Annotated in this window: 112 protein-coding genes (1 of these 112 running past the window's edge); 80 read left to right on the forward strand and 32 right to left on the reverse strand. The window is 67.3% G+C overall.

Annotated elements, in window-relative coordinates:
- The 4 genes from HPC46_RS14435 to HPC46_RS14450 form a co-directional block, all read right to left on the reverse strand.
- Positions 1-248 (reverse strand): leucine zipper domain-containing protein (locus HPC46_RS14435; protein WP_179470930.1); only part of this gene is annotated, 248 nt, incomplete at its 3' end.
- Between the two features lie 106 nt (positions 249-354).
- Positions 355-1113, reverse strand: a complete 759-nt coding sequence (locus HPC46_RS14440) for an AIM24 family protein (RefSeq protein WP_179470932.1) — start codon at positions 1111-1113, stop codon at positions 355-357.
- Positions 1110-1814: an AIM24 family protein gene (locus HPC46_RS14445; RefSeq protein WP_005141781.1), complete on the reverse strand. Its 705-nt coding sequence runs from the start codon at positions 1812-1814 to the stop codon at positions 1110-1112. The genes HPC46_RS14440 and HPC46_RS14445 overlap by 4 nt, the downstream gene beginning before the upstream one ends.
- A gap of 4 nt (positions 1815-1818) precedes the next feature.
- Positions 1819-2442, reverse strand: a complete 624-nt coding sequence (locus tag HPC46_RS14450) for an AIM24 family protein (RefSeq protein ID WP_179470934.1) — start codon at positions 2440-2442, stop codon at positions 1819-1821.
- 143 nt (positions 2443-2585) lie between these two features.
- Between HPC46_RS14450 and coaD the strand changes: the two genes are divergently transcribed.
- The 8 genes from coaD (at position 2586) to smc (ending at position 10616) form a co-directional block, all read left to right on the forward strand.
- Positions 2586-3062, forward strand: coding sequence for a pantetheine-phosphate adenylyltransferase (coaD, locus tag HPC46_RS14455; protein ID WP_179470936.1), 477 nt, complete (start codon positions 2586-2588; stop codon positions 3060-3062).
- 230 nt (positions 3063-3292) lie between these two features.
- Positions 3293-4030 (forward strand): cell division protein SepIVA, encoded by a 738-nt coding sequence (sepIVA, locus tag HPC46_RS14460; protein ID WP_179470939.1) that lies wholly within the window; start codon positions 3293-3295, stop codon positions 4028-4030.
- A 59-nt stretch (positions 4031-4089) separates the two neighbouring features.
- Positions 4090-4692, forward strand: a complete 603-nt coding sequence (locus tag HPC46_RS14465; protein ID WP_179470941.1) for a YceD family protein — start codon at positions 4090-4092, stop codon at positions 4690-4692.
- A 41-nt stretch (positions 4693-4733) separates the two neighbouring features.
- Positions 4734-5393 carry a ribonuclease III gene (rnc, locus tag HPC46_RS14470; protein WP_218894199.1) on the forward strand — a complete coding sequence of 220 codons (660 nt, stop codon included), beginning with the start codon at positions 4734-4736 and terminating at the stop codon, positions 5391-5393.
- Positions 5386-6237 (forward strand): DNA-formamidopyrimidine glycosylase, encoded by an 852-nt coding sequence (gene mutM / locus HPC46_RS14475; protein WP_179470945.1) that lies wholly within the window; start codon positions 5386-5388, stop codon positions 6235-6237. The genes rnc and mutM overlap by 8 nt, the downstream gene beginning before the upstream one ends.
- A gap of 95 nt (positions 6238-6332) precedes the next feature.
- Entirely contained in the window at positions 6333-6749 is a 417-nt protein-coding gene (locus tag HPC46_RS14480; RefSeq protein ID WP_179470947.1) for an OsmC family protein, read from the forward strand.
- A complete protein-coding gene (locus HPC46_RS14485) occupies positions 6736-7017 on the forward strand; it encodes an acylphosphatase (RefSeq protein WP_233716436.1) in 282 nt (93 codons plus the stop codon). The genes HPC46_RS14480 and HPC46_RS14485 overlap by 14 nt, the downstream gene beginning before the upstream one ends.
- Before the next feature lie 11 nt (positions 7018-7028).
- Positions 7029-10616: a chromosome segregation protein SMC gene (smc, locus tag HPC46_RS14490; protein ID WP_179470949.1), complete on the forward strand. Its 3588-nt coding sequence runs from the start codon at positions 7029-7031 to the stop codon at positions 10614-10616.
- An 18-nt stretch (positions 10617-10634) separates the two neighbouring features.
- On the opposite strand, the gene HPC46_RS14495 is transcribed toward smc, so the two are convergent.
- Together HPC46_RS14495 and HPC46_RS14500 are read right to left on the reverse strand one after the other, a co-directional pair.
- Positions 10635-11627: a cobalamin B12-binding domain-containing protein gene (locus tag HPC46_RS14495; protein WP_325096667.1), complete on the reverse strand. Its 993-nt coding sequence runs from the start codon at positions 11625-11627 to the stop codon at positions 10635-10637.
- Positions 11624-12880, reverse strand: a complete 1257-nt coding sequence (locus HPC46_RS14500; protein ID WP_179470953.1) for a PP2C family protein-serine/threonine phosphatase — start codon at positions 12878-12880, stop codon at positions 11624-11626. Before HPC46_RS14500 ends, HPC46_RS14495 begins: the two co-directional genes overlap by 4 nt.
- 152 nt (positions 12881-13032) lie before the next feature.
- Between HPC46_RS14500 and HPC46_RS14505 the strand changes: the two genes are divergently transcribed.
- The gene (locus HPC46_RS14505) at positions 13033-13374 is read left to right on the forward strand and encodes an STAS domain-containing protein (RefSeq protein WP_179470955.1); all 342 of its coding nucleotides are present in this window, start codon (positions 13033-13035) and stop codon (positions 13372-13374) included.
- Here the strand turns inward: HPC46_RS14505 and fni are convergent.
- Entirely contained in the window at positions 13367-14398 is a 1032-nt protein-coding gene (gene fni / locus HPC46_RS14510; protein WP_179471178.1) for a type 2 isopentenyl-diphosphate Delta-isomerase, read from the reverse strand. The genes HPC46_RS14505 and fni overlap by 8 nt on opposite strands.
- A 66-nt stretch (positions 14399-14464) precedes the next feature.
- Between fni and ftsY the strand changes: the two genes are divergently transcribed.
- From ftsY to HPC46_RS14530, 4 genes are all read left to right on the forward strand, one after another.
- Positions 14465-15784 carry a signal recognition particle-docking protein FtsY gene (ftsY, locus tag HPC46_RS14515; protein ID WP_179470957.1) on the forward strand — a complete coding sequence of 440 codons (1320 nt, stop codon included), beginning with the start codon at positions 14465-14467 and terminating at the stop codon, positions 15782-15784.
- Positions 15785-15979: 195 nt separating this feature from the next.
- The gene (locus HPC46_RS14520; RefSeq protein WP_179471180.1) at positions 15980-17317 is read left to right on the forward strand and encodes an ammonium transporter; all 1338 of its coding nucleotides are present in this window, start codon (positions 15980-15982) and stop codon (positions 17315-17317) included.
- A 5-nt stretch (positions 17318-17322) separates the two neighbouring features.
- A complete protein-coding gene (locus tag HPC46_RS14525; RefSeq protein ID WP_005148837.1) occupies positions 17323-17661 on the forward strand; it encodes a P-II family nitrogen regulator in 339 nt (112 codons plus the stop codon).
- 73 nt (positions 17662-17734) lie between these two features.
- A complete protein-coding gene (locus tag HPC46_RS14530; RefSeq protein WP_179470964.1) occupies positions 17735-20218 on the forward strand; it encodes a [protein-PII] uridylyltransferase in 2484 nt (827 codons plus the stop codon).
- Here HPC46_RS14530 and HPC46_RS14535 read toward each other — a convergent pair.
- Positions 20215-21939, reverse strand: coding sequence for a hypothetical protein (locus HPC46_RS14535; RefSeq protein WP_179470966.1), 1725 nt, complete (start codon positions 21937-21939; stop codon positions 20215-20217). The two genes, HPC46_RS14530 and HPC46_RS14535, sit on opposite strands and share 4 nt — an antisense overlap.
- A gap of 197 nt (positions 21940-22136) precedes the next feature.
- Here HPC46_RS14535 and ffh point away from each other — a divergent pair, with 197 nt between their 5' ends.
- Together ffh and HPC46_RS14545 are read left to right on the forward strand one after the other, a co-directional pair.
- Positions 22137-23690 (forward strand): signal recognition particle protein, encoded by a 1554-nt coding sequence (ffh, locus tag HPC46_RS14540; protein ID WP_179470968.1) that lies wholly within the window; start codon positions 22137-22139, stop codon positions 23688-23690.
- A 1-nt stretch (position 23691) separates the two neighbouring features.
- Positions 23692-24759, forward strand: a complete 1068-nt coding sequence (locus HPC46_RS14545) for a metal-dependent hydrolase family protein (RefSeq protein WP_179470970.1) — start codon at positions 23692-23694, stop codon at positions 24757-24759.
- Positions 24760-24765: 6 nt separating this feature from the next.
- On the opposite strand, the gene HPC46_RS14550 is transcribed toward HPC46_RS14545, so the two are convergent.
- Positions 24766-25608: a D-alanyl-D-alanine carboxypeptidase family protein gene (locus tag HPC46_RS14550; RefSeq protein WP_179470971.1), complete on the reverse strand. Its 843-nt coding sequence runs from the start codon at positions 25606-25608 to the stop codon at positions 24766-24768.
- A gap of 199 nt (positions 25609-25807) precedes the next feature.
- On the opposite strand from HPC46_RS14550, the gene HPC46_RS14555 reads away from it, so the two are divergent.
- Complete coding sequence (locus HPC46_RS14555) at positions 25808-26437, forward strand: DUF1942 domain-containing protein (protein ID WP_179470973.1); 630 nt, start codon at positions 25808-25810, stop codon at positions 26435-26437.
- Positions 26438-26446: 9 nt separating this feature from the next.
- Here the strand turns inward: HPC46_RS14555 and HPC46_RS14560 are convergent, their stop codons facing one another.
- Positions 26447-27319: a D-alanyl-D-alanine carboxypeptidase family protein gene (locus HPC46_RS14560; RefSeq protein ID WP_179470975.1), complete on the reverse strand. Its 873-nt coding sequence runs from the start codon at positions 27317-27319 to the stop codon at positions 26447-26449.
- 40 nt (positions 27320-27359) lie between these two features.
- The gene (locus tag HPC46_RS14565) at positions 27360-28937 is read right to left on the reverse strand and encodes a diflavin oxidoreductase (RefSeq protein ID WP_218894185.1); all 1578 of its coding nucleotides are present in this window, start codon (positions 28935-28937) and stop codon (positions 27360-27362) included.
- Positions 28938-29093: 156 nt separating this feature from the next.
- On the opposite strand from HPC46_RS14565, the gene HPC46_RS14570 reads away from it, so the two are divergent.
- Positions 29094-29510, forward strand: a complete 417-nt coding sequence (locus tag HPC46_RS14570; RefSeq protein ID WP_179470979.1) for a nuclear transport factor 2 family protein — start codon at positions 29094-29096, stop codon at positions 29508-29510.
- Between the two features lie 50 nt (positions 29511-29560).
- On the opposite strand, the gene HPC46_RS14575 is transcribed toward HPC46_RS14570, so the two are convergent.
- A complete protein-coding gene (locus HPC46_RS14575; protein ID WP_407665502.1) occupies positions 29561-30094 on the reverse strand; it encodes a fasciclin domain-containing protein in 534 nt (177 codons plus the stop codon).
- Positions 30095-30466: 372 nt separating this feature from the next.
- Here HPC46_RS14575 and HPC46_RS14580 point away from each other — a divergent pair, with 372 nt between their 5' ends.
- The 7 genes from HPC46_RS14580 to HPC46_RS14610 all read left to right on the forward strand — a co-directional run bounded on the left by HPC46_RS14580 (position 30467) and on the right by HPC46_RS14610 (position 36424).
- On the forward strand, positions 30467-31030 hold the full coding sequence (locus tag HPC46_RS14580) for a sigma-70 family RNA polymerase sigma factor (RefSeq protein WP_179470983.1): 564 nt from the start codon (positions 30467-30469) through the stop codon (positions 31028-31030).
- Positions 31027-31728, forward strand: coding sequence for an anti-sigma factor (locus HPC46_RS14585; RefSeq protein WP_179470985.1), 702 nt, complete (start codon positions 31027-31029; stop codon positions 31726-31728). The genes HPC46_RS14580 and HPC46_RS14585 overlap by 4 nt, the downstream gene beginning before the upstream one ends.
- Before the next feature lie 477 nt (positions 31729-32205).
- The gene (gene rpsP / locus HPC46_RS14590) at positions 32206-32685 is read left to right on the forward strand and encodes a 30S ribosomal protein S16 (RefSeq protein WP_179470987.1); all 480 of its coding nucleotides are present in this window, start codon (positions 32206-32208) and stop codon (positions 32683-32685) included.
- Entirely contained in the window at positions 32682-32924 is a 243-nt protein-coding gene (locus tag HPC46_RS14595) for an RNA-binding protein (protein ID WP_005148848.1), read from the forward strand. Before rpsP ends, HPC46_RS14595 begins: the two co-directional genes overlap by 4 nt.
- Before the next feature lie 5 nt (positions 32925-32929).
- Positions 32930-33460 (forward strand): ribosome maturation factor RimM, encoded by a 531-nt coding sequence (gene rimM / locus HPC46_RS14600; RefSeq protein ID WP_179470989.1) that lies wholly within the window; start codon positions 32930-32932, stop codon positions 33458-33460.
- Position 33461: 1 nt separating this feature from the next.
- Complete coding sequence (gene trmD / locus HPC46_RS14605; RefSeq protein ID WP_179470991.1) at positions 33462-34187, forward strand: tRNA (guanosine(37)-N1)-methyltransferase TrmD; 726 nt, start codon at positions 33462-33464, stop codon at positions 34185-34187.
- A gap of 41 nt (positions 34188-34228) precedes the next feature.
- On the forward strand, positions 34229-36424 hold the full coding sequence (locus tag HPC46_RS14610; protein ID WP_179470993.1) for an MDR family MFS transporter: 2196 nt from the start codon (positions 34229-34231) through the stop codon (positions 36422-36424).
- Positions 36425-36428: 4 nt separating this feature from the next.
- On the opposite strand, the gene HPC46_RS14615 is transcribed toward HPC46_RS14610, so the two are convergent.
- Positions 36429-37361 carry a serine hydrolase gene (locus tag HPC46_RS14615; protein WP_179470995.1) on the reverse strand — a complete coding sequence of 311 codons (933 nt, stop codon included), beginning with the start codon at positions 37359-37361 and terminating at the stop codon, positions 36429-36431.
- A 314-nt stretch (positions 37362-37675) separates the two neighbouring features.
- Here HPC46_RS14615 and rplS point away from each other — a divergent pair, with 314 nt between their 5' ends.
- From rplS to HPC46_RS14635, 4 genes are read left to right on the forward strand one after another with little or no spacing between them, the layout of a single operon-like run.
- Positions 37676-38017, forward strand: coding sequence for a 50S ribosomal protein L19 (gene rplS / locus HPC46_RS14620; protein WP_005148865.1), 342 nt, complete (start codon positions 37676-37678; stop codon positions 38015-38017).
- Positions 38018-38071: 54 nt separating this feature from the next.
- Entirely contained in the window at positions 38072-38905 is an 834-nt protein-coding gene (gene lepB, locus HPC46_RS14625; protein WP_179470997.1) for a signal peptidase I, read from the forward strand.
- 2 nt (positions 38906-38907) lie between these two features.
- Positions 38908-39645, forward strand: coding sequence for a ribonuclease HII (locus HPC46_RS14630; protein ID WP_179471182.1), 738 nt, complete (start codon positions 38908-38910; stop codon positions 39643-39645).
- Between the two features lie 50 nt (positions 39646-39695).
- On the forward strand, positions 39696-40001 hold the full coding sequence (locus tag HPC46_RS14635) for a DUF2469 domain-containing protein (RefSeq protein WP_005148868.1): 306 nt from the start codon (positions 39696-39698) through the stop codon (positions 39999-40001).
- A gap of 1 nt (position 40002) precedes the next feature.
- On the opposite strand, the gene HPC46_RS14640 is transcribed toward HPC46_RS14635, so the two are convergent.
- Positions 40003-41181 (reverse strand): ROK family protein, encoded by a 1179-nt coding sequence (locus tag HPC46_RS14640; RefSeq protein ID WP_179470999.1) that lies wholly within the window; start codon positions 41179-41181, stop codon positions 40003-40005.
- Positions 41182-41357: 176 nt separating this feature from the next.
- Here HPC46_RS14640 and HPC46_RS14645 point away from each other — a divergent pair, with 176 nt between their 5' ends.
- The 3 genes from HPC46_RS14645 (at position 41358) to HPC46_RS14655 (ending at position 44144) form a co-directional block, all read left to right on the forward strand.
- Entirely contained in the window at positions 41358-42575 is a 1218-nt protein-coding gene (locus HPC46_RS14645; RefSeq protein WP_179471000.1) for an MFS transporter, read from the forward strand.
- A gap of 121 nt (positions 42576-42696) precedes the next feature.
- On the forward strand, positions 42697-43293 hold the full coding sequence (locus tag HPC46_RS14650) for a hypothetical protein (RefSeq protein WP_179471002.1): 597 nt from the start codon (positions 42697-42699) through the stop codon (positions 43291-43293).
- 77 nt (positions 43294-43370) lie between these two features.
- Positions 43371-44144, forward strand: a complete 774-nt coding sequence (locus tag HPC46_RS14655) for an HAD-IIA family hydrolase (RefSeq protein ID WP_179471183.1) — start codon at positions 43371-43373, stop codon at positions 44142-44144.
- 15 nt (positions 44145-44159) lie between these two features.
- Here HPC46_RS14655 and HPC46_RS14660 read toward each other — a convergent pair whose 3' ends face one another.
- Positions 44160-45020, reverse strand: coding sequence for a sigma-70 family RNA polymerase sigma factor (locus tag HPC46_RS14660; protein WP_179471004.1), 861 nt, complete (start codon positions 45018-45020; stop codon positions 44160-44162).
- 80 nt (positions 45021-45100) lie between these two features.
- Here HPC46_RS14660 and HPC46_RS14665 point away from each other — a divergent pair, with 80 nt between their 5' ends.
- From HPC46_RS14665 to HPC46_RS14690, 6 genes are all read left to right on the forward strand, one after another.
- Positions 45101-45484 carry a DoxX family protein gene (locus HPC46_RS14665; RefSeq protein ID WP_179471006.1) on the forward strand — a complete coding sequence of 128 codons (384 nt, stop codon included), beginning with the start codon at positions 45101-45103 and terminating at the stop codon, positions 45482-45484.
- A 130-nt stretch (positions 45485-45614) separates the two neighbouring features.
- Positions 45615-45980: a YraN family protein gene (locus HPC46_RS14670; protein WP_179471008.1), complete on the forward strand. Its 366-nt coding sequence runs from the start codon at positions 45615-45617 to the stop codon at positions 45978-45980.
- Positions 45980-47491, forward strand: a complete 1512-nt coding sequence (locus tag HPC46_RS14675) for a YifB family Mg chelatase-like AAA ATPase (RefSeq protein ID WP_179471010.1) — start codon at positions 45980-45982, stop codon at positions 47489-47491. The genes HPC46_RS14670 and HPC46_RS14675 overlap by 1 nt, the downstream gene beginning before the upstream one ends.
- A complete protein-coding gene (gene dprA / locus HPC46_RS14680; RefSeq protein WP_179471019.1) occupies positions 47488-48621 on the forward strand; it encodes a DNA-processing protein DprA in 1134 nt (377 codons plus the stop codon). Before HPC46_RS14675 ends, dprA begins: the two co-directional genes overlap by 4 nt.
- A gap of 77 nt (positions 48622-48698) precedes the next feature.
- Complete coding sequence (locus tag HPC46_RS14685) at positions 48699-49547, forward strand: siderophore-interacting protein (RefSeq protein ID WP_179471021.1); 849 nt, start codon at positions 48699-48701, stop codon at positions 49545-49547.
- A 107-nt stretch (positions 49548-49654) separates the two neighbouring features.
- Entirely contained in the window at positions 49655-50548 is an 894-nt protein-coding gene (locus tag HPC46_RS14690) for a tyrosine recombinase XerC (protein ID WP_407665503.1), read from the forward strand.
- Between the two features lie 4 nt (positions 50549-50552).
- Here the strand turns inward: HPC46_RS14690 and HPC46_RS14695 are convergent, their stop codons facing one another.
- Positions 50553-51980, reverse strand: a complete 1428-nt coding sequence (locus tag HPC46_RS14695; RefSeq protein ID WP_179471025.1) for a protein adenylyltransferase SelO — start codon at positions 51978-51980, stop codon at positions 50553-50555.
- A 65-nt stretch (positions 51981-52045) separates the two neighbouring features.
- On the opposite strand from HPC46_RS14695, the gene HPC46_RS14700 reads away from it, so the two are divergent.
- Positions 52046-52510 carry a hypothetical protein gene (locus HPC46_RS14700; RefSeq protein ID WP_179471027.1) on the forward strand — a complete coding sequence of 155 codons (465 nt, stop codon included), beginning with the start codon at positions 52046-52048 and terminating at the stop codon, positions 52508-52510.
- 75 nt (positions 52511-52585) lie between these two features.
- Here HPC46_RS14700 and HPC46_RS14705 read toward each other — a convergent pair whose 3' ends face one another.
- Positions 52586-53077 carry a M23 family metallopeptidase gene (locus tag HPC46_RS14705; protein ID WP_179471029.1) on the reverse strand — a complete coding sequence of 164 codons (492 nt, stop codon included), beginning with the start codon at positions 53075-53077 and terminating at the stop codon, positions 52586-52588.
- 278 nt (positions 53078-53355) lie between these two features.
- Here HPC46_RS14705 and rpsB point away from each other — a divergent pair, with 278 nt between their 5' ends.
- From rpsB to HPC46_RS14750, 9 genes are all read left to right on the forward strand, one after another.
- Positions 53356-54189 carry a 30S ribosomal protein S2 gene (rpsB, locus tag HPC46_RS14710; protein WP_179471031.1) on the forward strand — a complete coding sequence of 278 codons (834 nt, stop codon included), beginning with the start codon at positions 53356-53358 and terminating at the stop codon, positions 54187-54189.
- A gap of 16 nt (positions 54190-54205) precedes the next feature.
- Positions 54206-55021 (forward strand): translation elongation factor Ts, encoded by an 816-nt coding sequence (gene tsf, locus HPC46_RS14715; RefSeq protein ID WP_179471033.1) that lies wholly within the window; start codon positions 54206-54208, stop codon positions 55019-55021.
- 130 nt (positions 55022-55151) lie between these two features.
- A complete protein-coding gene (locus HPC46_RS14720) occupies positions 55152-56015 on the forward strand; it encodes an LLM class F420-dependent oxidoreductase (protein ID WP_179471035.1) in 864 nt (287 codons plus the stop codon).
- A 41-nt stretch (positions 56016-56056) separates the two neighbouring features.
- Complete coding sequence (locus tag HPC46_RS14725; protein ID WP_179471037.1) at positions 56057-57460, forward strand: amidase; 1404 nt, start codon at positions 56057-56059, stop codon at positions 57458-57460.
- 229 nt (positions 57461-57689) lie between these two features.
- A complete protein-coding gene (locus tag HPC46_RS14730; protein WP_218894188.1) occupies positions 57690-58913 on the forward strand; it encodes an ABC transporter permease in 1224 nt (407 codons plus the stop codon).
- Positions 58913-59479 carry an ABC transporter permease gene (locus HPC46_RS14735; protein WP_179471041.1) on the forward strand — a complete coding sequence of 189 codons (567 nt, stop codon included), beginning with the start codon at positions 58913-58915 and terminating at the stop codon, positions 59477-59479. Before HPC46_RS14730 ends, HPC46_RS14735 begins: the two co-directional genes overlap by 1 nt.
- A gap of 2 nt (positions 59480-59481) precedes the next feature.
- Entirely contained in the window at positions 59482-60204 is a 723-nt protein-coding gene (locus HPC46_RS14740) for an ABC transporter ATP-binding protein (RefSeq protein ID WP_179471043.1), read from the forward strand.
- A gap of 24 nt (positions 60205-60228) precedes the next feature.
- On the forward strand, positions 60229-61746 hold the full coding sequence (locus HPC46_RS14745) for an APC family permease (RefSeq protein WP_179471045.1): 1518 nt from the start codon (positions 60229-60231) through the stop codon (positions 61744-61746).
- Between the two features lie 6 nt (positions 61747-61752).
- Entirely contained in the window at positions 61753-63732 is a 1980-nt protein-coding gene (locus tag HPC46_RS14750) for a primary-amine oxidase (RefSeq protein WP_179471047.1), read from the forward strand.
- 5 nt (positions 63733-63737) lie between these two features.
- On the opposite strand, the gene HPC46_RS14755 is transcribed toward HPC46_RS14750, so the two are convergent.
- Positions 63738-64160: a MarR family winged helix-turn-helix transcriptional regulator gene (locus HPC46_RS14755; protein WP_179471049.1), complete on the reverse strand. Its 423-nt coding sequence runs from the start codon at positions 64158-64160 to the stop codon at positions 63738-63740.
- Positions 64161-64206: 46 nt separating this feature from the next.
- Here HPC46_RS14755 and HPC46_RS14760 point away from each other — a divergent pair, with 46 nt between their 5' ends.
- The 6 genes from HPC46_RS14760 to rlmN all read left to right on the forward strand — a co-directional run bounded on the left by HPC46_RS14760 (position 64207) and on the right by rlmN (position 68747).
- Positions 64207-64887, forward strand: a complete 681-nt coding sequence (locus HPC46_RS14760; protein WP_218894189.1) for a class I SAM-dependent methyltransferase — start codon at positions 64207-64209, stop codon at positions 64885-64887.
- Positions 64888-64914: 27 nt separating this feature from the next.
- A complete protein-coding gene (locus HPC46_RS14765) occupies positions 64915-65271 on the forward strand; it encodes a Fe-S protein (RefSeq protein ID WP_179471053.1) in 357 nt (118 codons plus the stop codon).
- A gap of 123 nt (positions 65272-65394) precedes the next feature.
- Entirely contained in the window at positions 65395-66144 is a 750-nt protein-coding gene (gene pyrH / locus HPC46_RS14770; RefSeq protein WP_179471055.1) for a UMP kinase, read from the forward strand.
- A gap of 30 nt (positions 66145-66174) precedes the next feature.
- Positions 66175-66732, forward strand: coding sequence for a ribosome recycling factor (gene frr / locus HPC46_RS14775; RefSeq protein ID WP_094476173.1), 558 nt, complete (start codon positions 66175-66177; stop codon positions 66730-66732).
- Complete coding sequence (locus HPC46_RS14780; RefSeq protein ID WP_179471057.1) at positions 66732-67628, forward strand: phosphatidate cytidylyltransferase; 897 nt, start codon at positions 66732-66734, stop codon at positions 67626-67628. Before frr ends, HPC46_RS14780 begins: the two co-directional genes overlap by 1 nt.
- A 27-nt stretch (positions 67629-67655) precedes the next feature.
- Entirely contained in the window at positions 67656-68747 is a 1092-nt protein-coding gene (gene rlmN / locus HPC46_RS14785; protein ID WP_179471059.1) for a dual-specificity RNA methyltransferase RlmN, read from the forward strand.
- On the opposite strand, the gene HPC46_RS14790 is transcribed toward rlmN, so the two are convergent.
- The 3 genes from HPC46_RS14790 to HPC46_RS14800 form a co-directional block, all read right to left on the reverse strand.
- Positions 68748-69002 carry a DUF2631 domain-containing protein gene (locus HPC46_RS14790; RefSeq protein WP_005148908.1) on the reverse strand — a complete coding sequence of 85 codons (255 nt, stop codon included), beginning with the start codon at positions 69000-69002 and terminating at the stop codon, positions 68748-68750. It abuts the gene before it with no gap.
- A gap of 64 nt (positions 69003-69066) precedes the next feature.
- Entirely contained in the window at positions 69067-70413 is a 1347-nt protein-coding gene (locus HPC46_RS14795; protein ID WP_179471061.1) for a cryptochrome/photolyase family protein, read from the reverse strand.
- 95 nt (positions 70414-70508) lie between these two features.
- Positions 70509-71171 carry a fasciclin domain-containing protein gene (locus HPC46_RS14800; protein ID WP_179471063.1) on the reverse strand — a complete coding sequence of 221 codons (663 nt, stop codon included), beginning with the start codon at positions 71169-71171 and terminating at the stop codon, positions 70509-70511.
- A gap of 181 nt (positions 71172-71352) precedes the next feature.
- Here HPC46_RS14800 and dxr point away from each other — a divergent pair, with 181 nt between their 5' ends.
- The 7 genes from dxr to HPC46_RS14835 all read left to right on the forward strand — a co-directional run bounded on the left by dxr (position 71353) and on the right by HPC46_RS14835 (position 80608).
- A complete protein-coding gene (dxr, locus tag HPC46_RS14805; protein ID WP_179471065.1) occupies positions 71353-72519 on the forward strand; it encodes a 1-deoxy-D-xylulose-5-phosphate reductoisomerase in 1167 nt (388 codons plus the stop codon).
- The gene (locus HPC46_RS14810; protein WP_179471066.1) at positions 72516-73754 is read left to right on the forward strand and encodes a M50 family metallopeptidase; all 1239 of its coding nucleotides are present in this window, start codon (positions 72516-72518) and stop codon (positions 73752-73754) included. Before dxr ends, HPC46_RS14810 begins: the two co-directional genes overlap by 4 nt.
- A 40-nt stretch (positions 73755-73794) precedes the next feature.
- Entirely contained in the window at positions 73795-74934 is a 1140-nt protein-coding gene (gene ispG / locus HPC46_RS14815) for a flavodoxin-dependent (E)-4-hydroxy-3-methylbut-2-enyl-diphosphate synthase (protein ID WP_179471185.1), read from the forward strand.
- A gap of 48 nt (positions 74935-74982) precedes the next feature.
- A complete protein-coding gene (locus tag HPC46_RS14820) occupies positions 74983-75837 on the forward strand; it encodes a GNAT family N-acetyltransferase (RefSeq protein ID WP_179471068.1) in 855 nt (284 codons plus the stop codon).
- A 401-nt stretch (positions 75838-76238) separates the two neighbouring features.
- Positions 76239-77423, forward strand: a complete 1185-nt coding sequence (locus tag HPC46_RS14825; RefSeq protein WP_179471070.1) for a family 16 glycosylhydrolase — start codon at positions 76239-76241, stop codon at positions 77421-77423.
- Positions 77424-77505: 82 nt separating this feature from the next.
- A complete protein-coding gene (locus tag HPC46_RS14830) occupies positions 77506-79329 on the forward strand; it encodes a penicillin-binding transpeptidase domain-containing protein (RefSeq protein ID WP_179471072.1) in 1824 nt (607 codons plus the stop codon).
- 364 nt (positions 79330-79693) lie between these two features.
- On the forward strand, positions 79694-80608 hold the full coding sequence (locus tag HPC46_RS14835) for an NAD(P)H-dependent flavin oxidoreductase (protein WP_179471074.1): 915 nt from the start codon (positions 79694-79696) through the stop codon (positions 80606-80608).
- 1 nt (position 80609) lies between these two features.
- Here HPC46_RS14835 and HPC46_RS14840 read toward each other — a convergent pair whose 3' ends face one another.
- Positions 80610-80999 (reverse strand): QcrA and Rieske domain-containing protein, encoded by a 390-nt coding sequence (locus HPC46_RS14840; protein WP_179471076.1) that lies wholly within the window; start codon positions 80997-80999, stop codon positions 80610-80612.
- Positions 81000-81068: 69 nt separating this feature from the next.
- Between HPC46_RS14840 and HPC46_RS14845 the strand changes: the two genes are divergently transcribed.
- From HPC46_RS14845 to HPC46_RS14865, 5 genes are all read left to right on the forward strand, one after another.
- Positions 81069-81644 (forward strand): DUF1707 SHOCT-like domain-containing protein, encoded by a 576-nt coding sequence (locus HPC46_RS14845; RefSeq protein WP_179471078.1) that lies wholly within the window; start codon positions 81069-81071, stop codon positions 81642-81644.
- Positions 81645-81654: 10 nt separating this feature from the next.
- The gene (map, locus tag HPC46_RS14850; RefSeq protein ID WP_005148929.1) at positions 81655-82515 is read left to right on the forward strand and encodes a type I methionyl aminopeptidase; all 861 of its coding nucleotides are present in this window, start codon (positions 81655-81657) and stop codon (positions 82513-82515) included.
- Positions 82516-82588: 73 nt separating this feature from the next.
- Positions 82589-84094 carry a cobyric acid synthase gene (locus HPC46_RS14855; protein WP_179471187.1) on the forward strand — a complete coding sequence of 502 codons (1506 nt, stop codon included), beginning with the start codon at positions 82589-82591 and terminating at the stop codon, positions 84092-84094.
- A gap of 10 nt (positions 84095-84104) precedes the next feature.
- Positions 84105-84776, forward strand: a complete 672-nt coding sequence (locus HPC46_RS14860) for a hypothetical protein (RefSeq protein ID WP_179471080.1) — start codon at positions 84105-84107, stop codon at positions 84774-84776.
- Between the two features lie 64 nt (positions 84777-84840).
- Positions 84841-85404 carry an alpha/beta hydrolase gene (locus HPC46_RS14865; RefSeq protein WP_179471082.1) on the forward strand — a complete coding sequence of 188 codons (564 nt, stop codon included), beginning with the start codon at positions 84841-84843 and terminating at the stop codon, positions 85402-85404.
- Positions 85405-85406: 2 nt separating this feature from the next.
- Here HPC46_RS14865 and ngg read toward each other — a convergent pair whose 3' ends face one another.
- The 4 genes from ngg to HPC46_RS14885 form a co-directional block, all read right to left on the reverse strand.
- Positions 85407-87173: an N-acetylglutaminylglutamine synthetase gene (gene ngg / locus HPC46_RS14870; protein WP_179471084.1), complete on the reverse strand. Its 1767-nt coding sequence runs from the start codon at positions 87171-87173 to the stop codon at positions 85407-85409.
- Positions 87170-88978 (reverse strand): N-acetylglutaminylglutamine amidotransferase, encoded by a 1809-nt coding sequence (locus tag HPC46_RS14875; protein WP_179471086.1) that lies wholly within the window; start codon positions 88976-88978, stop codon positions 87170-87172. The genes ngg and HPC46_RS14875 overlap by 4 nt, the downstream gene beginning before the upstream one ends.
- 232 nt (positions 88979-89210) lie before the next feature.
- Entirely contained in the window at positions 89211-90782 is a 1572-nt protein-coding gene (locus tag HPC46_RS14880) for an amino acid permease (RefSeq protein WP_179471087.1), read from the reverse strand.
- 72 nt (positions 90783-90854) lie between these two features.
- Entirely contained in the window at positions 90855-92384 is a 1530-nt protein-coding gene (locus tag HPC46_RS14885) for an amino acid permease (protein ID WP_179471089.1), read from the reverse strand.
- A 204-nt stretch (positions 92385-92588) separates the two neighbouring features.
- Here HPC46_RS14885 and HPC46_RS14890 point away from each other — a divergent pair, with 204 nt between their 5' ends.
- The 9 genes from HPC46_RS14890 to zwf all read left to right on the forward strand — a co-directional run bounded on the left by HPC46_RS14890 (position 92589) and on the right by zwf (position 104456).
- Positions 92589-93962 (forward strand): glutamine synthetase family protein, encoded by a 1374-nt coding sequence (locus HPC46_RS14890; RefSeq protein WP_179471091.1) that lies wholly within the window; start codon positions 92589-92591, stop codon positions 93960-93962.
- Positions 93949-94689: a gamma-glutamyl-gamma-aminobutyrate hydrolase family protein gene (locus tag HPC46_RS14895; RefSeq protein WP_179471093.1), complete on the forward strand. Its 741-nt coding sequence runs from the start codon at positions 93949-93951 to the stop codon at positions 94687-94689. The genes HPC46_RS14890 and HPC46_RS14895 overlap by 14 nt, the downstream gene beginning before the upstream one ends.
- Positions 94686-96050, forward strand: coding sequence for an aldehyde dehydrogenase family protein (locus HPC46_RS14900; protein WP_179471095.1), 1365 nt, complete (start codon positions 94686-94688; stop codon positions 96048-96050). The genes HPC46_RS14895 and HPC46_RS14900 overlap by 4 nt, the downstream gene beginning before the upstream one ends.
- Entirely contained in the window at positions 96051-96824 is a 774-nt protein-coding gene (locus tag HPC46_RS14905; RefSeq protein ID WP_179471097.1) for a 3-oxoacyl-ACP reductase, read from the forward strand.
- A 13-nt stretch (positions 96825-96837) separates the two neighbouring features.
- Positions 96838-97557 carry a FadR/GntR family transcriptional regulator gene (locus HPC46_RS14910; RefSeq protein ID WP_179471099.1) on the forward strand — a complete coding sequence of 240 codons (720 nt, stop codon included), beginning with the start codon at positions 96838-96840 and terminating at the stop codon, positions 97555-97557.
- A gap of 55 nt (positions 97558-97612) precedes the next feature.
- Entirely contained in the window at positions 97613-100483 is a 2871-nt protein-coding gene (locus tag HPC46_RS14915) for an AfsR/SARP family transcriptional regulator (RefSeq protein ID WP_179471101.1), read from the forward strand.
- A gap of 58 nt (positions 100484-100541) precedes the next feature.
- On the forward strand, positions 100542-101966 hold the full coding sequence (locus HPC46_RS35515) for a PGRS repeat-containing protein (RefSeq protein ID WP_179471103.1): 1425 nt from the start codon (positions 100542-100544) through the stop codon (positions 101964-101966).
- A 17-nt stretch (positions 101967-101983) separates the two neighbouring features.
- Complete coding sequence (locus HPC46_RS14925; RefSeq protein WP_179471105.1) at positions 101984-102832, forward strand: class I SAM-dependent methyltransferase; 849 nt, start codon at positions 101984-101986, stop codon at positions 102830-102832.
- 118 nt (positions 102833-102950) lie between these two features.
- On the forward strand, positions 102951-104456 hold the full coding sequence (gene zwf, locus HPC46_RS14930) for a glucose-6-phosphate dehydrogenase (RefSeq protein WP_179471188.1): 1506 nt from the start codon (positions 102951-102953) through the stop codon (positions 104454-104456).
- On the opposite strand, the gene sigC is transcribed toward zwf, so the two are convergent.
- Entirely contained in the window at positions 104457-105008 is a 552-nt protein-coding gene (gene sigC, locus HPC46_RS14935; protein ID WP_179471107.1) for an RNA polymerase sigma factor SigC, read from the reverse strand.
- A gap of 134 nt (positions 105009-105142) precedes the next feature.
- Between sigC and HPC46_RS14940 the strand changes: the two genes are divergently transcribed.
- The 3 genes from HPC46_RS14940 (at position 105143) to HPC46_RS14950 (ending at position 109257) form a co-directional block, all read left to right on the forward strand.
- Positions 105143-107389, forward strand: a complete 2247-nt coding sequence (locus tag HPC46_RS14940) for a heavy metal translocating P-type ATPase (RefSeq protein WP_179471109.1) — start codon at positions 105143-105145, stop codon at positions 107387-107389.
- A gap of 19 nt (positions 107390-107408) precedes the next feature.
- Positions 107409-107627 carry a heavy-metal-associated domain-containing protein gene (locus tag HPC46_RS14945; protein ID WP_179471111.1) on the forward strand — a complete coding sequence of 73 codons (219 nt, stop codon included), beginning with the start codon at positions 107409-107411 and terminating at the stop codon, positions 107625-107627.
- A 196-nt stretch (positions 107628-107823) separates the two neighbouring features.
- Positions 107824-109257 carry a PE-PPE domain-containing protein gene (locus tag HPC46_RS14950; protein ID WP_179471113.1) on the forward strand — a complete coding sequence of 478 codons (1434 nt, stop codon included), beginning with the start codon at positions 107824-107826 and terminating at the stop codon, positions 109255-109257.
- A 44-nt stretch (positions 109258-109301) separates the two neighbouring features.
- Here the strand turns inward: HPC46_RS14950 and HPC46_RS14955 are convergent, their stop codons facing one another.
- Together HPC46_RS14955 and HPC46_RS14960 are read right to left on the reverse strand one after the other, a co-directional pair.
- Positions 109302-109829 carry a DUF732 domain-containing protein gene (locus HPC46_RS14955; protein ID WP_179471115.1) on the reverse strand — a complete coding sequence of 176 codons (528 nt, stop codon included), beginning with the start codon at positions 109827-109829 and terminating at the stop codon, positions 109302-109304.
- 142 nt (positions 109830-109971) lie between these two features.
- Positions 109972-111879, reverse strand: a complete 1908-nt coding sequence (locus HPC46_RS14960) for a cytochrome c oxidase assembly protein (protein ID WP_179471117.1) — start codon at positions 111877-111879, stop codon at positions 109972-109974.
- Between the two features lie 108 nt (positions 111880-111987).
- Between HPC46_RS14960 and HPC46_RS14965 the strand changes: the two genes are divergently transcribed.
- On the forward strand, positions 111988-112659 hold the full coding sequence (locus tag HPC46_RS14965) for a DUF5134 domain-containing protein (protein ID WP_179471119.1): 672 nt from the start codon (positions 111988-111990) through the stop codon (positions 112657-112659).
- A gap of 60 nt (positions 112660-112719) precedes the next feature.
- Here the strand turns inward: HPC46_RS14965 and HPC46_RS14970 are convergent, their stop codons facing one another.
- From HPC46_RS14970 to HPC46_RS14980, 3 genes are all read right to left on the reverse strand, one after another.
- On the reverse strand, positions 112720-113295 hold the full coding sequence (locus HPC46_RS14970; protein ID WP_179471121.1) for a hypothetical protein: 576 nt from the start codon (positions 113293-113295) through the stop codon (positions 112720-112722).
- 31 nt (positions 113296-113326) lie between these two features.
- A complete protein-coding gene (locus HPC46_RS14975) occupies positions 113327-113626 on the reverse strand; it encodes a hypothetical protein (RefSeq protein WP_179471123.1) in 300 nt (99 codons plus the stop codon).
- A 206-nt stretch (positions 113627-113832) separates the two neighbouring features.
- Positions 113833-114552: a zf-HC2 domain-containing protein gene (locus HPC46_RS14980; RefSeq protein ID WP_179471124.1), complete on the reverse strand. Its 720-nt coding sequence runs from the start codon at positions 114550-114552 to the stop codon at positions 113833-113835.
- A 78-nt stretch (positions 114553-114630) separates the two neighbouring features.
- Between HPC46_RS14980 and HPC46_RS14985 the strand changes: the two genes are divergently transcribed.
- Positions 114631-114963, forward strand: coding sequence for an ArsR/SmtB family transcription factor (locus HPC46_RS14985; RefSeq protein WP_179471126.1), 333 nt, complete (start codon positions 114631-114633; stop codon positions 114961-114963).
- Positions 114964-115031: 68 nt separating this feature from the next.
- Positions 115032-115343, forward strand: partial view of an energy-coupling factor ABC transporter permease gene (locus HPC46_RS14990; protein ID WP_179471128.1) — the 5' portion only. 396 nt of this gene lie beyond the right edge of the window; the window shows 312 of its 708 coding nt (coding positions 1-312); the start codon lies at positions 115032-115034; the stop codon falls past the right edge of the window.

Here is a 115343-nt window from a genome sequence, read left to right on the forward strand (position 1 = left end):
ACGCGGACGTTGATGATGCGCCGCTCAGTACGCGTCGGAGTCCGGTTGGGGCTGTGATGAGGCCGTGAGCTGCGGTCGGCCATGCCTGCGGCTCCCATCGTGCGATAGCGGCCAGCCCACCGGGCCGCCGTCGTGGTCGCAACCTGGAAACGTTCAGCTGCCCGCCGCAGTGTCCAGCCATCTTCGACAACACAACGCGCCAAACGCAGACGACCCAGCTCCGACAATGGGGCATTACGGTGGGACACGAAGACCTCCGGTGTGTGAGTGCTTTCCTAGACAGCTCGCACTTCACTCGGAGGTCTTCGTCATGTCACCACGCCACGCCGTCACCAACGTCCGTGGTCAGTACAACTAGCGCTGTTGCTGCGCGGCCATCTGTGAGTTGATCACCGAGCCCAGATGCTGCAGCCCGGTGAAGGTCAGGCCGTGCAACTGGGATTCGATCGAGCGCACGATCGCCGAGTCGCTGATGACCTTCTCGCTGGACTGCACGAGAATCGTTCCGGCACCCGTGAAGTCGAACTGGCGCTCCTCGCCGGTGTTGATACCCATGCGCGCCGCGCCGGCCGAGACGAACCCACTGATCCAGCGCTGATCGAAATGATGACTGGGGGCCGGGCAATCGGCCCAGCCGACGAGCGCTTCGGGATCGACCCGTGCGGGCGGTTCGACGAACAGCACCGGCCCGTTGGAGGAGGCCAGGAATTTTCCCGTGCCGATGAGGGTGACGAAACCGGGCACGATCGACTGGTTCATCGCCAGGCCCGGTTGGAACGCCAGCAGATTGGCCGCGCGAATGGTGAGGTTGCCGTCGTCGAGGTCGTAGGAGTTGATGTCGTAGCCGCGGTCGCCGATGATGAGGTTGCCCTGGCCTTCGGCCACCACATAGTCGCCCAAATACAGTGGGGCAGAGAACTGTTGGGACACCATGTGCAGCAGCCCCGCGTGCAGGCCGGTGGTGAGTGCGCGGAATTCGATCTGCCCGTAATAGGCGATCATGGCGCCCTTGCGCATGAACCACGGCGCGGTCAGGTTGATGTGGAAGGCGTAGTGATTGTCCGGGACGTTGTCGTCCGGCGGCAGGTTCGAGGGGTTGACCACCTGCGTCACAGCTTGTCCTCCGATGCCTGAACGTAGACGATTCCCTGGCCTTGGCAGTTCAGCTGCATGCCCTCGCCGGAGCCGCGGCCGACAGCGTCGCGCCAACTCAGCGCGGTCTTGAGTTCGGTCTGCACATTTCCGTAGGCGCCGACGAAGGCCTGCGGGTCCACGACCACCGGGGCCGGGCCGCCGACTTGCAGCTCGAGAACGCCGCCATGGGCGAGTAGCACCGCGGCTCCGTGTCCGGACAGCTGGGTGGTGAACATGCCCTGGCCGGTGAGCGCCCCGGTGGCAGCGCCGCGCAGCATGCCCATCACCCCGCCACCGCCACCGCCGCCACTCGATCCGCCCGCGACCGAGACGATCGAGCTCTGCAGGCCGGCCGTATTGGCCAGCAGCCGTGAAGCTTCGACGGTCAGCACGGCCCCGGGCTGGATCTCGACGATGTGCAGGTCGAGGCCGGCGAAGCCGTAGTGGACCTCGCCGTAACCCTGGGCGAGCATGGTGCGTTCGTGTTCGCCCTGCATCATCCGGCCCGCGATGCGCATCAGGCCGCCCATGCCGCCCATCTGCGCGGCGCCGGGGACCTGATGCGGACTGAACGACACGTCGCCGGTGTAGAGCAGCATCGCGCCGGTGCGGGCTACGACGCCGCCGGCCGCGGCCACGTCGACCTTGACGACTTTCGAGTTGACCTTCGTGAAGACCATTCGACTACCGTTCCGCCGGCTGAATGGACACCAAACCGCTTCCGTCCCAACGCAATGAGAACGCTTCGCCGGATCCTTGGCCGACCACGGTGCGCCAGGAAACGTCGGTGATGAAGGACTGCTGCAAGTTGCCTTTCGCGCAGACGAACGCGTCGGGGTCGACAACGAGCGGGTACTGCGGGGACACCTCGAGGTGGATCAGCGGTCCGCCGGCCGACAGCAGTGCCACCTGCCCGACGCCGGACACCACGGTGGTGAACAAGCCCTGCCCGGAGGATGCGCCGCGCAGACCGGCGAACGTGACGTTGGTCTGCAGATTGCCGGCCATGGCCAGCAGTTGGCGCGATTCCACGCGCAGCTGTTCGTTGTTCAGATCGACGATCGCGACGTGCTGCGCGTTGACGGCGAGGAACACCCGGCCGTGGCCCTGACATTCCATCAGCGACAGGGATTCTCCGGTGGCACGTTGCTTGATGCCTGCCACCAGGCCCGCTCCGCCGCCGAAACCGGCCGCCTTGAACGTCACGTTTCCCTCGTAGGCGACCATCGAACCGCTCAGCGCCTTGATCGAGGTGTTGTCCAACCGCGCTTCGATGATCTTGCCCGACGCCTGGAACAACTGGGCCATCGACACCCGCCTTCCGTAGGTCAGCGACAGACTAACCGAATACGCCCGAACGCAGCGGGTTTCGGTTTGTAGGGTGATGGCGCTATCGGCGGCCTGCTAGCGTCTTGGCCCATGACCGGCAGCGATGCGCAGGAGTGCCGCACATGAGTGGCGCGGTATGTCCGGGATCGTTCGATCCGGTGACGCTGGGTCACATCGACATCTTCGAGCGCGCCGCCGCGCAATTCGACGAAGTGATCGTCGCGGTGCTCGTCAATCCCAAGAAGTCGGGAATGTTCGATATCGACGAACGCATCGCGATGATCACCGAAGCATGCGCCCATCTGCCGAACTTGCGCGCCGAGTCGGGGCAGGGGCTGGTGGTCGACTTCGTCAGGGACCGCGGGTTCACCGCGATCGTCAAGGGCCTGCGCACCGGTACCGACTTCGAGTACGAGCTGCAGATGGCCCAGATGAACAAGCACATCGCCGGGGTGGACACCTTCTTCGTGGCCACCACACCGCAGTACTCGTTCGTCTCATCGTCGCTGGCCAAGGAGGTCGCGATGTTCGGTGGCGACGTCTCGGCGCTGCTGCCTGAGCCGGTGAACCGCCGGTTGCAGGCCAAGCTGGCTCACTGATCTATCGCGAGCGTGCGGGTTCGTCCGCGACACGCCGCCCGGGGCGGATCTCAGCGCACACTCGCGAATTCGCTTCCCGTCCGGGCTCAGCCCGACATAATCACCGGCGGGACGCCCTCTGACCGGTGCGGTTGCCAAAATGTCTTGCCGACACACCGGCCCGCCACCGCAGTCACAGGCGTAACACCAGGCACACTAGTCACTACCAACGAAGCCAGGAGGGTGGCGCCGTGTACCGAGTTTTTGAAGCGCTTGATGAACTGAGCGCGATTGTCGAAGAGGCCCGCGGCGTCCCGATGACGGCTGGCTGCGTGGTTCCCCGCGGCGACGTGCTGGAACTCATCGACGACATCAAGGACGCCATCCCCGGTGAGCTCGACGACGCCCAGGATGTGCTGGACGCCCGCGACTCGCTGTTGCGCGAGGCCAAAGAGCATTCCGACTCGATGGTGATGAACTCCACCGCTGAGGCCGACTCGCTGCTGAGCCACGCCCGAGCCGAGGCGGACCGGCTGCTGGCCGAGGCCAAGTCGCAGGCCGACCGGATGGTGGCCGAGGCCCGTCAGCACAGCGAGCGGACCGTCGCCGAGGCCCGCGACGAGTCCACCCGCCTGGCGGCCACCGCCAAGCGCGAGTACGAGGCCGCGATCAGCCGGGCCAAGGCCGAGGCCGACCGGCTCGTCGAGAGCGGCAATATGTCCTACGAGAAGGCCGTGCAGGAAGGCATCAAGGAGCAGCAGCGGCTGGTCTCCCAGACCGAGGTCGTGCAGTCGGCCAACGCCGAGTCGACCCGCCTGATCGACACCGCACACGCCGAGGCCGACCGGCTGCGCGGCGAGTGCGATATCTACGTCGACAACAAGTTGGCCCAATTCGAGGACTACCTCAACGGCACGCTGCGCTCGGTGAGCCGGGGCCGTCACCAGCTGCGGACGGCCGCGGGGACGCACGACTACGTCCAGCGCTGATCGACGCGACCCGTGCCTACCGGCTGAATCGGGGAGCACCGGGTTTTAAGATTGGATTCATGGCGACGCCACGCAGTGCCCGAACTAAGCACAAGACGCGGTCGCCGCTCGTTCTCGACATCTCCCGGTTGGGCCGGCGTCCCGGCGCGATGCTGGAGATGCGGCAGACAGTCCCCAGTCCGTCGCGGATCGGGCTGGATCTGATCGCGATCGAACGCGGCGCGGATCTGAACCTCGACCTTCGGCTGGAATCGGTGTCCGAGGGTGTGCTGGTCACCGGCACCGTGCACGCGGCCACTCGCGGTGAATGCTCTCGGTGCCTGACCCCGGTCACCGGTGACGTCGAGATCTCGTTGACCGAGCTGTTCGCCTACCCGGACAGCGCGACGGAATCCACCACCTCCGAAGACGAGGTCGGTCACGTCGTCGACCAGACCATCGACCTCGAACAGTCGATCGTCGACGCTGTCGGCCTGGCCCTGCCGTTCGCTCCGCTGTGCACCGAGGACTGCCCCGGGCTGTGCACGGAATGTGGAGTGTCGCTGGCCGCCGAGCCGGACCACCACCACGATCAGATCGATCCTCGTTTTGCCAAGCTGGCGAACATGTTTCCCGTTGCAGACGAGGAGACCACCCCCGGGCCGGGGTCGGGCGATTCGTGAGCCCGCCACGCGAGAATCTGTTGGACGCCTTGGGCGTTGACATGCCCGAAGAGCTGCTGACCCTGGCGCTCACACACCGCAGCTATGCCTACGAGCACGGCGGGCTGCCCACCAACGAACGGCTGGAGTTCCTCGGCGACGCGGTCCTGGGCCTCACGGTGACCGACGAGTTGTTTCACCGCCACCCGGAACGCTCCGAAGGCGACCTGGCCAAACTGCGCGCCAGCATCGTCAACACCCAGGCGCTGGCGGACGTCGGACGCGGGCTCACCGCTGCCGGACTGGGGGCCTACCTGCTGTTGGGCCGCGGCGAGGTCAACACCGGCGGCGCCGATAAATCCAGCATTCTCGCCGACGGCATGGAGTCGCTGTTGGGCGCGGTGTACCTGCAGCACGGGATCGACACCGCGCGCAAGGTGATCTTGCGGCTCTTCGGCAATCTGCTGGATACCGCACCGACGCTGGGCGCCGGCCTGGACTGGAAGACCAGTCTTCAAGAGCTCTGTGCGTCAAAGGGTTTGGGGCCACCGTCCTACGTCGTCACGTCGACCGGCCCAGACCACGACAAGCAGTTCACCGCCACCGTCGTGGTGGGGGAGGCCGACTACGGCACCGGCGTGGGCCGCTCCAAGAAGGAAGCCGAACAGAAGGCCGCTGCGCAGGCGTGGCAGGCCATCACGGACGCAACACCGGATGCCTGAACTGCCGGAGGTGGAGGTCGTCCGGCGCGGCCTGCAGGCCCACGTGGCCGGCAAGACGATCACCGCGGTGCGGGTGCATCATCCGCGCGCGGTACGCCGACATGAAGCCGGCGCCGCCGATTTGACCGCGCGCCTGCTCGACGCGCAGATCACCGGAACCGATCGGCGCGGAAAGTATTTGTGGCTCAACCTATCTGATGGCGAGACAGCATTGGTGGTGCACCTGGGGATGAGCGGGCAGATGCTGCTCGGCGAGATCCCCAACACCAACCATCTGCGGATCGCGACCCTGCTCGACGACGGCACGACGCTGAGTTTCGTCGACCAGCGCACGTTCGGCGGTTGGCAGCTGGCCGACCTGGTCGAGGTCGACGGCAGCCGGGTGCCCGAGCCGGTGGCCCACATCGCCCGCGACCCGCTGGATCCGCTGTTCGATCGCGAGGCCGTCGTTACGGTGTTGCGCCGCAAACATTCCGAGATTAAGCGCCAGCTGCTCGACCAGACCGTGGTGTCCGGCGTCGGCAACATCTACGCCGACGAGTCGCTGTGGCGGGCCAAGATCAACGGCGCGCGGCTGGCCGCGAACCTGACCCGCCGCCAGCTCGGCGAGCTGCTCGACGCGGCCACCGAGGTGATGCGCGAGGCGTTGGGACAGGGCGGCACGTCGTTCGATTCGCTGTATGTCAACGTCAACGGCCAGTCCGGCTACTTCGACCGGTCGCTGAACGTCTACGGCCGCGAAGACCTGCCCTGCCCGCGCTGTGGGACGGCGATCCGGCGCGAGAAGTTCATGAACCGCTCGTCGTTCTATTGCCCGAAATGCCAGCCGCGTCCGAGGCGTTGACCTCACCGCGAGTGTGCGTGTCTGCGCACGACACGCCGGCCAACAGTGACACTCCGCGCACGCTCGCGGAGGCTTTACCCAAGGAGACGACACACATGACCGATCTGTGGGTGGAACGCACCGGCGTCCGGCGCTACACCGGGCGCAGTAGCCGCGGCGCGCAGGTGCTGATCGGCTCGGAGACCGACGAGGGCGTGTTCACCCCCGGTGAACTGCTCAAGATCGCATTGGCCGGGTGCAGTGGCCTGAGCAGCGACCAGCCGCTGCGGCGTCGCCTCGGCGACGACTACAGCGCGGTGATCAAGGTCGCCGGGCCGGCCGACCGCGAGCAGGAGCGCTACCCACTGCTGGAGGAAAAGCTGGAGATCGACCTGTCCGGGCTGTCCGCCGACGAGGTCGAACGCCTGGTGGTGGTGGTCAGCCGCGCGATCGACCAGGTCTGCACCGTGGGGCGCACCCTGAAATCCGGCACCGAGGTCCGTTTTGAGGTGACCGACGTTGGCCGAGACTGACGTCCGCATGACCGCCTGGGTGCACGGCTACGTCCAGGGCGTCGGCTTCCGTTGGTGGACCCGTTCGCGGGCACTGGAGCTGGCGTTGACCGGTTATGCGAGTAATCAAGCCGACGGCCGCGTACTCGTCGTGGCACAGGGTCCGCGTGACGCATGTGAACAACTGTTACAGCTGCTACGTAGTGGGAAAACGCCGGGGAAGGTCGACAACGTTGTTGTCGACTGGTCACCGCGCGGCGAACCCATCAGCGGCTTTTCCGAGCGGTAGTCTGGCTCGCCGTGTACCTCAAGAGTCTGACGCTGAAGGGCTTCAAATCCTTCGCCTCGCCGACGACTCTGCGTCTGGAGCCCGGGATCACCTGTGTGGTCGGCCCCAACGGGTCCGGAAAGTCCAATGTCGTCGACGCGTTGGCCTGGGTGATGGGGGAGCAGGGCGCCAAAACGCTGCGCGGCGGCAAGATGGAGGACGTCATCTTCGCGGGCACTTCATCGCGCGCGCCGCTGGGCCGCGCCGAGGTGACGCTGACGATCGACAACTCCGATAACGCGCTGCCCATCGAGTACTCCGAGGTGTCGATCACCCGGCGGATGTTCCGCGACGGCGCCGGCGAATACGAGATCAACGGCAGCAGCTGCCGGCTGATGGACGTCCAGGAGCTGCTGAGTGACTCCGGCATCGGCCGGGAGATGCACGTCATCGTCGGCCAGGGCCGGCTCTCCCAGATCCTCGAGTCGCGGCCAGAAGATCGCCGGGCCTTCATCGAAGAGGCCGCCGGTGTGCTCAAGCACCGCAAGCGCAAGGAAAAAGCGGTCCGCAAGCTCGAGTCGATGTCGGCCAACCTCGCCCGCCTCACCGACCTGACCACCGAACTGCGCCGCCAGCTCAAACCACTGGGCCGCCAGGCTGAGATGGCCCGCCGGGCCCAGACCATCCAGGCGGATCTGCGCGACGCGCGGCTCCGGCTGGCCGCCGACGACCTGGTGAATCGCAGAGCCGAATTCGCCGGTGCCGACAACACCGAGACCACACTGCGTCGCGAGCACGACGAGGCGTCGACCCGCCTGGAAGTCGCGACCGAGGCACTGACCGCCCACGAGGCCGCCGTCGCGACGCTGTCCGAACGTACCGACGCCGCCCAGCAGGCCTGGTTCCGGATGTCCGCGCTGGCCGAGCGGGTCAGTGCCACCGTCCGGATCGCCAGCGAGCGGGCGCAGTACCTGGATGCCGAACCGGCCGCGAGCAGCGGCCCGGATCCCGATGCCCTGGACGCGGAAGCCGACGAGGTCGCCGCGCGCGAGCAGGAGCTGTTGGCCGAGCTGACCGAAGCCCAGTCCCGCCTCGAGGTCGCCCGCGCGGAGCTCGCCGAGCGCGAACGCGCGGCGACCGAGGCCGAACGCGCACACATGGCGGCCGTGCGCGCCGAAGCCGACCGCCGCGAGGGCCTGGCCCGGTTGTCGGGTCAGGTGGATACTTTGCGCGCGCGGGTCGAGTCCATCGACGAGGGCGTGGCGCGGCTGACCAACGCGATCGAGGAGGCCGCTGCCCGTACCCAGAACGCCAGGGCCGAGTTCGAGACCGTTCAGGGCCGGGTCGGTGAACTCGATCAGGGTGAGGTCGGTCTCGACGAGCAGCACGACCGCACGATCAGCGCGCTGCGGCTGGCCGACGAGCGGGTGGCCGAATTGCAATCCGCCGAGCGCGCCGCCGAGCGGCAGGTGGCCTCGCTGAGGGCCCGCATCGACGCGCTGGCGGTTGGGCTGGAGCGCCGGGACGGTTCCGCATGGTTGACCGAGAACCACAGTGGCGCAGGTCTTTTCGGAACGATCGCGAAACTGGTCCGGGTCCGGCCGGGTTACGAGGTGGCGTTGGCCACGGTGCTCGGTGCCGCCGCTGACGCGGTGGCCGCGGACGACTCTGATGCGGCCCGGTCGGCGGTCCGCGCATTGAAGGAAGCCGACGGCGGCCGAGCCGCAATCGTATTGGGGGACTGGCCGATCACGGCACGGCAGTTCGGCTCGCTGCCCGATGGTGTGTCCTGGGCGCTGGATCTGATCGAGACGCCGGGGCGTCTGCAGGGTGCCATGACCGCGATGTTGGCCGATGTCGCCGTCGTTTCGGACCTCGGCGCGGCGCTCGATCTGGTTGCCGCGCGGCCGAGTCTGCGCGCAGTGACCCTCGACGGTGATCTTGTCGGTGCCGGATGGGTCAGCGGCGGTTCCGACCGCAAGCCGAGCACGCTGGAGATCGCCGGCGAAATCGACAAGGCCACAACCGAACTGGCTGCCGCGGAGAAACTGGTCACCGAGTTGTCGGCCGCGCTGACGGGTGCGCTCGCCGAACAGGGCAATCGTCAGGACGCCGCCGAGCAGGCGCTGGCCGCGCTCAACGAATCGGATGCGGCGATCTCGGCGATCTACGAACAGCTCGGACGGCTCGGGCAGGAAGCCCGGGCCGCCGAGGAGGAATGGCGCAGGCTGCTGGGCCAGCGCGGTGAACTCGAAGCCGGAAGGCTGCAGACGGTCGAAGAGCTCACCGAGCTCGAAAACCGTTTGGCCGCAGCGCAAGACGGTCAGATGATCGTCGACGACGAGCCGGTGGACCGCCAGTACATGCAGGCAGCCGCCGAGGAAGCACGTGCCGTCGAGGTGGAGGTCCGCCTCGCCGTGCGTACTGCCGAGGAGCGCGCGAATGCCGTTCGCGGGCGTGCGGATTCGCTGCGCCGCGCCGCGGCGGCCGAGCGGGAGGCGCGGATCCGCGCGCAGCGCGCCCGCGCCGCCCGCGAGCACGCCGCCGCGGTCGCCGCCGCGGTGGCCGAGTCCGGCCGCCGCGTCGCCGAACGCCTGGCCGATGTGGTCGCGGCGGCGTCCCGCCGGCGCGACCGTCTGGCGGCCGAACGCCAGGAGCGGGCCACCGCCGTGGCGGCGGCCCGCGACGAGGTCACCGCGCTGAACAGCCGCATCACCGCGCTCACCGATTCGCTGCATCGCGACGAGGTGGCCAAGGCACAGGCCGCCATGCGTATCGAACAGCTCGAACAGATGGTGCTCGAGCAGTTCGGGATGGCCGCCGATGATCTGATCGCCGAATACGGGCCCGACGTGTCGCTGCCGCCATCGGATCTGGAGATGGCCGAATACGAGCAGGCCAAGGAGCGCGGCGAGCAGGTCACCGCGCCCGCGCCGATGGTGTTCGACCGCCCGACCCAGGAGCGCCGCGCCAAGCGCGCCGAGCGGGAGCTCTCCGAGCTCGGCAGGGTGAATCCGCTTGCGCTGGAAGAGTTTGCGGCACTGGAGGAGCGCTACAACTTCCTGGCCACCCAGCTCGAGGACGTCAAGGCCGCCCGCAAGGACCTGCTCGACGTGATCGCCGACGTCGATGCCCGGATCCTGCAGGTGTTCGCCGAGGCCTACGCCGACGTCGAGCGTGAATTCGGGCAGGTCTTCTCGACGCTGTTTCCCGGCGGCGAGGGCAGGCTGCTGCTGACCGACCCCAGCGATCTGCTGACGACCGGCGTCGAGGTGGAGGCCCGCCCGCCGGGAAAGAAGGTCAAACGGCTCTCGCTGCTGTCCGGTGGCGAGAAGTCACTGACCGCAGTCGCCATGCTGGTGGCCATCTTCCGGGCCCGCCCGTCACCGTTCTACGTCATGGACGAGGTCGAGGCCGCGCTCGACGATGTGAACCTGCGCCGCCTGATCGGGTTGTTCGAGCAGTTGCGGGCGCAGTCTCAGCTGATCGTGATCACCCACCAGAAACCGACGATGGAGATCGCCGACGCGCTCTACGGCGTCACCATGCAGGGGGACGGCATCACCACCGTCATCTCGCAGCGGATGCGTGGCGAAGAGCTGGTGTCCGCAGGCAGCTAGGTTCCGCGGGTCGCCGGATCAGCAGGCGAGCACGAAGTGCTGCGCGACGAGTTCGCGCGCCAGCGGGAACTCGGCGAGCTCCGCAGGCAGCAGGCGGGCCAACTCGGCGACCGCGGCGGGATCGACGCCGCGGGCCGCCAGCACATCGGCTATCCATCCGGCGGTTTCGCTGATCGGCCGGCTGTCCCCGGTGAGCAGTGCCGCCGAAATCGCATGCAGCACTTGGTTCAAGGTGTCTGCCGCCAGGTCGGTCAATGCCGCGCTCGGAGCAGGCTCGCGGGTCAGCGACCACTGGTCACGCAGCGACTCGACGGTGCGGCGGTGATGCAGGTCGAGCAATGCCTGCTCGGTGGCGGCCGCTGCCGGAGGCTCGGGCAGCGCGTCGACCACCGTCGGCAAGGCAGCCATCGCCTCGACCGCAGAACGTGCGTCGGGCGCCCACGCCGTCGCGCCGAGCGCACGGGCCCGCACATCGTCGTACCCGAATGCTGGACCGCCGACCAGGGTCGGCACCCCCGCCGCCGCTGCCGCCTCGATGAAGCGGCGGGTGGTCGGCAATGCCCCGAGCACCGAGCAGCTGATCGCGACCGCATCGGGTCCCCGATCGGCCAGGTGTTGGCTGAGCCGCAGTGGCGACGTGGCCGCTCCCAGCACCGTGGTGTCCCAGCCGTGCGCGCGCAGTGCGCAGCCGATGATCATGGCGGGCAGCTCATGCCATTCCCGTTCCGCACACGCGACCAGGACGGAGCCGCCGCGCAGGGGGCGTTCGGCGAGGACCTCGGCGACAGCGCGGGTGGCGGCCACCGAGATCGCCGTGCAGGCATGCTCGTCGGCCACCGTCCATTCGCCTCGCTGCCAACGCATTCCGACGTCGCGCTGGGATGCGGCGATCACCTCGGTCAACACCGTTATCGGGTCCGCACCGTCGCGCAGCAGTTGCGTGACGATACCGGTCGCCTGCGCGTGGTCTCTGCCCGCCAATGCGTCCCGATAGTCCGATAGCGAGCTCACCTCTCGCACGTCACGGCCAACAGCGCCATGTCGTCGTGCGGGTCGCCGTCGAGGTACTCCAGCACATCGCGTTCGACGGCCTCGCAGATCACGTCTCCGCCCGCGCCGCCGTAGGCGTGCAGGATGTTCAACAACCGCGGCACGCCGTAGAAGACCTCGTCGCGGCGGGCCTCCTCGACACCGTCGGTGAACAACAACAGGGTGTCGCCGCGCTGCAGTCGCACCGTTGCCGGGCGGTAGAGCACACCGGGTTTCACCCCTGCCGCGATTCCGGAGACCTCGACCTGCTCGACATGGCCGTTGGCGCGGATCAGGATTGGAGCGGGATGACCGGCCGCGGCGATATCCGCCTGGGCGCCTTCGCCGCCGGGGCCGGTGCGCACCCGGGCGCACAGTGCGGTGACGAAGCCGCTTGCCTTCTGCTCGCACAGCACCGAGTTCAGTGCATCGAGTACGGAAGCGGGGCTGCGATCGAAATATGCTGCGGTACGGACGGTTTGGCGGGCCTGCAGGGTGAGGGCCGCGGAGTCCACGCCCTTGCCGCACACGTCACCCAACGTGACGAGCACGTCGTCGCCGGCGCCGGCCACATCGTAGAAGTCGCCACCGACTTCGAGGTGTTCGACGGAAGGGCGGTATCGTGCGGCAACTCGAAACCCGTTGAGCTGCGGTAGTTTTGGCGGCCGCAGGGTGCGTTTCAGCACCGCGGCCAACTGTCCCCGCTCCTCGTACAGGCGAGCGGAATCGAGAGCGAGGGCGGCCGTCGCGGCCAGCCGTTCGGCCTCGCCGATGGTGTCGTCGTCGAACCGGCGGCCGGCGGCGCGGGCGAGCACGAAAGCTCCCGTCGTCGACCCCCGCGCCGTCAACGGAAGGACCAACACGTCGACCGGGGTCAGTTCGGCGAGTTCGGTGGCCAGGCCGGCATGTCGCAGCCGGGTGGCGATATCGGCCGCCGACTCGTCCTTGCCGATCAGCCGGTGGACTCGCTGGCCGGTGCGCAACACCTGATCCATGCCCCGCTCGATTGCCGATGATCGGGAAATGACGGTGGCGAACGAGACATCGGCGCCACCGTAGAGTGCCAACCCGCCGGTTCGGTGATCGGGCATGGCCAGCACCGACCAGTCGGCGAGCACCGGCCGGACGGTGCTGAGGAGCTTCAGGACGGTCCGCCGCAGATTCAGCGACCCGTTGAGCGCAAACTCGACATCGTCGTCACGCGTCGGGGCGTGGGGACCCGGTTCGTTTGCCATCACGTCCCACGCTAGCGTCTACCGAACGCAACTTGCGAACCTTCCGGCCACTGTGGACGCCGTCGCGAGCTAACGTGTCAGCGGGTTCAGCAGCAGCCTCACCGAATCAGTCGTCGCCCGCACTTTCGGGCACCGAATGTCGAAGGACGGCATTGGACGCACACGATCCCCGTCGATATTGGCTGGGAAGAACAGCCGTCGTCGGCGCCTCGGGCGCCTTGGACCTGTTGACGTCGCCGCGTCTGGAGCAACTTCTCGCGGACACTCTCAAACAGACCCCGACCGGTCTGATCGTCGACCTGACCGAGGTCGATTTTCTCAGCTCGGCGGGCATGCAGGTGCTCGTCAACATCCATGCCGCAGCAACTCCCGACGTCGGATTCGTGGTGGTCGCCGAGGGGCGGAGCACCGCCAGGCCGCTCGCACTCGTGGGCCTCACCGAGGTGTTCGACGTCGTTGCGACCCTGCAGGACGCCGTCGACCACCTCAGCTGATCGCAGGCGGGGCGCCAAGGCCGCGCAGCGCGGTCAGGTCGGCCACCCCGCAGCCGTGCAGGCAGATCCGCAATTCCTCGACGAATCGGTGCAGCGTGTCCAGGGCCGCGGCAGGTGACTCGATGGCAGGGGCCAGCAGTGGGCGGGCCAGCGCCACCACGTCGGCGCCCATCATCAACGCCTTCGCGGCATCCAGGCCGGTGCGGATGCCGCCGGAGGCCACCAGCGGCATGCCCGGCAGCGTTGCCCGGACCTCGGTCAGCGCCTGTGCGGTCGGGACGCCCCATTCGGCGATCGCCGGATCACGCACCTCGCCGTAGCGCACCAACTGCTCCACTCGCGCCCACGACGTTCCACCGGCACCGGCGACGTCGACCGCGGCGATCGGCAGGCCGCGCAGCCGTTCGGCGGCCGCGGCGCCGATGCCGTGGCCGACCTCCTTGACCAGAACCGGGTAGGGGAGATCCTCGGCCAGTTGGCGCAACCGCTGCAGTGAGCCGCTGAAGTCGGTGTCACCGTTGTCCTGCATCGCCTCCTGCAGGGGGTTGGTGTGCACCGCCAGCGCGTCAGCACCGATCCGATCCAGCGCGGCAGCCAGCTTGGGCACCAGCGTGCCGGAGAGCTGAGCCAGGCCGATATTGCCGATCAGCAAGATGTCGGGGGCCAGCTCGCGGACGTTGAAGGATGCCGCCACAGTGCCGTCGGCGTCGTCGTCGAGCATGATGCGCTGCGAACCGAGCATCATCCCGATCCCGAGCTTCTGCGCGGCCTCGGCGAGATTGCGGTTGATCGTGCGGGACAGTTCGGCGCCGCCGGTCATCGCGCCGACCAGAACCGGCGCGCGCAGCGGGGCGCCCAGGAAGGTAGTGCTCACGTCGACGGCGTCGAGGCTGGTTTGGGTCAGCGCGTCGTACGGCAGCTGGTAGCGCTCGAAGCCGGTGGTGACGGTTTCGTAGGTCACCGGCCCATGCAGGCAGGCGTCGATGTGGCGCAGCTTGCGGCTGGCCATCGAGCGCTGATGCATGCTCACCCTTTACCCCGTTGCCCAGGGCTGGCGCAGGCCCACTTCGCGCCCTGAAACAATGGCACGGTGTCAGAGGGTCTCTGGATCGCTATCGCGGTCATCGCCGTCCTGGTCATCGCTGCACTCGTCGTCGGCCTGGTGCGGTACCGGCGGCGCCAGATCAGTCTGCGCCCCAGCTCAGAGGGTCCCACACCGATCGACCGATCCGGTGGATACACCGCGTCGTCAGGCATTTCCTTCAGCCAGACGCCGACGGTGGAAGCGCCCACGGTCGATGCGACCGGGCTGCCGGGTGTCGGGGACGACGCGGCGCTGCCGCGGGACTCGGTCAAGCGCCCGATCGCCGACGTACGGCTGCCCGAGCCCTCGGTGGTCTCCGAGCCGGTCGCTGACGTGGTCCCGGAAGCTCCGCCGGTCGAGCCGGAAGTGTCGCCGGCCCCGGCCGCTCCCGAGATCGACACGATCGCCCCTGCGGAGGGCCGCCTGGAGCGCCTGCGCGGGCGGCTCGCCAAATCGCAGAACGCGCTCGGCCGCAGCATGCTCGGCCTGCTCGGCGGCGGCGACCTGGATGAGGCGTCCTGGGAAGAGGTCGAGGACACCCTGCTGATCGCCGACCTCGGGCCGGTGGTCACCGCCTCGGTGATCGAGCAATTGCGCAGCCGGCTGGCCAGCGCGACCGTGCGCACCGAGGCCGACGCCCGCGAGGTCCTGCGCGACGTGCTGATCGCCGAACTGAACCCCGGGCTGGACCGTTCGATCAAGGCACTGCCGCACGCCGACAAGCCGTCGGTGCTGCTGGTCGTCGGCGTCAACGGGACCGGCAAGACAACCACCGTCGGCAAGCTGGCCCGGGTGCTGGTGGCCGACGGGCGGCGGGTCGTGCTCGGTGCGGCCGACACCTTCCGCGCGGCCGCCGCCGACCAACTGCAGAGCTGGGCGTCGCGGGTCGGCGCCGAGGTGGTGCGTGGTGCAGAAGGTGCCGATCCCGCCTCGGTGGCCTTCGATTCGGTGGACAAGGGGATCGAAGCAGGCGCCGACGTCGTCGTGATCGACACCGCCGGACGACTGCACACCAAAACCGGTCTGATGGACGAACTCGGCAAGGTCAAGCGGGTCGTGGAAAAGCGGGCCGCCGTCGACGAGGTCCTGCTTGTTCTCGACGCGACGATCGGTCAGAACGGTCTGGCACAGGCTCGGGTCTTCGCTGAGGTCGTCGCGATCACCGGGGTGGTGCTCACCAAACTCGACGGCACGGCCAAGGGCGGCATCGTCTTCCGCGTGCAACAGGAACTGGGCGTACCGGTCAAGCTGGTCGGTTTGGGTGAAGGACCCGACGATCTGGCACCATTTGAGGCGGCAGCATTCGTCGACGCGCTGCTCGGATAGCCCGCAAATCCCTTCTGAGCGGTGTGAATTGCGGGATGTAACACCGGCGAAACGCAGACTGCCAATCCGTTCACACATGCGAAACACCTAGGCGTCTTAGCTGAAACAACCACTGCGCATTGTCTTGGCCTAGGTCAACGGTGCCTAACCGTGGCATGGGTGAAGGAGAAACTGCGAGTGGATGGATTTCCCGTAATGGGTGTGCCGGACACCGGCGACACAGCATGGATGCTTGCGAGCTCCGCGCTCGTGCTGCTGATGACGCCGGGACTGGCCTTTTTCTATGGCGGCATGGTGCGTGCCAAGGGCGTGCTCAACATGATCATGATGAGTGTCAGTGCCATGGGCGTCGTCACGGTGCTGTGGGTGCTGTACGGCTACTCGATCGCCTTCGGCAATGACAAGTTCAACTTGTTCGGTGATCCGAGCCAGTACTTCGGCCTCAAGGGGCTGATCGGTGGTACCTACCTGCAGCTCACGCCGGAGGACGCCGCAGTCTCGATCCCGCTCGCGGGAACCATTCCACAGGTCGTTTTCGTGGCCTTCCAGCTCATGTTCGCCATCATCACCGTCGCCCTGATCTCGGGCGCGGTGGCCGACCGCCTGAAGTTCAGCGGCTGGCTGGTGTTCGCGGGCCTGTGGGCCACCTTCGTGTACTTCCCGGTCGCCCACTGGGTGTTCGCCTTCGACGGTGTCACCGGTGAGACCGGTGGCTGGATTGCCAACAAGCTCAAGGCAATCGACTTCGCCGGTGGTACCGCCGTGCACATCAACTCCGGTACCGCGGGCCTGGTGCTGGCGATCATCCTGGGCAAGCGCCTCGGCTGGCCCGGCACCCCGATGCGTCCGCACAACCTGCCGTTCGTGATGCTCGGCGCCGGTCTGCTGTGGTTCGGCTGGTACGGATTCAACGCCGGTTCTGCGGTGGGCTCCAACGGAATTGCGGGCGTCACCTTCATCACCACCACCGTCGCCACCGGTGCGGCGATGCTGGGCTGGTTGCTCACTGAGCGGATCCGCGACGGCCACGCCACCACCCTGGGTGCGGCATCGGGCATCGTGGCCGGCCTGGTCGCGATCACCCCGTCCTGCTCGTCGGTGAATGTGGTTGGCGCGCTGGCGATCGGCGCGGGCGCCGGCATCGTCTGTGCGCTGGCGGTGGGGCTGAAGTACAAACTGGGCTTCGACGACTCGCTCGACGTGGTCGGCGTCCACCTGGTCGGTGGTCTGTTCGGCACCCTGATGGTGGGCCTGGTGGCCACTGCGGAGGCGCCGGCGGCGGTGTCCGGCCTGTTCTACGGCGGCGGCGCCGACCAGTTGATCAAGCAGGCCATCGGTGCCTTCGCGGTTCTGGGGTACTCGGCCGTGGGTACCGCTATCTTGGCCTTGATCGTCAAGTACACCATCGGACTGCGGCTTGATCGCGAGGAAGAGGCATCCGGTATCGACGAAGCCGAACATGCGGAGACCGGGTACGACTTCGCAACGGCTGGTACCGGCTCGGTTCTCGGCAAACACGGCGCGGAGGAATGAGGGACATGAAACTGATCACTGCGATCGTCAAGCCGTTCACGCTGGAAGACGTCAAGACCGGCCTGGAGCAGACGGGTATCCTCGGGATGACCGTCAGCGAGGTTCAGGGCTACGGACGCCAGAAGGGCCACACCGAGGTGTATCGAGGCGCGGAGTACTCCGTCGACTTCGTGCCGAAGGTCCGCGTGGAGGTCGTGGTCGATGACTCCGCCGTCGACAAGGTCGTGGACGTCATCGTGCAGGCCGCGCGTACCGGCAAGATCGGCGACGGCAAGGTGTGGGTCAGCCCGGTGGAGACCGTTGTTCGGGTCCGCACGGGCGAGCGGGGGTCCGACGCCCTCTGACGCACCCGATGTGACGTTCTCGTACGGCCACACCGAGTAAGCGTTAGTTGGGGTCGGCCGTGGGAGGACTGAGATGACAAAGCAATCAAGAGATTCCGCCGCCGGCGCTTCCCGATGGGAGGCTCCGGCGGCGGGCTCGTCCAAGCCCGCCAAAGACTTGGCCAAGGCGTGCCAGCAGTTGCTGGAAGGCGGTCAGCGCCAACTTGATTCGGCCGCCCTGCGGGATGCACTGCTGGATCTGCACGAATTCTGGTTGTCCACCAAGGCCACCGAGATCGGCATCACGCCGACCAGTGGATTCGCCATCGTTGCCACCGGGGGGCTGGGCCGCCGGGAGTTTGTCCCGTATTCCGATCTCGACCTCATGCTGTTGCACGACAACATGCCCGCCGACATCGTCACTCAGGTGGCCGAACTGCTGTGGTACCCGTTGTGGGATGCCAACATCCGCCTCGATCACAGTGTCCGCACGGTTCCCGAGGCGCTCACCGTCGCCAGTGAGGACATCTCGGCAGGGCTGGCGATGCTGGAGGTCCGACATATCGCCGGTGACTCTGAGCTGTCCCAACTGTTGATCGGCGGCGCCCGGCGTCAGTGGCGTACCGGAATCGCCACCCGGTTCGACGAACTCGTCGACCACACCAAGGATCGCTGGCAGCGCAGCGGTCAGATCGCGCACCGCGCCGAGCCCGACCTGAAATGCGGCCGCGGTGGGCTGCGCGACGTCCAGTTGCTCAATGCACTGGCCATCGCGCAACTGGCCGACGTGTACCCGAGCAACTCGCTGGCCGGGCCGACCGGATCGCTGGGCGGTGCCCACCTGGCGCTGCTGAACGTGCGCACCGAACTGCACCGGGTATCCAAACGTGGCCGTGACCATCTGCTGGCCCAATTCGCCGACGAGATCGGTGCGTCGTTGCGCATCGGTGACCGGTTCGATCTGGCCCGGGTGCTCTCCGATGCGGCGCGCACCATCAGCTACTACGTCGACGCAGGCCTGCGCACCGCCGCCAATGCCCTTCCCAAGCGTGGACTTTCGGCGCTGCGCCGTCCGACGCGCCGCCCGCTCGACGAGGGTGTCGTGGAATTCGCCGGCGAGGTGATACTGGCCCGCGACGCCCGCCCGGAACGAGACCCGGGCCTGATCCTGCGGGTCGCGGCCGCCTCGGCGACCACCGGGTTGCCGATGTCGGGCTCCACACTGAGCCGGCTTGCGGCGTCGGCACCCGAACTGCGCGCGCCCTGGCCCCGTGATGCGCTCAAGGACCTCTTGGTGCTGCTCGCGGCCGGCCCGACGACGGTGGCCACCGTCGAGGCGCTGGACCGCACCGGGTTGTGGGGCCGGCTCTTTCCGGAGTGGGGAGCCGTGCGGGACCTGCCGCCCCGCGATGTCGTCCACATCTGGACCGTCGACCGACATCTCGTCGAGACTGTCGCGCGGGCAAGCGCTTTCACCACCCGGGTGTCGCGACCGGACCTGCTGGTGCTCGGCGCGCTTCTGCACGATATCGGGAAGGGGCGCGGTGGCGACCACAGTGTGATCGGCGCTGAGCTCGCTGTCCAGGTCGGGACCCGGCTCGGGCTGTGGCCGTCCGATATCGACCTGCTGTCCGCGATCGTGCGCTATCACCTGCTGCTGCCCGACACCGCGACGCGCCGGGATCTGCAGGATCCGCAGACCATCGCCCGTGTCGTCGACGCGCTCGGCGGCGACCCGGTGCTCCTCGAGCTGCTGGACGCACTGGCCGAAGCGGACTCGCTGGCCACCGGGCCCGGCGTGTGGGGTGACTGGAAGTCCTCGCTGATCGGCGACCTGGTCCGCCGCTGCCGGCTGGTGTTGGCAGGAGAATCCCTTCCGCAGGCGGATCCGATTGATCCGCATCACCTTTCGCTCGCCGCCGATCGTGGGGTGCACGTCGAGATGACGCAAGGGGAGAGTGCCCACACCTACAACGTCGCGATGATCGCCCCCGACCGGCGCGGCTTGTTGTCCAAAGCCGCAGGCGTGCTGGCGCTCAATTCGCTACGGGTCCATTCAGCCTCGGTCAACAGCGCCGAGGGTTCGGCGATCAACACGTTCGTGGTGTCCCCGCATTTCGGTGCGCCCCCGGCCGCCGAGCTTCTGCGACAGCAGTTCATCCTGGCCCTCGACGGCGAGCTCGACGTCATCGCCGCGCTGGAGAAACGTGACGCCGACGCCGCGCAGTACGGCACCGGCCGGGTCGGCGAACACAAGCCGGCGGTGCCGATCAACGCCGTCCCGGCGCCACCGCGCATCCTCTGGCATGAGGGCAGCGGCGAGGGCCAGCTGATCGTCGAGATCCGCACCACCGACCGCACCGGGCTGCTGGCACTGTTGACCGGAGTGTTCGAACGGGCCGCGGCCGACATCGCCTGGGCCAAGATCACCACCCTGGGCTCGTCGGTGGTCGACGCGTTCGGGATCTCGGTGCAGCCAAAGGACTCCGTCGACGATGTCCGCGCGCAGCTCGAGAGAGAGCTCTACGCAGTCCTGCCGGCGCCCCCGCCGGCCAAGCCGGTCGAGGAAGCGAGCTAACTGGTCTTCTTCTGCGGGATCAAGCCGAGCGTGCCGGTGTCGGTCTTGGTGCCCAGGTAATACACGACGTCGTACTCGTAGAACAGCGAGATGCCGGTGTTCAAGTAGTACACCGGGGTGGTATCGCCGTCCTGGGCCGGATCCTGCACCTTGACCTTGCCCGCATTCTCGTCATCGGTGGTGACGAACTGGAAGTACCGAACCGGGGTTTGGCCCGTGGTCGTTCCGGTGAGCCAGAACAGCATGTCGGTCTTGAGCTTGCCGACTGTTTCGGCGCTGGAGTCCCAGTCGATGATCGAGTTGTACTTGTCAGGATGGGGGCTCTTGTCGACGTTGTGCAGGGTGGTGGTCGCGCCGGTGTCTGGGGTGATGCCGACATTGGGGTCGTTGATGATCAGGTTGCCGCCGCGGTCGATGATGTTGATCGCGGCGTTGAACAGCTGCAGCCCGTAGAAGTGCAGGCCACTGTTAGGGAAGCTCTGGTCGTCGATGTTCTTGGGGTCGGGCAGCATCGGGAAGTACATACCTTGCGAGTTCGCAATGTTGTTGTTGGTCAACCCGATCTGCATCCAGGCCTCGCCGGTGTCGGGATCGATGTGAACGACGTAGCCGGCCTTGACGCCCCGCCCGAACGTCAGCTGGGCGATGACTTGGTCGATCCCATTGGCTGAATACGTCGGAGCTATGCCGAAGTCGCCGTAGAACGCGTTATCGATGGGCGGGGGCGAATCGGACTTCGGAAGACCGGACGGCGTCCAGAGCACGTCGCCGGTCTTGGTGTTCGTTATCGAATCCATCTGGCCGACAGCGATGTTGCCGCTGGTGACCAAAGGCGTGGAGCTGCCGACGGTGTACAACGACACCGTCCCCACGGCCGAATAGCCGGTGTACTGCAAGCCGCTGTCGAAGGTGTCTTGGATCGGAATCCGAATCGGGTCGGTGACGACGTCGCTACCCCACCAGGGCGACTTGGTGGGATCGTCCGAGGCGTACGCCGCGTAGAAACCTCCAGCGCCGGTGTCGAATTCGAATAGCTGGGGCGGCGCGCCGTAGCCCAGGGAGACGTAGATACCCAGTTTCTGGGTTCCGGCGTTGTCGATCGCCTGGAAGTACAGCGGCACCTTGATCGGCCTGGTGATCACCCCGACGCTGGCCGGAAACAAGGTGCGCTGGATCAGGTACACGCTATCCCGCAGGAACCTGTTGACCGGGGTGGGCGGCTCGTTGGCGAGCCTGTTCGCCGCACTCGCCAGCGCCTGCTGCAGCGCGTCGGAGATCGACTGGAGCGCCTGGCTCCCGCCGACGCGGTCGGCCGTCGTCAGCGTCCCGGCCGTGGCTGGCGATGCGCTCGGAGTTGTCGCCGCCGCCATGATCCGCGGAGTGCCGACGGCGACACGGCGGGTGCGCACACCGGTGGCCTGCGCGCCGGCGGCCGACCCGCGGGCCGAGGCGGCCGGCGAGGCGGCGCCGCGTCGGCCACTGCCGGCCGTGGTTGGGTGACGGTCCACCGATGCGGTGTTCCGCGCCGAGGAGCCGCCGGAGGCAGAACTGTGCGACGAATTCGCCGTCGAGGAGCCCCCGCCCGCATCGGCGGACGCGACGGCCGGGGCCGCCAGCATCGCGATTCCGATTCCGGTGGCCACGGTGCCCAACTGGAGCCACCGCACCACGGGCAACGTGCGGCCCCTGCCGTGGTTGCCGACAGAGCTCGTACTGCGCACCGGATTTCCCACCCCGACCTCCAAGCCCGACCCCTGGGAGCGCATTTGCTGCACTTCTCGAAGGGATACCACATGCCTGGGATGCGAGCGGAGATTTTGCCAGGGTTGGCGATATCGACGCCGCGGTTGCGATTCGTGGCGCAGGCGCGACCGTGGTGGCGATCTCGCGATGGACTCACGCCAGATAGGCTTGCCCCGTGTTTGAATCCCTGTCCGACCGGTTGACCGGTGCGCTGGCCGGCCTGCGTGGCAAGGGCCGGCTCACTGACGCCGATATCGATGCCACCACCCGTGAGATCCGGCTGGCCCTGCTCGAGGCCGACGTCTCGCTGCCCGTCGTGCGCACCTTCGTCAATCGCATCAAGGAGCGGGCGCGCGGCGCCGAGGTCTCCGGCGCGCTCAACCCTGCCCAGCAGGTCGTCAAGATCGTCAACGAGGAGCTCATCGGCATCCTCGGCGGCGAGACCCGTCAGCTGGCGTTCGCCAAGAACCCGCCGACGGTGATCATGCTGGCCGGCCTCCAGGGTGCGGGTAAGACGACGCTGGCCGGCAAGCTCGCCAAGTGGCTCAAGGGTCAGGGCCACACCCCGCTGCTGGTGGCCTGCGACCTGCAGCGTCCCGGTGCGGTCAACCAGCTCAAGATCGTCGGCGAGCGGGCCGGGGTCAACGTCTTCGCCCCGCACCCTGGCACCGCACCCGATGCCGCGGACACACTGGACGCCGGCCCCGGTGATCCCGTCGCCGTCGCGGCTGCAGGCCTCGCCGAGGCGCAGACCAAGCACTTCGACGTCGTGATCGTCGACACCGCCGGCCGCCTCGGCATCGACGATGTGCTGATGGCCCAGGCCGCCGCGATCCGTGACGCGGTGCACCCCGACGAAACCCTGTTCGTCCTCGACGCGATGATCGGCCAGGACGCGGTGGCCACCGCCGAAGCGTTCGGTTCCGGCGTCGGGTTCACCGGGGTCGTGCTGACCAAGCTCGACGGCGACGCCCGCGGTGGTGCGGCCTTGTCGGTCCGCGAGGTCACCGGCGTGCCGATCCTGTTCGCCTCGACCGGCGAGAAGCTCGAGGACTTCGACGTCTTCCACCCCGACCGGATGGCCAGCCGCATCCTCGGCATGGGCGACGTGCTGAGCCTGATCGAGCAGGCCGAGCAGGTCTTCGACCAGCAGAAGGCCGAGGAGGCTGCGGCCAAGATCGGCTCCGGTGAGCTCACGCTGGAGGACTTCCTCGAGCAGATGCTGATGATCCGCAAGATGGGGCCGATCGGCAACCTGCTGGGCATGCTGCCCGGTGCGGGTCAGATGAAGGACGCGCTGGCCACCGTCGACGACAAGCAGCTGGACCGGCTGCAGGCGATCATCCGCGGCATGACCCCGCAGGAGCGGGCCGACCCGAAGATCATCAACGCCTCACGACGGCTACGCATCGCCAACGGCTCGGGTGTCAACGTGTCGGAGGTCAACCAGCTCGTCGATCGGTTCTTCGAGGCCCGCAAGATGATGTCGCAGATGGCCGGTGCGATGGGCATGCCGTTCGGCCGGCGCTCGTCGAAGAAGCAAGCCAAGGGCAAGAACAAGCAGGCGGGCAAGAAGAAGGGCGGGCGCGGGCCGACGCCGCCGAAGAGCAATCCGTTGCTCGCCGCCGGCATGCCCGATCTGTCCGGAATGCCCCAGGGCCTCAACGAATTGCCGCCCGGTCTCGCCGACTTCGATCTGTCCAAGCTGAAGTTCCCGGGCAAGAACTAGCGTGCGACTGCACGTTCGGGGCCGCGGCCTGCCCGACGGCGAGCTCGTCGAATGGTGGATCGTCGACGGGGTGCTGCGCGCCGAGCCGGTCGCCGATGCCGAGACCGTCTTCGACGGTGGCTGGATCGTGCCCGGACTGGTCGACGCGCACTGCCACGTCGGGCTGGGGGAGCACGGCGAGATCCCGCTCGAGGATGCGATCGCCCAGGCCGAGGTGGAGCGCGGGGTCGGTGCCTTGTTGCTGCGCGACTGCGGCTCGCCGACCGACACCCGTAGCCTCGACGATCACTACGATCTGCCCCAGATCATCAGGGCCGGAAAGCATTTGGCCCGTCCCAGGCGCTACTCCCACGGCTTCGCCATCGAACTCGAGGACGAGTGGCAGCTGCCTGAGGCGCTGGCCGAGCAGGCCCGCCTCGGCGATGGCTGGGTCAAGCTGGTCGGCGACTGGATCGACCGGTCCGTCGGCGATCTGGCGCCGCTGTGGTCTGATGACGTCTTGCGCGCGGCGATCGCGGCCGTGCACGACGAGGGGGCTCGCGTCACCGCGCACGTGTTCAGTGAGGACGCGCTGCCGGGCCTCATCGGAGCGGGCATCGACTGCATCGAGCACGGCACCGGACTGACCGACGACACCATCGCAATGATGGTCGAGCACGGTACCGCCCTGGTGCCCACCCTGATCAACATCGAGAACTTCCCCGGATTCGCCGACGCCGCAACCAAATACCCGACCTACGCGACCCACATGCGCGCCCTCTACGACAGTTGCTATCCGCGGATGGCCGCCGCCCGGGAGGCCGGTGTGCCGATCTACGCCGGCAGCGACGCGGGCAGCACGATCGCCCACGGCCGTATCGCCGACGAGGTCGACGCCCTCAAACGGATCGGGATGAGCCCGACCGAGGCACTCGGCGCAGCGTGCTGGGATGCGAGGCGGTGGCTGGGCCGGTCCATCATCGACGACGGCGCCCCGGCGGATCTGGTGTGTTTCACCGAGGACCCGCGCGGTGGCGCCGACGTGCTGTCGAACCCGGACGTGGTGATCCTGCGCGGGCGCGTCTACTAGCGTTGATCACTGGCTGTAGTGGCCGAAACCCCAGTCGAGCAGTTTCGCGGCCTGGTCCCACAGATCGTCGCTGCCATACATCTGCACCACGATCAGTCGTCGCCCGTTGCGCTGGGCCATGCCGACGTAGGTTTCCTGGGCCAGATCGGTGTATCCACTCTTGCCGCCGATGAAGCCGGGGTAGCTGCGCAACAGGCGGTCCTGGTTCGTGATCTCCTTGAACCCGGACCTAGCCGGGAACAGTGCCGAGGGCTGGTGCACGATCTGCGCGAACAACGGGTAGCGCAATGCTTCCCGGTAGATCACCGCCAAATCGTGTGGCGTGGTGACTGATTCCCAGCCGGGCCCGTCCAAGCCCGAGGGCGATCCGGCCCGGGTACTGCGCGCGGTGAGCTGGTAAGCCTTGGCGTTCATTTTCTGCACGGCGACTCCCGCGCCACCGAGCATGTCGGCGAGCAGGTTGGCGGCGTCGTTGCCCGACACCAGAAGTAGCCCGTCGAGCAGTTGTCGGGCGGTGTAGACCTGACCCGGAACCAAACCGACGCATGAGCATTCGACTTGAGTGTGTGCGCCGGTCGCGCGAACCGCGGCGTTCGGCGCCAACTGATCGAGCACGACCATCGCCAGCAGTGCCTTGATGGTGCTGGCCGGTGCATGCGAGCTATAGGGCTCGCGGCCACCGAGAATCTGGCCGGTGTCGAGGTCGGCGACCAGCCAGGCCTGCGCGGGGCCGTCGGGTGGGGCCGCTACCGCTCCGGCCGGTTGGGGCGCGGGTGCTGCGGCGGCGGGAACCACCAGCACAAGAGACATGGCAATGCTCAGCAGCGCGACGAACGGGCGGGCCGGCATGGGTGCCGAGGCTAATCAGCGTGCGCGTCGGCAACGACGCGATCGAATCTCGAATGCATAGCGATTTCGGCGTGCAAACGTTCGCTCAAGCGGCGGTTTTCGCGCCGAAATCGCATAGTCGGGGTGGTGTTACCTAGGTCACAGTAAAATTTTCCGAGTAAGCGTCGGGGATGTTGGCACTGATCAGTGGGGAGAGACTGTGAAGATCGCGAAAATGACCGGAGTGGCCGCCACCGTTGTCACTTTGGGCCTTGCCGGCGTCACCGCCGCGCGGGCCTGGGCAGCGGACAGCATCAAGGTGTTCGGCCAGCAGGAAACGTTGAACGGGCCCAATGGCCTGCCCTACATCGGCTATGCCGTGGGCAAGCTCGCGCCCAGTTCGGACCCGGTGCCACACAATGGCACGTTGTACGCGGCCAAGCTGGTGGTCGACGGGTTCGGTGCCAATTACCCGGTATTCGTCGAGCGCTTCGGTGCCCGGGCTGAGTCCGGCGACTTCTACCCCTCCATCTGGGGGGCATCGAACGCTGGAAAGCTCTACTTCGACGTCGTCGGCCCCATCCCGAACAGCGTCGTCTTCAACGACGGCACCCGCGACCTCCTGGCCTGGGTGCCGGGTGATCCCGGCACCGCGGCACCGGTCGTCGTGCCGGATTCCGACGAGAACTTCCAGGTCGTGCCGGACCAGGCCGCCGCCGGTGCCCCGACGCCTTCGGGAGACAACTCGTCGATCGTGGCCACCCCGAACGACCTGGCCACCTCGCCCTATCAAATCACCGAGGGTGAAGCTGCTCAGCCGGGGTTCAATGCCGGCGGAGGACACCGCTAGCCAGGGGACCTAGAGCGCGGCGACGCTCTCCGAGCGGTTCTGGGCGAATCCCCAGTCGAGCAGTGTGGCGGCCTGATCCCAGTAGGTGGGCCCACCCTCGTGGATCAGCCCGTACATCATCGCGATCACCAGCCGGCGGCCGTCGCGGTCGGCGGCGCCGACGAACGTCTTGCGTGCGGCATCGGTGAATCCGGTCTTGCCTCCGATCGCGCCGGGGTAGCGACCGAGGAGCTCGTTCTGGTTGACCAGCGGCTTGTCACCGGCGTCGGTCGGAAACATGGCCACCGATTCCGCGGTGATCTGGGCGAACACCGGGTTGGCCATCGCCGCCCGGAAGATGGCCGCCAGATCGTGCGGAGTGGTCCATCCCGGACCGCCCGGACCGTCCAGGCCCGACGGCGTGGTTGCGTGCGTGTTGGTCGCGCCGATGGCGACGGCCTTGGCGTTCATCTTGTCCACCGCGGCGTCGAAGCCGCCGATCATGTCGGCCAGGGCGTTGGCGGCATCGTTGCCCGACACCAGCAGCAGCCCGTCGAGCAGCTGGCGTGCGGTGTAGGTGCGGCCGGGACGCACTCCCGCGCAGTTGCATTCGACGAGAGCTTCGGTGTTGTTGGCGACCATGGTGGCGTTCAGGTCGGGCAGCTCGTCGAGGACAGTCAGCGCGAGCAGCGTCTTGATCGTGCTGGCCGGTGGGTGCGGGGCGTACATATCGCGGCCCGCCAGCACCTGGCCGGTGTCCATGTCGGCGATGATCCAGGCGGTTGCGGGGCCGTCGGGAATCGGTACCGAACCCGCGGGCTGGTCGGTGTCGGCGCCGGCGATGCCTGCGGTCGAGGTCAGCAGGAGCAGTGTCGCGATCGCGCTCCCGAGAAGTCTGCGCATGGGCTCTGAGCCTAACCCGAGGCGCCGGGGGTGTGCCGCCTCAGTAGACGTCGCGCACGTAGCGATGGGCCTTGATCAGCTCGTTGACGTAGGAGTGGGCGGCGGCAGCGTCCATGTCGCCGGCCTCGGCGACGATGTCGTGCAGCGCTCGGTCGACGTCCTTGGCCATTCGATCGGCATCGCCGCACACGTAGAGGTACGCACCGTCGCGAAGCCAGGCGTAGAACTCTTCCGCGTTCTCCTTCATCCGGTGCTGGACGTAGGTCTTGGGTGCGCCGCTCTCGCGGGAGAAAGCGAGGTCCAGCCGGGTGAGCACGCCGGAGTCGACGAATCCCGACAGTTCGTCGCCGTACAGGAAGTCGGTGCTGCGCCGACGGTCGCCGAAGAACAGCCATGCCTTGCCCGACGCCGCCGTGGCCTGCCGCTCGTGCAGGAAGGCACGGAACGGGGCGATGCCGGTACCGGGCCCGATCATGATGATCGGTACGTCGGGGGCGGGCAGCCGGAAATTGTGGTTGGGGCGCAGGTGGATTCGCACGGATTGTCCGCGATCGGCCAGGAATGTCGAGGCGACGCCCCCGCGGTCGCGTTCACGTTCGCGGTAGCGCACGGTCGCGACCGTCAGGTGCAGCTGGCCGGGATGTACCAGCGGGCTGGATGCGATCGAGTAGTCGCGGAACTGCAAGGGCCGCAACGATTCCAGCACCTCGTCGAGGGTGAGGTCGGCGAGCTCGAGCAGGTCGAGGACATCGCGGCCGTACAGCCACGACGACACCACTGCCGGGTCGGGTGAACTCAGCGCGGCCCTGGCCTCGGCGTTGTCGGTGCGGGCCGCGACCAACGCCTGCAATGCCCGTGACGGTGTGCAGATCTCGAGCTCGCCGGCCAACAGTTCGCCCAGCGGCCGGTCGGTACCGGCGGCGACGCAGGTGCCGTCGACGCCCAGCTTCGCCAGGATGGCTGCGACCAGTTCGGGGGAGTTGACTGGGTGCACGGCCACCGAATCGCCTGCGTCATAGGTGATTCCGGAATCCCCGAGGTGCAGCTCGATGTGGCGGACTTCCTTGTCGGAATCCGGCGCGGTCAACAGCCGGTTGATCACAGCGGTCGCCGGATAGGGATTCGCGTCCGTCCATCCAGTGGCGTTGCGGGTCGGCGTCGGCCGCGATGCCACTGGCGCGGCGGCGGTGTGTCCGGGCAAGGTGGTGCTGGCTTCTTCGACCATCTTGGTCATCTCGGCTATCCACTGGCGGGCGTCGCCCTCGCGGTAGCAGTCGAATTCGACCCGTTCGGTCAGCGCGCGTGCGCCCAGCTCGGCCAGCCGGGAGTCGATGATCCGCCCGGCGTTGCAGAACAGCTCATAGGAGCTGTCGCCGAGCGCCAGGACCGCGTAGCCGAGGTCGTCGAAGCGGACCTCGGACGTGGACAGTTCCTCCCAGAACACCGTGCCGTTGTCGGGCACTTCGCCCTCACCGAAGGTCGAGGCCACCACGATGAAATGGCTCGCCGCCGCCACCTCGTCGAGCGTGACATCGTTGAGTTCGGTCTCGGTGACGTCGACGCCGATGGCTTTGACGGCGTCTGCCAGCTGCATGGCGATGTACTCGGCGGTGCCCATGTCACTGGCGTAGCCAATGATCAGTGAGAATTCAGGGCCCTGGAACACTCGTCCTCCGCGGGAAAGTCGACTTTGGTTAGGGTTACCTTAGTCGTGTTGTCCCGCTGGCGTGGACCTCCCCACCGGGGCTCGGCGGGACGGTGTTGAATCTCACGAATGCTGAGTCTTGAAGAGATTTCGGATCGGTTGGAGATCCAGCAGCTGCTGGTGGATTACTCGACTGCGATCGACAATCGCCGGTTCGACGACCTGGATCGCGTCTTCACTCCCGATGCGCACATCGACTACACCGAGCTGGGTGGAATCGCGGGCACCTTCCCCGACGTCAAAGCGTGGCTGGCCGAGGTATTACCCAACTTCCCGGCCTACTTCCACATGCTCGGCAACTTCGACATCCGACTCGACGGCGACAACGCGACCTCCCGCACCATCCTGTTCAATCCGATGGCGCTCGGCGACAACGGTCAGGTCATGTTCTGCGGGCTGTGGTACGACGACGCGTTCGTTCGCACCGCCGAGGGCTGGCGGATGACGCGACGCGTCGAATCGAAGTGCATCCAGAAAGTGGTCTGAGCAACGCCGGGGCGGCCGGATCGCCCGACCGCCCTGCGGCGCCGTCAGGATCAGCTGGCCGGCGGGGTCAGCACGGTGTCGATCAAGTACACCGTTGCGTTGGCTGTGCGGACACCGCCGCACACCACCGACGCGCCGTCGACCTTGAGGTCATTGCCCGCACCGGTGACAGTGACCGGTGCGCCTTGCACGGTCGGGTGCGAGCCGTCCACGTCAGCCGGGCTGAGCTGACCGGGCACGACGTGATACGTGAGAATCTTGGTCAAGGCGGCCGAGTCGGACTTCAGCTCTTCGACCGTGGCCGGCGGCAGCTTGGCGAACGCGGCGTCCGTCGGCGCGAACACGGTGAACTGTCCGCCGTTCAATGTGTCGACGAGGTTCACGTTCGGATTGAGCTTGCCCGACACTGCAGCAGTCAGGGTGGTCAGCAGCGGGTTGTTCGACGCGGCCACCGTGACGGGGTCGTGGGCCATTCCGGCCACCGAGCCCGGACCGGTGGGCACCTGCATGGCGTACCCCGCGCACCCTGGACCGACCAGGTTGCTGGTCATGTCGGCGCCGGCAACGCCGGTCGAGATCGTCATGACGGCAGCCGCACCCAGGGCCGTCGTTGCCACCGCCACCGCGAGTTCGCGTTGAATGTTCATTGACGTGTTTCTCCTCCGTGTCGTCGACGGCGAGTTGCCGCCTTCGTGATGTACGACCGGGATTCGGAGCCGGACGCGCCGCGGATTGGTCGGCAGCGAGACTTGCTCGATAAACACGCCAACCATCCGCGGCCTCGCCGGTGTCGAATTCCTTGTGTGTCAGGAACCCGGGCCCAGAGTCAGCTCCGCCGTGTGGCGGTGCCGATGGTGGCGGGCCCGCACGCCTGCCGGCAGTCCGCCGTCGGACATCGGTTGCGGATCGGCCAACTCGGGGCGGTCGGGCGAGCCGACCCACTACGCTTCGCTTCGATGACTGCACCGCCGCAATCCGGCAGCGACCTCGACGCGTTGCTGTCTCTGGTCGGCCGCGGCGATGTCGACGCGTTCGCCGCCCTCTACGACCGGACCCGTGCGCGCGTGTACGGGCTGATCCTGCGGCTCCTTCGCGACCCGGGTTACAGCGAAGAAGCCACCCAGGAGGTTTACCTTCAGGTGTGGCGCGGTGCCGCACAGTTCGATCCCGCGGCGGGTTCGGCACTGGCGTGGCTGATGACACTTGCCCATCGGCGCGCTGTGGACCGGGTGCGCAGCGAAGAAGCTGCCACCCGGCGAGACCTGCGCTACGGCGCCGCGAGCGGTGAACCGTCGGTCGATGTCGTGGTCGAAGCCGCGATCCAGCGCGACGAGGCCCGGCAGGTGGCAGATTGCCTGCAGTCACTGACCGACCTGCAGCGCGAATGCATCGAATTGGCGTACTACCGCGGCTTGACCTATGTCGAGGTGTCGCAGCGGTTGGCCGCGACCCTGCCGACGGTCAAGTCGCGGATGCGTGATGCGCTGCGCGGCCTGCGCACGTGTTTGGGGGTGTCATGACCGGTCCCGCGGATTTCGAGTTGTTGGCGTTGGCCACCCCGTATGCCCTCGACGCCGTGTCCGACGCCGAGCGTGCGGACATCGAGCGGCGTCTGGACGCTGCACCTGCTGTCCTCGCCGAGGAGTTCCACGACGAAGTGCGGGCCGTGCGCGAGACGATGGCCGCATTGTCGGCCAGCACGAGCGCCGAGCCTGCACCGGAGTTGCGGGAGCGGCTACTGGCCGCGGTGACACCGCCGCAGAGCGTCGGAAAGCGCACGCGCACAACCCTTTTGTTGGCAGCAGCGAGTGCACTGGTGGTTGCCCTGGCTGCGGTGAGTGTGGGGTTGGCGTTGCGGCCGCCGCCGCAACGGTCGACCGCCGAGCAGGTGATCAGCGCGCCCGACATCCATACCGTCAGTGCCCCCATCCCGTCCGGCGGCGTCGCGACGGTCGTGTACTCGCGCGACAAGAATGCGGCGGTACTGGTGATGAACGACGTCAGTCCGCCCCCTCCGGGCAGCGTCTACCAGATGTGGTTGCTGGGCGGCCAGGAACCGCGCTCGGCAGGCACGATGGGGCCCGACGACGTCGGCGCGTCGACCACCGCGGTATTGCCAGACCTTCGGACCGCACGCGCGCTGGCGTTCACCGTCGAGCCGGGCACCGGTTCGACCCAGCCGACCACCGAGCCATTCGCCGAACTGCCGCTGACCTGAGCCGCGACCGTCCGGTCCTGAACAGTCCGGCATCACCACTGACTTCACCCGAGCACCGATCCGTACCCGCGGCGGCTCCGAACTCCTTGATAGGCGCTGTCGGCAGCGACCTACCGAGGCGGGTGGAAGGGGCCAACATGGACGGTCTGCGGGTCACGGCGCGAGTGCTCACCCGCGCAGCGATGACGACGACCGCGCTGTGCAGGGCCGTCGCAGCGTGTGGTCGCAACTTGTGGGGCGATCACGATCCGGCGACGACGCGTCCCGCCACCTCGAAAACCACCTCGCCGGGGGCTTGCGGGCGCACCGGTGCCCTGAACCGCACGATTAACACCTGACCAGGGCGCTCTGGCACAATGGTCGGCTGTCCGGCTTGCGACCACGGTTGCTTGTCGGTCACGCACGCGGGGCAAAACCGGATCCGGCACTTCCGCCGGCATCGCTGAATTGCAGCGTGATACCCACAGGAGTTAGTTCATGGCTGTCAAAATCAAGCTCACCCGGCTCGGCAAGATCCGCAATCCCCAGTACCGCATCGCGGTCGCCGATTCGCGCACCCGTCGCGACGGCCGCGCGATCGAGGTCATCGGCCGCTACCACCCCAAGGAAGATCCGAGCCTGATCGAGATCGATTCCGAGCGCGCCCAGTACTGGCTGTCCGTCGGAGCCCAGCCCACCGAGCCCGTTCTCACGCTGCTGAAGATCACCGGTGACTGGCAGAAGTTCAAGGGCCTGCCGGGCACCGAGGGCACGCTGAAGGTCAAGGAGCCCAAGCCGAGCAAGCTCGACCTCTTCAACGCCGCGCTGGCCGAGGCCGACGGTGCCCCCAGTGGCGAGGCCGCCCAGCTCAAGAAGAAGAAGGCGCCCGCCAAGAAGGCTGAGGCCACCGAGGCCGAGCCGGCCGCCGAGGCCGCTGCAGAGCCGGCCGCCGAGGCCACTGAGGCTGCCGCAGAATGAGCTCGGTCGTCGTCGACGCCGTAGAGCATCTGGTTCGCGGGATCGTGGACAATCCCGATGACGTCCGCGTCGACATGGTCACCAATCGGCGGGGACGCACGGTTGAGGTTCATGTTCACCCCGAGGATCTGGGCAAGGTGATCGGCCGCGGCGGTCGCACCGCGACCGCGTTGCGCACCTTGGTCGCCGGAATCGGCGGCCGGGGTATCCGCGTCGACGTGGTGGACACCGACCAGTAGTCGCTATGGAGCTCGTCGTCGGGCGCGTGGCCAAAGCTCACGGGATCACCGGCGAACTGGTGGTGGACGTCCGCACGGACGACCCCGACGAGCGCTTCGCTCCCGGTAATCGGTTGCATCTCAAGCCTTCCCGTGGGGGCGGCGGCAGGGATGTCGTCGTCGAGACGGCGCGTCAGCACGGCGCCCGCCTGCTGGTCCGGCTCGACGGGGTGTCCGACCGCAATGCCGCTGACGCGTTGCGCGGCAACCTATTCGTCGTCGACACCGCGGACCTGCCGGAGATCGACGACCCCGACGAGTTCTACGACCATCAGCTCGAAGGGCTTTCGGTACGTACCGTCGACGGCCGGTCGATCGGCACGGTGGCCGAAGTGCTGCACACCGCGGGCGGGGAGCTGCTGGCGGTGCGCGGCCCGGAGGGCGCCGAAGTGCTGGTTCCGTTCGTCGGTGCGATCGTGACGTCGGTGTCGCTGGCCGACGGGGTTGTCGAAATCGATCCGCCCGACGGTCTTTTGGATCTGGACGGCTTGAGTTGAGATGCGCGTTGACGTCGTCACGATCTTCCCGGACTATCTAGCGCCGCTGCGACAGTCTCTGCCCGGCAAGGCTATTGAGTCGGGCATCTTGAATGTCGAGGTGCACGATCTGCGCCGCTGGACCCATGATGTGCATCACTCCGTCGATGATTCGCCGTACGGGGGTGGGCCCGGCATGGTGATGAAGGCGCCGGTGTGGGGTGCTGCACTCGATGAGATCTGCACCGAGTCAACACTTCTGGTGATCCCGACACCGGCGGGTCGGCTGTTCACCCAGAGTGACGCCCAGCGCTGGACGGGGGAGTCGCACCTGGTGTTCGCGTGCGGTCGTTACGAAGGCATTGATCAGCGGGTCGCCGAGGATGCGCGCCGGCGGATGCGTGTCGAAGAGGTGTCGATCGGCGATTACGTGCTGGCGGGCGGCGAGGTGGCGGCCCTGGTGATGTTCGAGGCGGTGGTCCGGCTGCTGCCCAATGTGATGGGCAATCCGCGCTCACACCAAGATGATTCGCACTCGCCGGAGGTGGACGGTCTGCTGGAGGGCCCGAGCTACACCCGCCCGCCGGTGTGGCGCGAGCTGCCGGTGCCCGAGGTGCTGCTCTCCGGTGACCACGGCAAAGTCGCGGCCTGGCGTCGCGAACAGGCGTTGCAGCGCACGAGGGAGCGCAGGCCAGACCTGTTAAGGGATCCGGCGGGCAGGAGCGAAGCGACCCGGGGAATCACCTGAGCGCTCGGCGTGGCGGAGATTATCGACCGCCGCCGAAGGGTATGGAGGAAGGCGTGACTCGTCCATCAACCGGCGCTCCGCCAGAACCGGCGGCTGCACCGGTGACGGGCCGGCAACGCAATCTGGTCTTTCTCGCCGTGGTGTTGGGCATGCTGCTCGCCGCTCTCGACCAGACGATCGTGGCCACCGCATTGCCGACCGTCGTCGCCGACCTCGGCGGGGCCGGTCACCAATCCTGGGTGGTGACCAGCTATCTGCTGGCCTCGACGATCGTGACGGCGGTGGTCGGCAAGCTCGGTGACACCTTCGGCCGCAAGGTGGTCTTCCAGGCCGCCATCCTGTTCTTCCTCGCCGGCTCGGTGCTGTGCGGGCTGTCCGGGTCGATGAGCATGCTGGTGGGTGCGCGCGCCCTGCAGGGCATCGGCGGCGGTGCCATCACCGTGACGGCGGTCGCGGTCATCGGAGAGGTGATCCCGCTGCGGGAGCGCGGCCGCTACCAGGGCGCGCTGGGCGCGGTGTTCGGTGTCACCACGGTGGTGGGGCCGTTGCTCGGCGGGTTGTTCACCGACCATCTCGGCTGGCGGTGGGCGTTCTGGATCAACGTGCCGGTCGCCGTGGTGGTACTGGCGGTCGCGGCGTGGGCGATTCCGCAGCTGGGCCGCACCGCCCGGCCGGTCATCGATTATCCGGGCATCGTCTTGGTCGGCCTGGGTGCCGCCGGGTTGACGCTGGCCACCAGCTGGGGTGGCACCACCTATGCGTGGGGTTCGGCGACGATCATCGGTTTGTTCGTCGGATCGCTGGTCGCGCTGGTGGCATTCGTCGTCGTGGAAAGCCGTGCGGCTGAGCCGATCCTGCCGATCCGGCTGTTCAAAGACCCGGTGTTCACGGTGTGCTGCGCGCTGTCGTTCGTCGTCGGATTCGCGATGCTCGGCGCGCTGACGTTCATGCCGACCTATATGCAGTTCGTCGACGGGGTGTCGGCGACGGTGTCCGGACTGCACACGCTGCCGATGGTGGTGGGTCTGCTCGCGACGTCGCTGACCAGTGGTGTCATCGTCGGGCGCACCGGGCGCTACAAGATCTTCCCGATCGCGGGCACCGCGATCATGGCCGTCGGATTCGTCCTGCTGTCATTCATGGACGCCCGCACCTCGGTGCTGGTGCAGTCCCTCGACCTGCTGATCCTGGGCGCCGGCATCGGGTTGAGCATGCAGGTTCTGGTGCTGACCGTGCAGAACACCGTGGACTTCACCGACCTCGGCGTCGCCACCTCGGGTGTCACGTTCTTCCGCACCATCGGCAGCTCCTTCGGTGCGGCCATCTTCGGCTCGCTGTTCAGCAATTTCCTGGCCGACCGGCTGCCCGGGGCACTGGCCGTCAGCGGCGCCTCGCCCGAGGTGGCGCAATCCCCGCAAGCGCTGCACAAGCTTCCCCACGAAGTGGTCGCACCGATCGTCGACGCCTACGCGGACTCGTTGAGCAAGGTGTTCCTGTTCGCGGCACCGGTCGCCGTCGTCGGCTTCGTTCTCGCGTTGTTCCTCAAGCAGGTTCCGCTGCGCGACGCCGCGGCCATGGGGAGCACCGACCTCGGCGAGGGTTTCGGAATGCCCACCACCGAGCCGGCCGAGAAGGTGCTGGAGGTGGCGGTCAGCCGGCTGATGCGGGAAACCCGCGGCATGCACCTGCCCGCGCTCGCCCGCTCCGGCGGCAGCCATCTCGACACCCCGCGGATGTGGGCGCTGCTGCAGATCTACCGGCACGGACAGGTGACCGGCCCGGTTGACGTGGCCGACGTCGCCGCCCGGCACCGGGTGCCGGTCGAGATCCTCGAACCGACCTTTGACCGGCTGGTCGCGTCGGGCTATGCCCAGCGCAGCGGCGATCAGCTGTGGTTGACGCCCTCGGGTGCCGCCGAAGTGAACTACGCCCGCAACCAGATCGCGAATTGGATCACCGATACCCTCACCCGCTCACCGGCTTTCGAAGGCCGACCCGACCGTATGCAGGTGCAGGGTGTGATGGAACGCATCGCCCGCAACGTGCTCGCCGAGAACGACGGCCCCGAGCCGGCCACCCGGCCGTTGGTCGTGGGACCGCGCCGTGCGGCCACTGCGACGGCGCCGACGACACGACTTCAGACCGGGACGGCAATGACCGCGGGCAACGAACCCACTCGGCCTTTCCGGCCCCGCGCCGCATTCCGTGAGCCGCCGCCGGGGCCGCCGCGCCGTTAGCGGCTCAGATCCGCCCGCCGGGGAACATCGTCTTCACGGCCTGCGTCAACGTTGCCCGCGCGGTGGCGTCGTCGACGGGTTGCAATGAGGCCATCGCCATCACGAACCGCTGATCGGCCCCGATCACACCGGTGGTCATGTGCAGCCAGTTGCCGCCGTTCCAGCAGCACATCCAACCTTGTTTGACCGCAACGGGTTCCGCGAACAGCCCGTCGGGAATGCCGAACCGCTGCGGGTAACCGTCGACTCCGGTTGGGGTCGACTTGGACAGGTCACCCAGGATCAGAGCAGCTTGATCGGCAGGCAAGCCGCCCGCGCCGTCGAGCAGCATGTCGTAGTAGCGCACCAGATCAGCGGTGGTGCTCATGGTGTTCCACCAGTTGCCGTCGTAGGGCGCGCTGGTCGATCGCAGTCCGTACCGGGAGCTCACCCGGCCCACGATCGCGCTGCCGCCGCCCTCGCCCCAGAACACCTCGGCGGCGCTGTCGTCGGAGGAGCGCAACATCACGTCGAAGGACTGCCGCTCTTCGGGGGTCATCTGGCGCTGGCCCTTGGCCACCTGCAGCAGCAGATCGTCGGCGATGAACAGTTTGCTCACCGATGCGATCGGGAAGGGTGCGCCGTCGCCGCCGGAGACGGTCCGACCGGTGTTCCGGTCGAGCACCGTGAAGCTGATGTCCGCGCCGTCCTGAGCGGCCTCGGCGGCGGCCTCGCGGGCCCGCACATCGAGGCCGACGGTCGCATCCGGCGGAGCATCGGCCAATGCGCCCGGTGCGGGAGCTTGCGCGATCGAATTCGGGTCGGCCGACAGCAGGTTCACCGGGTGAGCAGATCCGTCATCGGGGCCGGCGTTGACCTGAGCGGAAGATGCGGCGACCAGCACGCCGATCAATGCCGTCGCGGTGCCGGTGACCAGCATCGACAGATGCCGTCGCATGTCCATCTCCTCGAGGGACTGGGGAAACGCCGTAATGTTGGGTGCTGCGCTGCCGCCCGACCGTAATTCAGGTTAACCGTACCTTTTCTACACCGCGCGATTAGCCAGCCGAATCATCCGATGACCTCGGCGGGTCGCGCGATTTCACTGCTCGCGGTGCATCTGGCACAATTGAGCAGTTGCCGCGCGGGCCGGACCTTGTCGTGAAGCCTGCTGCGCCAAACACCACGTGCCCGAATCCATCGGCCCGGCGACCGCCAGCGCGTTTGCGCAGGCAGTCGGCTGCGTCGCAGAACCACAAGGAAGTGTCACCGATGAACACGCTGGACTTCGTCGACCAGGCGTCGCTGCGCGACGACATCCCGACCTTCAGCCCCGGGGACACCATCAATGTCCACGTGAAGGTCATCGAGGGCAACAAGCAGCGCATCCAGGTCTTCAAGGGTGTTGTGATCCGCCGCTCCGGTGGTGGCATCCGCGAGACCTTCACCGTCCGCAAGGAAAGCTACGGCGTCGGCGTCGAGCGGACCTTCCCGGTGCATTCGCCCAACATCGACCACATCGAGGTCGTCACCCGCGGTGACGTGCGCCGCGCCAAGCTCTACTACCTGCGCGAGCTCCGCGGCAAGAAGGCCAAGATCAAGGAGAAGCGCTGAGCTTCCGGGTGGCTGCGGCACTGACCGGTCAGCTCGGCTGACTACGCTGACGACGTGACCGACAAACCCGGCTCGGACGACTCCATCCCGGAATCCGCCACTGCGACGGACGCTCCGGACGACACCACCGCTGACGACGCCCCTGAGGAAGGGGAGAAGAAGCGGTCGGCTCTCAAAGAGGGCGCGATCCTCGTTGCCATCGCGGTGGTCCTCTACTACGTGATGCTGACGTTCATCGCGCGCCCGTACCTGATTCCGTCGGAGTCGATGGAGCCGACTCTGCACGGCTGCGCCGGCTGCGTCGGCGACCGGATCATGGTGGACAAGGTCACCTACCGGTTCAGTGAGCCGAGCCCCGGTGACGTCGTCGTCTTCAAAGGCCCGCCCAACTGGAACGTGGGCTACAAGTCCATCCGCTCGGACAACACCGCGATCCGGTACCTGGAGAATGCGCTCTCGGTCGTCGGTTTCGTGCCGCCGGATGAGAATGACCTGGTCAAGCGGATTATCGCGACCGGTGGTCAGACCGTGGAGTGCCGCGCCGACACCGGTTTGACCGTCGACGGCAAGCCGCTCAAGGAGCCGTACCTCAACGCGCAGACCATGAACGCGGACCCGTTGGTCTACCCGTGTCTGGGCAACGAGTTCGGTCCGGTCAAGGTGCCCGAGGGCCGGCTGTGGGTGATGGGCGACAACCGCACCCACTCGGCGGACTCGCGAGCGCACTGCACCAGCACTCCCGAGGACGCCCAGAAAGGCATCCTGTGCACCGGTGACCCGATGGCCGGCACCGTTCCGGTCGACAACGTCATCGGCAAGGCGCGGTTCATCGCGTGGCCGCCCTCTCGCTGGGGTGGTGTGTCCTCGGTCAACCCGCAGCAGGGCTGACCGTGCCGGCGATGACGTGGCCGCCGCGGACGGTGATCCGCAAATCGTCGGGACTGCGCACACTCGAATCTGCTTTGTACCGAAGCGGTTTGGGTCCGGTGGCCGGGGTCGACGAGGTGGGCCGCGGAGCCTGCGCGGGGCCGTTGGTGGTGGCGGCCTGCGTGCTCAGCCCGAATCGCCTCGAGAGCCTCGCGGCCTTGGACGACTCCAAGAAGCTCAACGAGGCCGAACGCGAGCGCCTGTTCCCGATCATCAAGCGCTACGCGCTGGCCTATCACGTGGTGTTCATCCCGGCCCCCGAGGTGGATCGCCGCGGAGTGCATGTGGCCAACATCGAAGGGATGCGCAGGGCGGTGGCGGGGTTGTCGGTACGGCCGGGGTATGTGCTGTCCGACGGCTTCCGGGTGCCGGGGCTGCCGATGCCGTCGCTACCGGTGATCGGCGGGGATGCCGCGGCGGCCTGTATCGCGGCGGCCAGCGTGCTGGCCAAAGTCAGCCGGGACCGGCTGATGGTCGCGATGGACCAAGAACACCCCGGCTACGGCTTCGCCGAACACAAGGGGTACAGCACCCCGGCGCACAGCGCGGCGCTGAGCAGCCTGGGCCCGTGCCGCCAGCACCGGTTTTCCTACATCAATGTCCGGCGGGTGGCGGGTATCGGTGGTAGCGAGATGGTGGTGGACTGCCCACCACCGCAGCACGGTGATCAGGTGTCAGTCGCACGCGAGGACACGGTGTGAGACAAGATGGACGAACGCCCCGATGAGACGACAAGAGGACCGCTGAGCCGATGAGTGCCGAAGATCTCGAAAAGTACGAGACCGAGATGGAGCTCTCGCTCTACCGCGAATACAAGGACATCGTGGGGCAGTTCAGCTATGTCGTGGAGACCGAGCGCCGCTTCTACCTGGCCAACAGCGTCGAGCTGGTGCCGCGGAACACCGACGGCGAGGTGTACTTCGAGCTACGCCTGTCCGATGCATGGGTGTGGGACATGTACCGCCCGGCCCGGTTCGTCAAGCAGGTCCGGGTGATCACGTTCAAGGACGTCAACATCGAAGAGGTCGAGAAGCCCGAGCTGCGGCTGCCCGAGTAGGTCAGCGCAGCGATGCGTCGATCGCTCCCGCCGACAGGATCTTCTCCAGAATCAGTGCTGCGCTGCCGATGTTGCCGGCCTTGTCGCCGTAGGTGGACGGCACGACCTGCAGGTGTCGGGTAGCCAGCGCAGTTGCGTTGCCGTACAAGGTTTCTCGCAGGCCGGCGACGAAAACGTCGTAGGCGCCCGACATGTCGCCGCCGACGACAAGCACCTCGGGGTTGAGCAGGTTCACCGCGGCGGCGACCACTTCGCCGACGTGACGGCCACTTTCGCGCAACAGCCGGCGCACCTCGCCGTCGCCGTGATTGGCCAATTCGACGACGTCGCGGATGTGGTTGACGGCGCGGCCCTGCTCTTGCAGGGTGCGCACCAATGCCCACCCACCGGCGATGGCCTCCAGGCAGCCGGTGTCACCGCAGCGGCACGGGATGCCCGCGGCGGCGGCGGTCTTGTTGTGGCCGAATTCGCCGGCAGCGCCCAGGGCGCCGCGCTGCAGCACGCCGCCGCACACGATGCCGGCACCCAGCCCGGTGGAGGCCTTGATCAGGAGCAGGTCGCGGTGGATCTTCAGCGGGCCGCGGCGTTCGGAGAGGGCCTGGACGTTGGTGTCGTTGTCGAGCACGATCGGCGCCGACGTCAGCTTGCGGAAGTAGGGCTCCAGGGGGACGCCGTCCCAGCCGCTCATCACCGGCGAGGCCAGGCTGCAGCCGTTCTTCTGATCGACGGTGCCGGGCAGCGACACCCCGACGCCGAGGACATCACGGGTGGTCCGGCCGGTTTCGTCGAGCAGCACTTCGAGGCGTTTGACCAGGTCGGGCATCAGGTCGTCGGGGCCGATGCGGATTTCGGAGTCCATATCGGTCAGCGCGTGGATGTCGCCGGCGAGGTTGCAGACCGCCAGGCGGGTGCGGCTGCGGCCGATGGCTGCCGACAGGACCACGCCGGCTTCGGCGTTGAATCGCACCAGTGCCGGGGGGCGCCCCCCGGTGGACGGCCCGTCCTCGCCTTCGGAGACGAGCCCGCGGCGGCCCAGTGCGGCGATCCGGCTACCGACAGCCGTCCTGGACAGTCCGGTCAGCTCGCGAATCTCGGTGCGGGTGGTGGCGACGCCGTCGCGGATGAGCGCGAAAATCTCCCCGGCAGTAGCGGGGGCGGCGGAACGCCTGGTGACCGGCACCTTTCCATTGAACCAAGATCTATCGCCGATCAAAAGCAATGGAGATGCGTGTCACTTTGACCTCATTTAGACAAAAGTCAGTTGGAAGTGCGGTCTAAGTGGCGCTAGGGTCGTGGGCAGGGATCAGACGCTGCAATGCGGCAGCACACCGCCACCGCACAGAAAGGCGACATCCCGTGACTGTCACTTCCCGACCCGCCCCGGCGGCGTCTCCCGCGCTGTGCCCGACCCGGTCAGGGCTGGGCATTCTCGCCCTGGCGCTGGGCTCGTTCGGCATCGGCACCAACGAGTTCGTCGCAATGGGGCTCTTGCCCGAGATCGCCGGCGGACTGCATATCTCCGAGCCGACCGCGGGTCACGTCATCTCCGCCTACGCGCTCGGCGTGGTGGTCGGTGCCCCGGTGCTGGCCGCGATGACTGCCAAGTTCAACCGCAAAGTCGTACTGATGAGCCTGATGGCGCTGTTCGCCGTCGGCAACGTCGCCACCGTGCTGGCGCCCAACTATCCGATCTTGATTGCCGCGCGCTTTCTCGCCGGCCTTCCGCACGGGGCGTTCTTCGGTGTCGCGGCGCTGGTGGCCGCCCAGTTGCTCGGCCCCGAGCGGCGCGCCAAGGCCGTCGCGCAGGTGATGACCGGACTGACGGTGGCGACCGTGATCGGGGTGCCGCTGGCCTCGTGGCTGGGCCAATTGCTCGGCTGGCGTAGCGCTTTCGCGTTGATGGTGGTGATCGGCGTGCTGACGCTCGCCGCGATCTGGATCTGGCTGCCCGACGTCGCCCCGAGTTTTGCCACGAGTACCCGATCCGAGCTGGGAGCGCTGCGCCGGCCGCAGGTGTGGCTGGCGCTGCTGATCGGCATGGTCGGCTTCGGCGGCATGTTCGCCGTCTACACCTACATCGCGACCACGCTGACCGACATCTCTGGGGTGTCACGGTCATGGGTTCCGTTGGGGTTGATGGTTTTCGGTGTCGGGATGGTGGTCGGGAACTTCGCAGGCGGCCGGATGGCCGACCGGTCGGTGATCCGCGGGCTGTATGTGTCGATGGCGTCCCTGGCTGTGGTGCTGGCGATCTTCGTCGCCGCCGCCCACAACCCGTACACCGCGATGCTGCTGCTGTTCGGCATCGGTGCCAGCGGGGCGGCGATCGCCCCCGCGTTGCAGACCCGGCTGATGGACGTCGCTGCGCAAGCGCAGACGTTGGCCGCTGCGTTGAATCATTCGGCGTTGAATATCGCCAACGCGTCGGGGGCGTGGATCGGCGGCCTGGTGATCGCGCTCGGTTACGGGTACACCGCACCGGCCGCCGCGGGCGCGGTGTTGGCCGTCGTCGGTTTGGTGGTGCTCACCGTTTCGGTGGCGCTGCAGCGTCGTACGTCGGCGGTGAACGCATGATCCGGTTCGTGGTGGCTCTTCTTCGGCGGCGCGACCCGGTGTGTGTTGATCTGTATCTGCCTGCGCGGCAACGGGTGACGATCGTCCTGGGGGAGCGGGCGGTTCGGCGGGAGGCTAGCTGATGACCGATCACGTGATCTTCCGCTACGACCCGGCGCATCAGCCGGAGATCACCTTCCGTAGTGTCCCGAGCGGGTGTGCCGGGGGTGCGAATACGCTGAGCGAGGCTCGTGCGGCCTACCGGAACTGCCTGGCGGCCCGGCTGCACGTGGACCGGCGCGCGCTGCCACCCGTCGTCGAGCACATCGAAGGTTTGGTCTGCGGCATGTGGGTTCGCGCCAAAGTCGGTGCGGTACATCGAGATAAATCCAGCGATCGGATGCTGTTGCAGATCTTGCTGGCCGAGCAGGCCGGATTGCGCGATGAGGTTTCCCGGTTGGCGTCGGCAGGGGCTCGGCCCGTTGTGGTGCTGGCCGAACCGGAGCATGCACTCGAGACAGTGGTGGATCAGCTGTCTGCGCGCGATGTGCTCGTCGTGGCCCATTCCGACGGCAACGGATCGGTGGGCTGGGGTGTCCTGTACGGGGCCGATTCGGCTGGCAGTCAAGGTGTTCCGCGGATTTCCGACGACGAGGCTCGTACGGTGGCCGGGTTCACGCAGGGGTGTCTGGGCGGGCGAGTGGTACGGCACCGGCCCGCTGCTGGGATCGCATCATGACCCCGTTGCTCGATAACGGGGTCGGCGGCACGGTGTCGGGGAACACTGGTGCGCAGGATGTACGCGAAGGGAGGACCATGCGTGCGACACCGCAGTGCTGGCTGACCGATATGGACGGTGTGCTGGTTCGTGAGGAGCATGCGCTGCCCGGGGCCGCGGAGTTTCTGCAGTGCCTGATCGACAAGCAGCGGCGTTTCCTGGTGCTGACCAACAATTCGATCTACACCCCGCGTGACCTGGCGGCGCGGCTGGCACGCTCGGGACTCGATGTGCCGGAGGCGGCGATCTGGACCTCGGCGCTGGCGACGGCGGCGTTTCTGAACGACCAGCTGCCGGGCGGGTCGGCGTATGTGATCGGCGAGGCGGGGCTGACGACGGCGCTGCACGAGGCGGGTTACACGCTGACCGATACCGGCCCGGATTTCGTGGTGCTGGGGGAGACGAGGACGTACTCGTTCGAGGCGATCACGAAGGCGATCCGGTTGATCGGCAAGGGGGCGCGGTTCATCGCGACCAATCCTGATGTGACCGGGCCGTCCGCCGAAGGGCCGCTGCCGGCGACCGGATCGGTGGCCGCGATGATCACCAAGGCCACCGGACGTGAGCCGTACTTCGTCGGCAAGCCCAACCCGATGATGTTCCGCAGTGCGCTGAATCGGATTGAGGCGCATTCGGAAAGCACGGTGATGGTCGGTGACCGGATGGACACCGACGTGGTGGCCGGCATCGAGGCGGGGCTGGAGACGATCTTGGTGCTGACCGGGTCGACGACGGTCGAGGACGTCGAGCGCTATCCGTTCCGGCCGGCGCGGGTGTTGCCCTCGATCGCGGAGGCGATTGATCTGATCTGAGGCGTGCGACGGCCGCTACGGCTCGGGCAGGTCCAACGTCGCCAGGCGCGCGGGGTCGGCGATCGAGGTGATGGCTGTCAGTCGTCCGTCTGTCACCGTGCACACCATGATGCCGAGCGGCTTGCCCTGTGTGTTCCACGCGGCGATGCCCGGCTTCCCGTTGACCAGAACGCGGCGCGCGGTCACCTTCGCGCGTCCCCCGCGTCGCACCGCGCCGATGACTTCGGTGGCTCCGATGGTGACGGTAACTCCGCGTGCGGTGTGCTGTTCCCACCTGAGGTCGGGCGCCAGCACGTCGAGCAAGGCGTCGAAGTCACCATCGCGGGCGGCCCGCAGGAACGCATCGACGACGGCACGCTGCTCGTGGAGGGTTGACGCCGTCGGCGCCGCGCGTACTTTACGCCGCGCGCGGCTTGCGGCCATCTTCGCCGCGTCCGCCGATTTGCCGACGATGCCTGCGATGTCGGTGAAGGGAACGGCGAACATGTCGTGCAGAACGAATGCCAGCCGTTCCTCGGGTCCGAGTGAACCCAGCACGGATAACAACGCGATGCCGACCAAGTCGGCCAGCACAGCGGAATCTTCGGGCGCATCGACATCGTCGGCCACGACGAGTTCGGGCGGACCATCGCCGAACGGAACCTCGGCCCTAGCAGCGCGAGCACGCAACATGTCGATGCAGATGCGACCAACCACGGTGGTGAGCCATCCGGCGGGGTTGTCGATCGATTCCGGTTCCTGCCAAGAGAATCGCAGCCACGTCTCCTGCACAGCGTCCTCCGCGTCGGCGTATGAACCGAGGATTCGGTGCGCGATCGTCAGCAGGCGTCCTCGCTGTGACTCGAATTGCTGCTCTGTGCTGGCGTCATGCGTCATGGTGTTACCTCGCGTCGGTGGAACCCGTCATCACCAATGACGAGTCCGGACGGACTGAGGTAACCACAGAGAGCGAGATCATGAACGCGGGACTTTGGGTAGTTGCCGGAGTATTGGCCGTCGCATTCGCAGTCGGCGGTGCAAGCCAGATCCTGCTGAGTAAAGCCCGATATCGGGCGCTCTCGGCGAGCCAGCAGTGGGTCGACGACTTCAGCCCCGCTCACATCAAAGCGATAGGAACGATCAAGCTCATCGGTGCCACGGGGCTGGTGCTTCCCGCGTTGTTCAACGTTGCGCCGATACTGGTGCCGCTGGCGGCAACCGGGCTGATGTTGTTCATGGCCGGTGCGGCCACGACTCGCTTCCGCCGCAGTGAATGGGGCCTGATGCTCGCTGATGTCGTGTTCATCTGCGCATTCGCCTTAGTGGCGTGGGGCCGCTTCGAGCTCCACCCCTTCAGCTGAACCGACAATGTGAACCCCAGTTTCGGTGTCCTCGGGGGATGAGCGTGGATCTGGGGATAACTCGGCGTGTTTCGGGTGTGCAGGCTGATGGACGTTCGCGCGTGTCGGTCATGTCCTCGACTCTGCACCCATGACGACGTTGACGCGCAACCAGCTCGGTGCGCTGGGCGAGCAGCTGGCGGTCGAACATCTGACCGCCCAGGGGTTGCGGATCCTGGCCCGCAACTGGCGCTGCCGCTACGGCGAACTCGACGTGATCGCCGCCGGTGCCGACGGCGCGGTGGTGTTCGTCGAGGTGAAGACCCGCACCGGCGACGGCTTCGGCGGTTGGGAGTATGCGGTCACGCCGACCAAGGTGCGCCGGATCCGCCGGCTGGCCGGCTTGTGGCTGGCCGCTCAGGACCAGAAGTGGGCGGCGATCCGTATCGACGTCATCGGGATCCGCATCGGCCGGAAGCGCACTCCGGAAATCACCCATCTGCGCGGGGTCGGCTGATGGCACTGGGACGGGCCTACTCGGTGGCCGTGCGCGGCCTCGACGGCGAGATCGTCGAGATCGAGACCGACATCAGCTCTGGGCTGCCCGGCGTGCACCTGGTCGGACTGCCCGACGCCGCATTACGCGAGTCCTGCGACCGGGTCCGCGCGGCAATCACCAACTGCGGCAACGACTGGCCGCAATCGCGGTTGACGCTGGCATTGTCGCCGGCCACGTTGCCGAAGACCGGCTCGCTGTATGACATTGCGATCGCCGCGGCCGTCTTATCGGCGAGCGGCAGGAAGCAGTGGGATCGCCTCGAGAAGACAGTGTTGTTGGGAGAGCTGGCATTGGATGGCCGGATTCGCTCGGTGCGCGGTGTGTTGCCCGCTGTGCTGGCCGCCAAGAAGCAGGGCTGGCCCACCGTGGTGGTGCCTATCGCGAATTTGGCCGAGGCCAGCCTGGTCGACGGCATCGAGGTACTCGGCGTGCAGACGCTTCGGCAGCTACAAGGCTGGCTCAACGGGAAGGCCACGCTCGACGAGCGAGTCGATGCGCCCGCGCCGCAGCCCACCTCCGTTGCCGACCTGGCCGATGTGGTGGGCCAGACCCACGCCCGATTCGCCGTCGAGGTCGCCGCCGCGGGCGCGCATCACCTGATGCTCACCGGGCCGCCCGGCGTCGGGAAAACCATGCTGGCACAACGCCTTCCCGGGCTATTGCCCGAGCTCACCGAGGGTGAGGCTTTGGAGGTGACTGCCATTCATTCAGTCGTGGGCCTGCTGTCGGAGACCACGCCGCTGATCACCCGTCCGCCATTCATCGCCCCTCATCACTCATCGAGTGTGGCCGCACTCGTTGGCGGTGGTTCGGGCATGGCCCGCCCCGGGGCGGTCAGCCGCGCGCACCGCGGCGTGCTCTTCCTCGACGAATGTGCCGAGATCCGGGTCAGTGTCCTGGAATCCCTCCGAACGCCGTTGGAGGACGGCGAGATTCGGCTCGCCCGCCGCGACGGAGTGGCGTGCTACCCGGCGCGGTTCCAACTCGTGATGGCGGCCAACCCCTGCGCCTGCGCCAAGACCGACCCGAAGGACTGCATCTGCACATCGGTGGAGAAGCGGCGCTATCTCGGCAAGCTGTCGGGTCCGCTGATGGACCGCGTGGACCTGCGGGTGCAGATGCACACGGTGCGTGCCGGAGCCTTCACACCCGACGCGGCGGAAAGTACTGCAGCCGTGCGCAATCGGGTCGCGCAGGCCCGGGCGGCGGCCGCCGAGCGCTGGCGTCGGTACGGCTATACCACCAACGCCGAGGTGACCGGTTCGGTGCTGCGCCGCAAGTTCCGGCTCGACAACACCGCGATGGCCCCGCTGAAGACAGCACTGGAACGCGGCGTGCTGAGCATCCGGGGCGTCGACCGGTCACTGCGGGTCGCCTGGACATTGGCCGATCTGGCCGGGCGCACGACGCCCAGTGTCGACGATGTGGCGGTGGCCTTGAGCTTCCGCCAGGGAGGAGTCAAACCATGACAGACGACGTCAGGACGTTGGCATGGGCGTATCTGTCGCGGGTGGCCGAACCACCCTGTGGCGAGATCGCCGAACTGGTCGGCGAGGTCGGCCCCATCGAAGCCTCGTATCGGATCGCCGCGGGCGAGATCAGCGATGAATTGCGGGAACGCACCGCCGCCCGACGGGACATCCAGGCGGCGGAGGCAGATCTGGATCTGCTGGAGCGCCGCGGCGGCCGGCTGATCACGCCGGATCACGACGAGTGGCCGACCCTGGCTTTTGCGGCCTTCGGCGGAGCGGCCGTGCGGGACAGGCAACAGGGCCGCTCCCCGCTGGCATTGTGGGCCGTCGGTCCCGCCCGGCTCGATGAGGTCGCCGAGCGGTCCGCCGCGATCGTCGGGACGCGGGCGTGTTCCAGCTATGGCGAACACGTCGCCGCGGACCTGGCCGCGGGGCTGGCCGAACAGGAGGTCACCGTCGTCTCCGGTGGGGCCTACGGGATCGACGGCGTTGCACACCGCGCGACACTGTCCGTCGAGGGGGAGACGGTGGCGGTCCTGGCGGGCGGCATCGACATTCTGTACCCGGCCGGACACTCGTCGCTGCTGCACCGGATCAGCAACTCCGGCCTGCTGCTCACCGAATATCCGCCCGGTGTGCGGCCCGCGCGGCACCGCTTCTTGATCCGCAATCGGCTGGTGGCAGCGCTTGGCGCGGCCACCGTGGTGGTGGAGGCGGGTGTGCGAAGCGGTGCCGCGAACACCGCCGCGTGGGCACGCGCGTTGGGCCGGGTGGTGTGTGCGGTGCCGGGCCCGGTGACCTCCGCGTCGTCGACGGGATGCCACATCCTGCTGCGCAACGGAGCCGAGTTGGTGACCCGTGCCGAGGAGGTCGTCGAATTGGTCGGTCGGGCAGGCGAATTCGCCGACGAGGCACCCCGGCCAACCGGACCGCTCGATGGTCTCAGTGATGCCGAAAAGCAGGTGTACGAGGCGCTGCCCGGGCGAGGCACCCGAAGTGCCGACGAGATCGCGGTAGCCTCCGGCCTGCCGCCCACCGCCGTGCTGGGTCCGCTGGCGATGCTGGAGATTGCGGGCCTGGCCCGCCGTGAGGACGGCTGCTGGAAGCTGGTGCGCAAGCCGGCATGACCGACGTAGCCAGCCCAGCCACCCGGCCGATCCGTATAGTCGACAAGGTTGGCTAACGATTCTCGTCGGGAGGCGATGTGGCGGGTCGACCAGTGCACACGTTTCAGGTCGTCAGTACCGAGCAACTCGCGCCGCACATGGTGCGCGTCGTGCTCGGCGGTACCGGCTTCGATACCTTCACCCCCGGTGAGTTCGCCGACTCGTATGTGAAGTTCGTCTTTGTGCGCGACGACATCGACGTCGCGTCGCTACCGCAGCCGCTCACGCTCAACAGCTTCGACGAACTGCCGCCCGAACAGCGGCCCACCGTGCGCACCTACACGGTGCGCCGGGTCGACCCCGAAGCCCGCGAGATCACCGTCGACTTCGTGGTGCACGGCGAGCACGGTGTCGCCGGTCCGTGGGCCGCGGCGGCGAAAGCGGGGGACACCATCTTCCTGATGGGTCCCAGCGGTGCGTATTCGCCCGACCCGGACGCCGACTGGCATCTGTTCGCGGGTGACGAAGCGGGCATCCCCGCCATCAGTGCGGCACTGGAAGCATTGCCACCCAACGCGGTTGGCAAGGTCTTCATCGAAGTCGCCGGTCCTGAGGACGAGATCGACCTGGCCGCACCGGAATCGGTCGACATCACCTGGATCTACCGCGGCGGGCGTGCCGATCTCGTGGGGGACGACCGGGCCGGCGACAACGCGCCATTGGTCGAGGCCGTCACCACCGCGCCCTGGCTTCCCGGGCAAGCGCAGGTCTTCATCCACGGCGAAGCCCAGGCCGTCATGCACAACCTGCGGCCCTACGTCCGCAAGGAGCGCGGCGTCGACGCCAAATGGGCCTCCATCTCCGGCTATTGGCGCCGCGGCCGCACCGAAGAGACGTTCAGGCAGTGGAAGAAGGAACTGGCCGACGCCGAAGCCGGCCAGGACTAGCCGCCACAACGGATTGGTCACGACGCCGGGACACGCCGCGCACGCGTGCGCGCACGGGCGTGCGCGAGTGCAACGGTAGAGACGTGGAGCCCGGCGACTACTCGGCGATCCTCGACGACTACGCCGAGCATCTCGCGTTGGAGCGTGCCCGCTCCGAGCACACCCAACGGGCCTATCTCACCGACCTGCGTTCACTGTTCGCGTTCGTCGACGAACGCGCGCCCGGCGCCGGCCTCGCCGGCCTGAGTCTGCCGATGCTGCGGTCGTGGCTAGCCGCGCAATCGGCCGCAGGCGCGGCCCGCACGACCCTGGCCCGCCGCACCTCGGCGGTCAAGACGTTCACCGCCTGGGCCACCCGTCGCGGCCTGCTCACCGAGGACCCGGCAGTCCGTCTGCAGTTGCCCAAGGCGCGCCGCACCCTGCCCGCGGTCCTGCGCCAGGACCAGGCGCTGGCCGCGATGGCCGCCGCCGACCTCGGCGCCGAACAGGGCGACCCGCTGGCGATCCGCGACAGGCTGATCGTGGAACTGCTCTACGCCACCGGAATCCGCGTCAGCGAGCTGTGTGGGCTCGACGTCGACGACGTCGACACCGGCCGCCGCCTGCTGCGGGTGCTGGGCAAGGGCAACAAACAGCGCACCGTGCCGTTCGGGGCGCCGGCCCTGGCGGCACTGACCGCGTGGCTGAACGACGGCAGGCCCGAACTCGTCAACGAAGACTCCGGCCCCGCGCTGCTGCTGGGGCCGCGAGGCAGGCGCCTGGACCCCCGCCAGGCCCGCACCGTTGTGCACCAGACCATGTCGGCGGTCGACGGCGCACCCGACATCGGCCCGCACGGGCTGCGCCACAGCGCGGCCACCCACCTGCTCGAAGGCGGGGCCGACCTGCGGATCGTCCAGGAAATCCTGGGCCACTCGACGCTGGCCACCACACAGCTCTACACCCACGTCACCGTGGCGCGGCTACGCGCCGTGCACGACCAAGCGCATCCGCGCGCCTGAATGTCTAAGTGCCACAGAAGGTTTGGAAGCAGCGCCCGAAGTCATCGGGAGCGGGCTCGGCGTAGCGCTCGAACCCCGGACGTTCGTCGTACGGCGACGTGATCACCCGCAGCAGCCGCTCGAACGGCTCCATGTCTCCTGCTGTCGCGGCGCTCAGCGCCTCCTCCACCAGGTGATTGCGCGGAATGTAGACCGGATTGACCCGCTGCATCGCCTCGACGTCCGGACCCATACCGCGCCATCGGGTGGCCCACGCCTCGAACGGTGGCTCGACCGCGCCGGCGGCGAGCCGGCGGAAGAACGAGGTGTAGTCGGCCTGCTCCGGCTCGAGCAACTCCAAGAGCTCCTCGCTGAGCTGTTGGACCTCGGCGTCCCCGACTTCATCGCTCAGTCCCAGCTTCCTGCGCATACCTGCGGTCCACGCCGCCGAGTACCGGCCAGGGAACTGCTGTAGCGACGCGGTGACCAGTTCGATCGCGCGCTCCTGGTCGTCGTCGATCAGCCCGAGCAGCGCCTCGGCCAAGCGGGTGAGATTCCAGGCGGCGATCGCCGGCTGGTTGCCGTAGGCGTAGCGGCCCCACGAGTCGATCGAACTGAACACCGTCTTCGGGTCGAAGGCGTCCATGAACGCGCACGGCCCGTAGTCGATCGTCTCGCCCGAGATCGTCATGTTGTCGGTGTTCATCACGCCATGGACGAACCCGGCCAGCATCCACTGGGCGATGAGTCCGGCTTGCGCGGCGATCACCGAATCCAGCAGGGCGAGGTAGGGATTGTCGGCCTCGGCGGCGGCGGGGTAGTGCCTGCTGATCGCGTGGTCGGCGAGTCGCCGCAATACCTCGAGTTCGCCTGCGGCCGCGACATATTGGAAGCTGCCGACCCTCAGGTGGCTCGCCGCGACGCGGGCGAGGACGGCGCCGTCGAGCTCCGTCTCGCGCTGGACGGTGCGCCCGGTGCCGACCACCGACAGGGAGCGGGTGGTCGGAATGCCCAGTGCGTGCATCGCTTCGCTGACCAGGTATTCGCGCAGCATCGGGCCGATCGCTGCCAAACCGTCGCCGCCGCGGGCGAACGGCGTGCGTCCCGAGCCCTTCAGATGCAGATCGCGCGGGCTGCCGTCGACATCGAGTTCACCCAGCAACAACGCGCGACCGTCGCCGAGGCGCGGCACCCAGCCGCCGAACTGATGGCCGGCATACCCCTGCGCGACGGGTTCGGCATCCGCCGGGAGCGCAGTCCCGACGAGCAGGCCGATTCCGTCGGGGCTGCGCAGCCACGAGGCATCGAGGCCCAGCTCGAGGGCGAGCGACTCGTTGAGCACGAGCAGCCGCGGATCAGGTGCGGCTTCGGCCTGCCAGCGCAGCGCTATCTCGGGCACCTCGGTGGCGAATCGGTGGCCGAGAACGACGGTCCTGTCAGGCGCGATGCTCATCGGTGACCAGCCTACGGACGCCCAAGTTGGGTTCGGTAGCCCCAGCGGCGGCGTGCACTTCCCCCATGCACAGGATCGCGATCTTCACACTGGCCGCAGCGGTACTGACCGGCGTCATGGCACCGACCGCTCACGCGGCGGCGTCCAGAATTCAATTTCTGTCCCCGTCGGGGAACGTCGGCTGCCAACTCGGCACCGCGCGGGAAGGAGCGTTCGTGTGGTGCAAGGTCAACGAACACAGTTGGGTCGCACCGCAGTCCGACACCTGCCCGCGCGCCAACGTTCCCGGCGCGATCGGCGAACCGGGAGGTGAGAACCTTCAGCTCGCCGAGGGGCAGGCACCGTGCTTCGGGTTCGTGATGAGCCAGCTGTTCTTCAGCGGGCAATACGCGCCCCCGACCCTTTCCTACGGTGACCGGCGATCGGTGGGCAGCATCACGTGCACGGTCGAGCGCGACGGGGTGAGCTGCGCCGACAGCAAGACCGGCCAGTCGTTCCTGGTGTCACGCGAGGCTTACCAGCTCAACTGATCCCCGCGAGCGTGCGCATAGTGCGCAGGTTGGCGGCGTGTCTGCGTGCGGACACGCACGCTCGCGGCAGGAAATTCACCCCGCCAGCGGCTTGAGCCGGATCGTCGTCGACGCCAGCAGCCCCAGCGGGTCGACGTAGTCAGCCCGCGACGCCGGCCCCCACATCGCGCCCCAGTGCAGGCACGCGGCCACCGGGCACCCCGCATGACCAGGCACAAGCCGGCCCAGCGCGGTCGACGAGTCCACCAGCTGCCCCGCCCGCACGACAGCCTCGACCGGCTCGTAGCTGGTGCGCAGGCCGCCGGCATGGGCCAGTGACACCACCGGGCGCCCGGCCAGCGTGCCAGCGAACACGACCGTCGCCGGGCCCGCGGCATACACGGGCTGGTCGGGCACCCCGGCCAGGTCCACTCCGCGATGCCCGCGCTGCCAGTCGGGAGACGGCGCGTCGAACACCCTGGTCACCGTCGGCCGTGGCCGCAGCGGCCACTGCAGCCGCCCGTCATCGGCCCGCCCGACCCCGGTGCCGAGCGTGACGACCGCCGCAATCAGAACAAGCCAGCGCATCGCTCCAGTTCAGTGGCCTACGGAACCAAACAACAGCCCCAGAACCCAGCGCTGTGGACCAGCCGGCCGCTGTGGACAAAGCACCCGTTGCGGCGGTGTAAACTTTGATCCGCAACTCGCGCGAGCGGGTTGACTTCGCGCGCCTGTTCCGCAAGTCCGTTTCATCGACTTGCACCACGCATGCCGGTTGGTCCCGTCCGCGGGTCGGCATGCCTCAGACGCCAGGGCTTGGCTTCACCCGAAGCCGGGCGACAACCGACACAAGTTAAGGCACACGCATGGCCGTAGTAACCATGAAGCAGCTGCTTGACAGCGGCACCCACTTCGGGCACCAGACCCGACGCTGGAACCCCAAGATGAAGCGGTTCATCTTCACCGACCGCAACGGCATCTACATCATCGATCTGCAGCAGACGCTGACCTACATCGATCAGGCTTACGAGTTCGTCAAGGAAACCGTCGCCCACGGCGGCAGCATCCTGTTCGTCGGCACCAAGAAGCAGGCCCAGGAGTCCATCGCGGACGAGGCCACCCGCGTCGGCATGCCCTACGTGAACCAGCGCTGGCTGGGCGGCATGCTGACCAACTTCTCCACCGTTCACAAGCGTCTGCAGCGCCTCAAGGAGCTCGAGGCCATGGAGCAGACCGGTGGTTTCGAGGGTCGCACCAAGAAGGAAATCCTGATGCTGACCCGCGAGAAGAACAAGCTCGAGCGCAGCCTCGGCGGTATCCGGGACATGCAGAAGGTGCCGTCGGCGATCTGGGTCGTCGACACCAACAAGGAACACCTCGCCGTCAGCGAGGCCATCAAGCTGGGCATCCCGGTCATCGCGATCCTGGACACCAACTGCGACCCCGATCAGGTCAACTACCCGATCCCGGGTAACGACGACGCCATCCGCTCGGCGGCCCTGCTGACCAAGGTGATCGCCTCCGCGGTGGCCGAAGGCCTGCAGGCTCGCGCCGGCGTCGGCTCGGGCGACAAGCCCGAAGCCGCAGCCGAACCGCTGGCCGAGTGGGAGCAGGAGCTGCTGGCCAGCGCAACCGCGTCGGCCCCCAATGACGCCGGGCCGGCCACTGAAACTGTCGCAACCACCACTGACGCTTCGTAATTCACAGGAAGGCCACATGGCTAACTACACCGCTGCCGACGTCAAGCGGCTTCGGGAGCTCACCGGTGCGGGCATGCTCGACTGCAAGAACGCCCTGGCCGAAAACGACGGCGACTTCGACAAGGCCGTCGAGGCGCTGCGCATCAAGGGTGCCAAGGACGTCGGCAAGCGCGCTGAGCGCGCCACCGCCGAGGGCCTGGTCGCCGCCAAGGGCGGTGCACTGATCGAGCTCAACTCCGAGACCGATTTCGTCGCCAAGAACGCCGAGTTCCAGAAGCTTGCCGACGACGTGGTCGCTGCCGCCCTGGAGGCCAAGGCCACCGATGTGGAGGCCCTCAAGGCCGCCACAATCGGTGACAAGACCGTCGAGCAGGCCGTCGCGGAGCTGTCGGCCAAGATCGGCGAGAAGCTCGAGCTGCGCCGTGCCACGTACTTCGACGGCAAGGTCGAGGCCTACCTGCACAAGCGTGCCGCCGATCTGCCGCCCGCCGTGGGTGTGCTGGTCGAGTACACGGGCGATAGCACGGACGCGGCGCACGCCGTGGCCCTGCAGATCGCCGCGCTCAAGGCCAAGTACCTGACCCGCGAGGACGTTCCGGCTGACATCGTGGCCAACGAGCGCCACATCGCAGAGGAGACGGCCAAGGCCGAGGGCAAGCCCGAGCAGGCGCTGCCCAAGATCATCGAGGGTCGCGTCACCGGCTTCTACAAGGACGTCGTGCTGCTCGAGCAGCCGTCGGTGTCCGACAACAAGAAGACCGTCAAGGCACTCCTCGACGAGGCCGGCGTGACCGTCACGCGGTTCGCCCGCTTCGAGGTCGGCCAGGCCTAGCTCCACACAAACTTGGGCGGCGCACCAAACCGTCCAACTGGAAAACCCCGCGTCATATCCGGCGATCCCGGAGACGCGGGGTTTTACCGTCTTTGGGAAGCTTCCCCGCCCCGCTGGGGTTGGATGAGCCATGCGCATCGGAGTCACGTTCCCTCAAACCGAACTCGGGCCCGACGTGGGCGCGGTCCGCGCTTACGGCCAGCGGGTGGAGGAACTGGGGTTCACCCACATCCTGGCTTACGACCATGTGCTGGGCGCCGATCGTGAGGTGCATCGGGGCTGGGCCGGACCGTACGACGTGCACACCACCTTCCACGAGCCGCTGGTGATGTTCGGTTACCTCGCGGCGGTCACGACCACTGTGGAGCTGGTGACCGGCGTGATCATCCTGCCGCAGCGACAGACCGCCCTGGTGGCCAAGCAGGCCGCGGAGGTGGATCTGCTCAGTGGTGGACGGCTGCGGCTCGGAATCGGATTGGGTTGGAACCCAGTCGAATACGAGGCACTCGGCGAGGACTTCTCCAACCGCGGCCGCCGATCCGAGGAACAGGTCGACGTGATGCGCCGGCTCTGGACCGAACAATCCGTCAGCTACGAAGGGCGCTACCACACGGTCACCGGCGCGGGCCTGTCTCCGCTGCCGATCCAACGACCCATCCCGGTATGGTTCGGCGCCGCCTCCGAACGCGCCTACGAGCGCGCGGGACGCCTCGGCGACGGCTGGTTCCCGATGATGGCACCCGGGCGCGGGCTCGACGAGGCGCGGGTCGCCGTCGGGCAAGCCGCTGCGGCCGCCGGTCGCGATCCCGCCGGATTGGGCATGGAGGGCCGGGCTGACTGGTCCGGGGGTCGCGACACGGTGGGCGAGGAGCTGGCTGCCTGGCGAGCGGCCGGTGCCACTCACGTCTCGATCAACACGATGGGCGCCGGCCTGCGCGGGGTCGACGGGCACCTTGCGGCGTTGGAAGCGGTGGCGGCCGATCTTCCGCGGTGAGCCGGGCGGTTATTGCACACGTGCCTGCTAGCGTCAGGTGAATGCGACATGTGCACGCCTTCGGCGACGACGCCCTCGGCGACCTGGATGCGGTAGCCCTGGTCGACGCCCTGCGCACCGGCAAGGTATCTCGCCCTGAACTCGTCGAGGCCGCGATCGCCCGCACCGAGAAGGTCAACCCCATCCTCAACGGCCTGGCGCACGAGACCTTCGAGCGGGCGCTGGCCCGGGCCTATGCGGGCGGGCGTGGCTACTTCGACGGGGTGCCGACGTTCATCAAGGACAACGTCGACGTCGAGGGCATGCCGACCATGCAGGGCACCGACGCGTGGGAACCTCGCCCGCACGCCGCTCACGGTGACTTCGCCAAGTTCTTCCTGGCTTCCGGGCTGGTGCCGCTGGGCAAGACCCAGCTGTCGGAATTCGGGTTCAGCGCCTCGGCCGAGCATCCCCGCATCGGCGCCGTCCGCAACCCGTGGGACACCGATTTCACCGCGGGCGCGTCGTCGTCGGGCTCGGGGGCGTTCGTCGCCGCCGGCGTGGTGCCGATCGCACATGCCAACGACGGCGGCGGCTCCATCCGGATCCCCGCGGCGTGTAACGGCCTCGTCGGCCTCAAGCCGTCGCGCGGCCGGTTGCCGCTGGACAAGATGACCCGGCAGATGCCGGTGCGCATCGTCAATGACGGTGTACTGACCCGCACTGTGCGCGACACCGCCGCGTTCTACCGGGAAACCGAACGCATCTGGCGCAACCGCCGGCTGCCGCCGATCGGCGCCGTCACCGGACCCGGCGCCGCCCGGCTGCGTATCGCGGTCGTGACTCAATCGGTGAATCGACAAGCCGCTCCGAGCGTTCGCGATCTCACCCTGCAGAACGCCGAATTGCTTGCGGGCCTTGGTCATAGCGTCGAGTACCTGGACCAGCCTCCGGTTCCGAGTTATTTCCTGGACGACTTCCTGTTGTACTGGGCGTTTTTGGCGATGACGCTGGTGCGCACCGGACAAAGGACGTTCGGGGAGAGCTTCGACAAGACGAAACTCGACAACCTCACGCTGGGGCTCGACCGGCATGCGGGCCGCAACCTGCACAAGCTACCGGTCGCGATCACGCGGCTGCGCCGGCTCCGGCGGATCACCGAGCGGCTTTATCAGACCTACGACGTGCTGCTGATGCCTACGCTGGCCGAGGAGACGCCTCGCATCGGGCACCTGGATCCCACCGCGGATTATCAGCAGATCATCGACCGGCTGATCGACTGGGTGGCGTTCACGCCGCTGCAGAACGCCACGGGGGAGCCGGCAATCTCGTTGCCGCTGGGCCGATCTGCCTCGGGTATGCCGGTGGGCATGATGCTGGCGGGTCCGCTCGGGCACGAGCGGCGGCTGCTGGAGCTGGCCTATGAGCTCGAAGCGGCCAAGCCGTGGCCCCGCATTCAAGGCTGACTGCTGACCTGAGTGCGGAATCCGTGGCCGCTGTGAACGTGTGTCGCGTCATGACCATGTGGGCGATCGGCCAACATGAGCTGGCGAGACCTCGAATCCCCTGAGCCGAAGCCCCTGCGCCGGTACAGGTTAATTCCGATCAACCGGCCTGACCTGCAACGAAATCCGTTGCCGCGATATGGTTCCCATCGATACCTGGATTTAACGGCGGAACCGTCGAGTTAACCTGATGGATATCGATCGCGTGCGGTCCGCGAAACAGGGCGGCCGGAATATTGCCGATGTGGAAACCTCTGCCTCCACAACTATTTCGCGACCATCGGCGATCGCCACCTCTTCGGGGAACAACACTTTTGTGTGTCTTCTCCGGTTTGCGTGGGCGAACATCCGCCGCAGGCCCGAACGGTTTGTGTTGTCTGTGCTCGGCATCGCACTCGCCCTCACGTGTGTGACGGTGGTGCGCACCATCTCGTCGAGTTTCGCCATCACCGGTGCGGACTCGGTGACCGAGGTGCTCGGTGGCGCCCAGCTATGGGCGGTTCCCGCCGCCGGAGTGCACTACGACAGCGCGGTGCAGGCACTGGTTGCCGACGGGCCCGCGCCGGCGATCGTCGCCCCCGGGGGGTGGCGTGCGATCAAGACGCTTTCGGGCACCACCGACGTCAACGGCACTCCGGTGTCGTTGCGCGGTAGCGACGAAACACCAGACGGCCAAGCGGTTTTGGGCTCTGAAGTCGCTCAGCGACTCGGAGTCCACGACGGCGACCGCATTGTCGTCGGCGGCCGGGATCTCGGGGTGCAGGTTGGTGGCGGCGGTCAGTCGGTGACGGTAGCGACACCACTTGCCGCATCGGTCGTGGGTGACAACGGGTGGTGGACGGTGTTCGCGCCCGCGGGGCAGGAGAAGAGCCGCACTCTCGGCAGCACCTTCGGCGGTGCGGTCGGGCTGTCCTCGACCTCGGACCCCGCCGTCAAGCCGGATCCGGCCGGGCCGGGGTTGATCTATGACACGGTGGGCGGAAACGGCCCGCTGACGTTCGACCAGAAGTACTCGGCCCTGTTCTCCGGCAAGGTCACCAGTTCGACGCTGGGGATCATCTCGATCATCGGCCTGGTCCTGGGCTTCATCATCGCCGTGTCGTCCTTCCTCGCGGCGGTGCAGGAGCGCAAGCGCGAATTCGGCATCATGTCCAGCATCGGCCTGGCTGATGAGGTGCTCTACTTCTTCCTGGTGGAGTCCGCTGTCGTCTTCGTCGCGGCCTACGTGCTGGGTGTCGCGACCGCGGGAATCGCTGTGTGGCTGGTGATCCCGGGTATCGCCACCCCGATCGCCTGGCTGCAGGCCGCCGGCATGGTCGCGGGCTTCCTGCCCGCGATGTCGATCGTCGGCGCGCTGATACCCGTGCACCGGCTGCTGCAGAACCGTCCGGTCGACCTGCTCGGAGGCCGCTGATGATCACATTCGGACTGTCCTACGGCTGGTTGTCGGCACGGCGGCGGGTGCGCGAGATGGTGCTGCCGATCGTCACCACCGCGACGGGCGCCTTCCTCGTCGTCATCGTCTTCGGGATGTCAGCGGGCATCCAGGCCCAGTCCGCATCGCTGGGCCACGCCACCGAAATCGGCCGGGCCGTCATCTTGATCGCGATCACCGTGCTGCTTGTCGGTGTCGTCGAGGTGGCCGTCGCGACCACCCGAACCATCGCGCACCGCACCCGCGAACTCGGCGTACTCGGAGCGACCGGCGTTCCCCGCCGGCCCGTAATCGCCGCGCTGCTGGTCGAACCCGCGGTTACCGCGGTCCTCGGGGCGGTAGCCGGTGTCGCGCTGGCGATCGTTGCCGCGATCGTGCTGGGCGTCCTCGGCCTGGTCCCCACCGGAGTCTCGTCGGTAGGCCTTGGCCTCGGTTCGGCGATCGCCGTCGTCGTCAGCATCATCGCCGCCCTGGCCACCAGCATCGTGCCCACGTGGAACGCGGCGTCGCGTCCCCCCATCCGCTCCCTGTCGACCGGAGGTTAGACATGACCGCAGTCGAAGACGCCACACCCGACATCGTGCCGGCACCCGAGCCGTCGCCGGTGATCGAGATCAACGACGTGTGGAAGTTGCACAAGCTCGGTGACGAGGTCGTCAAGGCCCTGATTGCCGCCGAATTGACTGTCATGCCAGGCGAATTCGTCTGTCTGATGGGCCCGAGTGGTTCGGGCAAGTCGACCCTGCTGAACATCATCGGCGGCCTCGACCGGCCCACCAAGGGCTCGGTGACGATCGCCGGCCGCGACACGGCCAAGCTGACCGAGAGTCAGTTCGCCGCGCTGCGCCACGACACGATCGGGTTCATCTTCCAGAGCTACAACCTGATCCCGTTCCTGTCGGCGGTCGAAAACGTGGAACTGCCATTGATGTTCGAGCCCTACGACCGCAAGTCGTTGCGCCAGCGGGCGTTGGAGCTGCTCGACCTCGTCGGCCTGAGCCACCGCGTACATCACCAGCCGACCAAGATGTCGGGTGGTGAACAGCAGCGCACCGCGATCGCGCGCTCGCTGATCAGTAGCCCCACGCTCGTCCTGGCCGACGAGCCGACGGCAAATCTCGACCACCGCACGGGGGAGACGGTGGTGCGCATGCTGCGCGACCTGTGTTCGACGCTTGGCGTCACGGTCGTCGCCAGCACCCACGATCCCACGGTGGCCGACGAAGCGAGCCGTGTCGTCCGTATGAGAGACGGACAAATCATCAACTGATCCAGACGGATTGGAAGTGAACGTATGACGCAAGAACTCGAGGCGCCAGCGTCGGCTCGTGACAAGCTTCTGGCCACAGAGCTCGTCCCTGAGCAGGTGCTGCCGAAGGTGATGACGACGTTCGGCCTGACGGCCACCTACGTCTTCATCATCTGCTGGATCACCGGCTCGTCGATCATGGCGGCTGGTGGCTGGACCGCGATCCCGATGTGGATTCTCGGCATCCTCACCTTCCTGATCCCCGCGGGTATGGCGGTCGCCGAACTGGGCAACCTGTGGCCCGGTGAAGGCGGTGTGTATATCTGGGCCACCCGGACCATGGGCGAGACATGGGGATTCATCGGCGGCTACCTGTCGTGGATCCCCGTGGTGCTCAACTCCGCATCGTCGCCGGCGATCATCCTGCAGTTCCTGCTGCTGGCCTTCCACGCCGAGCTCGGTCTGACGCTCACCATCATCTTGCAGGTGGTGATCCTGTGGGCGGTGATCGGTTTGGCCCTGGCGAAACTCGCTGCCAACCAGAAGATCATGAATACCGTCTTCGTCGTCTACTGGGCGTTGACGGCCGTCATCTTCGTCTCGGGCGTGATCTACGCGATCCGCAACGGCTCGGCGCAGGAGTTCACCGCGCACGCCGCGCTGGTGCCCGACTTCGCCGGTGCCGGTTTCCTCTACGGCACCGTGCTGCTGTACCTGGTCGGCGTCGAGACGCCCTACAACATGGGTGCGGAGTTCCTCTCGGTGCGTAAGAGCGGACCGAAGATGGTGGTCTGGGGTTCGATCGCGTTGGTCCTCATCTACCTGCTCACCACGCTGGGCACCGTCATGGTGTTGCCGGCCGACGAGATCAACCCGGTCACCGGCGTCATCGGCATGCTCGGCACCGCCGCACCCGCGGGCGTGATGGAAGTCGCCGCCGTTGTCCTGGCATGCATCGTGTTCGTCGCGTTGATGAGCTACCAGGTGACCTACTCGCGGTTGATCTTCGTCTCCGGTCTGGAGCGTCACCTGCCGCGGATCTTCACTCACCTGAACCCGCGGACGCGTAACCCGGTGACCGCCGTGCTGATCCAGGGCGTGCTGTCGTCGCTGATCCTGGTCGGCCTGTACTCCCAGAGCAGCATGGCGAATGTCACCGTGTTCCTGCAGGGCGGCCTGTCCATCGCCTGGCTGATCTCCGGGTTCTTCTTCCTGGTCCCGGTCATCATCGCCCGGAAGAAGTACGCCGATCGCTATGCGGCCGAGAAGTTCTGGCGCATCCCCGGCGGGATGGTCGGTGTGTGGATCACGATCGTCATCGGCTCGGTGGGCACCGTCGGCGGCATCTACTACTCGTTCGCCAAGTCGTGGATCGCCGATGTACCCGACAGCACCTGGATGACGTGGACGGGCAGCATCGCGATGGGCATGTTCGCCCTCGGTGTGATCGTCTACATCTTCGGCCGGCGCTCCGCACACAAGATGACCCAGGAAGACGCACTGGCACATCTGGCCGTGCTGGATCTCAAGAAATCCGAAACCACTAGCCCTGAGGCGGTTTAGCTCACAATGACGATGGACAGTACCGTGCTCAACACGGCGACTACCGACGACCGTGCCTGTTACCCGCTCGACCCGCTGACCGGTGCCGAGATCGAGGCGGCGGCGGCCGTCGTCAAGGACTCGGAATATGCCAGTCCGACATTGAAATTCGTGATGATCCAGCTCGCGGAGCCGGACAAGAACGCGCAGTTGACGTTCGAATCCATGTCCGACGTACCGCGGCGGGCCTTCATCACGATGTACGACGCAGCGGCCAAGTTGGTCTACGAGTCGGTCGTCGACATCGGTGCCCGAGTGGTGGAGTCCTGGAAGGCAATCCCGGGCCGCTTCCCGTCGTATCTGGTCGAGCACATGACCGGGGTGGAGGAGGTGGTCCGCGCCGACCCGCGTTGGCAGGAGGCGATGCGTAAGCGTGGGATCACCGACTTCGACCTGGCGATGATCGACCCATGGCCCGCAGGCTATTACGGCGCGCAGGACCACTACGAGAACTCACCGCTGATCTGCCGGCCGCTGACGTTCATGCGCGCCGCGGCCTCAGAGCACGGTTACGCCCGGCCGGTCGAAGGGGTGATCGTGACGTTCGACCTCGACGAGATGAAGGTGCTCGAGGTCGAGGATCACGGGGTGGTGCCGCTGCCGCCGAAAGCGGGTAACTACTCGGCGCAGTTCATGTTCGACGAGGACAACCGGCCGGCCTTCACGCAGTTCCGCGACGACGTCAAGACCATCGACATCACTCAGCCGGACGGACCGAGCTTCACCGTCGACGGCTGGAAAGTTCAGTGGCAGAAGTGGTCTCTGCGGGTCGGGTTCAACCCGCGTGAGGGTCTGACACTGCACGAGATCACCTACAACGACCGCGGCACCGTTCGGCCGATCATGTATCGGGCAGCGCTCTCGGAAATGGTGGTGCCCTACGGCGACACCTCGCCGACGCACTGGAACAAGAACGTGTTCGACATGGGTGAGGTCGGCATGGGCTTCTCGGCCAACCCGCTGACGCTGGGGTGCGACTGCCTGGGTGAGATCTTCTACTTCGACGGCACGGTGCACGACTCCGACGGCAACGCGGTCACGATCCCGAATGCGATCTGTATGCACGAAGAGGACTACGGGATCTCCTGGAAGCACACCGACTTCCGCACCGGAGAAGTCGAGGTGCGCCGGTCGCGCCGACTGGTGATCTCGATGATCTGCACGGTCGGCAACTACGAATACGGGTTCTTCTGGTACCTCTACAACGACGCGTCGATCGAGATGGAGGTCAAGCTCTCCGGGGTGCTCACCACTGGTTCGATCCCGGAAGGGGAGAAGCCGAGGTGGGGCAAGCTCGTCGCTCCGGGCATCTACGGCCCGAACCACCAGCACTTCTTCAACTTCCGGCTCGACATGAGCATCGACGGGCCGAGTAACAGTGTCTACGAGGTGGATTCGGTGGTCGAGCCCGAGCCTGAGCTCAACCCGCACCACAACGCCTGGATCGCCAAGGACACGTTGATCGCGTCGGAGGCCGAAAGCGCCAGGGACTGGAACTGGCAGACCGGACGGTACTGGAAGGTCACCAACCCGTCGAAGGTCAACGAGCTCGGCGCGGAGGTGGGCTACAAGCTGATGCCGCGCGACCCGGTGCCGGTGATGGTGCAGGAAGGTTCCTACATCTACGATCGCGCCCGGTTCCTGCAGCACAACCTCTGGGTGACCAAGTACGACCCTGCCGAGAAGTTCGCGGCCGGCGACTACATGTACCAGTGTGCCGAGGCGCAGGGTCTGCCGCAGTATGTGGCCGACGATGCGCCGCTGGAGAACACCGACATCGTGCTCTGGTACACCGTCGGTGCCCATCACATCGTCTGCCCGGAGGACTGGCCGGTAATGCCATGTCACTACACCGGATTCAAGATGAAGCCGGTCGGCTTCTTCGACGGCAACCCGGCACTGGACCTGCCGCCGTCACCGCCGAAGGGCTGCCACTCACACCACTGACCGGCCTAGGAGCTGCCGAGGGCGGCGAGAATTCTGCGGAATTCTCGCCGCTGTTCGGCGCTCAGCTCCGCCATCAGCGCCTGCTCGGAGTCGCGCACCCCGGCGTCGGTGCGCTGCAGGAGTTCCACGCCGGCGCGGGTCAGCTTCGCCGGCAGTGAGCGGCCCGATTCCACACTGGCCGGGCGCGTCGCGAGGCCGCGTTCTTCGAGGCTGCGTAACACCATGTTCATCGCCTGCGGTGAGACCCCGGTGTCGCGGGCCAGCTCCGCGTTGGACCGGTCGGGAAACTTGGACAGGATCCGCATGCAGATGTACTGCGGGAAGGACAGGCCCACCGGTTCGAGCGCGGTGGCGGTCACTTCGGCGCGCAGTGCGGAGGCCACCCGGTACAGCAAGTAGCCCAGTGGCTCGTCGTGGGCTGCGCTCATGTCAATGATATTGACATATATCAACTCAGTTGATATTCGTGGAGATATGACCACACCGCAAGATCTCTTCGATTCGGCATACCGGCGTTCGGCTCCGGAGTTCGAGGGCTTCCGGCCGCCGTGGAGCATCGACGAGCCGCAGCCCGAGATCGCCGCGCTCATCGAACAAGGCAGGTTTCACGGCGACGTCCTCGACGCCGGCTGCGGGGAGGCGGCGCTTGCGTTGTTCCTCGCCGAACGTGGCGTCACCACCGTCGGGCTCGACCTCTCGCCGACGGCCATCGAGCTCGCCCGCGCCGAAGCAGCCAAGCGCGGCCTGACCAATGCCAGCTTCGAGGTCGCCGACATCAGCGACTTCGGCGGCTACGACGGCCGGTTCGGCACGATCGTCGACTCGACCCTGTTCCATTCGATGCCGGTCGAGCTGCGCGACGGTTACCAGCGCTCGATCGTGCGGGCGGCCGCGCCGGGGGCGTCGTACTTCGTGCTGGTCTTCGACGCCGGAACCATGCCGGCCAACGGGCCCGCGCACCCGGTGACGGCCGACGAACTGCGCGCCGCCGTCGAGCCGTACTGGGTGATCGACGAGATCCGCCCCGCGCGTATCCACGCCAACGTGCCCGAGGAATTGGCATCGATGGCGAATTTCGCCGGCGGGGATCTGCGTGACGAGCCCAAGGGCCGCAAATCCATGCCGGCGTGGCTGCTGTCAGCTCACCTCGGCTGACCTCCGCGGTGTCGTAGGCTGACCGGCATGGAACTACTACGCCATGTAGTTGTGCTGGTGCACATCGTCGGGTTCGCCCTCACCTTCGGCGCCTGGGCGGCCGAGGCGGCGGCTCGGCGCTTCCGCACCACTGGGCTGATGGACTACGGCCTGCTGGTCTCGTTGCTCACCGGAGTCGCGCTCGCGGCTCCATGGGGGCTCGCGGGAAATGTCTTGAACTACCCCAAGATCGGGGTCAAGTTGGCCATCCTGGTCGTGATCGGCGGCCTGCTCGGCATGGGCAATGCCAAGCAGCGGCGTACCGGCGATCCGGTCCCGCGGCCGGTGTTCGTTTCGGTCGGTGTCCTGTCGCTCGCGGCGGCCGGCATCGCCGTCCTCTGGTGACCCGCACCAGGCACAACCCGCGAAATTGCCAGGTTCGCCGATAAGGCAGGATGGAAGTGCCGTCCCGATAGTCGCCGGGATGGCACCCTCGTGCCAGGAGCCCGACTATTCCGGAGGAGTCTGATGGGGGAGACGGCCAGTGGCAACGGCGCCGTGACGCAGGATCTGCGCCCGCGTTTCAACAGGGTGGTGCTCAAGCTCGGCGGGGAGATGTTCGGCGGCGGATCGGTCGGCCTGGATCCCGACGTCGTCGCCCAGGTGGCGCGCCAGATTGCCGAAGTGGTGCGCAGCGGCGTTCAGGTCGCCGTCGTGATCGGCGGCGGTAACTTCTTCCGGGGCGCCCAACTGCAACAGCGCGGCATGGAGCGCACCCGCTCGGACTACATGGGCATGCTCGGCACGGTGATGAACAGTCTTGCGCTGCAAGACTTCCTGGAGAAGGAAGGCATCGTCACCCGGGTGCAGACCGCCATCACCATGGGTCAGGTCGCCGAGCCTTACATCCCGCTGCGGGCGGTGCGCCACCTCGAGAAGGGTCGGGTGGTGATCTTCGGCGCCGGTATGGGGCTGCCGTACTTCTCCACCGACACCACCGCCGCGCAGCGCGCTCTGGAGATCCGCGCCGACATCGTCTTGATGGCCAAGGCGGTCGACGGCGTGTTCACCGCCGACCCGCGCCAGGACCCGAACGCCGAGATGCTCACCGAAATCAGTCACCGTGAGGTCATCGATCGCGGGCTTCAGGTGGCCGATGCGACGGCGTTCAGTTTGTGCATGGACAACGGGATGCCGATCCTGGTCTTCAACCTGCTGACCGACGGGAATATCGCCCGGGCGGTCGCAGGTGAGAAGATCGGAACCCTGGTCAGCTGATGAGTACCGCGTGCGGTTGAGGAGTACCAAGTGATTGAAGAGGCTCTCTTCGATGCCGAGGAGAAAATGGAGAAGGCCGTCGCGGTTGCTCGCGACGACTTGTCGTCCATCCGGACCGGGAGGGCCAACCCCGGCATGTTCGCCCGCGTCGTCGTCGACTACTACGGCTCACCGACCCCGATCACGCAGCTGTCGAGCGTCAACGTGCCCGAGGCGCGGATGGTCGTCATCAAGCCGTACGAGGCCTCGCAATTGAGGGCGATCGAGGATGCCATCCGTAACTCGGACCTGGGCGTCAACCCCACCAACGACGGCAACATCATTCGGGTGTCGATCCCGCAGCTGACCGAGGAACGCCGCCGGGATCTGGTCAAGCAGGCCAAGTCCAAAGGCGAGGACGCGAAGGTGTCGGTGCGCAACGTGCGCCGTCGCGCGATGGAGGAACTGCACCGCATCCGCAAGGACGGCGAGGCCGGCGAGGACGAGGTCGGGCGCGCGGAGAAGGATTTGGACAAGGCCACCGCGACCTATGTCGGTCAGATCGACGAGTTGGTCAAGCATAAAGAAGGCGAGTTGCTGGAGGTCTGATGACCGCTCAGCAGCGATTGCCCGTGGCAGACACCGAATCCGGCGCCCCCGGTTCCCCGGCGCCGGAGAACAAGAAGACCTCCCGCGCTGGTCGTGATCTGCCTGCCGCGATCGCCGTCGGCGCCGCACTCGGCGCCATGGCGATCGGCAGCCTGCTGTTCGCGCCGAAGTGGTGGTTCCCGCTGCTGGCGATCGCGATCGCGATCGCCACCCACGAGGTGGTCCGCCGACTCCGCGAACACGGCTATGTGATGCCCGTCGTGCCGCTGCTGCTCGGTGGCCAGGCGATGATCTGGCTGGCCTGGCCGTGGGGTGTGGCGGGGACGCTGGGCGCCTACGGCGCCACGATCGTCGTTGCCATGGTGTGGCGCCTGCTCGGCCAGGGTCTGCGTGAGCAGCCGGTCAACTATCTGCGTGACATCGCCGCCTCGGTCCTGTTGGCCACCTGGGTGCCGCTGTTCGCCAGCTTCACCGCACTGCTGATCTGCCAGGACAACGGCGGGGCCCGGGTTTTCACCGTGATCGCCACCGTCGTCTTCGCCGATATCGGCGGCTATACCGCCGGTGTGCTGTTCGGCAAGCATCTGCTGGCCCCGGCGATCAGCCCCAAGAAATCCTGGGAAGGACTCGGCGGCTCGCTGCTGTTCGGCATCGCCGCGTCGGTGCTGTCGGTCACGTTCCTGCTGCACAAGCCGGCCTGGGTCGGGCTGCCGCTCGGGCTGATGCTGGTGATCACCGGCGTCCTCGGCGACCTGGTCGAATCGCAGGTCAAGCGCGATCTGGGCATCAAGGACATGGGCACGCTGCTGCCCGGTCACGGCGGGATCATGGACCGCATCGACGCGATGCTGCCATCGGCGGTTGCCGGCTGGATCGTGCTCACGCTGCTGGCCTGACCCGCCGCAGCAGCGATACTGGACGCAATGAAACAAGAGCTCGTCTTCTCTGCGCCCCGGCGTGCGCTGCCGCCGCGCCATCTCGCCGACCTGGACGCCGAGGGCCGGGCGGCCGCGGTGGCCGAGCTCGGGCTGCCCGCGTTTCGGGCCAAGCAGCTCGCCCAGCAGTACTACGGGCGGCTGCTGGCCGACCCGCAGCAGATGACCGATCTGCCCGGTGCGGTGCGCGAGGCCGTTGCCGACGCGCTGTTCCCGAAGCTGCTGACGGTGGCCAAAGAAATCGAGTGCGACAAGGGGGAGACCCGAAAGACGTTGTGGCGCGCCCACGACGGCACCACCTTCGAGTCGGTGCTGATGCGCTACCCGAATCGCAACACCGTCTGCATCTCGTCGCAGGCCGGCTGCGGCATGGCGTGCCCGTTCTGCGCGACGGGCCAGGGTGGGCTGACCCGCAACCTGAGCACGGCCGAGATTCTCGAGCAGGTCCGCGCCGCCGCGGTGACCTCGCGCGACGAATTCGGTGAGCGGCTGTCCAATGTGGTGTTCATGGGGATGGGCGAGCCGCTGGCCAACTATGCGCGGGTGCTGGCCACCGTGCGGCGCATCACGGCCGCGCCGCCGGAGGGCTTCGGGATCTCGGCCAGGTCGGTGACGGTGTCGACGGTCGGGCTGGCGCCGTCGATCCGCACGCTCGCCGACGAACACCTCGGTGTGACGCTCGCGCTGTCGCTGCACACGCCCGACGACGAGCTGCGCGACACCCTGGTGCCGGTGAACAACCGCTGGAAGGTCAGCGAGGTGCTGGACGCGGCGCGCTACTACGCCGATGTGACGGGCCGGCGGGTGTCGATCGAGTACGCGTTGATCCGCGACGTCAACGACCAGCCGTGGCGGGCCGACCTGCTGGGCAAGAAGCTGCACTCCGCACTCGGCCCGCTGGCCCACGTCAACCTGATTCCGCTCAACCCGACGCCGGGCAGCGAGTGGGACGCCAGCCCCAAACCGGTGGAACGTGAGTTCGTCCGCCGGGTGAAGGCTCAGGGCGTGTCGTGCACGGTGCGCGATACCCGCGGGCGTGAGATCGCCGCGGCCTGCGGTCAGCTCGCCGCCAGCGGTTAGCTAGCGGATCCAGCCGCGGCGACGGCCCCACCAGTCGCGGACGGTGGCAGCGAAGACCAAGACCGCGAACACGATGAGCACGTAGTCCTCGACGTGGCCGACGTGGTTGCCGCGCAGCATCGCCAGCAGAAAGAGGGTGACGAAGATGCCGACACCGTGCCAGGTGCTCGGGGTGATCTTGCTCCAGCCCCAGGCGGCCGAGGGGACATCGGCGGGGTCGACCTCTGTGTAGCGCTCCACCTCGGTGCTGACCATTGCGGCTCCTGTCGGACTCAGATCGGCGATCGGCGTAATTCTGGCACACCGACCCGGCGTGGGCTCAGCCGATCTCGCCGTAGCGTCGCAACGCCTCGGCCCGCTCGGCCGCATGCTCGACGATCGGATCCGGATATCCGGCGGGCCGGCCGTTTTTCAGGCGGTGGACGTCGACGCTGGCCAGTTCGGGGCCGGCCAGCTCGCGCACCCAGCGCCGTACATACGCACCCTCGGGGTCGAACTTCTGACCCTGCGTGATCGGGTTGAACACCCGGAAGTACGGCGACGCGTCGGTGCCCGACCCCGCACACCACTGCCAGCCGTGCTGATTGCTGGCCATATCGCCGTCCACCAGCTGCTCCAAGAACCAGCGTGCGCCCCACTGCCACGGCAGGTGCAGATCCTTGACCAGAAATGACGCCACGATCATCCGTACCCGGTTGTGCATGAAGCCCGAGTCGCGCAGCTGCCGCATCCCGGCGTCGACGATCGGATAACCCGTGCGGCCCTGCTTCCAGGCCTCGAACAGCTTCTCGGCACCGGCGTCAGTGTCCACGTCCATGGCGTCGAAGCTGCGGTTCCAGTTCCACCACGCGCTGTGCGGCCACTCGTGCAGCACGGCGGCGTAGAAGTCGCGGAACGCCAGTTCCCGCAGATAGGCGCCCGGCCCGTCGGCCCGGACGTTCAGGTCGGCGGCCATCGTCCGGGGATGGATCGTGCCGAACTTCAGGTGTGCCGACATCCGGCTGATGCCCGGCTTGTCCGGGCGGTTACGGTCCTCGGCGTAGTCGGCCAGGCCGGAGCCGACGAACTCTGCCCACCGTTGCCGGGCCGCCACCTCGCCGGCCGCGAGGTCCAGGTCGGCGCCGGGATCCGGGGCGTCCACCCGGTATTTCGACGGCGGGTCGATCCAGTTCACCCTGGCGGTCGCCGACTGCGCGGGCGAGCGCCAGCCGATCTCTCGCCACCGGGCCAGATACGGCGTGAAGACCTTGTAGGGGGTCCCGTCGTCCTTGGTGACGCGGCCCGGCGACACCAGATACGGCGAACCGGTCGCTCGCAGCTCGGCGCCTGCGTCGGCCAGCGCAGCGGCCACCGCCTCGTCGCGCCGCACCCCGAACGGACTGAAGTCGGCCGAGATGTGCACCGAAGAGGCCCCGATTTCCTTGCACAGCAACGGGATTCGCTTCTCGGGCCGGCCCCGGGTGATCAAAAGCCGCCCGCCGAGGGCTTCGGAGAGCTCGCGCAGGGAATCGCCGAGGAACTGCAACCGGCGCGGGCCCGACGATTTCTCCAGCCGCGGATCGAGCACGAAGCAGCCGAGTACTTCGGCATCCTCGGCCGCCGCCTCCAGCAGCGGCGGCAGGTCGTGCAGGCGCAGATCGCGGCGGAACCATAGCAGTGCGGGCATGCTTCCATGCTGCCCGCTCGGGTCGGAACCTAGCTGGCCCGCACGCCGCCGGAGTTGTCGATCGACAACACCGGCTGACGTGCGGGCCCTCGACGTCATTGAGCCGGCGGCATCAGCACCGTGTCGATGAGGTAGACCGTGGCGTTGGCCGTCAGGACACCGCCGCACACCACACCGGCGTCGTTGACCTTGAGGTTGTCACCCGATCCGGTCACCGTGACCATTCCGCCCTGGACCGTCTTGTGCTCGCCCACGACCTGGGCGGGACTGGCCTGGGCCGGAACGACGTGATAGGTGAGGATCGAGGTCAACAGATCGCTGTCCGTCTTGAGCTTCTCCACGGTGGCCGGGTCCAGCTTGGCGAACGCGTCATCGGTAGGTGCGAACACGGTGAACTGACCGCTGTCCAGAGTCTGGACCAGGTTGACGTTCGGGTTGAGCTTGCCCGACAACGCCGACGTCAGCGTCTTGAGCAGCGGGTTGTTACTTGCAGCCACGGTCACCGGGTCCTTCGACATGCCCGCTACCGACCCTGGGCCGGTGGGTACCTGTTCTGCATAGCTCGCGCACCCAGGGCCGACGAGCGTGCCGGCCGGTGCGGCTGCCGCCGAGGTGGTGGTGGTGGTGGTCGTCGTCGCGGTCGCCGCCGAGGTGGCGGTCGACGATTCCGCGGTGGTGCTGGTCGACGAGCAGCCTGCGAAAAGTGCGGTGGCCGCCGTCAATCCGACGGCGCTCAGCACGATCCGGTGAAATGCCATGAGTGACTCCCTTGTCCTGTGAATCGGTGCCGGTTGGTGCGACCGGCTGTTCGGCAATGCACAGGTGATTCGGCGCCCGCAGCGATGCGGATGGGTGCGTTGCCGCCCAAATCCGAAGCGATGTGAGATCGCGACCGTCGCCGATGCCGGAATCGCGGTCCGGAGGCGGCACAATTGATGGGTGAGCTCCGCCAACCGCCTGAAGGTCCTGATCCTGGGTAGCACCGGTTCCATCGGAACCCAGGCGCTGGAGGTCATCGCCGAAAACCCGGACCGCTTCGAAGTCGTCGGGTTGGCCGCCGGTGGCGGAAATCCCGACCTGCTGGCCCGCCAGCGCGCCGAAACGGGCGTGACGAACATCGCCGTCGCCGACCCGGCCGCCGCCGAGAAGATCGGTGAGGTCACCTACAGCGGGCCCGACGGCGTCACCCGGCTGGTCGAAAACACCGAAGCCGACGTCGTGCTCAACGCCCTGGTCGGGGCGCTGGGACTGCAGCCCACCCTGGCCGCGCTGGCCAGCGGCGCCCGACTGGCGCTGGCCAACAAGGAATCGCTGGTCGCCGGCGGACCGCTGGTTCTCAAGGCCGCCCAGCCCGGCCAGATCGTGCCTGTCGACTCCGAGCACTCGGCGCTGGCCCAGTGCCTGCGCTCGGGCAGCGCCGACGAGGTCGCCAAACTGGTGCTCACCGCCTCCGGCGGGCCGTTCCGCGGCTGGTCGGCCGCCCAGCTCGAGCCCGTCACACCGGAGCAGGCCGGCGCCCATCCCACCTGGAACATGGGCCCGATGAACACGCTGAACTCGGCGTCGCTGGTCAACAAGGGTCTGGAGCTGATCGAGGCGCACCTGCTGTTCGGCGTCGCGTATGACCGCATCGAGGTCGTCGTGCATCCCCAGTCGATCGTGCACTCGATGGTGACGTTCACCGACGGCTCGACGATCGCCCAGGCCAGTCCGCCGGACATGAAGCTGCCGATCTCGCTGGCGCTGGGCTGGCCGGCCCGGGTGCCCGCCGCCGCGGCGGCCTGCGACTTCAGCACAGCCTCGACCTGGGAATTCGAGCCGCTGGACGCCACGGTTTTCCCCGCGGTCGACCTGGCCCGGCACGCCGGGCAGACCGGCGGCTGTCTGACCGCGGTCTACAACGCCGCCAACGAAGAGGCCGCCGAGGCGTTCCTGGCCGGAAAGATCCGGTTCCCGGCCATCGTACGAACAATTGCCGATGTCCTGCACGCCGCCGACCGGTGGGCCGCGCAACCCGCTACCGTGGAAGAAGTACTTGACGCGCAGCGATGGGCACGGGAACGCGCCCGCGAGGCCGTCACACAGGAGGTCGCTTCAATCCGATGATGTTCGTTATCGGCATTGCGCTGTTCGCACTCTGCATCCTCATCTCGGTGGCGCTGCACGAGTGCGGTCACATGTGGGTGGCGCGCGCCACCGGCATGAAGGTGCGCCGCTATTTCGTGGGCTTCGGTCCGACCCTGTGGTCGACGCACCGGCCCAACAAGCTCGGCTCCACCGAGTACGGCCTCAAGGCCGTCCCGCTCGGCGGCTTCTGCGATATCGCGGGAATGACCTCGGTGGAGGAGCTCAAGCCCGAAGAGCGTCCCTACGCGATGTTCAAGCAGGACACCTGGAAGCGGGTGGCGGTGCTGTTCGCCGGGCCTGCGATGAACTTCATCATCGGCCTGGTGCTGGTCTACGGGATCGCCGTCGTGTGGGGTCTGCCGAACCTGCATGCGCCGACGACCGCCGTCGTCGGTGAAACACAGTGTGTCGCAGCAGAAACCACCAAGGGCAAGCTCGACGACTGCACCGGCCCCGGCCCGGCCGCTTTGGCCGGCATCAAGTCCGGCGATGTGGTGCTCAAGGTCGGCGACACCGATGTGAAGAACTTCGACGAGATGGTCACCGCGGTGCGCAAGGCGTCGGGCCCGACACCGTTTGTCGTGCAGCGCACCGAAAACGGCGCCACCCGCGAGTTCACCACCACCGTCGACGTCACCCCCACGCAGCGGTTCGCGGCCAAGGAAAAGGGCGGTGAGCCGGTGCCCACGAGCGTCGGCGCCGTCGGTGTCAGCATGGCGACGTTCCCGCCGACTCAGTACAACGTGCTCACCGCCGTGCCGGCGACCTTCACCTTCAGCGGTGACCTGGCCGTCGAGCTGGGCAAGTCGCTGGCCAAGATCCCCACCAAGGTCGGCGCCCTGGTCCACTCCATCGGCGGTGGCGAGCGCGATCCCGAGACACCGATCAGCGTGGTGGGTGCCAGCATCATCGGCGGCGACACGGTCGACCATGGCCTGTGGGTGGCGTTCTGGTTCTTCCTGGCCCAGCTCAACTTCGTGCTCGGCGCGATCAACCTGGTGCCGCTGCTGCCGTTCGACGGTGGACACATCGCGATCGCCGTGTTCGAGAAGATCCGCAACCTCATCCGATCGGCGCGCGGCAGGGTCGCCGCAGCGCCGGTGAACTACCTGAAGCTGATGCCCGCCACCTACGTGATCCTCGTCGTGGTGGTCGGCTACATGCTGCTCACCGTCACCGCCGACCTGGTCAACCCGATCCGACTGTTCCAGTAGTTAGTTTGGAGATGAAGACGTGACGTCCATTGGCCTGGGTATGCCGGCCCCGCCCGCACCCGTCCTGGCACCACGCCGCCCGACCCGCCAGCTCATGGTCCGCGACGTCGGTGTCGGCAGCGAGTCCCCGATCTCGGTGCAGTCCATGTGCACCACCAAGACTCACGACGTCAACACCACGCTGCAGCAGATCGCCGAGCTGACCGCCGCCGGTTGCGACATCGTCCGGGTGGCCTGCCCCCGCCAGGAAGATGCCGATGCGCTGGCCGAAATCGCCAAGCACAGCAACATTCCGGTGATCGCCGACATCCACTTCCAGCCCAAGTACATCTTCGCCGCGATCGATGCCGGCTGCGCGGCCGTGCGCGTGAACCCCGGCAACATCAAGGAATTCGACGGCCGGGTCGGCGAGGTCGCCAAGGCGGCCGGCGCGGCGGGCATCCCGATCCGCATCGGCGTCAATGCCGGCTCGCTGGACAAGCGCTTCATGGAGAAGTACGGCAAGGCCACCCCGGAGGCGCTCGTCGAGTCCGCGCTGTGGGAGGCCTCGCTGTTCGAGGAGCACGGCTTCGGCGACATCAAGATCAGCGTCAAGCACAACGACCCCGTCGTGATGGTGGCCGCCTATGAGCAGCTGGCCGAAAAGTGTGACTACCCATTGCATCTCGGCGTGACCGAGGCCGGCCCGGCATTTCAGGGCACGATCAAGTCGGCCGTTGCGTTCGGTGCTTTGTTGTCGCGGGGGATCGGTGACACCATCCGGGTGTCGCTGTCGGCCCCGCCCGTCGAAGAGGTCAAGGTCGGCATCCAGATCCTGGAGTCACTGAATCTTCGGCCCCGCGGTCTGGAGATCGTGTCCTGCCCGTCCTGCGGGCGGGCCCAGGTCGACGTCTACACATTGGCCAACGCGGTCTCGGCTGGTCTGGACGGTCTGGACGTGCCGCTGCGGGTGGCGGTGATGGGTTGCGTCGTGAACGGTCCGGGTGAGGCGCGTGAAGCCGATCTCGGGGTGGCGTCGGGCAACGGCAAGGGCCAGATCTTCGTCAAGGGTGAAGTCATCAAGACCGTGCCGGAGGCGCTGATCGTCGAGACGCTGATCGAAGAGGCGATGCGACTTGCTGAAGACCAGCGCGGCACGGATGCATCTGCCAGCGGTTCGCCGGTGGTGACCGTAAGCTGATGGCGTAACCCCGCAGGGGTTTTCAAAACCTGCCAGAAAGACACCGCCATGTCGGCTCCGCCACTGTTTCGTCTGACCGACGAACGACGGGTGTCGGTGGTTCGCGATGCCGCGGCGGTGGGCCGGGTGCTCGCCGACGATCCGGTCGGCTCCTGCATGGTGGCTGCGCGGGTCGCCGACCACGGTGTCGAGCCGCAGGCGATCGGCGGGGAGCTGTGGACACGGCGGCGTGCCGAGGAATCCCTGTGCTACGCCGGGGCCAACCTCATCCCGCTGCGCGGCGCGCAGCTCGATCTGCACGCGTTCGCCGACAAGGCGATGAGCACTGCGCGGCGGTGTTCGTCGCTGGTCGGCCGGGCCGAGCTGGTGTTGCCGATGTGGGACCGGCTGCAGCACGCATGGGGTCCGGCCCGCGATGTGCGCGACCACCAACCGCTGATGGCGCTCGGTGTGCCGCCGGCGTGCCGGATCGACCCGGCGGTGCGCCGGGTGCGGGTCGACGAGCTCGATGCCTATCTGGTGGCTGCCATCGACATGTTCATCGGTGAGGTCGGGATCGATCCGCGGATCGGTGACGGCGGTCGGGGATACCGGCGGCGCGTCGCCAGCCTGATCGCGGCCGGCCGGGCTTACGCCCGCTTCGAGCAGGGCCAGGTGGTGTTCAAGGCCGAGGTCGGTTCGCAGTCCCCGGTTGTCGGCCAGATCCAGGGGGTCTGGGTGCATCCCGAGTGGCGCGGCCACGGACTCGGCACCGCGGGCACGGCAGCGGTGGCCGCCGCGGTGGTCGACGGCGGGCGGATCGCCAGCCTCTACGTCAACAGCTTCAACGCGGTCGCACGGGCGGCCTACGCGCGGGTCGGCTTCGCCGAAGTCGGCATGTTCGCGACCGTGCTGCTCGACTGAGCGCCGAAGTCAATTTGCTCGATTACAGCCGAGTTGTCTCTGCTTCCGCTTAATATCGCTGTAGCGCGCCGAAAGTCGCGTACTTGTCGAAAGTCCGTGGCGTGCCGGGGGTTTGCGACCGGCTATTCGCGGTATTGGGTCGGGGGGTCCAAATGCGGTGGTCTCGCTCTTCTCGTCGGCTCGGTGTGGGTGCCTTGATGGCGCTTGGGTTCGGCGCCTCGATCACTGCGGGATGTGCTGTCGCTGCTGCTGACGCAGGGTCTGCGGCTGACGGCGCCGCCACATCCGGCGCGGCGCATTCGCGGCAATCCGTTGTGTCGAACCATGTTTCGGCCCGTTCGGCGCAGTCAGCACCAAACTTTGCTGCGAGCCGCGCCGCCCGGGGGCAACAGCCTAAATCGGTGGTCTCCGGCCGGCGCGCCACCTCGCCGCCGGTAGCCGTCGGCTCCAGCGGACGTCGGGGGGCTACGCCGGCCACTTCCGAACCTGCCGCGGCGATCACGTCGGCCCGATCGTCGGATAGTGCGACGGCCACCAAAAACGTTTCAGCACTTGCTAATCCGATCGGATTTCTGAATTCGATCGCCCGCAAGATCCAAGTCACGTTCTTCAATCGGACACCGACGCTCACCTATGACGGGTCCGATAACGTCATCCACGACGACGGCACCATCACCGGGCAGGTCATCGGCGACGATCCCGACGGTGACGCGCTCAAGTACTCCGTGAGCACTGCGGCCAAGGGGACCGTGACGATCGACGGCAGCGGGAATTTCACGTTCACCCCAGGCGACGGTTTCGTCCCCGCGACCGGCGACATCTTCACCGCGACCGTCAGTGACGCCACCGCCGGGCAATTCCATGGGCTGATGGGCTTGCTGGTCCCCGGCTGGGGGTCGACCGCGAAGCTCACCGCGAAGGTGCTCGGAGCGGTCCTGCCGCCCGGCGACCCGGGCGGCGTCGGGGCTTGGGGGACGCCGTCGCGAACCGCGTACTTCACCGACTGGTCGGTGCTGTCGGATTGGTGGATCTACGAGGGCAGGACCCAGCACGGTAACCGGACGGCGAACCAGATCTCGTTCGCCGACGGCATCATGACCCTCAACGGCGACGCTGCCGGCAACGACACCGGCATTGCGTGGGGGCCGGGCCAGAAGTACGGCGCGTGGGAGGTTCGGGTCAGGATTCCGGCCGGTGCGCCCAACTACGATCCGGTGCTGCTGCTGTGGCCGGACGCCGAAAACTGGCCCACCGGTGGCGAAATCGACTTCATGGAGATCTGGGGCGACGGGTCCCGGCAGGCGGTGAATTCGGTGTTGCATTACGGGTCGAGCAACCAGCAGGCCGGCGCAACCAAGGTCGTCGACGCTACCCAATGGCATACCTACGCGGTGAGTTGGACGCCGACTCAGATCACCACCTACGTCGATGGCACGCCGATTTTCACCACCACCGACACCGCGACCTTCCCGCCGGGGCCGATGCATCTGGCGATCCAACTCGACATGCTGGGCCCCGACATTTCCGCGGGCGCACAGATGCACGTTGCGTGGGTCAAGGAGTATTCGTACGACTCGTTCACCTGACGGCTGACGCGTCTCGACTGAACGGCCGGCCGCCGGTGTGTTGGCGCCGGATTCCGGTCACGGGCTCATAACATCTGTCCCAATGGTTACTTGCACCCCACAGGCAACACGAGTCACAGGAATTGTCGCCATTCTCGCCGTGGTGGCGGCCTCTGCCACGCTGTCGGCGTGCACTCCGCGCCCCGACGGCCCAGGCCCGGCCGCCGAGAAGTTCTTCGCCGACCTCACCAAGGGCGACACCGCCGCCGCGGCGCAACTGTCCGACCGGCCTGCCGACGTCCAGGCCGCTCTCAACGAGGCGTGGGCCGGCCTGCAGGCTACCCACCTCGACGCGCAGGTCCTCGGCTCGCGCTACACCGAGGACACCGGCAGCGTGAACTACCGCTTCACCTGGCAACTGCCCAAGAAGCGGACGTGGACCTACGACGGCGTGCTGCAGATGATCCGCGACGAGGGCACCTGGCGGGTGCGCTGGACACCCGCCGGATTGCACCCCAAACTCGGTGAGCACCAGCACTTTACGTTGCGCTCCGACCCCCCGCGGCGGGCCTCGGTCAACGAGCTCGGCGGCACCGACGTGCTGGCGCCGGCCAACCTGTATCGCTACCAGCTCGATGCCGCCAAGGCCGGAAGCCAGCTGATGTCGACCTCGCGCGTGGTCGCCGATCAGCTGCGCCAATTCGACAACACTCTCGACCCGCAACGCCTGGCCGAGCAGGCCAGCTCGTCGAGCAAGCCGCTGGAGCTCGTCACACTGCGGCCGTCCGATCACGACAAGGTCGGCCAGGCGCTGGACGCCCTGCCCGGCGTGATCGTCACGCCGCAGGCCGATCTGCTGCCCACCGATGATCGCTTCGCCCCGGCTGTGATCAGCCAGGTGAAGAAGGCGGTGATCGACGAGCTCGACGGCCAGGCCGGCTGGCGGGTGGTCAGCGTGAACCAGAACGGCAACGACGTCGACGTGCTGCAGGAGGTAGCGCCCACGCCGGCACCGTCGATCTCGATCACGCTGGACCGCTCGGTGCAGAATGCCGCCCAGCACGCCGTCGACACCCAGGGCCGCAAGGCCATGATGGTCGTCATCAAGCCGTCGACCGGCGAGATCCTGGCGGTGGCCCAGAATGCGGCCGCCGACGCCGACGGACCCGCGGCGACCACCGGTCTCTACCCGCCCGGCTCGACGTTCAAGATCGTCACCGCGGGTGCGGCCATCGACCGCAACATGGCCACCCCGAACACCCTGCTGGGCTGCCCGGGTGAGATCGACATCGGCCACCGAACGGTCCCGAACTACAACAAGTTCGACCTCGGTACGGTCCCGATGTCCAAGGCGTTCGCGAATTCGTGCAACACCACCTTCGCCGAGCTGGCCAGCCGGATGCCGCCGACCGCGCTGACGGTCGCTGCTTCGCAGTACGGCATCGGCCCGGACTACACGATCGACGGACTGACGACGTTGACCGGCACAGTGCCACCGACAGTGAACCTGGCCGAACGCACCGAGGACGGCTTCGGCCAGGGCAAGGTTCTGGTCACCCCGTTCGGGATGGCGCTGGCCGCAGCGACGGTTGCGGCCGGCAAGACACCGAGCCCGCATCTGATCGTGGGCAGCCAGACTGCCGAGACCGGTGATCATCCGCCGATCACGCCGGCCATGATCGAGGGCTTGCGCCCGATGATGCGGCAGGTCGTCACCAACGGCACCGCCAAGGACATCAGCGACGCCGGCGATGTGCGCGGCAAGACCGGTGAGGCCGAATTCGAGGGCGGCTCGCACGCCTGGTTCGCCGGCTATCGCGGTGACCTGGCATTCGCGGCGCTGATCGTGGGCGGCGGCAGTTCGGAGTACGCGGTGCGAATGGTCAAGATGATGTTCAGCGAGCTGCCGACCGACTATCTGGCCTGAGCGGCGCCAACTGGACGCAACCGTTGCGTTAAATCTTCGGTGCGCCCATACCCATCGCGATCGGCTCCTCGGATGATGGTGAATATCCGGAGCCGACGTCGTCTCGCGAAGTAGGGGCGAAATCGCGACGGACGGTGGGGGCGGGCCCGTGACAATGGATTGGACTCGGCGACGCTGGATCAGATTCCGGCGGCGACTCAGGTACGAGGCTCGCTACGGCGGGGAGGTTCACCCGGTCGCCAAATTTGTGCTTGTCGCACTGGTCGCCGCGGTCACACTGGCTTTGGCGTTGTACACGTTGAAAGTCACCTGACCGCACTCGATTAGCAAGTAGGACAAGCGCTTCAGTGTGTATAGATGAGGCGTGACCAACCGGATCCAAAGCTTGCTGGGCGTGACCTATCCCGTCGTCCAGGCGCCGATGACCTACATTGCGAGAGCCTCGCTCGCCGCCGCGGTGTCGGAGGCCGGCGGCCTTGGCGTCATCGAGACGCTCACTGAAGAAGGCCGTGCCGACCTGCTCAAGGTTCGCGATCTCACCGACCGGTCGGTCGGCGCCAACCTGATGATCCAGGGCTGGAAGAAGGATCCGTCCATCGTCGACGTGCTGGTCGAGGCCGCGGTGCGGCACGTGTTCACGTCCGCTGGCGACCCGGGCCTGTTCACCGCGCGACTGCACGACGCCGGCATGACGGTCGTGCACGTCGTCGGTTCGCTGAGCGGTGCCCGCAAGGCAGTCGACGCCGGCGTGGACGCCCTGGTGGTCGAGGGCGTCGAAGGCGGTGGCTTCAAATCTGCGCTCGGTGCCTCGACCATGGTGCTGCTCCCGCTGATCGCCGAGCAGATCGATCTGCCGCTGATCGCCGCCGGGGGGATCTGCGACGCCCGGTCGACCGCGGCGGCGGTGGTGTTGGGTGCCGAAGGCGTACAGATGGGCACCCGCATGCTGGCCAGCCGCGAAGCGGCCGTGCACGCCAACTTCAAGGACGCGATCGTCGCCGCCGACGATGCCGGGACGATCCTGCTCGATCTCCCCGGAAATCCCACGATGCGGGTGCTGCACGTCGGCCTGGCTCGGCGCGTGGCGACCGAGGGGGCCACCGCTCCGCTGATCAGCGGCGTCACCGAGCTCTACTTCGAGGGCGACATGGAGGCCAGCGTGGCCAACACCGGCCAGGTGTCGTCGCGCATCGTCGAGGTCCTGCCTGTCGCCGACATCATCCGCAGTACCTGGGTCGAGGCGCAGAGCGCGCTGAGGGGGGCGGCGGCGCGGCTGTGAATCAGCCGGCGACGACGTCGGCGCCCTGAACCTTCACCGCGACCGGAGCCAGCGGCGTCGCGGCGGGCCCGCGCAGCACCGCGCCGTCGAGCGCGAATTGGCTGCCGTGGCACGGACAGTTGAGCGTGCCGTCGGTGACCGCGGGCAGCTTGCAGCCGGCATGGGTGCAGCGGGCGACGAAACCCTGGAACACCCCCGGCTTGAGCTGGGTGATCACGGTGTCGCCGACGACCTTGCCCGAACCGACCGGGATATCGGCGGTGGCGGCCAGCACCTCACCGGGAGCTGTCGTCGTCGGCGACGCGGTGAGCTCGCCGGGATTGGTGTTGCAGGCGGCGATCGGCGCGACAGCGGCTCCGATCAAGACGGTCCGGCGCGGCAGATCGAACATCGGCCCAGGCTAACCGACGGTTGCCGAGATGGGCGTTTGGCCAGGGCGAACAGGTACCGTGGAGTGGCTATGACCGGATTCGACAACACCCCTGCGCTGCGGGTCTCCGATGCCGACCGCAACGGGACGTTGCGGCGGCTGCACAACGCCGTCGCGTTGGGGCTGATCGACATCGGCGAGTTCGAGGAGCGTTCGGCGCAGGTGTCGGCGGCCCGGATGCACGCCGACCTCGAGATTCTGGTCGACGACCTGCCCGGTCCCGGGGCCATCGTCACCTCCGCCGCCGACCGGGTCGAACTGCGCGGCTGGATGGGCTCACTGAAACGGCAGGGGGAGTGGACGGTGCCGACCCGGCTGGCGCTGGTGCGCCGGATGGGCTCGGTCGACCTCGACCTGACCAACGCCCGATTCGCCGGGCCCGTCGTCGTCATCGAACTGGACATGGTGCGCGGCTCGGTGGACCTGCGGCTGCCTCCCGGGGCGAGCGCGTCCATCGACGACATCACCGTCTACGCCGGCAGCGCCCGCGACCGCCGCAAGGACGCACCGGCCGAGGGCACTCCACACGTCGTGCTCACCGGTCGGGTGGTCATGGGTTCGGTCAACGTCCGCGGTCCCAAGCGACCCCTGCTGCGTCGCCATTAGGCTGGCCCACATGCCCGTACGCACTGCACTCCGTCCCGGAGTGGTTTCACCCGAGCTGCCGGTTCCCCAGGCCATCGAGCGCCCCGAATACGTCGGCAAGTCGACGGTCGCCGAAGGCAGCGAGCCGTGGGTCCAGACCCCCGAAGTCATCGAGAAAATGCGCATCGCGGGGCGGATCGCCGCCGGGGCGCTGGCCGAGGCGGGAAAGGCGGTCGCGCCCGGGGTGACCACCGACGAGCTCGACCGGATCGCCCACAACTACATGATCGATCACGGCGCGTACCCCTCGACGTTGTACTACAAGGGATTTCCGAAGTCGTGTTGCACCTCGCTCAACGAGATCATCTGCCACGGCATCCCGGACTCGACGGTGGTGGAGGACGGCGACATCGTCAACATCGACGTGACCGCTTACATCAACGGCGTGCACGGCGACACCAACGCCACGTTCCTGGCCGGTGACGTCAGCGAGGAGCACCGCCTGCTCGTCGAGCGGACCCACGAGGCCACGATGCGGGCCATCAAGGCCGTCAAGCCCGGCCGGGCCCTGTCGGTGGTCGGCCGGGTCATCGAAGCGTATGCAAACCGGTTCGGCTACAACGTGGTTCGCGATTTCACCGGTCACGGTATCGGTACCACGTTCCACAACGGTCTGGTCGTGCTGCACTACGACCAGCCCGAGGTCGAGACCGTGCTGGAGCCGGGGATGACGTTCACCATCGAACCGATGATCAACCTCGGTGCGCTGGACTACGAAATCTGGGACGACGGCTGGACGGTGGCCACCAAGGACCGCAAGTGGACCGCGCAGTTCGAGCACACCCTTGTCGTGACCGAGGACGGCGCGGAAATCCTGACCCTGGCGCCTTAGCTGTGGTGAGTGTGCGTACTCGTACGCGATTCGCGGTGTGTTGCGCACGAAACCGCACACTCGGCGCAGCGATATGACCGGCGGCGCGCTGCTGATCGCCGGCACGACCTCGGATGCCGGCAAGTCGATGGTCGTTGCCGGGCTGTGCCGAATGCTGGCGCGCAAGGGAATTCGCGTCGCACCGTTCAAGGCGCAGAACATGAGTAACAATTCGGTGGTCACCGTGGACGGCGGCGAGATCGGCCGGGCCCAGGGCATGCAGGCACGCGCGGCAGGCCTGCAACCCAGTACCCGGTTCAACCCGGTGTTGCTCAAGCCCGGTAGCGACCGCACCTCGCAGCTGGTGGTCAAGGGTCACCCGGTCGGGCAGGTGAGCGCGCAAGACTACATCGCGCACCGCGAACGTCTGGCCGGGGTGGTGGCCGACGAATTGGCATCACTGAGAGCCGAATTCGATGTCGTGGTGTGCGAGGGCGCCGGATCGCCCGCCGAGATCAATCTGCGTGCAACCGATCTGGCCAACATGGGCCTGGCGCGTGCGGCCGATCTTCCCGTTGTCATCGTCGGCGACATCGACCGTGGCGGCCTGCTGGCCCACCTGTTCGGCACCGTCGCGGTGCTGTCACCGGAGGACCAGGCGCTGATCGCCGGCTTCATCGTCAACAAGTTCCGCGGCGATCCCGCGCTGCTGGCGCCGGGCCTCGACCAGCTGGCCGAGCTGACCGGCCGGCCCACGTACGGGATCGTGCCGTATTGCGAGGAGCTGTGGCTGGACACCGAGGACTCGGTGTCGGTGCTGGCCGGCCATGTGGTCGGGGTGCCGGCGCCACCGCGCGGTGACCAGTGGCTGCGGGTGGCGGCGATCCGGTTGCCGCGCATCTCCAATTCAACCGATATCGAGGCGCTGGCCTGCGAACCCGGGGTGCTGGTCAGGTGGGCGGACGAGCCCTCGGCGGTGGCCGACGCCGACGTCGTGGTGATCCCGGGCAGCAAGGCCACCGTTGCCGACCTGCGCTGGCTGCGGGAGCGCGGCCTGGCCGAGGCGATCGCCTCGCACGTAAGGTCCGGCCGTCCGGTGCTCGGCATCTGCGGCGGGTTCCAGATGTTGTGCCGCCACATCGGGGACACGGTCGAGACCCGCGTGGGCGATGTCGACGGGTTGGGACTGTTGGACGCTGACATCGACTTCGCCGACGACAAGGTGCTGCGGCGCTGGTCGAGTCCGTTGAGCGGCTACGAGATCCACCATGGCCGCGTGACGCGCTGCGCCGAGGAGAGCTGGTTCGCTGCCGACGGCGGCGTGCAGGGCTACGTCCGGGGTGCAGTGTTCGGCACCCACTGGCACGGCTTGCTGGACAACGACGAATTCCGTCGCGACTGGCTCACCACCGCCGCCGTGGCGGCCGGCCGGCCCGGATTCCGGGTTGCCGTCGACACCCATGTGGCCGGCCGCCGAGACGCTCAACTCGACGTCATGGCCGATCTGCTGGTCGCCCACCTCGACATCGACGCATTGTTGTCGCTGCTCGACTCAGGCGCGCCCGCGCGGCCCACGGTCAGTACGCGACTGAATCGGTAGCCTGAAACCCATGTGGGGTCGGACGGTGCTGGTCATCGCGGCGATTGCTGCCGCCGTGCTGGTCGCAGGCTGCGGATCGACCGTCCCTGGTACCGCGACGTGGCCGGGCGCCACCCTGGAGAAGGCCACGCTGGGCCCGGCGGACTTCCCGCCGGGTGTGCAGTACGACCGCATCGTCGAGCAGGCCGGCGAGCCCGACAACAGCGGCAGCCCGCCGTCGATGCTGTCCCGCCCCGAGGGCTGCGCCAACGCCATGACCAACGTCATCGCCGACTCGGCTGAGCGCGGGCCGGGCAGTGCGTCCAAATACGCGGCCACCTACAACGGCGCCCGCATCGTGATGACCGTGCTGTCGTGGCCATTGGATCTCGACAAGCTGGAGGCGGCGGCCGGCCGCTGTGCGGAATTCGAAGCGTATTTCGACCCGCGGAGCAGGGGCATCCCCATCACGACCACCGAGCTACCCCCTTTGGGGGACGAAGTGCTGGCGTATCAGCAAACAATGCAGCTGACGGGTTCGCCCAGTAGTGTCTATATGGCATTCCAGAATGTGGGCAGGTACGGAATGTTCGGAATCGCTTTTCCCACGCCCGATCCCAGCGTCGAAGCCAAAGCGACACTGCCGCAAACGTTCCTGGACGTTTTTGCCAAGCAGGCTGCCAAGATTCGCCGTGTTACCTGAGTAGGAGTTGAGGGACCCTGCGAAAACCGTCCGCCGAAAGCCACTTTCACAGTAACGTGGCGAAATGCCTTCGACAATGGTGACTGTCGATGGGTTCCCCGTGCCGGTCAGCGTGACCGGCCCGGAGAAGGGCCCCTACGTCGTCGTGCTGGGTGCGGCCCAGCATGCACCTGCCGCCTATGACGGGGTCTGTCAGCGCCTGCACACCGCGTCCGTCCGGACCGTCGTCATCGGTGCCGATCCGCGGCTACATCCCAAAGCGGTCGTGGGCATCCTCGACGCGCTCGACGTCCGCTGGGGAATCCTGGTGGGCGACCGCGCCGGCGCCGAGCTCGCCTGGGAGCTGGCCGCGACCCGGCTCGACCGGTTCACCGGTCTGGTCGTGATCGACCGCGGACACCCAAAAGTTCCCGACCAGAACGGCGTGGTCCGCGACGAGGACTGCCCGCCGGTGGAGATCAACACCACCGCGTTGGTCAGCACGCCGGCCGCGAGGGCTCTGGCCCGGGCCAGCCAGCGCTACGTCTACAGCGATTTCCGCCTGGTGGAATTCACCGGGCGGCGCAATGCCGCGGAATCCACTGCGCAACTGGCGGCCGAGATCGTCCTGCGCACCAGCACCTGGTGAGCTCAGTGCGGCGGCGCCTCCGTGACCGGTTGCGGAGTCCACGCCTGGGGTAGCCCCGGTTGCCCGGGAAACAGGAAATCGACGAAAGCCTGTGCGGTCGGCTGGGGCTCGTGATTGGCCAGCCCGGGACGCTCGTTGGCTTCGATGAACACGTACTCGTCGCGGGTCACGTCGGGAACCAGAAGGTCGATGCCGGTGACCGGGATGCCGATGGCCGCTGCGGCCGCCACACCGACCCGGCACAACTCCGGATGCACGGTGGCCGTCACGTCGTGAATCGTGCCGCCCTGATGCAGATTCGCGGTCCGGCGCACCCTCAACCGTTCACCTTCTGGTAGTACATCGTTGAACGAATAGCCGGCTTCGGCGACCGTCGACTCGGTGACCTCGTCGACGGGAATGCGCGATTCACCACCGGTCGCCGCCGCGCGGCGACGACTCTGCGTCTCGATCAGTTCCAGGATGGTGTGCTTGCCGGTGCCCACCACCTCGGCGGGCTTACGCAGCGCGGCCGCCACCACCTTGCCGTCGATGACCACCAGACGAAGATCGTCGCCGGCGGCGCGCTGCTCGATGAGCACTTCGGGATGCTGCTCGCGCGCCCGGGCCAGCGCGGCATCCAGTGCCTGCGGTCCGTCGACGCCGACGGTGATGCCCTTGCCCTGTTCGCCGCGGGTCGGTTTGACCACGACGTCGCCGACCTCGGCCAGGAACGCGTGATCTTCGGCATCGAAGGTGGCCAACCTGCCACGCGGCACCACGATGCCGGCCTCGGCGACGATGCGGCGGGTGAGGCGCTTGTCGTCGCAGCGGCTCATCGCCACCGCAGAGGTGTACTCGCTCAACGACTCCCGCGTCACCACGCTGCGCCCGCCGTGTGACAGCCGCATCTCACCGGTCTCGGCGTCGAGCACCTCGACCCGGATACCGCGGAGCATGGCCTCGTCGGCGATGATGCGCGCGTACGGATTCAGGTCGTCCACGGTTTCCGACGGCGGCGTGAACAGCGGCTCGTTGATCGCGTTCTTGCGCTTGACGGCCAACACCGGGACCCGCTCGAAACCGAGCTTCTCGTACAACCCGATCGCGGCCTCGTTGTCGTATGCCACCGACAGGTCCAGATAGGCACGGCCCCGCCCGCGGAAGATCGCGGCCAGAGTGCGGGTCAGAGAGGCGCCGATACCGGGCAGGCTGGCGGTCGGGTCGACGGCCAACGTCCACAGGCTCGAGCCGTCTTCGGGGTCGTTGAACAGGCGCTTGTGGTCCACACCGGTGACGGTCCCGACCACCGATCCGTCGTCGTCGCGTACGGCGACGAGGTACTCCACCGCGTCGCAGTGCAGGTGGTTGTTCCAGATCAGCTCGCTCGGCGCGGGCACCATGCCGCAGCGCAGGTACACCCGGTTCATCTCGTCGGCTTCGGACTGATCGCGCAACGGGCGCACCGAGAACCCGGCCTGGCGAGGGCCCTCCGGGTCGTCTTCGTGGAATCGCCACCGGTAGGTGTGGCTGGGGTCGATGAACAGTTCCGCCGGCGACTTGGCGACCAGCACATGGGATTCGCGGGCGTAGATGCAGATGTCGCGCCGGCCCCGCTCTTCCTGTTGCAGCACAGCGGCCAGCTTGTCGGGTTCGGCGAATGTCTGTCCGAAAATCAGTCGGCCCCAACCAAGTTCGAGTACGACGTCGTCGGACATTTCGTCGACGAGATGCTGGGGCGACGCGTCGTGCAACCCCAGTGTGATGGCCTCGGTGTGCGCTGTACTCATGCGGCCGGCCCGGTGATTCCGTGTTGCTGCAGCCACAACTCGAGCAGTCCGATCTGCCACAGTTCGTTGCCGCGCAGCGGGGTCAGTCGTCCATTGGGGTCGGCCAGTAGTCGTTCGACGGCCTCGGGCCGGAACAGGCCGCGTTCCTTCGCTTGCGGAGCATACAGCGCGTCGCGGACCATCTCCAGGTACGGCCCTTCCAGGTGGGTGAGCGCCGGCACCGGGAAGTAGCCCTTCGGCCGGTCGATCACCTCGGCCGGGATCACTTGCCGCGCAGCCTCTTTCAGGACGCCCTTGCCGCCGTGTGCGGTTTTGAGTTCCGGGGGACAGGTGGCCGCGAGCTCGACGAGTTCGTGGTCGAGGAACGGCACCCGGCCTTCCAGCCCCCACGCCATCGTCATGTTGTCGACGCGTTTGACCGGATCGTCGACCAGCATCACGGTGGTGTCCAGTCGCAGCGCACGGTCCACCCCGGTCTGCGCGCCCGGCCGGGCGAAATGCTCGGCGACGAACGCCAGGCTCGGATCTTCGCGCCCACTGAGCCGATCGGCGGACAGCAATTCGGCCACGCCGTCATGGTCGCGGTCGAAGAACGCCGCCCGATACCGGGCGACCGAACCGGCGACACTGGCCGCGTCCGGTTCGCCCATCGGGGGATACCAGTGGTAGCCGGCGAACACCTCGTCTGCGCCCTGTCCGGACTGAACGACCTTGACGTGCTTGGCGACTTCCTGGCTGAGCAGATAGAAGGCCACGCAGTCGTGGGAAACCATCGGCTCGCTCATCGCACCGATCGCACCTTCGAGGGCGGGCAGCATGCGGGCGGTGTCGATGCGGATCTGGTGGTGGTCGGTGGCGAACCGCTCGGCCACGATGTCGGAGTAGACGAACTCGTCGCCCTTCACGCCGCCGACCGATTCGAAACCGATGGAGAACGTGGAGAGCCCGTGCTGGCCCGCCTCGGCGAGCAGACCGACGATCAAGCTGGAGTCCACCCCGCCCGAGAGCAGGCAGCCGACCGGGACGTCGGCGACCAGGCGGCGCTTGACCGCCGTGCGCAGAGCGTCGAGGACGGCGTCTTCCCAATCCCGTGCGCTCCACCCGGAGCGTTCGTCTCGGCGGGTGAAATCGGGTTCCCAGTAAGTGATTTCGCGCTGCGCGCCGTCGGGTTCGATCACCAGCAGCGTGCCGGGGGGCAGCTTGCGCACGCCGCACAAGATGGTGTGCGGCGCGGGCACCACCGAATGGAAGGTGAGGTAGTGGTGCAGCGCGATCGGGTCGATGCGGGTGTCGACGCCGCCACCGGCCAGCAGGGCGGGCAACGACGACGCGAACCTGATGCGGTGCGAATCCTGGCTGATGTAAAGCGGTTTGATGCCGAGGCGGTCGCGGCCGAGCAGCACCCGGCCGCTGTCGCGTTCGGCGATCGCGAACGCGAACATCCCGTGCAACCGCTCGACGAACTTCTCGCCCCAGTGGTGATAGGCCTTCAGCAGCACCTCGGTGTCGCTGTGCGAGAAGAACCGGTAGCCGTGCCCCGTGAGCTCGTCGCGCAACGCCTCGTAGTTGTAGATGCAGCCGTTCCAGCAGATCGTCAACCCGAGTTCGGCGTCCACCATCGGCTGCGCCCCGGCCTCGGACAGATCGATGATCTTGAGTCGGCGATGGCCCAGCGCCACCCGGCCCTGCGACCACACACCCGCCGCATCAGGCCCCCGGGGAGTCATCGTCTCGGCCATCGCGGCCACCGCGCCCACATCCGGGGCCTGGTCGTCGAGACGGACCTCACCAGCCGCTCCACACATCGCTTCGAACCCTACCCGTGTCGTTTGCCCGCCGATACCCGGGCGCTACTCGCGACTGCGCCTGGACGGGTGTTTACCCAGGCAAGGGGGTTCCTAATCTCACTGACTTCTTAGTGTTGGAAACTCGCTGAAGGGATTGGCCCACAGCCAAACCGCGCCCCTCGGCTTGCGGGCACGAGGGGCGCGGGGCCCGCCGCGAGGCGGGCCAGGGGTGAGGTCTTGAGTCAGTGACTCAGGAAACCCCCTCCAGCTCTTCGCCGGTCACATCGACCTGCTTGATCGGACCGGTGAACCAGTTCTTCACCGATGCATGCCAGTAGACCCACAGCAGGATCAACACGCCGCCCACGACCAGCGGGGTGTAGTTGACGAACTTCCATTCGAAGCTGGCATCCCAGGGCGCACCGCCGATGGAGGTGGGGAACATCGCGATGATCGAGGTGATGATGATCTCGGCCAGCGCCAGCGGGGCCATCCACTTGTGGTGGCCGCGCAGGTTCCAACTTCCGAGCGGGAACGAATCGCCGGCTTTCCACCGGTAGTAGATCGGCACCGCGAAGCACAGGTACAGACCCACCACGCCGATGGAGACGACCGCAAAGAACGCGATCGGCACCGGGGCGCCGTTGATGTCCACCTCCACCAGGGCGGGCAGCGTGAGGATGGCCGCGATCGACGCGGTGACGATGACGGCGTTGGCCGGCACCTTCTTGGCGTTGACCTTCGACCACAGCTGATGGCCGGGCACCGCCCGGTCGCGGCTGAAGGCGAACAGCATGCGGGAGGCACTGGTCTGGCACGCGGTGGTGCAGAACAGCTGGCCCGCCGTCGAGATCAGCAGCACCACGGCGACCCACTTGGAGTCCATCGCCTGGGCGAAGATGGTGGCGACAGCGCCGCCGCCCTTCGTCACGCCGTCGACATCCTGCACGGCGAACAGGAAGGTCAGCAGCAGGATCCAGCCGCCGATCGCCGAGTAGAAGATCGACCGCCAGATGCCCTTGGCGGAGGCGTTTGCGGCGCTCTTGGTCTCCTCGGACAGGTGCGCCGAGGCGTCGTAGCCGGTGATCGTGTACTGGGTCAGGATCGCCGACATCGGCAGCACGAACAGCAGGAAGCCGAAGCCCGAGGTCGATCCGCCGAAGAATCCGGTGTTGTTGACGGTGGTGGCGAACACCGTGGAGAAGCTGGCGTGCTGTTCGGGGATGGCCCACAGGATCACGACCACCGCGGCGGCACCGATGACGTGCCACCACACCGAGATGTTGTTGATGACCGCCAGCAGGTGGCTGGAGAAGATGTTGATGACGGCGACGACCACCAGGATCACCAGGAACATGACGAACGTGCGCTGCAGGCTGTAGCCGGCCAGCCAGGTTTCACTGAAGGTGCCCAGTGTCAGGTCCAGGAAGGTCGCCGACCCGTAGGCCACCGACGCCAGGATGGCGATCAGCCCGACCAGGTTCAGCCAGCCGGTGTAGTAGCCGGCCTTGGGGCCGCCGAGTTTGGCTGCCCACCAATAGATCCCGCCGGAGGTCGGGAACGCCGACACCATCTCGGACATACAGAAGCCGATCAACAGGATGAACGAGGCCAGGATCGGCCAGCCCCAGGCGATGGCCGCCGGTCCGCCGTTGTTCCAGCCGAGGCCGAACGACGTGAAGCAGCCGGCCAGGATCGAGATGATCGAGAACGAGATGGCGAAATTGCTGAAGCCGGACCAGGACCGGTGCAACTCCTGGGCGTAACCAAGACTGGCGAGGTGTCGTTCGTCCTCGTCGAGTAGTTCGTGACCTTCAGGCACAGTGCTTTTCCTCTCGGGGGTTTGCGGGTGCGGCACACCGCGATTCGACGGTGTAACGGATTGGTCGGGTCGTCAGTCGGTGTGGCCCTTGAGGATCTCGTCCTCGATGGTCCCGCCGAGCCCTTCAGATGCCGGGTCGTACCCGTGCAGGCCGCCCGTCACCGCGTACTCCTCCTCCGGCGACAGCACCAGCCGATGGCGGCCGTAGAACCCGAATATCAACAGGCCGATGACGTAGAGCACCACGATCGTGTACACCGCCATCCGATAGGTCGGGTTGATCAGCACCGCGACGAATGTGACCGCCGCGATCACGAACGCCACGATCGCGCCGGCGTTCCCGGTCGGGCTGACCCATGGCCGCCGCGCATTCGGGAACTTGCGGCGCAACAGCACGAACGAGGCCATCTGCAGCATGTAGGCCAGCACCGCACCCCACACTGCGATGTTCAGCACGACGTCGCCCGCGCCGGAGTTGAAATTCACGATCAGCAAGGCGAGGAAGCCGATAACCGCGCCGGTGATCAGCGCAACATACGGAGTCTGGCGACTCCCGGTGAGCGACAATACTTTCGGGTAGTAGCCTGCGCGGCTCAGCGAGTACAGGTTGCGACCGTAGGCGTACATGATTCCTTGCAGGCTGGCCAGCAGGCCGATCAGTGCGAACGCCGACAAGATCGCCGCCCAGCCGGTCGGCAGGAACGCCCGGAACCCGTCCAGTAGGGGTTCGCCCGAGGATCCCAGTGCGGCGGCACCGGTGACCGCGGGATTGAGGAAGTACACGATCGCCGCGCAGACAACCAGCGAGATCATGCCCCAGATCCCGGCCTTGGGAATGTCCCGACTCGGGTTGTGCGCCTCTTCGGCGGCCAGTGGAAGCTCCTCGATGCCGAGGAAGAACCACATGGCGAACGGCAGCGCATACAGCACCCCCATCACACCGAACGGCAGGAAAGTACTGGTGCCGCCCTTACTCGGATCGGGCTCGATGTCGAAGAGCTTGCTGAAGTCGACGGCGCCGTTGGCGAACGCCAGAATTCCGAACAGCACCAAGATGCCGACCGAGATGATCGCGACCACGATGGCGAACTTGAACGAGACCTCTGCGCCCCACGAGTTCAGGCCCACGAAAATCGCGTAGAGGATGATCCACCACACCCAGCCCGGCAGCGACAGCCCGAACAGGTCACTGGTCACCGCGTCGGCGTAACTCGCGGAGAAGTAGACCACCACCCCGGTGGTGAACACGTACTCGATGGACTCGGCGAAACCGGTGATGAACCCGCCCCACGGGCCCATAGCCGCGCGGGCAAACGAATAGGCACCGCCGGTGTGCGGCATCGCTGCCGACATCTCGCCGATGGAGAACAGCATGCCGAAGTACATGACGATGATGACGATCGAGGCGATGCCGAGCCCGCCCCAGCCGGCCTCTCCGATCCCGAAGTTCCAGCCGGAGAAGTCGCCGGAGATGACCGCGGCCACGCCGATGCCCCAGAGCCCCCAGAAGCCGGCCGTGCGCAGTAGCGTCCGCTTCTCGAAATATCCCTCGCCGGCCTGGGTGTAGGTAACACCCCCGGATTTGAGCTGCTCATCGGCCATTGCGGTGGCTCCTAACGGGTTGCAGCGCAGGTGCCCCTGCGAGGACGTCTCCCATGCCTGTAGGGAGAATAGAATGCCAAAGGTCTGGTGTCCTACCTTTGGAGTGACAGCTGTGTTAATCCTGTGGCTGTTAGCCCGGCGAAACCGGGCTGCAATGGTTGACTTCACGGCACGCCCCGTCACCAGCTGGAGGGAGAACATCGGATGAGTCAGAGGCTGCGTCCCGGTCTGTTGGTGCAGGCTGAGCTGGATGCCATGGTGGCCGCCGGTGAGATCGACACGGTGATCGTCGCCTTCGCCGACATGCAGGGCCGGCTGACCGGCAAGCGGGTCGCGGCCCGGCTGTTCGTCGAGGAGGTCGCCGCGCACGGCGCGGAGTGCTGCAATTACCTGCTGGCCGTCGACGTCGATATGAACACCGTCGACGGGTACGCGATGTCGAGCTGGGAGTCCGGCTACGGCGACATGGTGATGACGCCCGATTTCACCACTCTGCGGGTGCTGCCGTGGTTGCCCGGCACCGCGCTGGTGATGGCCGACCTCTCGTTCGTCGGGGGTGGTCCGGTGCTGCCGGCGCCGCGCAGCATCCTGCGCACTCAGCTGGACCGGTTGGCCGAGCGTGGGCTGCAAGCCTTCATCGGCACCGAACTGGAATTCATGGTCTTCGACGACACGTTCCGCGATGCCTGGGCGGCGGGCTACCGGGGACTGTCGCCGGCCACCGACTACAACGTCGACTACGCCATTCACGCCTCCACCCGGATGGAGCCGCTGTTGCGCGATATTCGACTCGGCATGGACGGCGCCGGAATGTACTGCGAAGGCGTGAAAGGGGAGTGCAACCTCGGCCAGCAGGAGATCGCCTTCCGCTATGACACCGCGCTGGTGACCTGTGACAACCACACGATCTACAAGAATGGCGCCAAGGAGATCGCCGACCAGCACGGCAAGAGCCTGACATTCATGGCGAAATACGATGAGCGCGAAGGTAACAGCTGTCACATCCACATTTCGCTGCGCGGTGAGGACGGCTCGGCTGTGTTCGCCGACCCCGACGATCCGCTGGGCATGTCGCCGATGTTCCGCAGCTTCATCGCGGGACAGCTGGCCACGCTACGCGAACTGACCCTCTTCTACGCGCCGAACATCAACTCCTACAAGCGATTTGTCGAGGGCAGTTTCGCGCCGACGGCGATCGCCTGGGGGCTCGACAATCGGACCTGCGCGCTGCGGGTGGTCGGCCACGGTCATTCCATGCGGATGGAGTGCCGCGCCCCCGGTGGGGACGTCAATCAGTATCTGGCGGTGGCCGCGCTGATCGCCGGCGGGCTGCACGGGATCGACAACGGGCTGGAACTGCCCGAGGCCTGCGCCGGCAACGCATACACCGGCGGCGCCGAGCGGCTACCCACCACGCTGGCAGAGGCGGCCGCCTTGTTCGCGGAGTCGGCGATCGCCCGCGAGGTGTTCGGCGACGAGGTCGTGGAGCACTACCTCAACAATGCCCGGGTTGAGCTGGCCGCATTCAATTCGGCGGTCACCGACTGGGAAAGGGTACGCGGCTTTGAACGGCTCTAGACCGAGACCCGTCATCGGGCTCACCACCTACCTCCAGCAAGCCAAGAGCGGCATCTGGGATGTGCACGCGGCATTCCTCTCGGACCGTTACATCCACGGCGTGAACCGGTCCGGCGGTATCGCCACGTTGCTGCCGCCGCAACCGGTCGACGACGATATCGCCGACCGGATCCTCGCCCGCGTGGACGGCCTGATCCTCACCGGCGGCCGCGATGTCAACCCGGCCGCCTACGCGCACGAGCCGCATCCCACCACCGATGAGCCGGACACAGCTCGCGACACCTGGGAGTTCGCACTGGTCGCCGCTGCGCTACGTCGGCACCTGCCGGTGCTCGGGATCTGCCGTGGCGCACAGGTACTCAACGTGGCGTTGGGCGGCACGCTACATCAGCACCTGCCCGATGTCGTCGGCCACACCCACCATCAAAAGGGCAACGCGGTGTTCGCCACCTCGTCGATCAAGACGGTGGAAGGCAGCAAGCTGGCCGGGCTGCTGGGGGAGAGCGCGAACGCGCAGTGCTACCACCACCAGGCGATTGATCGGCTGGGTGACGGGCTGGTGATCACCGGGTTGGACGAAGATGGTGTGATCGGAGCTGTCGAGTTACCTGGCCATGACTTCGTTCTCGCGGTGCAGTGGCATCCAGAGGAGACACTGGAGGACCTTCGGTTGTTCGCCGGCCTGGTCGAGGCGGCGCGCGCCTATACGACAGAGAGAGTGAATTGAGTACCACCGAACTGGTCAATCCGGCGACCGAACAGACGTTGCGCACGGTCGAGTTGACCGACTCCGCCGGGGTCGACGATGCCGTGGCACGGGCCAAGGTCGCACAAAAGGGCTGGGCCGCCGCGGCTCCCGCCGAGCGTGCGGCTGCGCTGCGGGCGTTCGCCGCCGCGGTCGACGCCCACGTCGAGGAACTGGCCGCGCTCGAGGTCGCCAACTCCGGGCACCCGATCGGCGCCGCCGAGTGGGAAGCCGGGCACGTACGCGACGTGCTGCAGTTCTATTCGGCCACCCCGGAGCGGCTGTCGGGCAAGCAGATTCCGGTGGCCGGCGGCCTGGACGTCACGTTCAACGAGCCGATGGGTGTGATCGGCGTGATCACGCCGTGGAACTTCCCCATGCCGATCGCGGCGTGGGGATTCGCTCCCGCGCTGGCGGCCGGCAACGCCGTGGTGCTCAAACCGGCCGAGTGGACCCCGCTGACTTCGATGCGCCTCGGGGAACTCGCGCTGGAAGCCGGCCTGCCGCAGGATCTTTTTCAAGTATTGCCCGGTCGGGGTTCGGTGGTCGGCGAGCGGTTCATCAGCCACCCGGATGTGCGCAAGATCGTGTTCACCGGCTCGACCGAGGTGGGCACGAAGGTGATGGCCGGGGCCGCCAACCAGGTCAAGCGGGTGACCCTGGAGCTGGGCGGCAAGAGTGCCAATATCGTGTTCGCCGACTGCGACCTCGAGAAGGCCGCCGCCACCGCGCCTTACGGAGTGTTCGACAACGCGGGGCAGGACTGCTGCGCGCGCAGCCGGATCCTGGTGCAGCGCAGCGTGTTCGACAGGTTCATGGAACTCCTCGAGCCGGCCGTCAAGGGCCTGGTCGTCGGCGACCCCGCCGCCCGGGACACCGAGATGGGTCCGCTGGTGTCGCGCAAGCACCTGGACTCGGTGGCCGCCTACGTACCCGACGACACCAACGTCGCCTTCCGCGGCTCGGCGCCCGGCGGTCCTGGATTCTGGTTCCCGCCAACGGTGCTCACCCCGGAGCGCACCGATCGGACCGTTATCGAGGAGATCTTCGGCCCGGTCGTCACCGTGCTGCCGTTCGAGGACGAGGCCGATGCCATCGCACTGGCCAACGACACCGAATACGGCCTGTCCGGGTCGATCTGGACCGACAACCTGTCGCGGGCGCTCCGGGTGTCGCGGGCAGTCGAGGCCGGCAACCTGAGTGTGAACTCGCATTCGTCGGTGCGGTACAACACCCCGTTCGGCGGATTCAAGCAATCCGGACTGGGCCGCGAGCTCGGGCCGGACGCACCACTGCACTTCACCGAAACCAAGAACGTCTTTTTCGCAGTAGAGGAGAGCTAGATGGATTTGTCGCAGCGACTCAAGGACAAGGTCGCGGTCGTCACCGGTGGTGCGAGCGGCATCGGCCTGGCGGCCGTCAAGCGGATGCGGGACGAAGGCGCGGTCGTCGTCATCGGGGATCTCGACGAGGCAACCGGCAAGACCGTCGCCGACGATCTCAACGTGACGTTCGTCCAGGTCGACGTATCGGATCAGGTCGCGGTGAATCGCTTGTTCGACACCGCTTTCGAGGTGCATGGCGGGGTCGACATCGCGTTCAACAACGCCGGTATCAGCCCACCCGATGACGACCTCATCGAGAGCACCGGCATCGACGCCTGGGACCGGGTGCAGGACGTCAACCTCAAGTCGGTGTTCTTCTGCTGCAAGGCGGCGCTGCGGCACATGGTGCCCGCGCAGAAGGGCTCGATCATCAACACCGCGTCGTTCGTCGCGGTCAACGGTTCGGCGACCAGCCAGATCTCCTACACCGCCTCCAAAGGCGGTGTGCTGGCGATGTCGCGCGAACTCGGAATCCAGTACGCCCGCCAGGGTATTCGGGTCAACGCGCTGTGTCCCGGACCGGTCAACACCCCACTGCTACGCGAGCTGTTCGCCAAGGATCCCGAGCGGGCTGCGCGCCGGCTGGTGCACGTGCCGATGGGCCGGTTCGCCGAACCCGAGGAGCTGGCGGCGGCGGTGGCGTTCCTGGCCAGTGACGATTCCTCGTTCATCACCGGGTCGAGCTTTCTGGTCGACGGCGGCATCACCGGCCACTACGTGACTCCGCTGTAGGAGGCGAGTACTCATGTCAGCTCCGGAACCGCAGCAGGCTCACGAGGCGTTGCTGCGTCCGGTGCGCCTCGGTAACGCCTTCGAGGACACGGTTGCCCGGCTGCTGCAGACGATCAAGCTCGGGGTTCTGACACCGGGCGATTCGCTGCCGCCCGAACGAGAACTCGCCGCCCGGCTCGGGGTCAGCCGCGACACCGTGCGTGAGGCGATCAAGTCACTGGCCGACGCCGGTTACCTGGTGTCGCGCCGCGGCCGCTACGGCGGCACGTTCCTGGCCGAGGAACTGCCCGCACCGACCGAAGGCGTGGTGCGGTTCAGCCGCGCCGACATCGACGACGCACTGCGGCTGCGCGAAATCCTCGAAGTGGGCGCGGCCCGGATGGCCGCCACCCGGACGCTGACGGCCGCCGAACGCGAAGTGCTGTGGTCGCGGCTGACCGACGTGCGCTGCGCGTGTGCCGACGACTACCGGCGGCTGGACTCCCGGCTGCACCTGGCGATCGCCGAGGCGGCAGGGTCGGCGTCGCTGGTGCCGCTGGTGGCCGAAAACCGGATGCGGCTCAACGCCCTGCTGGATCAGATTCCGTTACTGCGCCGCAACATCGCGCACTCCGACGAACAACATGAGGCGATCGTCATCGCCATCCTGGCCGGTGACCCCGACGCGGCCGGCACCGCGATGCAGGCTCACGTTGCAGGCTCGGCCGCCCTGCTGCACGGCTTTTTGGACTAGATTCCTGGGAGTGAGCTGTGAACCGGTGCCGCCGAGCGCGAGTGGACAGTGAACGATGGGCGTGCGGTTCCGCCTGCTAGGTGACATCGATATTCGCCTGGATGAGCAGCCGCTCGATCCCGGGCATGCTCGCCAGCGGTGCGTGTTGGCCGCCCTGCTGATGGACGTGAACCGGTCGGTGCCGGTGGACCAACTCGTGGACCGGGTGTGGGCCGATGCGCCGCCGCACCGGGCGCGTAACGCACTGGCGGGCTACGTGTCCCGGTTACGCAGCCTGCTCGCCGAGGCCGACGGCGTCACCATCGGGCGCGGCCCCGGTGGCTACCAGCTCAGCACCGACCCGCTGTCGATCGACGTGCATCTGTTCCGTCACCTGGCCGTGCGCGCCCGCTGCGCAGACGATCCAACCGAGGCCACAGCGCTGTTCGGCGAGGCGCTGGCGCTGTGGCGCGGTGAGCCGTTCGCCGCACTGGACACCCCGTGGGTCCTCGAGGTCCGGGGTTCCCTTGACGTGGAACGGCTTTCGGTCACCTTGGACCGCTACGACGCGGCGCTGCGCGCCGGCCGGCACCACGAACTGCTTGGTGAACTGGTCGCCGCCCAGGCGGCTCATCCGCTCGACGAGCGCCTTGCCGGACAGTTGATGCTCGCCCAATATCGCAGTGGCCGGCAAGCCGAATCGCTGGACACCTACCGGCGCATGCGGGAACGGCTTGTCGACGAACTCGGTGTCGACCCGGGTCCGTCGCTTCGCGAGGTCCACCAGAAGATCCTCGACGGTGAGGAGGGCCAACCGGTTGAGGTGAGCGCGCAGCAGATGCGCACTCGCCCGCATGCCGGACTGCCCCGACGGGCGACGAGTTTCGTCGGCCGCGAACAGGAGCTGGCGGCCGCGGGCAAGGCGCTGCGGGAAGGGCCTTTGGTCACGCTGACCGGGGTGGGCGGCGTCGGCAAGACACGGCTGGCGCTGGAGGCCGCCGGCCGCGACCAGCAGCGGTTCGCCGACGGGGTGTGGCTGTGCGAGCTCGCCCCGGTCGACGACGGCCAGGCCGTCGGCCATGCAATGGCGGCGGCCCTGACGCTGCAGCAGCGCCAGGGCCTGACCATCGACGAGACGTTGATCGAATACCTGCGGGCCCGGGACGTGCTCCTGCTGGTCGACAACTGCGAACACGTCCTCGACGATGCGGCCCGGCTGATCGACCGGATCGTGCGGCACTGCCCGCAGGTCTCGCTGCTGGTCACCAGCCGCGAGGCGCTCGGTGTCGAGGGGGAACGGATCGTGTCGGTCCCGCCGCTGGGAGTGGATGAAGCCACCGAGCTGTTCGTCGACCGGGCCAGGGCGGGGCGCCCGGATTTCGACCCTGACAGTGAGCCGATCGGCGCCGTCGCCGAGATCTGCCGGCGACTCGACGGCCTGCCATTGGCGATCGAATTGGCTGCCGCGCGGATGCGCGCGATGTCCAGCCTCGATGTGGCCCGGCGGCTGGATCGGCTGCGCCTGCTCAGCGGCGGGGTGCGTGGCGCTCATCCCCGGCACCAGAGCCTGACCGCGACGATCGATTGGTCGTACCGCCTGCTCGCCGAGGACGAGCAGGCGCTTTTCACCCGGCTGTCGGTATTCGTTGGCGGCTTCGACCTCGCCGCGGCGCACGGGGTGTGCGCGCCCGACGGCGCCACCGAGGACGACACCCTCGAACTGCTCACCGGGCTGGTCGACAAGTCGATGGTGGTGGCCCGCTCGGGCCGCGAGTCGTCCCGCTTCGCGGTGCTGGAGATGCTGCGGGCGTTCGGCCGAGAGAAATTGCGGGAAGGCGGGATCGGCGACTCGTGTGCGACGCGGCACTCGGTCTACTTCACCGGGCTCGCCGAGCGAGTGGCCGCGGGCATGCACACTGCCGATGAAAGAGCCTGGGCTGAGCGGATATTGCCCGACTATGACAATCTGCGGACCGCATTCGAGATCGCGATGACCGACGGCGACGTGGACCGGGCGATGCGGTTGGTGGCATCGCTGCCCGAGCCGGTCCACCTGCGAATCGGCTTCGAGCCCGGTGGGTGGGCTCGACGCCTCCTGGATCAGGCACCGGCAGACCACTCGCTGTTCGCCGCGGTAGCCGGGTACGCCGCGCGCGCGGCTTGGAACCAGGCCGATCACGTCATGGCCCGGGCGTTGGCGGCGCGGGCAGAAGGCCGGATCCCCGCTCGCGGTACCGGCCGGATCGCCTACCCTGGGGACGTACTCGCCGACGTCGCCCTCTATGAAGGGAAACCGGCAGAAGCGTTGCGCCACTATGACGCCGAGGTGACTCGCGCCCGGCGCGAGGATGACCCGATCCGGCTGGTGTGGGCGTTGTTCTATGTGGCGATCTGCCACGCCGCGTTGCGCAATCCGGACGCCGGTCTACAGGCGGCCGAAGAGGCGCTCGCGGTAGCCGAGGCGACCGCCAACCCGACCGCCCAGTCGATGGCGGACTACGCAATGGGGTTGGTGCTCAAGAAGTCTCAACCGGGCCGAGCGTTGGCCCTGTTCGACGAGGCGGCAGAGCTGGCGGCGTCGGCACACAATTTCTGGTGGCACGGCATCGCGTTGATGGAGGCGGCGTCCACCCGCGCGGTCCATGGCGATCCGAACACGGCGGCAGGCGATTTCATCACCGTGCTCGATCACTGGGACCGGGTGGGGGATTGGAGCCAGCAGTGGCTGAACCTGCGTTACGTGACCCGCCTGCTGGTGCGGCTCGGTGCCGATGAGGACGCTGCCGTGTTGCACCGCGCGCTGGTGGAAGCGGGTAAGCCGTCACCGCTGAGTGAGACCCAGATCGTCAGGCTCGGCACCGGTCTGAGGGCGCCGCGATCCGAGGCACTCGGCGGCGCCGACGCGGTCGCGCGGGCCCGCGCGAGCCTCCGCCGATTTAGCTCCTGAGCTGCGGATTTCACGATCGCTTCAGCTTTGCTGAATCGGCGGGGCGCATGGTCTGCCCATGACCGAATACATCGGGCGTGTCGGAGCACTCGCGGTAGCCCTCGGGGTGGGGGTCGCGGGGTTCGTAGCGCCGTTCACCGCGGATAACACACCGACAAGCGCACCGCCCCGAGTGGAGGTCGCCGTCCGGCTGGCATCCGACTCGGAGCCGCTCATCATCTACCCGACCGTCTCGCACACCGATCCGCCCGCGGGAGACCGGGAGATCTCGGTCCCGGCCGCGCGAGTGGTGGGTCTGACATCCGGCGTACGCCCGATCATCGGCCCGGGTGGGTGGCTGATCGGTAACGGTGTCGAGCCCGGCCAGGACGGCGGGCTGCTGATCGGCAACGGGGCCGACGGTGCGCCCGGTCAGGACGGCGGCAACGGCGGCATGCTGTTCGGCAACGGCGGCCGAGGTGGCGATGCACTCCCCGGAAAGACCGGCGGAAATGGCGGCAACGCCGGGGTATTCGGCAACGGCGGCGCCGGCGGTACCGGGGGCGACATGGCCGTGAACTCCCCGCTGAGCACAGTGGCCGGCGCCGGCGGCAATGGCGGCCACGCCGGCCTCTTCGGAGATGGTGGCGTCGGCGGAGTGGGCGGCAAAGGTCAGAATGTCGGCACTGGCGGTGCGACAGGCGGTGTAGGGGGCGCGGGCGGCACCGGCGGTCTGGTCGCTGGAGATGGAGGTGCCGGCGGTGCAGGTGGGGCTGCGAGCAGCTTCACGGGAGCGGTCCGGGGCGGCGACGGGGGTGCGGGCGGCAGCGCGTCGGTGGCGGGTGACGGTGGTCGCGGCGGAGAAGGGGGACTGGCCGGCACCACCGATGGTGATGCGACCGGCGGCGGCGGCGGAAACGGCGGAAGCGGTGGCAGTCTCACGGGTTCCGGTGGCGACGGTGGCGGCGGCGGTGAGGCCGGAAGCCTCCATAACAGCGTCGACGGCGGCTCCGGCGGCAACGGTGGTAACACCGGGGTCTTCGGCCGGGGTGGCGACGGCGGCAACGGTGCGCGGGCGATCACCGCCTCGGGTGCGGCACAAGCAGGCCACGGCGGCAACGGGGGGTCGGCCGGCCCCGGGGGTGCCGGCGGCGCAGGTGGAAATGGTTCCGGAGCAAGCACTTTCGACGGGAATGCCAGCGGAGGCCACGGCGGCAACGGCGGTTCCGGTGGGCTGGCCGCCGGGCCTGGGGGCGACGGCGGAAACGGTAAGACCGATCTCGGCATGGCTACCGGAGGTAATGGTGGGGTCGGCGGCAATGGTGGCCTTGGTGTCAAAGGGGGTACCGGCGGTGACGGCGGGAACGGAAATACTGCGCTTGGAAACGGCTTCGGCGGCAACGGAGGTCCCGGCGGAGCAGGCACGCCTGGCGGCAACGGCGGCACCGGGGGAACCGGCAGCGCACGCAACGGCAGCAATGGGCCAAACGGCCCGAATCGGTAGATCAGGAGATTGGGACAATGAATATTGCACAACAACAAGATAATTCGACCGATCGGGCGCTGAAGGCCAAACATCGGGCGCTGTGGGCGTCCGGTGACTACCCGGCCGTCGCCGCCGAGCTGATCCCGGCCCTGGGGCCCGAGCTCGTTGCGGCCGCCGGCATCCGGCCCGGCCAGCTGGTGCTCGATGTGGCCGCGGGTTCCGGCAATGCCGCGATCCCCGCCGCGGCGGCGGGTGCGACCGTCACGGCGAGCGACCTCACCCCGGAACTCTTCGATGCCGGGCGGCGAATCGCCGCCGAGCGCGGTGTCGAGCTGGAGTGGGTGGAGGCCGATGCGGAAGAACTTCCCTTTGCCGACAATGGTTTCGATGTGGTGATGTCCTGCCTTGGCGCGATGTTCGCACCGCACCACCTTGCGGCCGCCGGCGAACTGGTGCGTGTGTGCCGGCCGGGTGGAACGATCGCGATGATCAACTGGACGCCGCAGGGGTTCATCGGCCAGCTGTTCGCGACGATGAAGCCGTACGCGGCGCCGCTGCCCCCGGGAGCCCAGCCAGCGCCACTGTGGGGTGACGAGGATCATGTGCGAGAGTTGTTCGGCGACAACGTCGTCGACCTCACGTTCCGGCGGCAGACGATCCGCATCGAACAGAGTCCGAGCCCCGTCGAGTTCCGGGAATATTGGAAGCGCAACTACGGCCCGACCATCGCTGTGTACGCGTTCAACCAGGGTCACCCAGATCAGGTGGCGGCACTGGACCGGGATTTCCTGGCCTTCCTGGAAACGTGGAACCAGTCCACCGAGCCGGAGCGCACCAGCTACGACGCGGAGTACCTGCTCGTCACGGCGGCCAAGCCCGCTTAGCCGAGGCCTGGCCCCTGATCGGTGTGTGAGCGGCGCAGGGCCCATGCCGCGCGGAGCAGCCGGGGTCTGGACGCACGAGAAGTAGCACTGGTCATCGCGGGGTGCGATCATGCCCGGTGTGGCCACCGAGAAGTTGCAGACCATCGCTCACCCCGCAGTAGGCGCTCGTCCACACCGTGGTGACGCCGAGAGCCTCGAACCTCACGTCATCCTGCTCTTCGGGGCGACAGGCGATCTCGCCAAGCGCAAGTTGCTGCCCGGGATGGCCTATCTGGTGCAGTCGGCGCTCGCCCCCGAGATCCGGGTGGTCGGCACCTCGCTCGAGGAGCTCACCGACGACGAGTTCCGCACCATCACCAGGAATGCCGTCGAAGAATTCGGCACCCACAAACTGACCGACGAGCAGTGGGCCCACTTCGCCAGCCGGGTCACCTACGTCCCGCAGGGTGCCGGCCCGGCCGCGCTGGCCGCCGCAGTGGCCGACGCCGAAGCGGAACTCGGCCCGGATGTGCACAGACTGCACTACCTTTCGGTGCCGCCCAAGGCCGCCAAGGCGGTCATCACCATGCTCAAAGAGGCCGAGCTCGTCGAGCGGTCACGGGTGGTGATGGAGAAACCCTTCGGTACCGACCTCGCCAGCGCGATCGAGCTCAACGACTTCGTGCACGAGACGTTCCGCGAGCGACAGATCTTTCGCATCGACCATTTCCTCGGCAAGGAGGCCGCCCAGAACATTCTGGCGTTCCGGTTCGCCAACGGGTTGTTCGAGCCGATCTGGAATCGTAACTTCATCGATCACATTCAGATCGACATCCCGGAGACCCTCGGGCTTGACCAGCGCGCGAATTTCTATGAGAGCACGGGCGCATACAAGGACATGGTCGTCACCCACCTGCTGCAGGTGATGGCGTTCGTGGTGATGGAGCCGCCGACCGCGCTGGAGCCGCGCGCGATCAGCGAGGAGAAGAACAAGGTCTTTCGGTCCATGCTGCCGATCCAATGCGACGACGTGGTCCGCGGCCAGTACGCGGGCTATCGCCAAGAGGACGGCGTCGCAAGGGATTCCGACACCGAGACGTTCATCGCCCTCAAGGTCGGCATTGACAACTGGCGCTGGGCCGGGGTACCGATCTACCTGCGGACCGGTAAGAAGATGGCCGAGGGTCAGCGGATCATTTCGATCGCGTTCAAGGAGGCGCCACGCACCATGTTCCCCGCCGGTTCCGGGGTCGGCTCGCAGGGACCCGATCACCTCACCTTCGACCTGGCCGACAGTTCCAAGGTGTCGCTGTCGTTCTACGGCAAGCGTCCCGGGCCCGGCATGAAGCTCGACAAGCTCTCCATGCAGTTCTCCACCCAGGAGACCGACTCGGTCGGCGACGTGCTGGAGGCTTACGAACGGTTGATCCTCGACGCGATGCGAGGCGACCACACCCTGTTCACCACAGCCGAGGGCATCGAGTCACTCTGGGATCGCTCGGCGCACCTTCTGGAGGACCCGCCGCCGGTCAAGAGCTACCCGGTCGGCACGTGGGGTCCCAATGCGATCCATCAGCTCATCGCCCCGAATGCGTGGCGGCTTCCGTTCGAGCGGGCGTGGCGGGAAAAGAAGCCCGAGAGCTGATCAACCCACCTGGTCGTCGCGGTGGGCGGCGGTAATCAGATCGTCGCGGGCTCGTGCCACCCGCGAGCGAATCGTGCCGACCGGGCACCCGCACACCTCGGCGGCCTCGGCATAGGACAGCCCCAGCACCTGGGTGAGCATCAGAGCATCGCGGCGGTCGGAGTCCAGGCCGTCGAGCAGCATCCTGATCTCGATGATGTCTTCGAAGCGGGCCGCGCTGGGCCGGGTGTCGAGCAGCTGATCCAGATCGATCGCCGACGCGGTGCGCGGCCGGGCCTGGTTGCGCCGGATCTGGTCGACGACAACCCGGCGGGCGATCGACATCAGCCAGGTGCGCGCCGAGGACCGGCCGGAGAACCGGGGCAGTGCGCCCAGGGCACGTAGGAACGTCTCCTGGGTCAGGTCGTCGGCATAGCCGGGGTCACCCAGAAAGGCGACCGTGCGCCAGACGTCGCGCTGAGTGGCTTTGATGAACGCCTCGAGCGCGGCCGAATCGCCCCGCCCAGCGGCCAGGGCGAGCACGGTCACCTGGTCGTCGTCGCGTTCACCCACGGTCAATGAGATTAGGGGATCACCACGGGCGGTACATCTGGGGGCTGGCGACGAGGCGTATTTTGGGTGGTCGGGAACCCGACGGCCGCCAGGGCCGACTCTTCACTCGGGCACCACCAAAGCCAAGGAGGGCGATGACGACGGCATCCGTCGTGGGCGGTCCAGCCGCCGGCGTCGCGCACCGCATCGAACTCGACGTCTCGGGGATGTCCTGCGCGGCGTGCGCGGCCCGGATCGAGACCAAGCTCAACAAGCTCGACGGAGTCCGTGCCTCGGTGAACTACGCCACTCGCGTGGCCAGCGTCGACGCCCCGGATTCGATGCCCGCCGAGGACCTGTGCGCGGTGATCCGCAAGGCCGGCTACGACGCCGCCCCGCGGTCGGCTTCGGCCACCGACGCCGTCGACCCCGATGACCGGCTGGCCCGCAATCTGCTGCTCCGGCTGGCCGTCGCCGCGGTGCTCTTCGTCCCGCTGGCCGATCTGTCGGTGATGTTCGCCGTCGTCCCCAGCACCCGCTTCACCGGCTGGGAGTGGGTGCTGACCGCGTTGGCCGCACCGATCGTCACGTGGGCGGCGTCGCCGTTCCACCGGGTGGCCCTGCGCAACGCGCGCCACGGCACCGCCTCGATGGAGACGCTGATCTCGGTCGGTGTCACAGCGGCCACCCTGTGGTCGCTGTACACGATCTTCTTCGGCCACCGCGACCACCAGGTCGACGGCATCTGGCAAGCCCTGATGGGCAGCGACGCCATCTATCTCGAGGTCGCCGCGGGTGTGACGGTGTTCATCCTGGCCGGCCGGTATTTCGAGGCGAAGGCCAAGTCACGCGCGGGCAGCGCGCTGCGCGCGCTGGCCGCCCTGAGCGCCAAGAACGTGTCAGTGCTACTGGCCGACGGCACCGAGATGGTGCTGCCGGCCGACGAACTGAAGGAGCAGCAGCGCTTCGTCGTGCGGCCCGGCGAAACCATCGCCGCCGACGGCCTGGTCGTCGAGGGCAACGCGGCCATCGACATGAGCGCGATGACCGGCGAAGCCAAACCGGCGCGCGCGCAAACCGGGGGACCGGTGATCGGCGGAACCGTGGTGCTCGACGGCCGGCTCATCGTCGAGGCCGCCGCCGTGGGTGCTGACACCCAGTTCGCCGGAATGGTGCGGCTCGTCGAAGAGGCGCAGGCGCAGAAGGCCGACGCGCAACGGCTGGCCGACCGCATCGCCGGGGTCTTCGTGCCCGCCGTCTTCGTGATCGCCGCGCTCACCGCGACCGGGTGGTTGCTGGCCGGGGCCGACGCGGACCACGCGTTCGCCGCGGCGCTGGCCGTGCTGGTGATCGCCTGCCCGTGTGCGCTGGGGCTGGCCACGCCGACGGCGATGATGGTGGCCTCCGGGCGCGGCGCGCAGCTGGGCATCTTCCTGAAGGGCTACCGGGCGCTGGAAGCGATCCGTGCAGTGGACACCGTGGTGTTCGACAAGACCGGCACGTTGACGACGGGGCACCTGGCGGTCACCGAAGTGACGGTCGCCGACGGCTGGCAACGTTCCGAAGTCCTCGCAGTGGCTGCAGCGGTCGAGGTGGCGTCCGAACATGCCGTCGCTGTCGCGATCGCGACCGCCACCGAGGAGCGCCGCCCGGTCGAGGACTTTCGTGCCCACGCCGGGCGTGGCGTGACGGGTACGGTGTCCGGTCGCCGGGTCGTGATCGGACGGCCCGGCTGGGCCGCCGGGCAGGCCGAGGTCCCCGAACTGATGATCGCGGCCCGCCGTATCGGTGAATCCCGAGGCGAGACAGTTGTTTTCGTCACCGTCGATGATCAGGTGTGCGGCGCGATCGCGGTGGCCGACGCCGTCAAGGACTCAGCGGCCGATGCCGTGGCGGCGTTGCATCGGCGCGGTTTGCGCACCGTGTTGCTCACCGGGGACAACGCCGCGGCCGCGGGTGCGGTGGCCGCGCAGGTGGGCATCGACGAGGTCATCGCCGAGGTGCTGCCCGATGGCAAGGTCGACGTCATCGAGCAGTTGCGCGAGCACGGCCGGGTGGTCGCCATGGTCGGCGACGGCATCAACGACGGCCCCGCGCTGGCGTCGGCCGATCTGGGCCTGGCGATCGGCCGCGGCACCGACGTGGCGATCGGCGCCGCCGACATCATCCTGGTGCGTGACGATCTCGACATCGTCCCGCAGGCACTCGACCTGGCCAAGGCGACGATGCGGACGATCAGAACCAACTTGTTCTGGGCGTTCGGCTACAACGTGGCCGCCATCCCGATCGCCGCGGCCGGCCTGCTCAACCCGCTCATCGCCGGTGCGGCGATGGCGTTCTCATCCTTCTTCGTCGTCTCGAACAGCTTGCGGCTGCGCAACTTCGACGCCCGCACGCGTTGATCACCGAAAGGTACATCGGATGTCACAGCAGACGTTCATGGTCACCGGCCTGCACTGCCAGAGCTGCGTGCGGGTGGTGAGTGGCGCCCTGACGGAGCTGCCCGGTGTCAGCGCCGTCGAGGTCGACCTCGATGCCGAGGGCGCGTCGACCGTGCGGGTCGAAACCGCCGCCGACCTCGGCGTCGAGCAGGTCCGGGCAGCACTCGCCGACGAGGGTGACTACACCGTCGTCGGCTGATATGCCGAGCAGGCCGCGCACAACGCGACTCTCGTCGGTCCGCGCCATCGCTGGGTGGTGCGCGGGTGAGAAGCTATGCAGACCGTATGAATCGATCGCCAGCGCTATCGGGTTGCATGTCGTGGCACGACGATAGAGAACGCAACCCGTTGGTCATGGTTGGCAAGGATTGAGTTCTCGGAGGCTGTGGCCCGATATGCGTGTAACGGTTCGTAGCACGTCGCTCGCGGTCGCCGCGCTGGCAATGGTTCTGTCCCTGGCGATGATGTCGACGACGGCGGCCGTCAAGCTGCTTCTCACCGGCGCAACGGTTCTCGCGATGGGTGGCACGGGGCACTCGCTGTCGCCGTCGGAAGATACGGACGAGTTCGTCGAGAACTACCTGTCCGCGGCGGTCGGCAATTACGTCGATCCCGCCTCGACTTTGAGCACCGGCATCCCGGAGGGGCCGTACAACACCGTCGCCGTCGTCACGCCTGCAGAGTTCGCGCCCGACACCGGCACGCTGACCTTCGATCAATCGGTGGCCCTGGGCCGGCAGAACCTGGATAACTGCATCAAGGGCACGTCCTGCAACTACAACACCGAGGTGGGTTCGGTGGCGCCGTCGGTCGGTGACACGTTCGTGGTCTACGGCTTCTCGCAGAGTGCCACGGTCGCGACCCTCGAAAAACGTTTGCTAGCAGCAGAATATGCCGATGGCGAGGGTCCCCAAGTATCATTCGTGCTGGTCGCCAACGGTAACCGTCCGAATGGCGGGTTCTTGTCCCGTGGGCCTACCGGGATCACAATTCCGTGGTTTCTGACGTTCGGCGGGGCGACGTTCAGCGGGCCGACCCCGACTGACACCCAGTACGCCACGGTGGACATCGCCGCTCAGTACGACGGCTGGTCGGATTTCCCCGTGAATCCGCTCAACCTGCTGGCCGTTCTCAACGCGATGATGGGCATCACCTATCTGCACCTGGCGGGTGTCTATGACGACACCAGCCTGACCGATTCGGGTGTCATCGATCAGGGCCAGTACGGCGACACTCATTACTATCTGATCTCCACCGACATACTTCCGCTGTTGATGCCGCTGGACAACTTGGGAACGCTGGGTCATGCGTTGGCGGACATGCTCGACCCAGCGTTGCGCGTCATCATCGAGTCGGCCTATGACCGCAGCACCAGTCCCGGTGAGCCGACGTCGTGGAACATCTTCTACTTCGAGAATCCGATCAAACTCGCCAAAGATTTCCTCGAGGCAATCCCGGTCGGGCTGGACAACGGCATGGAAGATCTCTTCGGGGTACGTCCGTTCAGGACGACGCGGCCCGGACCCTATGGCGTTGGCGGTGCCGACGTCGAGTACACCACCTCGGAAACGACCGACGATGCGACGGCCAGCTCGACGACGAGCAGCTCGACGTCGACGTCCAGTACCCAATCGTCATCGGCCGATTCCAGCGACTCCAGCGATTCAGCGGCCGCGGCGAGCACCAGCCGCGGCATTGGTCATGCCAATCGGCGCACCTCATCGACGTCTTCTGCGACTTCCAAGTCGGCGACATCGAATTCGACAAGCTCGAGTTCGACGGCCACTCACAGCGGTGTGGGCTCGTCTAAGCGTGCGAAAGCAGGCTAGCCGCAACCTCTTTCGTGAGGTCGGTTCCCAGTGGAAACGCGACGTCAGGGACTGAGCACGCCCGCCTGCGACGTCACCGAAGGCACCGCCGCGCCGCTGAGCGAATTCAGCGTGCCCGAAGCCTGGTTGGCGGTGCTCAACATTTGCATGAGCGGCGCGAAGTTTCCGTTGGCGAGTTGTGTCATCACTGAGGGGCATTGGGACTGGATGGCTTGCTCTGCCACGAATCCGGTGACTTGGGAAGCGAGCCCGCCATAGCCGCTCGCTTCCGTGGCGTTGGAGACCACGCCACTGCCCGACTTGGCGAAGAAGGGGCAGATCTGCTGTCCTATTTGCTCGATCAACTGAGTGATTGGACCACCGTTTCCGATGCCGACGGCGTTCAGGACTCCATTGAGTTCCGTTGTGTCGGCGTTGGCGGGCGCCGGCCACGCGGTGGCGGCGACCAATATCCCCGAGGTGACGGCACATAATCCGATGCCGAGTTTGTGAACGGTCATGAGGTTCCCCACTATGGGTTCGTTTGGCGTCGTCGGCGACAGCCAGAATGTCACTTCGGTACGTTCCGGCACTTGCGTCACGCTAAGAGCACAAAGTCGTCAAGGTTCGATGCCTATGCGTTTCCCATGTGTCGCCTGTGCGGCCGAGATGCGACACTGCCCCGCCGCGATCGAGCACTCAGCGACGCCGGTGCAGAAGTGCGCGCTCGATGTATCAGCGCCGGTTCTTGGCCAGCTCAGCCAACATGGCGTTGTAGGCGTCGAGGTCGTCGTCATAGTTCGCGTCGGAGTGCCGGTCGCTGCGCACAGCAGCGCGGCGATCCTGGCGTGACCACTGCACCACCAGCGCCACCACGACCACGATGATCGGCAGTTCGCTCGACCCCCAGGCGATCGCGCCGCCGAGATGCTGATCGTCGTTGAGGCTGGCCAGCCACGGCAGGTGCAGGCTGCGATAGAAGGTGCCCCCGAGCACTGACGTCATCGTCATCGTCGCGATGCCAAAGAATGCGTGAAACGGCATCACGGCGAACAACATTCCGAGCCGGCCGATGAACGGCAACCGCTTCGGTCCGGGGTCGATGCCGATGATGCCCCAGAAGAACAGGTAGCCGGTGATCATGAAGTGCAGGGACATGAACTCATGGCCCCAGTGGTACCGCACCAGCGTGTCGAACAACGGGGTGAAATACACCGCGTACAGCGAGCCGACGAAGAGCACGAAAGCCGTTGCGGGATGGGACAGGAACCGCGAGACCCGCGAATGCACCAGCCACAGCAGCCATTCCCGCGGTCCCGGCGGGTTCCCGGCGCCCGCGGTGGGCAGTGCCCGCAGTGCCAGGGTGATCGGTGCACCCAGCACGAGGAAGACCGGGATGAACATGTTCAGCGTCATGTGCTCACCCATGTGCACACTGAACATCGCCGACCCGTAGGCGCGCACACCGGACCCGGTGGTGAACAGCAATGCCGCACAACCGAACAGCCAGGCGACCAGCCGTCCCGGCGGCCAGCCGTCGCCGCGCTTACGCAGCCGCAACACCCCGATCACGTAGGCGAGCGCCATCACCACCGCCGCAACCCCGAGCAGTACGTCGAAGCGCCAGACAGTGAGCAGCCGCAGCGCATTCGGGGGATCGGGGAGCTGATAGCCGAGAAACACGTCCCACGCGGTGAATTGGTGGGCGAGAAGTCGTGGGGCGGTCTGTACGGCCATGGCCGAGATCGCCGCCACCGCCAGGATCGCGGCCAGTGCGGCCACCGTCGCGCGTTTCATGAGCACGCTGACCACGAGTGCCGCGCCGGCCAGCATCCCAAAGCGCCCGTAGTCCGAACCGGTCAGCCCGCCCGGGGTGGCCAGCAGGAGTAGCAGCAGCGTGCCATACCCCAGGGCCACCGCACCGGCGACGACCTCGACCAGCCGAACCCTGCGGCGCAGTCCGGCATTCGGAGGGGCGATGGCCGCGCTGACCTTCAGGCCCACCAGAACTGCCAGCGCGAGCGCAAACACGATGACGGCACTGGTCCCGTAGTCGTGGTCGGGGCCCTGGCCGGCGTTCCCGGTCACCGGCAGTGCGATGACCCCGATCAGCGTCGGGATCACCAGCACCGCGTGCGACACCCATCGCACACTGAGCCGCAATGTGACACTGACGATGGCAGCCATGATCGCGGCGGCGATCCACCCGCGAGCCATTTCGGATGCCCCGAGCGCACTTCCGATGCCCCCGCCTCCGATGAGCCGGGAGACCGGAACCCCGGCGGCATTGGCGGACTGGATCACCACCATTGCGAGCGCGCTCGCCAGCCAGAGCGGGGCGAGGCGTTCGGCCAGCAGGTGCACTCGGAACGACGCGGCATCGAGCAGCCCGCGCTCGTCGGGATCGGCGGTGACGACGATGAAGACCAAGGCGCCCAGACAGATCGCCGCGGCCAGGGTGGCCGTGAAGTAGCCGACCACCTCGGCGACGCTGGTTGCCGCGCCCGGGTACGAGTCGCCGTCGGCGGTGAACCGGCGGTCGCCGGAGGCCACGGCATAGGCGACCAGGGCCGCGGCCACGACGAGGTAGCCGCCGAGGATCCACCGACCCGCCGGCCGGGCGCCTGCCTGGGTCGACTCCATCAGCGAGAGTCTACGACTGATTGTCGTAGTCAAGTCGCTGTGGTGGGAACTTTCTGGTGCGATGGATCGACCATTGCTCGGGCGCGAACGATGAGGAGGCACAATCCGGTGATTCAGGATCTGGCGTTGCGCTGGTTCGTCACCATCCTGTTCGTTCTGGCGGCCGGCGAATGCCTGTATGCCCTCGCTGCCGGTAAGCGGCGACCGGCGGCCGTCATCGGGCAGTTGCTGCACGTCGTGATGGCGGTGGCAATGGCGGTGATGGCCTGGCCGTGGGGTGCCGCGCTGCCCACCGTCGCGCCGATGGTGTTCTTCCTGCTCGCGACCGGATGGTTCGTCGGTGTGACGGCGAGCCCGCTTGGCGCCGGCCACCGGATCGCGGGCTCCTACCACGCGCTGATGATGCTGGCGATGGCCTGGATGTATGCGGTGATGAACGGACGTCTGCTGCCGGGCCAAGCCTCGTACGCCGCCGACGTTGCGCCCGCCGCGGACGGCGCGTCGGGGCATGCCGGGCATGCGGGGATGAACATGCCGGGCATGGACATGTCCGGGACGGACCCGGCGGTCAGCGACCACGGCGTCGGATACCCCGCCTACATCGCGACGCTGAACTGGGCGTGCACGCTGCTCTTTGCCGTCGCCACGGTGTACTGGCTCTACCGGTACCTTGCCGTGCGGATGAGCGGCGCATCCACCGAGGCCGGAGCGCCGCTCGGCATCCTGTGTCAGTCGATGATGGCGGCCGGCATGGCGATCATGTTCGGCGTGATGCTTTAGGACGAGACGAGCTGTGGCCCGATCCGCGAGGAATCGGGCCACAGGTCGTGTTGCATCGGTCTAGCAGGAACCCTGTGCGCGCAGCGCTGTCTTCGCCGTCGTTGCGGTGCATGCCCGTATGGATGGCGATGACGCGCTCCGGTGGGGATCGGGTGCGGTCTGGTGACCGCTGAGTTGGCGGATCACCGTTGCGGAGAGGTCGGCCTCGTCGGGTAGTGCCACGCCCCTGGCTTGCAGGGAGTCATAGGTCGTTTTGATCAGGCCGCCGTTGAACAGGCCCGTCACCGTGCCGTTCGACCCGTGGGTCGGATGTTCGTAGTTCGCCGTTCCAAAGGCGTTGTGGTAGTTGATCCCAAGCGGTGAATCGTCCAAGGCCTTGTTGAAAGCCGTGCTCTGGTTGAACACTCGGTCGCCGAGTGCCTGGACGGCGCGCACGCCCGGTGCCGGATTGCCCGGAGTCTCTTCACTTCCGAAGCCGGGGCGGCCGACCGCGTCGCCTGACGGTGTGCTGTAACCATGGGCGTGCGCGATACCCGTTCCGGGGGTCGCCACCATCAGGACTGCGGCGAGAGTGGCCGCGCCCAGCGTGGTACTTGCGAGAGTGCGGCGCCGGGGATTGTCGTGTTGCGTGATCATCGGGATTTGCCTTTCGTTGGATGGTTGTGTTTCAGCGGCCCTGGCCGTCGCAGGCCACTGCGGCGGGCACGCCGGTGTCGGTGCACACGGCTTTCGACCCGTTGCCTCCGCCGCCGGTCGCGCTGCCAGCACCGGCGCCGCCGTTGGTCTTGGCGCTCCCGCTCTTGGCTCCTCCGCTGGTGCTGCCGCCGTTGCCGGAATCCGAGCCACCGTGGTCGTGGCCGGGATGTGCGGTCGCGTTCCCCGACAGGGCGGCACTGAGTGTGAGCGCCCCGGCAGCCAAGAACGCGCCGAGCAGTCGCGGCACCCGCTTGTGTTTTCTGACCTTCATTCGTCTCTCCCGTGTTCGGAGGCCTGATCTACTACAGGACGTAGTAATCGAGGGCACATTGATGCCCTCGAGGGCCGACTGACTCTGCTTCCCGTCAGTTGCGCGCGGGCCCTGGAACCCCCGCTGCGACGAGCAAGTCGTCACAGCGGACATTCAGGAAACGCACAGACAATTGGTCGTGAGACGGTGGGAAAAGTTCCCGGCAGTCAGGCCGCCGAGCCGTCGGTGGGGTAGAGGTGTCCACGCCGACGACCGCGAGTGGCGTTGTCGGGCAACATGACATCGGCGGTGACGGGCGCGGTATCGGGTCGAGGCTCCGGCCCGGACGTGCGGGTGGCGCGCCACACCATCAGCGCCAGGACGGTCCCGGCCAGGACGGGCAGGTGCGACAGGATCCGGTCGAGGGTCACTGCGCCGGCGACCGCGTCGGTGATGACGTAGCCGGTCAGGATCGCGGTGAACACCGACAGCACCCCGGCCAAGCCGGCGGCCGCCGTCGGCCGCGCGGCGGTGACGATCATGATCACGCCCAGTGCTGCCGACCATGCCGTCGACTCGTTGAGAAGGTGGCCGCCCATCATCGCGTGGTGAGTGGCCGCCGACGTCCCGACATTGACGCCGAAGGCCTGCGCACCGGCCAGCCCGAGCTGCATCAGCCCGACGACGGCCAGCGTCGCGCGCACCCAGGTGTTGGCGGGGAGCCGGGGCGCCCGCGACGACGGCGCAGGACTCGGCGCGGTGACGGCGGCCACCTGGGATCGCCCAGACAACCGCCGCAGCAGCTGGGTCTGCTCGACGGCCTGCGCGTACCAGGCGCCGCAGTGGTCACAGGTGGCGACATGCTCGTCGACCCGGGCCGCGGGAACGGGTTCACGTTCTCCGTCGATCCGGGCTGACAACGCCTCCCGGGCGACAGCACAGTCCACGTTGCAATAGTCGCCTAACCGGGCCGGATTGTTCCAGCGTCCCTGGCCCAATGTCCGTCCTGGGCTAGATTCCTAGTCATGGACGGGCCAGGAGACGAGGTCAAGGTCGCGCTTGCTTCGTCCGCACTGGCCGATGTCGACATCCACGGCTGGACCCAACGGTTCGATCTGCTGTCCGACCCGCATCGCCTGGAGATCCTGCTCGGACTACACCGCGCGCCGGGTATCTGCGTCGGTGACCTGGCGGCGGCGGTCGGCCGATCGGAAAATGCTGTCTCCCAAGCCCTACGCGTGCTGCGCCAACAGGGCTGGGTCACCTCGACGCGGGTGGGCAGGCAGGCAAGTTATCGCCTCGAGGACCACACCGTGCACGACCTGCTGCATTGGATCGGTGCCGCGCACACCGAGTGAGCTGGTCGGTTCATTCGAATATCTGTACATGTAGACAGATATCGGGGTGCGGGCATAGGGTTCGAGGCATGTCGAGCGTCCAGATCACCGCCATGCACATGAGCGACGGCCTGGTCAACGCACCCACCTCGGTGGTCTTCGGGATCTTGGCGATCGCCGTGGTCGGCTTCTGTGGCTGGCGGGCCCGGACCGAACTCGACGAGCGGACGGTCCCGCTGGCCGGCTTGGTCGCGGCGTTCATCTTCGCGGTGCAGATGATCAACTTCCCGATCCTGCCCGGCGTCAGCGGTCACCTGCTCGGTGGCGCGCTCGCCGCGATCCTGGTCGGTCCCTACACCGGCGTTCTGTGCATCACGATCGTGCTGGTCGTGCAATCGCTG

Source organism: Mycolicibacterium vinylchloridicum (assembly GCF_013404075.1).
Classification (GTDB): Bacteria; Actinomycetota; Actinomycetes; order Mycobacteriales; family Mycobacteriaceae; genus Mycobacterium; species Mycobacterium vinylchloridicum.

Coding starts and splice junctions, on each gene's coding strand:
- HPC46_RS14445 (WP_005141781.1), bottom strand. CDS start 1,814: ATGGTCTTCACGAAGGTCAACTCGAAAGTCGTCAAGGTCGACGTGGCC.
- HPC46_RS14450 (WP_179470934.1), bottom strand. CDS start 2,442: ATGGCCCAGTTGTTCCAGGCGTCGGGCAAGATCATCGAAGCGCGGTTG.
- coaD (WP_179470936.1), top strand. CDS start 2,586: ATGAGTGGCGCGGTATGTCCGGGATCGTTCGATCCGGTGACGCTGGGT.
- HPC46_RS14465 (WP_179470941.1), top strand. CDS start 4,090: ATGGCGACGCCACGCAGTGCCCGAACTAAGCACAAGACGCGGTCGCCG.
- rnc (WP_218894199.1), top strand. CDS start 4,734: ATGCCCGAAGAGCTGCTGACCCTGGCGCTCACACACCGCAGCTATGCC.
- mutM (WP_179470945.1), top strand. CDS start 5,386: ATGCCTGAACTGCCGGAGGTGGAGGTCGTCCGGCGCGGCCTGCAGGCC.
- HPC46_RS14480 (WP_179470947.1), top strand. CDS start 6,333: ATGACCGATCTGTGGGTGGAACGCACCGGCGTCCGGCGCTACACCGGG.
- HPC46_RS14500 (WP_179470953.1), bottom strand. CDS start 12,880: ATGGCAAACGAACCGGGTCCCCACGCCCCGACGCGTGACGACGATGTC.
- fni (WP_179471178.1), bottom strand. CDS start 14,398: ATGCATCAGCGCTCGATGGCCAGCCGCAAGCTGCGCCACATCGACGCC.
- HPC46_RS14520 (WP_179471180.1), top strand. CDS start 15,980: ATGGGTGTGCCGGACACCGGCGACACAGCATGGATGCTTGCGAGCTCC.
- HPC46_RS14525 (WP_005148837.1), top strand. CDS start 17,323: ATGAAACTGATCACTGCGATCGTCAAGCCGTTCACGCTGGAAGACGTC.
- HPC46_RS14530 (WP_179470964.1), top strand. CDS start 17,735: ATGACAAAGCAATCAAGAGATTCCGCCGCCGGCGCTTCCCGATGGGAG.
- HPC46_RS14550 (WP_179470971.1), bottom strand. CDS start 25,608: ATGCCGGCCCGCCCGTTCGTCGCGCTGCTGAGCATTGCCATGTCTCTT.
- HPC46_RS14560 (WP_179470975.1), bottom strand. CDS start 27,319: ATGCGCAGACTTCTCGGGAGCGCGATCGCGACACTGCTCCTGCTGACC.
- HPC46_RS14565 (WP_218894185.1), bottom strand. CDS start 28,937: ATGGGCACCGCCGAGTACATCGCCATGCAGCTGGCAGACGCCGTCAAA.
- HPC46_RS14570 (WP_179470979.1), top strand. CDS start 29,094: ATGCTGAGTCTTGAAGAGATTTCGGATCGGTTGGAGATCCAGCAGCTG.
- HPC46_RS14575 (WP_407665502.1), bottom strand. CDS start 30,094: ATGACGATCTCGACCGGCGTTGCCGGCGCCGACATGACCAGCAACCTG.
- HPC46_RS14580 (WP_179470983.1), top strand. CDS start 30,467: ATGACTGCACCGCCGCAATCCGGCAGCGACCTCGACGCGTTGCTGTCT.
- HPC46_RS14585 (WP_179470985.1), top strand. CDS start 31,027: ATGACCGGTCCCGCGGATTTCGAGTTGTTGGCGTTGGCCACCCCGTAT.
- rpsP (WP_179470987.1), top strand. CDS start 32,206: ATGGCTGTCAAAATCAAGCTCACCCGGCTCGGCAAGATCCGCAATCCC.
- HPC46_RS14595 (WP_005148848.1), top strand. CDS start 32,682: ATGAGCTCGGTCGTCGTCGACGCCGTAGAGCATCTGGTTCGCGGGATC.
- rimM (WP_179470989.1), top strand. CDS start 32,930: ATGGAGCTCGTCGTCGGGCGCGTGGCCAAAGCTCACGGGATCACCGGC.
- trmD (WP_179470991.1), top strand. CDS start 33,462: ATGCGCGTTGACGTCGTCACGATCTTCCCGGACTATCTAGCGCCGCTG.
- HPC46_RS14610 (WP_179470993.1), top strand. CDS start 34,229: ATGGAGGAAGGCGTGACTCGTCCATCAACCGGCGCTCCGCCAGAACCG.
- HPC46_RS14615 (WP_179470995.1), bottom strand. CDS start 37,361: ATGCGACGGCATCTGTCGATGCTGGTCACCGGCACCGCGACGGCATTG.
- rplS (WP_005148865.1), top strand. CDS start 37,676: ATGAACACGCTGGACTTCGTCGACCAGGCGTCGCTGCGCGACGACATC.
- HPC46_RS14635 (WP_005148868.1), top strand. CDS start 39,696: ATGAGTGCCGAAGATCTCGAAAAGTACGAGACCGAGATGGAGCTCTCG.
- HPC46_RS14650 (WP_179471002.1), top strand. CDS start 42,697: ATGACCGATCACGTGATCTTCCGCTACGACCCGGCGCATCAGCCGGAG.
- HPC46_RS14655 (WP_179471183.1), top strand. CDS start 43,371: ATGCGTGCGACACCGCAGTGCTGGCTGACCGATATGGACGGTGTGCTG.
- HPC46_RS14660 (WP_179471004.1), bottom strand. CDS start 45,020: ATGACGCATGACGCCAGCACAGAGCAGCAATTCGAGTCACAGCGAGGA.
- HPC46_RS14665 (WP_179471006.1), top strand. CDS start 45,101: ATGAACGCGGGACTTTGGGTAGTTGCCGGAGTATTGGCCGTCGCATTC.
- HPC46_RS14670 (WP_179471008.1), top strand. CDS start 45,615: ATGACGACGTTGACGCGCAACCAGCTCGGTGCGCTGGGCGAGCAGCTG.
- HPC46_RS14675 (WP_179471010.1), top strand. CDS start 45,980: ATGGCACTGGGACGGGCCTACTCGGTGGCCGTGCGCGGCCTCGACGGC.
- dprA (WP_179471019.1), top strand. CDS start 47,488: ATGACAGACGACGTCAGGACGTTGGCATGGGCGTATCTGTCGCGGGTG.
- HPC46_RS14695 (WP_179471025.1), bottom strand. CDS start 51,980: ATGAGCATCGCGCCTGACAGGACCGTCGTTCTCGGCCACCGATTCGCC.
- HPC46_RS14700 (WP_179471027.1), top strand. CDS start 52,046: ATGCACAGGATCGCGATCTTCACACTGGCCGCAGCGGTACTGACCGGC.
- HPC46_RS14705 (WP_179471029.1), bottom strand. CDS start 53,077: ATGCGCTGGCTTGTTCTGATTGCGGCGGTCGTCACGCTCGGCACCGGG.
- rpsB (WP_179471031.1), top strand. CDS start 53,356: ATGGCCGTAGTAACCATGAAGCAGCTGCTTGACAGCGGCACCCACTTC.
- tsf (WP_179471033.1), top strand. CDS start 54,206: ATGGCTAACTACACCGCTGCCGACGTCAAGCGGCTTCGGGAGCTCACC.
- HPC46_RS14720 (WP_179471035.1), top strand. CDS start 55,152: ATGCGCATCGGAGTCACGTTCCCTCAAACCGAACTCGGGCCCGACGTG.
- HPC46_RS14725 (WP_179471037.1), top strand. CDS start 56,057: ATGCGACATGTGCACGCCTTCGGCGACGACGCCCTCGGCGACCTGGAT.
- HPC46_RS14730 (WP_218894188.1), top strand. CDS start 57,690: ATGGATATCGATCGCGTGCGGTCCGCGAAACAGGGCGGCCGGAATATT.
- HPC46_RS14735 (WP_179471041.1), top strand. CDS start 58,913: ATGATCACATTCGGACTGTCCTACGGCTGGTTGTCGGCACGGCGGCGG.
- HPC46_RS14740 (WP_179471043.1), top strand. CDS start 59,482: ATGACCGCAGTCGAAGACGCCACACCCGACATCGTGCCGGCACCCGAG.
- HPC46_RS14745 (WP_179471045.1), top strand. CDS start 60,229: ATGACGCAAGAACTCGAGGCGCCAGCGTCGGCTCGTGACAAGCTTCTG.
- HPC46_RS14750 (WP_179471047.1), top strand. CDS start 61,753: ATGACGATGGACAGTACCGTGCTCAACACGGCGACTACCGACGACCGT.
- HPC46_RS14755 (WP_179471049.1), bottom strand. CDS start 64,160: ATGAGCGCAGCCCACGACGAGCCACTGGGCTACTTGCTGTACCGGGTG.
- HPC46_RS14760 (WP_218894189.1), top strand. CDS start 64,207: ATGACCACACCGCAAGATCTCTTCGATTCGGCATACCGGCGTTCGGCT.
- HPC46_RS14765 (WP_179471053.1), top strand. CDS start 64,915: ATGGAACTACTACGCCATGTAGTTGTGCTGGTGCACATCGTCGGGTTC.
- pyrH (WP_179471055.1), top strand. CDS start 65,395: ATGGGGGAGACGGCCAGTGGCAACGGCGCCGTGACGCAGGATCTGCGC.
- HPC46_RS14780 (WP_179471057.1), top strand. CDS start 66,732: ATGACCGCTCAGCAGCGATTGCCCGTGGCAGACACCGAATCCGGCGCC.
- rlmN (WP_179471059.1), top strand. CDS start 67,656: ATGAAACAAGAGCTCGTCTTCTCTGCGCCCCGGCGTGCGCTGCCGCCG.
- HPC46_RS14790 (WP_005148908.1), bottom strand. CDS start 69,002: ATGGTCAGCACCGAGGTGGAGCGCTACACAGAGGTCGACCCCGCCGAT.
- HPC46_RS14795 (WP_179471061.1), bottom strand. CDS start 70,413: ATGCCCGCACTGCTATGGTTCCGCCGCGATCTGCGCCTGCACGACCTG.
- HPC46_RS14800 (WP_179471063.1), bottom strand. CDS start 71,171: ATGGCATTTCACCGGATCGTGCTGAGCGCCGTCGGATTGACGGCGGCC.
- HPC46_RS14810 (WP_179471066.1), top strand. CDS start 72,516: ATGATGTTCGTTATCGGCATTGCGCTGTTCGCACTCTGCATCCTCATC.
- ispG (WP_179471185.1), top strand. CDS start 73,795: ATGCCGGCCCCGCCCGCACCCGTCCTGGCACCACGCCGCCCGACCCGC.
- HPC46_RS14820 (WP_179471068.1), top strand. CDS start 74,983: ATGTCGGCTCCGCCACTGTTTCGTCTGACCGACGAACGACGGGTGTCG.
- HPC46_RS14830 (WP_179471072.1), top strand. CDS start 77,506: ATGGTTACTTGCACCCCACAGGCAACACGAGTCACAGGAATTGTCGCC.
- HPC46_RS14840 (WP_179471076.1), bottom strand. CDS start 80,999: ATGTTCGATCTGCCGCGCCGGACCGTCTTGATCGGAGCCGCTGTCGCG.
- HPC46_RS14845 (WP_179471078.1), top strand. CDS start 81,069: ATGACCGGATTCGACAACACCCCTGCGCTGCGGGTCTCCGATGCCGAC.
- map (WP_005148929.1), top strand. CDS start 81,655: ATGCCCGTACGCACTGCACTCCGTCCCGGAGTGGTTTCACCCGAGCTG.
- HPC46_RS14855 (WP_179471187.1), top strand. CDS start 82,589: ATGACCGGCGGCGCGCTGCTGATCGCCGGCACGACCTCGGATGCCGGC.
- HPC46_RS14860 (WP_179471080.1), top strand. CDS start 84,105: ATGTGGGGTCGGACGGTGCTGGTCATCGCGGCGATTGCTGCCGCCGTG.
- HPC46_RS14865 (WP_179471082.1), top strand. CDS start 84,841: ATGCCTTCGACAATGGTGACTGTCGATGGGTTCCCCGTGCCGGTCAGC.
- ngg (WP_179471084.1), bottom strand. CDS start 87,173: ATGAGTACAGCGCACACCGAGGCCATCACACTGGGGTTGCACGACGCG.
- HPC46_RS14875 (WP_179471086.1), bottom strand. CDS start 88,978: ATGTGTGGAGCGGCTGGTGAGGTCCGTCTCGACGACCAGGCCCCGGAT.
- HPC46_RS14885 (WP_179471089.1), bottom strand. CDS start 92,384: ATGGCCGATGAGCAGCTCAAATCCGGGGGTGTTACCTACACCCAGGCC.
- HPC46_RS14890 (WP_179471091.1), top strand. CDS start 92,589: ATGAGTCAGAGGCTGCGTCCCGGTCTGTTGGTGCAGGCTGAGCTGGAT.
- HPC46_RS14905 (WP_179471097.1), top strand. CDS start 96,051: ATGGATTTGTCGCAGCGACTCAAGGACAAGGTCGCGGTCGTCACCGGT.
- HPC46_RS14910 (WP_179471099.1), top strand. CDS start 96,838: ATGTCAGCTCCGGAACCGCAGCAGGCTCACGAGGCGTTGCTGCGTCCG.
- HPC46_RS14915 (WP_179471101.1), top strand. CDS start 97,613: ATGGGCGTGCGGTTCCGCCTGCTAGGTGACATCGATATTCGCCTGGAT.
- HPC46_RS35515 (WP_179471103.1), top strand. CDS start 100,542: ATGACCGAATACATCGGGCGTGTCGGAGCACTCGCGGTAGCCCTCGGG.
- HPC46_RS14925 (WP_179471105.1), top strand. CDS start 101,984: ATGAATATTGCACAACAACAAGATAATTCGACCGATCGGGCGCTGAAG.
- HPC46_RS14940 (WP_179471109.1), top strand. CDS start 105,143: ATGACGACGGCATCCGTCGTGGGCGGTCCAGCCGCCGGCGTCGCGCAC.
- HPC46_RS14945 (WP_179471111.1), top strand. CDS start 107,409: ATGTCACAGCAGACGTTCATGGTCACCGGCCTGCACTGCCAGAGCTGC.
- HPC46_RS14950 (WP_179471113.1), top strand. CDS start 107,824: ATGCGTGTAACGGTTCGTAGCACGTCGCTCGCGGTCGCCGCGCTGGCA.
- HPC46_RS14960 (WP_179471117.1), bottom strand. CDS start 111,879: ATGGAGTCGACCCAGGCAGGCGCCCGGCCGGCGGGTCGGTGGATCCTC.
- HPC46_RS14970 (WP_179471121.1), bottom strand. CDS start 113,295: ATGATCACGCAACACGACAATCCCCGGCGCCGCACTCTCGCAAGTACC.
- HPC46_RS14975 (WP_179471123.1), bottom strand. CDS start 113,626: ATGAAGGTCAGAAAACACAAGCGGGTGCCGCGACTGCTCGGCGCGTTC.
- HPC46_RS14985 (WP_179471126.1), top strand. CDS start 114,631: ATGGACGGGCCAGGAGACGAGGTCAAGGTCGCGCTTGCTTCGTCCGCA.